At 67.1% G+C, this 111,480-nt stretch carries 111 protein-coding genes, 1 other RNA gene and 4 pseudogenes (1 of these 116 only partly in view); 61 read left to right on the top strand and 55 right to left on the bottom strand.

The window, feature by feature from the left end; all coding sequences use genetic code 11:
* Positions 1-371, bottom strand: partial view of a 16S rRNA (guanine(966)-N(2))-methyltransferase RsmD gene (gene rsmD, locus CVUC_RS07100; protein ID WP_096032235.1) — the 5' portion only. It extends 196 nt beyond the left edge of the window; only the first 371 of its 567 coding nucleotides appear in the window; its start codon is at positions 369-371; the stop codon falls past the left edge of the window.
* A gap of 193 nt (positions 372-564) precedes the next feature.
* Between rsmD and CVUC_RS07095 the strand changes: the two genes are divergently transcribed.
* Positions 565-1,539: a CPBP family intramembrane glutamic endopeptidase gene (locus CVUC_RS07095; protein ID WP_096032236.1), complete on the top strand. Its 975-nt coding sequence runs from the start codon at positions 565-567 to the stop codon at positions 1,537-1,539.
* Here the strand turns inward: CVUC_RS07095 and CVUC_RS07090 are convergent, their stop codons facing one another.
* Positions 1,540-2,778, bottom strand: a complete 1,239-nt coding sequence (locus CVUC_RS07090) for a pseudouridine synthase (RefSeq protein ID WP_164468041.1) — start codon at positions 2,776-2,778, stop codon at positions 1,540-1,542.
* 51 nt (positions 2,779-2,829) lie between these two features.
* On the opposite strand from CVUC_RS07090, the gene tadA reads away from it, so the two are divergent.
* Positions 2,830-3,315 (top strand): tRNA adenosine(34) deaminase TadA, encoded by a 486-nt coding sequence (gene tadA / locus CVUC_RS07085; protein WP_096032238.1) that lies wholly within the window; start codon positions 2,830-2,832, stop codon positions 3,313-3,315.
* On the opposite strand, the gene CVUC_RS07080 is transcribed toward tadA, so the two are convergent.
* Positions 3,312-3,728, bottom strand: a complete 417-nt coding sequence (locus CVUC_RS07080; protein WP_096032239.1) for a hypothetical protein — start codon at positions 3,726-3,728, stop codon at positions 3,312-3,314. The genes tadA and CVUC_RS07080 overlap by 4 nt on opposite strands.
* A gap of 128 nt (positions 3,729-3,856) precedes the next feature.
* On the opposite strand from CVUC_RS07080, the gene pseB reads away from it, so the two are divergent.
* Together pseB and pseC are read left to right on the top strand one after the other, a co-directional pair.
* Entirely contained in the window at positions 3,857-4,894 is a 1,038-nt protein-coding gene (gene pseB / locus CVUC_RS07075; RefSeq protein ID WP_012639918.1) for a UDP-N-acetylglucosamine 4,6-dehydratase (inverting), read from the top strand.
* On the top strand, positions 4,891-6,051 hold the full coding sequence (gene pseC, locus CVUC_RS07070) for a UDP-4-amino-4,6-dideoxy-N-acetyl-beta-L-altrosamine transaminase (protein WP_164468042.1): 1,161 nt from the start codon (positions 4,891-4,893) through the stop codon (positions 6,049-6,051). Before pseB ends, pseC begins: the two co-directional genes overlap by 4 nt.
* Here the strand turns inward: pseC and CVUC_RS07065 are convergent.
* Entirely contained in the window at positions 6,048-6,323 is a 276-nt protein-coding gene (locus tag CVUC_RS07065) for a hypothetical protein (RefSeq protein ID WP_010918124.1), read from the bottom strand. The two genes, pseC and CVUC_RS07065, sit on opposite strands and share 4 nt — an antisense overlap.
* 62 nt (positions 6,324-6,385) lie before the next feature.
* Positions 6,386-8,083: a hypothetical protein gene (locus tag CVUC_RS07060; protein ID WP_096032241.1), complete on the bottom strand. Its 1,698-nt coding sequence runs from the start codon at positions 8,081-8,083 to the stop codon at positions 6,386-6,388.
* Positions 8,084-8,299: 216 nt separating this feature from the next.
* On the opposite strand from CVUC_RS07060, the gene CVUC_RS07055 reads away from it, so the two are divergent.
* From CVUC_RS07055 to CVUC_RS07035, 5 genes are all read left to right on the top strand, one after another.
* The gene (locus CVUC_RS07055) at positions 8,300-9,007 is read left to right on the top strand and encodes a response regulator transcription factor (protein WP_096032242.1); all 708 of its coding nucleotides are present in this window, start codon (positions 8,300-8,302) and stop codon (positions 9,005-9,007) included.
* Complete coding sequence (locus CVUC_RS07050) at positions 8,982-10,586, top strand: ATP-binding protein (RefSeq protein ID WP_010918127.1); 1,605 nt, start codon at positions 8,982-8,984, stop codon at positions 10,584-10,586. The genes CVUC_RS07055 and CVUC_RS07050 overlap by 26 nt, the downstream gene beginning before the upstream one ends.
* A complete protein-coding gene (locus CVUC_RS07045) occupies positions 10,583-11,017 on the top strand; it encodes an HPr kinase/phosphorylase (protein ID WP_096032243.1) in 435 nt (144 codons plus the stop codon). Before CVUC_RS07050 ends, CVUC_RS07045 begins: the two co-directional genes overlap by 4 nt.
* Before the next feature lie 75 nt (positions 11,018-11,092).
* Complete coding sequence (locus CVUC_RS07040) at positions 11,093-11,500, top strand: PTS sugar transporter subunit IIA (protein WP_012639920.1); 408 nt, start codon at positions 11,093-11,095, stop codon at positions 11,498-11,500.
* A complete protein-coding gene (locus tag CVUC_RS07035; RefSeq protein ID WP_010918130.1) occupies positions 11,497-11,775 on the top strand; it encodes an HPr family phosphocarrier protein in 279 nt (92 codons plus the stop codon). The genes CVUC_RS07040 and CVUC_RS07035 overlap by 4 nt, the downstream gene beginning before the upstream one ends.
* Positions 11,776-12,014: 239 nt before the next feature.
* Here the strand turns inward: CVUC_RS07035 and CVUC_RS07030 are convergent, their stop codons facing one another.
* On the bottom strand, positions 12,015-12,119 hold the full coding sequence (locus tag CVUC_RS07030; protein ID WP_010918131.1) for a hypothetical protein: 105 nt from the start codon (positions 12,117-12,119) through the stop codon (positions 12,015-12,017).
* Between the two features lie 67 nt (positions 12,120-12,186).
* Positions 12,187-12,585: a hypothetical protein gene (locus tag CVUC_RS07025; RefSeq protein ID WP_164468263.1), complete on the bottom strand. Its 399-nt coding sequence runs from the start codon at positions 12,583-12,585 to the stop codon at positions 12,187-12,189.
* 142 nt (positions 12,586-12,727) lie between these two features.
* Here CVUC_RS07025 and CVUC_RS07020 point away from each other — a divergent pair, with 142 nt between their 5' ends.
* The 3 genes from CVUC_RS07020 to CVUC_RS07010 are packed head-to-tail and all read left to right on the top strand — an operon-like array spanning position 12,728 to position 14,512.
* Entirely contained in the window at positions 12,728-13,369 is a 642-nt protein-coding gene (locus CVUC_RS07020; RefSeq protein WP_096032245.1) for an HAD-IA family hydrolase, read from the top strand.
* A gap of 28 nt (positions 13,370-13,397) precedes the next feature.
* Entirely contained in the window at positions 13,398-13,682 is a 285-nt protein-coding gene (locus CVUC_RS07015) for a 4a-hydroxytetrahydrobiopterin dehydratase (protein ID WP_010918134.1), read from the top strand.
* Between the two features lie 44 nt (positions 13,683-13,726).
* Entirely contained in the window at positions 13,727-14,512 is a 786-nt protein-coding gene (locus CVUC_RS07010) for an SDR family oxidoreductase (protein WP_010918135.1), read from the top strand.
* A gap of 141 nt (positions 14,513-14,653) precedes the next feature.
* Here the strand turns inward: CVUC_RS07010 and spdR are convergent, their stop codons facing one another.
* Positions 14,654-15,211 carry a stationary phase response regulator transcription factor SpdR gene (spdR, locus tag CVUC_RS07005; protein WP_010918136.1) on the bottom strand — a complete coding sequence of 186 codons (558 nt, stop codon included), beginning with the start codon at positions 15,209-15,211 and terminating at the stop codon, positions 14,654-14,656.
* A 77-nt stretch (positions 15,212-15,288) separates the two neighbouring features.
* A complete protein-coding gene (locus CVUC_RS07000) occupies positions 15,289-16,689 on the bottom strand; it encodes an ActS/PrrB/RegB family redox-sensitive histidine kinase (RefSeq protein WP_096032246.1) in 1,401 nt (466 codons plus the stop codon).
* Between the two features lie 56 nt (positions 16,690-16,745).
* On the opposite strand from CVUC_RS07000, the gene CVUC_RS06995 reads away from it, so the two are divergent.
* The 3 genes from CVUC_RS06995 (at position 16,746) to CVUC_RS06985 (ending at position 19,447) form a co-directional block, all read left to right on the top strand.
* Positions 16,746-17,336: an SCO family protein gene (locus CVUC_RS06995; protein ID WP_096032247.1), complete on the top strand. Its 591-nt coding sequence runs from the start codon at positions 16,746-16,748 to the stop codon at positions 17,334-17,336.
* 80 nt (positions 17,337-17,416) lie between these two features.
* On the top strand, positions 17,417-18,679 hold the full coding sequence (locus CVUC_RS06990; protein ID WP_024265522.1) for a polyhydroxyalkanoate depolymerase: 1,263 nt from the start codon (positions 17,417-17,419) through the stop codon (positions 18,677-18,679).
* A gap of 48 nt (positions 18,680-18,727) precedes the next feature.
* Complete coding sequence (locus CVUC_RS06985; RefSeq protein ID WP_096032248.1) at positions 18,728-19,447, top strand: SprT family zinc-dependent metalloprotease; 720 nt, start codon at positions 18,728-18,730, stop codon at positions 19,445-19,447.
* 122 nt (positions 19,448-19,569) lie between these two features.
* On the opposite strand, the gene CVUC_RS06980 is transcribed toward CVUC_RS06985, so the two are convergent.
* Positions 19,570-21,531 carry a penicillin-binding protein 1A gene (locus CVUC_RS06980; protein WP_096032249.1) on the bottom strand — a complete coding sequence of 654 codons (1,962 nt, stop codon included), beginning with the start codon at positions 21,529-21,531 and terminating at the stop codon, positions 19,570-19,572.
* 253 nt (positions 21,532-21,784) lie between these two features.
* Between CVUC_RS06980 and CVUC_RS06975 the strand changes: the two genes are divergently transcribed.
* On the top strand, positions 21,785-22,813 hold the full coding sequence (locus tag CVUC_RS06975; RefSeq protein WP_010918142.1) for an aspartate-semialdehyde dehydrogenase: 1,029 nt from the start codon (positions 21,785-21,787) through the stop codon (positions 22,811-22,813).
* A 136-nt stretch (positions 22,814-22,949) separates the two neighbouring features.
* Positions 22,950-23,852, top strand: coding sequence for an EamA family transporter RarD (gene rarD / locus CVUC_RS06970; RefSeq protein ID WP_096032250.1), 903 nt, complete (start codon positions 22,950-22,952; stop codon positions 23,850-23,852).
* On the opposite strand, the gene CVUC_RS06965 is transcribed toward rarD, so the two are convergent.
* The 3 genes from CVUC_RS06965 to ahcY all read right to left on the bottom strand — a co-directional run bounded on the left by CVUC_RS06965 (position 23,849) and on the right by ahcY (position 27,353).
* Positions 23,849-24,973, bottom strand: a complete 1,125-nt coding sequence (locus tag CVUC_RS06965) for a serine hydrolase domain-containing protein (RefSeq protein WP_096032251.1) — start codon at positions 24,971-24,973, stop codon at positions 23,849-23,851. The two genes, rarD and CVUC_RS06965, sit on opposite strands and share 4 nt — an antisense overlap.
* An 18-nt stretch (positions 24,974-24,991) precedes the next feature.
* The gene (locus CVUC_RS06960; RefSeq protein WP_096032252.1) at positions 24,992-25,843 is read right to left on the bottom strand and encodes a pyridoxal kinase; all 852 of its coding nucleotides are present in this window, start codon (positions 25,841-25,843) and stop codon (positions 24,992-24,994) included.
* Between the two features lie 118 nt (positions 25,844-25,961).
* On the bottom strand, positions 25,962-27,353 hold the full coding sequence (gene ahcY, locus CVUC_RS06955) for an adenosylhomocysteinase (protein WP_010918146.1): 1,392 nt from the start codon (positions 27,351-27,353) through the stop codon (positions 25,962-25,964).
* A gap of 388 nt (positions 27,354-27,741) precedes the next feature.
* Here ahcY and CVUC_RS19690 point away from each other — a divergent pair, with 388 nt between their 5' ends.
* A complete protein-coding gene (locus tag CVUC_RS19690) occupies positions 27,742-28,659 on the top strand; it encodes a hypothetical protein (RefSeq protein WP_125469909.1) in 918 nt (305 codons plus the stop codon).
* Between the two features lie 27 nt (positions 28,660-28,686).
* Here the strand turns inward: CVUC_RS19690 and CVUC_RS06950 are convergent, their stop codons facing one another.
* Positions 28,687-29,379, bottom strand: a complete 693-nt coding sequence (locus CVUC_RS06950) for a glutathione S-transferase family protein (protein WP_164468043.1) — start codon at positions 29,377-29,379, stop codon at positions 28,687-28,689.
* Positions 29,380-29,512: 133 nt separating this feature from the next.
* Between CVUC_RS06950 and CVUC_RS06945 the strand changes: the two genes are divergently transcribed.
* On the top strand, positions 29,513-30,553 hold the full coding sequence (locus CVUC_RS06945) for a ribonucleotide-diphosphate reductase subunit beta (RefSeq protein ID WP_423748628.1): 1,041 nt from the start codon (positions 29,513-29,515) through the stop codon (positions 30,551-30,553).
* Positions 30,554-30,736: 183 nt separating this feature from the next.
* Positions 30,737-31,609 carry a 2-dehydropantoate 2-reductase gene (locus tag CVUC_RS06940; protein WP_096032254.1) on the top strand — a complete coding sequence of 291 codons (873 nt, stop codon included), beginning with the start codon at positions 30,737-30,739 and terminating at the stop codon, positions 31,607-31,609.
* Between the two features lie 21 nt (positions 31,610-31,630).
* Here CVUC_RS06940 and CVUC_RS06935 read toward each other — a convergent pair whose 3' ends face one another.
* Positions 31,631-32,053, bottom strand: a complete 423-nt coding sequence (locus CVUC_RS06935; RefSeq protein ID WP_096032255.1) for a DUF6491 family protein — start codon at positions 32,051-32,053, stop codon at positions 31,631-31,633.
* 147 nt (positions 32,054-32,200) lie between these two features.
* Positions 32,201-33,454, bottom strand: a complete 1,254-nt coding sequence (locus tag CVUC_RS06930; RefSeq protein ID WP_096032256.1) for a dicarboxylate/amino acid:cation symporter — start codon at positions 33,452-33,454, stop codon at positions 32,201-32,203.
* A gap of 379 nt (positions 33,455-33,833) precedes the next feature.
* On the opposite strand from CVUC_RS06930, the gene CVUC_RS06925 reads away from it, so the two are divergent.
* On the top strand, positions 33,834-35,288 hold the full coding sequence (locus tag CVUC_RS06925; protein WP_096032257.1) for an AMP nucleosidase: 1,455 nt from the start codon (positions 33,834-33,836) through the stop codon (positions 35,286-35,288).
* 128 nt (positions 35,289-35,416) lie between these two features.
* Here the strand turns inward: CVUC_RS06925 and CVUC_RS06920 are convergent, their stop codons facing one another.
* Together CVUC_RS06920 and nudC are read right to left on the bottom strand one after the other, a co-directional pair.
* Positions 35,417-36,655: an acetyl-CoA C-acetyltransferase gene (locus tag CVUC_RS06920; RefSeq protein ID WP_096032258.1), complete on the bottom strand. Its 1,239-nt coding sequence runs from the start codon at positions 36,653-36,655 to the stop codon at positions 35,417-35,419.
* 93 nt (positions 36,656-36,748) lie between these two features.
* Positions 36,749-37,690, bottom strand: coding sequence for an NAD(+) diphosphatase (gene nudC / locus CVUC_RS06915; RefSeq protein WP_010918155.1), 942 nt, complete (start codon positions 37,688-37,690; stop codon positions 36,749-36,751).
* A gap of 75 nt (positions 37,691-37,765) precedes the next feature.
* Here nudC and ffs point away from each other — a divergent pair.
* From ffs to CVUC_RS06900, 3 genes are all read left to right on the top strand, one after another.
* Positions 37,766-37,857, top strand: an RNA gene (gene ffs, locus CVUC_RS06910) — signal recognition particle sRNA small type.
* A 90-nt stretch (positions 37,858-37,947) separates the two neighbouring features.
* Positions 37,948-39,774 (top strand): DNA polymerase III subunit gamma/tau, encoded by a 1,827-nt coding sequence (locus CVUC_RS06905; protein WP_101685801.1) that lies wholly within the window; start codon positions 37,948-37,950, stop codon positions 39,772-39,774.
* 117 nt (positions 39,775-39,891) lie between these two features.
* The gene (locus tag CVUC_RS06900) at positions 39,892-40,221 is read left to right on the top strand and encodes a YbaB/EbfC family nucleoid-associated protein (RefSeq protein ID WP_096034713.1); all 330 of its coding nucleotides are present in this window, start codon (positions 39,892-39,894) and stop codon (positions 40,219-40,221) included.
* A gap of 15 nt (positions 40,222-40,236) precedes the next feature.
* Here the strand turns inward: CVUC_RS06900 and CVUC_RS20805 are convergent.
* A pseudogene (locus tag CVUC_RS20805) lies at positions 40,237-40,317 on the bottom strand (hypothetical protein); the annotation flags it as partial.
* A gap of 30 nt (positions 40,318-40,347) precedes the next feature.
* On the opposite strand from CVUC_RS20805, the gene recR reads away from it, so the two are divergent.
* The 4 genes from recR to def all read left to right on the top strand — a co-directional run bounded on the left by recR (position 40,348) and on the right by def (position 43,085).
* Positions 40,348-40,950, top strand: a complete 603-nt coding sequence (gene recR, locus CVUC_RS06895; RefSeq protein WP_096032259.1) for a recombination mediator RecR — start codon at positions 40,348-40,350, stop codon at positions 40,948-40,950.
* A gap of 109 nt (positions 40,951-41,059) precedes the next feature.
* Positions 41,060-41,212: a hypothetical protein gene (locus CVUC_RS06890; RefSeq protein WP_096032260.1), complete on the top strand. Its 153-nt coding sequence runs from the start codon at positions 41,060-41,062 to the stop codon at positions 41,210-41,212.
* 53 nt (positions 41,213-41,265) lie between these two features.
* Positions 41,266-42,555 (top strand): DNA recombination protein RmuC, encoded by a 1,290-nt coding sequence (gene rmuC / locus CVUC_RS06885; protein ID WP_096032261.1) that lies wholly within the window; start codon positions 41,266-41,268, stop codon positions 42,553-42,555.
* Between the two features lie 8 nt (positions 42,556-42,563).
* Complete coding sequence (gene def / locus CVUC_RS06880) at positions 42,564-43,085, top strand: peptide deformylase (RefSeq protein WP_096032262.1); 522 nt, start codon at positions 42,564-42,566, stop codon at positions 43,083-43,085.
* 26 nt (positions 43,086-43,111) lie between these two features.
* On the opposite strand, the pseudogene CVUC_RS20350 reads toward def, so the two are convergent.
* Positions 43,112-43,201: pseudogene (locus CVUC_RS20350) on the bottom strand (hypothetical protein); the annotation flags it as partial.
* A 305-nt stretch (positions 43,202-43,506) separates the two neighbouring features.
* On the opposite strand from CVUC_RS20350, the gene CVUC_RS06875 reads away from it, so the two are divergent.
* Positions 43,507-43,935: a hypothetical protein gene (locus CVUC_RS06875; protein ID WP_125469910.1), complete on the top strand. Its 429-nt coding sequence runs from the start codon at positions 43,507-43,509 to the stop codon at positions 43,933-43,935.
* Positions 43,936-43,974: 39 nt separating this feature from the next.
* On the opposite strand, the gene CVUC_RS06870 is transcribed toward CVUC_RS06875, so the two are convergent.
* On the bottom strand, positions 43,975-44,454 hold the full coding sequence (locus CVUC_RS06870) for a cupin domain-containing protein (RefSeq protein ID WP_096032264.1): 480 nt from the start codon (positions 44,452-44,454) through the stop codon (positions 43,975-43,977).
* Positions 44,455-44,518: 64 nt separating this feature from the next.
* Between CVUC_RS06870 and dapE the strand changes: the two genes are divergently transcribed.
* Positions 44,519-45,679 (top strand): succinyl-diaminopimelate desuccinylase, encoded by a 1,161-nt coding sequence (gene dapE / locus CVUC_RS06865; RefSeq protein WP_096032265.1) that lies wholly within the window; start codon positions 44,519-44,521, stop codon positions 45,677-45,679.
* An 18-nt stretch (positions 45,680-45,697) separates the two neighbouring features.
* Positions 45,698-46,618 (top strand): glutaminase, encoded by a 921-nt coding sequence (locus CVUC_RS06860; RefSeq protein ID WP_096032266.1) that lies wholly within the window; start codon positions 45,698-45,700, stop codon positions 46,616-46,618.
* A gap of 90 nt (positions 46,619-46,708) precedes the next feature.
* Here the strand turns inward: CVUC_RS06860 and truA are convergent, their stop codons facing one another.
* On the bottom strand, positions 46,709-47,488 hold the full coding sequence (truA, locus tag CVUC_RS06855) for a tRNA pseudouridine(38-40) synthase TruA (RefSeq protein WP_101685800.1): 780 nt from the start codon (positions 47,486-47,488) through the stop codon (positions 46,709-46,711).
* The gene (gene fmt, locus CVUC_RS06850) at positions 47,488-48,414 is read right to left on the bottom strand and encodes a methionyl-tRNA formyltransferase (protein WP_096032267.1); all 927 of its coding nucleotides are present in this window, start codon (positions 48,412-48,414) and stop codon (positions 47,488-47,490) included. The genes truA and fmt overlap by 1 nt, the downstream gene beginning before the upstream one ends.
* Before the next feature lie 113 nt (positions 48,415-48,527).
* On the opposite strand from fmt, the gene CVUC_RS06845 reads away from it, so the two are divergent.
* Positions 48,528-48,851 (top strand): cell surface protein, encoded by a 324-nt coding sequence (locus CVUC_RS06845; RefSeq protein WP_096032268.1) that lies wholly within the window; start codon positions 48,528-48,530, stop codon positions 48,849-48,851.
* 120 nt (positions 48,852-48,971) lie between these two features.
* Here CVUC_RS06845 and dapD read toward each other — a convergent pair whose 3' ends face one another.
* From dapD to CVUC_RS06805, 8 genes are all read right to left on the bottom strand, one after another.
* Positions 48,972-49,817: a 2,3,4,5-tetrahydropyridine-2,6-dicarboxylate N-succinyltransferase gene (dapD, locus tag CVUC_RS06840; protein WP_096032269.1), complete on the bottom strand. Its 846-nt coding sequence runs from the start codon at positions 49,815-49,817 to the stop codon at positions 48,972-48,974.
* A complete protein-coding gene (locus CVUC_RS06835) occupies positions 49,814-50,479 on the bottom strand; it encodes a pyrimidine 5'-nucleotidase (protein ID WP_096032270.1) in 666 nt (221 codons plus the stop codon). Before CVUC_RS06835 ends, dapD begins: the two co-directional genes overlap by 4 nt.
* Positions 50,476-51,390 (bottom strand): acetylglutamate kinase, encoded by a 915-nt coding sequence (gene argB / locus CVUC_RS06830; protein WP_096032271.1) that lies wholly within the window; start codon positions 51,388-51,390, stop codon positions 50,476-50,478. Before argB ends, CVUC_RS06835 begins: the two co-directional genes overlap by 4 nt.
* 191 nt (positions 51,391-51,581) lie before the next feature.
* A complete protein-coding gene (locus CVUC_RS06825; RefSeq protein WP_096034714.1) occupies positions 51,582-52,040 on the bottom strand; it encodes a response regulator in 459 nt (152 codons plus the stop codon).
* Positions 52,041-52,058: 18 nt separating this feature from the next.
* Positions 52,059-53,165, bottom strand: a complete 1,107-nt coding sequence (lovK, locus tag CVUC_RS06820; protein ID WP_010918174.1) for a photosensory histidine protein kinase LovK — start codon at positions 53,163-53,165, stop codon at positions 52,059-52,061.
* Positions 53,166-53,331: 166 nt separating this feature from the next.
* Positions 53,332-54,381 (bottom strand): sulfate ABC transporter substrate-binding protein, encoded by a 1,050-nt coding sequence (locus CVUC_RS06815; RefSeq protein ID WP_096032272.1) that lies wholly within the window; start codon positions 54,379-54,381, stop codon positions 53,332-53,334.
* A gap of 23 nt (positions 54,382-54,404) precedes the next feature.
* Entirely contained in the window at positions 54,405-54,719 is a 315-nt protein-coding gene (locus CVUC_RS06810) for a hypothetical protein (protein ID WP_096032273.1), read from the bottom strand.
* Positions 54,720-54,970: 251 nt separating this feature from the next.
* The gene (locus CVUC_RS06805; protein WP_096032274.1) at positions 54,971-58,228 is read right to left on the bottom strand and encodes an autotransporter outer membrane beta-barrel domain-containing protein; all 3,258 of its coding nucleotides are present in this window, start codon (positions 58,226-58,228) and stop codon (positions 54,971-54,973) included.
* A gap of 163 nt (positions 58,229-58,391) precedes the next feature.
* On the opposite strand from CVUC_RS06805, the gene CVUC_RS06800 reads away from it, so the two are divergent.
* From CVUC_RS06800 to phoB, 6 genes are all read left to right on the top strand, one after another.
* On the top strand, positions 58,392-59,807 hold the full coding sequence (locus CVUC_RS06800) for a sensor histidine kinase (RefSeq protein WP_096032275.1): 1,416 nt from the start codon (positions 58,392-58,394) through the stop codon (positions 59,805-59,807).
* Between the two features lie 144 nt (positions 59,808-59,951).
* A complete protein-coding gene (gene pstC / locus CVUC_RS06795; RefSeq protein WP_096032276.1) occupies positions 59,952-61,385 on the top strand; it encodes a phosphate ABC transporter permease subunit PstC in 1,434 nt (477 codons plus the stop codon).
* A complete protein-coding gene (gene pstA / locus CVUC_RS06790) occupies positions 61,378-62,673 on the top strand; it encodes a phosphate ABC transporter permease PstA (protein WP_010918180.1) in 1,296 nt (431 codons plus the stop codon). The genes pstC and pstA overlap by 8 nt, the downstream gene beginning before the upstream one ends.
* Before the next feature lie 59 nt (positions 62,674-62,732).
* On the top strand, positions 62,733-63,557 hold the full coding sequence (gene pstB, locus CVUC_RS06785) for a phosphate ABC transporter ATP-binding protein PstB (RefSeq protein WP_096034715.1): 825 nt from the start codon (positions 62,733-62,735) through the stop codon (positions 63,555-63,557).
* Between the two features lie 25 nt (positions 63,558-63,582).
* Positions 63,583-64,275, top strand: coding sequence for a phosphate signaling complex protein PhoU (gene phoU / locus CVUC_RS06780; RefSeq protein ID WP_010918182.1), 693 nt, complete (start codon positions 63,583-63,585; stop codon positions 64,273-64,275).
* A 21-nt stretch (positions 64,276-64,296) separates the two neighbouring features.
* Positions 64,297-64,989 (top strand): phosphate regulon transcriptional regulator PhoB, encoded by a 693-nt coding sequence (phoB, locus tag CVUC_RS06775; RefSeq protein ID WP_010918183.1) that lies wholly within the window; start codon positions 64,297-64,299, stop codon positions 64,987-64,989.
* On the opposite strand, the gene CVUC_RS06770 is transcribed toward phoB, so the two are convergent.
* The gene (locus tag CVUC_RS06770) at positions 64,962-65,819 is read right to left on the bottom strand and encodes a LytTR family DNA-binding domain-containing protein (protein ID WP_096032277.1); all 858 of its coding nucleotides are present in this window, start codon (positions 65,817-65,819) and stop codon (positions 64,962-64,964) included. The two genes, phoB and CVUC_RS06770, sit on opposite strands and share 28 nt — an antisense overlap.
* Entirely contained in the window at positions 65,816-66,589 is a 774-nt protein-coding gene (locus CVUC_RS06765) for a DUF2306 domain-containing protein (RefSeq protein ID WP_096032278.1), read from the bottom strand. The genes CVUC_RS06770 and CVUC_RS06765 overlap by 4 nt, the downstream gene beginning before the upstream one ends.
* A gap of 11 nt (positions 66,590-66,600) precedes the next feature.
* Here CVUC_RS06765 and purD point away from each other — a divergent pair, with 11 nt between their 5' ends.
* The 3 genes from purD (at position 66,601) to CVUC_RS06750 (ending at position 70,443) form a co-directional block, all read left to right on the top strand.
* On the top strand, positions 66,601-67,887 hold the full coding sequence (gene purD / locus CVUC_RS06760; RefSeq protein WP_096032279.1) for a phosphoribosylamine--glycine ligase: 1,287 nt from the start codon (positions 66,601-66,603) through the stop codon (positions 67,885-67,887).
* Positions 67,888-68,066: 179 nt separating this feature from the next.
* Positions 68,067-69,149, top strand: coding sequence for a phosphotransferase (locus CVUC_RS06755; RefSeq protein WP_096032280.1), 1,083 nt, complete (start codon positions 68,067-68,069; stop codon positions 69,147-69,149).
* Between the two features lie 4 nt (positions 69,150-69,153).
* Positions 69,154-70,443 carry a metal-dependent hydrolase family protein gene (locus CVUC_RS06750; protein ID WP_164468044.1) on the top strand — a complete coding sequence of 430 codons (1,290 nt, stop codon included), beginning with the start codon at positions 69,154-69,156 and terminating at the stop codon, positions 70,441-70,443.
* A gap of 35 nt (positions 70,444-70,478) precedes the next feature.
* Here the strand turns inward: CVUC_RS06750 and lpxK are convergent, their stop codons facing one another.
* Genes lpxK through CVUC_RS06725 form a run of 5 tightly spaced genes read right to left on the bottom strand, consistent with a single transcriptional unit; the run spans position 70,479 to position 76,302 of the window.
* Positions 70,479-71,486: a tetraacyldisaccharide 4'-kinase gene (gene lpxK / locus CVUC_RS06745; protein WP_010918190.1), complete on the bottom strand. Its 1,008-nt coding sequence runs from the start codon at positions 71,484-71,486 to the stop codon at positions 70,479-70,481.
* Complete coding sequence (locus tag CVUC_RS06740; RefSeq protein ID WP_096032282.1) at positions 71,483-72,760, bottom strand: 3-deoxy-D-manno-octulosonic acid transferase; 1,278 nt, start codon at positions 72,758-72,760, stop codon at positions 71,483-71,485. The genes lpxK and CVUC_RS06740 overlap by 4 nt, the downstream gene beginning before the upstream one ends.
* Positions 72,730-73,737, bottom strand: coding sequence for a cation diffusion facilitator family transporter (locus CVUC_RS06735; RefSeq protein ID WP_096032283.1), 1,008 nt, complete (start codon positions 73,735-73,737; stop codon positions 72,730-72,732). Before CVUC_RS06735 ends, CVUC_RS06740 begins: the two co-directional genes overlap by 31 nt.
* Positions 73,738-73,768: 31 nt before the next feature.
* Entirely contained in the window at positions 73,769-74,482 is a 714-nt protein-coding gene (locus tag CVUC_RS06730; RefSeq protein WP_096032284.1) for a lysophospholipid acyltransferase family protein, read from the bottom strand.
* On the bottom strand, positions 74,479-76,302 hold the full coding sequence (locus tag CVUC_RS06725) for an ABC transporter ATP-binding protein (protein ID WP_096032285.1): 1,824 nt from the start codon (positions 76,300-76,302) through the stop codon (positions 74,479-74,481). Before CVUC_RS06725 ends, CVUC_RS06730 begins: the two co-directional genes overlap by 4 nt.
* Before the next feature lie 155 nt (positions 76,303-76,457).
* Between CVUC_RS06725 and CVUC_RS06720 the strand changes: the two genes are divergently transcribed.
* Both CVUC_RS06720 and CVUC_RS20340 read left to right on the top strand, forming a co-directional pair.
* Positions 76,458-77,123, top strand: coding sequence for a tyrosine-protein phosphatase (locus tag CVUC_RS06720; RefSeq protein WP_010918195.1), 666 nt, complete (start codon positions 76,458-76,460; stop codon positions 77,121-77,123).
* Positions 77,119-77,251: pseudogene (locus CVUC_RS20340) on the top strand (hypothetical protein); the annotation flags it as partial. The gene CVUC_RS06720 and the pseudogene CVUC_RS20340, both read left to right, overlap by 5 nt.
* Here CVUC_RS20340 and CVUC_RS06715 read toward each other — a convergent pair.
* From CVUC_RS06715 to obgE, 9 genes are all read right to left on the bottom strand, one after another.
* Complete coding sequence (locus tag CVUC_RS06715) at positions 77,246-77,479, bottom strand: DUF4170 domain-containing protein (RefSeq protein WP_012639934.1); 234 nt, start codon at positions 77,477-77,479, stop codon at positions 77,246-77,248. The pseudogene CVUC_RS20340 and the gene CVUC_RS06715 sit on opposite strands and share 6 nt — an antisense overlap.
* 20 nt (positions 77,480-77,499) lie before the next feature.
* Entirely contained in the window at positions 77,500-78,279 is a 780-nt protein-coding gene (locus CVUC_RS06710) for a 3'(2'),5'-bisphosphate nucleotidase CysQ (RefSeq protein ID WP_096032286.1), read from the bottom strand.
* Positions 78,276-79,607, bottom strand: coding sequence for a TldD/PmbA family protein (locus CVUC_RS06705; protein WP_096032287.1), 1,332 nt, complete (start codon positions 79,605-79,607; stop codon positions 78,276-78,278). Before CVUC_RS06705 ends, CVUC_RS06710 begins: the two co-directional genes overlap by 4 nt.
* A gap of 55 nt (positions 79,608-79,662) precedes the next feature.
* A complete protein-coding gene (locus tag CVUC_RS06700) occupies positions 79,663-80,064 on the bottom strand; it encodes an MAPEG family protein (protein WP_010918199.1) in 402 nt (133 codons plus the stop codon).
* A gap of 84 nt (positions 80,065-80,148) precedes the next feature.
* Complete coding sequence (locus tag CVUC_RS06695; protein WP_096032288.1) at positions 80,149-81,978, bottom strand: M14 family metallopeptidase; 1,830 nt, start codon at positions 81,976-81,978, stop codon at positions 80,149-80,151.
* 42 nt (positions 81,979-82,020) lie between these two features.
* Positions 82,021-82,632, bottom strand: coding sequence for a hypothetical protein (locus CVUC_RS06690; protein WP_096032289.1), 612 nt, complete (start codon positions 82,630-82,632; stop codon positions 82,021-82,023).
* A 25-nt stretch (positions 82,633-82,657) separates the two neighbouring features.
* Positions 82,658-84,187, bottom strand: coding sequence for a UbiD family decarboxylase (locus CVUC_RS06685; RefSeq protein WP_096032290.1), 1,530 nt, complete (start codon positions 84,185-84,187; stop codon positions 82,658-82,660).
* A gap of 23 nt (positions 84,188-84,210) precedes the next feature.
* Positions 84,211-85,344 carry a glutamate 5-kinase gene (proB, locus tag CVUC_RS06680; protein WP_096032291.1) on the bottom strand — a complete coding sequence of 378 codons (1,134 nt, stop codon included), beginning with the start codon at positions 85,342-85,344 and terminating at the stop codon, positions 84,211-84,213.
* Positions 85,341-86,405 (bottom strand): GTPase ObgE, encoded by a 1,065-nt coding sequence (gene obgE / locus CVUC_RS06675; protein ID WP_010918204.1) that lies wholly within the window; start codon positions 86,403-86,405, stop codon positions 85,341-85,343. Before obgE ends, proB begins: the two co-directional genes overlap by 4 nt.
* Before the next feature lie 207 nt (positions 86,406-86,612).
* Between obgE and CVUC_RS06670 the strand changes: the two genes are divergently transcribed.
* Positions 86,613-87,572, top strand: a complete 960-nt coding sequence (locus CVUC_RS06670) for a hypothetical protein (RefSeq protein WP_024265526.1) — start codon at positions 86,613-86,615, stop codon at positions 87,570-87,572.
* Positions 87,573-87,656: 84 nt separating this feature from the next.
* Here the strand turns inward: CVUC_RS06670 and CVUC_RS06665 are convergent, their stop codons facing one another.
* The 3 genes from CVUC_RS06665 to rplU form a co-directional block, all read right to left on the bottom strand.
* On the bottom strand, positions 87,657-88,190 hold the full coding sequence (locus CVUC_RS06665) for a GNAT family N-acetyltransferase (RefSeq protein ID WP_096032292.1): 534 nt from the start codon (positions 88,188-88,190) through the stop codon (positions 87,657-87,659).
* Positions 88,191-88,372: 182 nt separating this feature from the next.
* Positions 88,373-88,642 carry a 50S ribosomal protein L27 gene (gene rpmA / locus CVUC_RS06660; protein ID WP_010918207.1) on the bottom strand — a complete coding sequence of 90 codons (270 nt, stop codon included), beginning with the start codon at positions 88,640-88,642 and terminating at the stop codon, positions 88,373-88,375.
* A gap of 30 nt (positions 88,643-88,672) precedes the next feature.
* A complete protein-coding gene (gene rplU / locus CVUC_RS06655) occupies positions 88,673-89,188 on the bottom strand; it encodes a 50S ribosomal protein L21 (protein WP_010918208.1) in 516 nt (171 codons plus the stop codon).
* A gap of 203 nt (positions 89,189-89,391) precedes the next feature.
* On the opposite strand from rplU, the gene CVUC_RS06650 reads away from it, so the two are divergent.
* Together CVUC_RS06650 and CVUC_RS06645 are read left to right on the top strand one after the other, a co-directional pair.
* The gene (locus CVUC_RS06650) at positions 89,392-90,021 is read left to right on the top strand and encodes a hypothetical protein (RefSeq protein ID WP_010918209.1); all 630 of its coding nucleotides are present in this window, start codon (positions 89,392-89,394) and stop codon (positions 90,019-90,021) included.
* A 42-nt stretch (positions 90,022-90,063) separates the two neighbouring features.
* A complete protein-coding gene (locus CVUC_RS06645; RefSeq protein ID WP_096032293.1) occupies positions 90,064-91,158 on the top strand; it encodes a CobW family GTP-binding protein in 1,095 nt (364 codons plus the stop codon).
* Here the strand turns inward: CVUC_RS06645 and CVUC_RS20800 are convergent.
* Positions 91,142-91,227, bottom strand: a pseudogene (locus tag CVUC_RS20800) (hypothetical protein); the annotation flags it as partial. The gene CVUC_RS06645 and the pseudogene CVUC_RS20800 sit on opposite strands and share 17 nt — an antisense overlap.
* A 132-nt stretch (positions 91,228-91,359) precedes the next feature.
* A complete protein-coding gene (locus tag CVUC_RS06640; RefSeq protein WP_010918211.1) occupies positions 91,360-91,818 on the bottom strand; it encodes a biopolymer transporter ExbD in 459 nt (152 codons plus the stop codon).
* A gap of 243 nt (positions 91,819-92,061) precedes the next feature.
* On the opposite strand from CVUC_RS06640, the gene CVUC_RS06635 reads away from it, so the two are divergent.
* Positions 92,062-93,093, top strand: coding sequence for a WD40 repeat domain-containing protein (locus CVUC_RS06635; RefSeq protein WP_096034716.1), 1,032 nt, complete (start codon positions 92,062-92,064; stop codon positions 93,091-93,093).
* Between the two features lie 162 nt (positions 93,094-93,255).
* Here the strand turns inward: CVUC_RS06635 and CVUC_RS06630 are convergent, their stop codons facing one another.
* Complete coding sequence (locus tag CVUC_RS06630) at positions 93,256-93,918, bottom strand: nitroreductase (protein WP_096032294.1); 663 nt, start codon at positions 93,916-93,918, stop codon at positions 93,256-93,258.
* An 84-nt stretch (positions 93,919-94,002) separates the two neighbouring features.
* On the opposite strand from CVUC_RS06630, the gene mtgA reads away from it, so the two are divergent.
* Positions 94,003-94,692, top strand: coding sequence for a monofunctional biosynthetic peptidoglycan transglycosylase (gene mtgA / locus CVUC_RS06625; protein ID WP_096032295.1), 690 nt, complete (start codon positions 94,003-94,005; stop codon positions 94,690-94,692).
* 12 nt (positions 94,693-94,704) lie between these two features.
* Complete coding sequence (locus CVUC_RS06620; protein WP_096032296.1) at positions 94,705-95,253, top strand: GNAT family N-acetyltransferase; 549 nt, start codon at positions 94,705-94,707, stop codon at positions 95,251-95,253.
* 6 nt (positions 95,254-95,259) lie between these two features.
* Here CVUC_RS06620 and CVUC_RS06615 read toward each other — a convergent pair whose 3' ends face one another.
* A complete protein-coding gene (locus CVUC_RS06615; RefSeq protein ID WP_096032297.1) occupies positions 95,260-96,030 on the bottom strand; it encodes a TOBE domain-containing protein in 771 nt (256 codons plus the stop codon).
* A 71-nt stretch (positions 96,031-96,101) separates the two neighbouring features.
* On the opposite strand from CVUC_RS06615, the gene modA reads away from it, so the two are divergent.
* Both modA and modB read left to right on the top strand, forming a co-directional pair.
* Positions 96,102-96,860, top strand: a complete 759-nt coding sequence (modA, locus tag CVUC_RS06610) for a molybdate ABC transporter substrate-binding protein (RefSeq protein WP_096032298.1) — start codon at positions 96,102-96,104, stop codon at positions 96,858-96,860.
* Between the two features lie 2 nt (positions 96,861-96,862).
* Complete coding sequence (gene modB / locus CVUC_RS06605; RefSeq protein ID WP_096032299.1) at positions 96,863-97,537, top strand: molybdate ABC transporter permease subunit; 675 nt, start codon at positions 96,863-96,865, stop codon at positions 97,535-97,537.
* Positions 97,538-97,557: 20 nt separating this feature from the next.
* Here modB and CVUC_RS06600 read toward each other — a convergent pair whose 3' ends face one another.
* Positions 97,558-98,385, bottom strand: a complete 828-nt coding sequence (locus tag CVUC_RS06600) for a LytTR family DNA-binding domain-containing protein (RefSeq protein ID WP_164468264.1) — start codon at positions 98,383-98,385, stop codon at positions 97,558-97,560.
* Between the two features lie 62 nt (positions 98,386-98,447).
* Here CVUC_RS06600 and CVUC_RS06595 point away from each other — a divergent pair, with 62 nt between their 5' ends.
* The 10 genes from CVUC_RS06595 to CVUC_RS06550 all read left to right on the top strand — a co-directional run.
* Positions 98,448-99,008 carry a DUF2306 domain-containing protein gene (locus CVUC_RS06595; RefSeq protein WP_096034717.1) on the top strand — a complete coding sequence of 187 codons (561 nt, stop codon included), beginning with the start codon at positions 98,448-98,450 and terminating at the stop codon, positions 99,006-99,008.
* Positions 99,009-99,045: 37 nt separating this feature from the next.
* Positions 99,046-99,483 carry a DUF2141 domain-containing protein gene (locus CVUC_RS06590; protein ID WP_096032301.1) on the top strand — a complete coding sequence of 146 codons (438 nt, stop codon included), beginning with the start codon at positions 99,046-99,048 and terminating at the stop codon, positions 99,481-99,483.
* A gap of 10 nt (positions 99,484-99,493) precedes the next feature.
* The gene (locus CVUC_RS06585) at positions 99,494-100,945 is read left to right on the top strand and encodes a carotenoid oxygenase family protein (RefSeq protein WP_096032302.1); all 1,452 of its coding nucleotides are present in this window, start codon (positions 99,494-99,496) and stop codon (positions 100,943-100,945) included.
* A gap of 77 nt (positions 100,946-101,022) precedes the next feature.
* On the top strand, positions 101,023-101,733 hold the full coding sequence (locus tag CVUC_RS06580) for a TetR/AcrR family transcriptional regulator (RefSeq protein WP_024265528.1): 711 nt from the start codon (positions 101,023-101,025) through the stop codon (positions 101,731-101,733).
* A 173-nt stretch (positions 101,734-101,906) separates the two neighbouring features.
* The gene (locus CVUC_RS06575) at positions 101,907-104,147 is read left to right on the top strand and encodes a TonB-dependent receptor (protein WP_164468045.1); all 2,241 of its coding nucleotides are present in this window, start codon (positions 101,907-101,909) and stop codon (positions 104,145-104,147) included.
* Positions 104,148-104,215: 68 nt separating this feature from the next.
* Entirely contained in the window at positions 104,216-105,532 is a 1,317-nt protein-coding gene (locus tag CVUC_RS06570) for a spinster family MFS transporter (protein WP_010918225.1), read from the top strand.
* A 329-nt stretch (positions 105,533-105,861) separates the two neighbouring features.
* Positions 105,862-107,061 carry an ADP-forming succinate--CoA ligase subunit beta gene (sucC, locus tag CVUC_RS06565; RefSeq protein ID WP_010918226.1) on the top strand — a complete coding sequence of 400 codons (1,200 nt, stop codon included), beginning with the start codon at positions 105,862-105,864 and terminating at the stop codon, positions 107,059-107,061.
* Positions 107,062-107,946: a succinate--CoA ligase subunit alpha gene (gene sucD / locus CVUC_RS06560; RefSeq protein ID WP_096032304.1), complete on the top strand. Its 885-nt coding sequence runs from the start codon at positions 107,062-107,064 to the stop codon at positions 107,944-107,946. It begins immediately after the preceding gene.
* A gap of 178 nt (positions 107,947-108,124) precedes the next feature.
* Complete coding sequence (locus tag CVUC_RS06555; RefSeq protein WP_010918228.1) at positions 108,125-111,088, top strand: 2-oxoglutarate dehydrogenase E1 component; 2,964 nt, start codon at positions 108,125-108,127, stop codon at positions 111,086-111,088.
* Positions 111,089-111,147: 59 nt separating this feature from the next.
* Positions 111,148-111,480: biotin/lipoyl-containing protein (locus tag CVUC_RS06550; RefSeq protein ID WP_336385814.1), on the top strand; the 333-nt coding region annotated here is incomplete at its 3' end.

Below are 111,480 nucleotides of genomic sequence, written 5' to 3'. Positions count from 1 at the left end.
AGGAAGACGATGTCGAAGGGCGCGCCGGCGCTGGCCGGGCGCGGGCCAAGATCGGTGGCGTCGCGCCGATGGACGCGGGTGACGCCGAACAGGTGCATGGCGTCGATGTTCTCGCGGATGGCGCCGCGCGCCGCATCGTCGGTCTCGACGAACAGGCAGAAGGACGCCCCGCGCGACAGAGCCTCCAGGCCCAGGGCGCCGGAGCCGGCGAACACATCGATGACCCGCGCGCCGTGCAGCTCGGGGGCCCAGGCGGCGTGCTCCAGGATGTTGAACACCGCCTGTCTCGCACGATCCGATGTCGGCCGCGTCGCGTCGCCGGGCGGGGCGGCGATGGCCTTGCCGCGAAACTGGCCGGAAACGATGCGCATCAGGCGGCCTCTTCCCGAACCGAACGGGCGATCACGCGGCGCTTGTGTCCCGCGCCTGAATCCTGATCGCGCATGCTGGCCCTCTTACAAGTCGTAACCGGATGTGTGCCGCCGTCCGCGTCGCGCGGCAAGCGCGCGCTTTACAAGATCGCGGTCGCCCCGTCTTAGTCCCCGTGAGCAGGATGGACAGGCGATGCGAATGGGCGGACTGATGGAGACCGTGAGGCGTTCGCGCTTCCTGGCCGACCTGTCGCCCCACGACCGCGACCTGCGGCGGACCGCGCTCGTCATCCCGGTCGGGATCCTCGCCGGCGCCGTGACGGGCCTGCTCGGCGCATTGGCGGCGATCCTGGCCTTCATGCTTGTCGTCGGCGGTCTGGATGGCGCGGCTGCGGCCACCGACCTGTTCCAGGTCTTCTCCAAGCCCGATCTCGCCGAGCCTACGGGGCCGCAGTCGCTCTTCATCCTGGCCTGCCTGGCGGGCATGAACCTGGGCGCGGCCATCGGGTTCGTCATGGCCGCCGCCGCCATCCAGCGCCGGCCCTTCGGCGACTACATCAATGACGGACAGCCGCTGCGCTGGCGGTTGGTGCTGGGCGGACTGGTGCTGGTCGGCGTGGTGATGGCGGTGGTGATCGGTCTCGTCGCCGTGGTCTCTGGCCACGTCTTCGAGCCGGCCGTGCTGAAGGTCTCGCCCAATCTGGTCGGACGGTCGGTCTACGCCATCATCGCCATCGTCCTGCTGATCCTGGCCTCGGCCGCCGAGGAACTGGTGCTTCGCGGCTGGCTGCTGAAGCAGAGCGCGGCCTATATCCGCAACCCGATCGCGCTGATGGCGCTCAACGGCCTGCTCTTCGCGGCCATTCACCTGGATCCCAATCTCGACGCCTTTCTGTTCCGCGCCGCCATGGGGGCGGGGCTGACCTGGATGGCGCTACGCCTGGGCGGCATCGAGCTGGGCATCGGCGTCCACGCGGCCAATAACGCCGCGATCGTATTGCTGCTGCGTCCGATCACCTTGCAGCCTGACGCCGCGCGGGAGTTTCAGCCGGGATTGGTCGCCAGCGCCGTGGTGATGCTGGCTGGTTTCATCGGGATCTCAGAACTCTGGATGCGCTGGCCCGCCCTGCGACGCTGGACTGGCCTGTCCGCTCCAGCCACCGCCTGATCAGCGTTTGGGGCCGCGCGGAGGGCCTGAGCGCGTCGTCGGCTTGCCGGGGCGTTCCGAGAGACGCCGCGCCGCGCCGTCGGCCGGCTTTGCGCCCGGACGGGGCGCGGCCGGCTTCCCGCGTACAGCGGGCTTGCCGATGTCGATGAACTTGCTCTCGATCGACTTGGCCGGACGCTTGACCTTGGCAGGACCCTTCGCCGGACCCTTGCCGGCGCCCTTGGGCGGACCGTGGGGCGAGGCCTTCTTCTTCGGCTTGGCCCAACCGGGCTTGTAGACCGGCTTCTCGGGCTTCTCCGGCGTGTCCAGGATCACCGCCCGATCGGCGCGCGGCGCGCCCCGGCGTTGCAGTTCGCCCCCGCCTTCGGTGCCCGGGGCCTTGGTGGGGTTGGCGATCCCCGCGAACTTGGGCCGGTCGCCGGTCGGCATGTTCTCGGGCGAGACAACGCCTTCGAGCAGCTCGCGAATGACGCGCGGGCCGACCTCCTCGATCTGACCGGCGGCCAGAGTCCCCAGGGCGAAGGGGCCGTAGGACAGGCGGATCAGACGATTGACCTTCAGGCCGATCGACTCGAGCACCTTGCGGACTTCGCGGTTCTTGCCTTCCGACAGGCTCACCGTGATCCACACGTTCTTGCCGCCCCCGGCCTTTTCATGGGCCTTGTCGAGCTTGGCCTCGATCGCCCCATAGGTGACGCCCTCGATGGTGACGCCGTCCTTCAGCTTGTCGAGCTTGGCCTGGGTCGTGTCGCCGAAAGCCCGGGCACGATAGCGGCGGACCCAGGCGTTGCTGGGCGTCTCAAGCGCGCGCGACAGTTCGCCGTCATTGGTCAGCAGCAGCAGACCCTCGGAGTTCAAGTCCAGGCGACCGACCGAGATCAGGCGTGGCAGGTCCTTGGGCAGCGCGCCGAAAACCGTCGGCCGACCCTTCGGATCATGGTGGGTGGTCATCAGGCCGGTGGGCTTGTGGTAGCGGAAGATCCGCGTCGGCTCGCGCTCGGCCACCAACTGGCCGTCGACGGTGAGGAAATCGCCAGGCGCGACCTTGACCGCCGGCGTCGTCAGCACCTTGCCGTTGATCGCCACACGGCCCGCTTCGATCAAGCGCTCGACCTCGCGCCGCGAGGCGACGCCGGCCCGCGCCAGGGCCTTGGCGACCCGCTCGCCGGGGCCGCCGTCGAGATCTCCGTCTTGACCGTCGAGGTGAGGCTCGTACAGGGGATCGTGGGGTTTGGTCATGGCGCGTCCTTCTTGGGCTGGGCGCATCTCTCGATGGGCTTTCGGTTTCTAATGCGCACTGATGAGAGCGAGGATCAAGACCACCGCATGATGCGCCTGGCGCTCGACGCCGCGCGCGCGGCAGCCGAGGCCGGCGAAACGCCGGTCGGAGCGGTGATCCTGGATCCCCGCACGGGCGAGGTGATCGCGACCGCCGGCAACGGCCCGATCGCGGCCCATGACCCCACCGCCCACGCCGAGATCGCCGCCATGCGCGCGGCGGCCGCCAAGCTCGGCAACTACCGCCTGACGGACCTGACGCTGGTGGTGACCCTGGAGCCCTGCGCCATGTGCGCCGGGGCGATCAGCCATGCGCGGATCGGGCGGGTGGTGTTCGGGGCCGACGACCCGAAGGGCGGCGCCGTGGTGCATGGTCCGAAATTCTTCGCCCAACCGACCTGCCATTGGCGGCCCGAGGTGACCGGCGGCGTCCTGGCCGACGAGAGCGCGGATCTGTTGCGCGGCTTCTTTCGCGCGCGCCGCAAGGCCAAGATCTAGTTGACCATCGCCGAGGTCAGCAGAACCTTCGAGCCCGGCTTGCCCAGCACCTGGTCGGCGGTCTTCTGCAACTCGCGGCCCATATGATCGATGTCCGGCGGCGCGCCGCCGCGCAGGCCGGCGGCGTAGACCATCAAGGTCTGGGCGAAGGCTGCGCGCAAGCGGGGCGTCGAGGCCTGGGCGCGTTCCATCAGCTTGGCGTCCTTGATCTCCAGGCCCGTCTCGACCGTCATCACGCCACGACGACCATCGCGTCGCAGGATGACGGCGTTGATCGGCGCCAGCGCGAAATAGGTGACCTGCTCTTTCTTGTCGTCCTTGCCCTTGCCGGCGAGGGCCGGCGTGGGCGCGAGCAGGGGAGCCGTGGAAAGCACGGCCAGCAGGGCGAGGGACAGAAGGCGATCTCGGCGCATATCGCCTTGTAGCGCGACGTGGTTGACGTCCTCTTTACGTGTGGTGGCGCATCAAGGGGCGTTAACCACGAATCGTGGCCGCGCCTCCGAACCGGGTTGAGCGTCGGCAGCGTCGCAGGAGGCTGAACTTGGGTCGCTTTTCTCCCAAATCCCTCGATCTGGACGGCAAGGTGATCCTGGTCACCGGCGGCACCGGCTCTTTCGGGCGGCGCTTCATCGAGACCGTGCTCCGCCGCTATGACCCCCGGAAGGTCATTGTCTATTCCCGCGACGAATTGAAGCAGAGCGACATGCAGATCGAGCTGCGCGAGCAGTTCGACGAGGCGACCGTCGCCAAGATGCGCTTCTTCCTCGGCGACGTGCGCGATCGCGAGCGCCTGACCCTGGCCCTGCGCGGGGTCGATATCGTCATCCACGCCGCGGCGCTGAAACAGGTGCCGGCGGCCGAGTACAATCCCTCGGAGTGCATCCACACCAACGTGCTGGGCGCCGAGAACGTGGTCTGGGCCAGCCTGGCCAATGCGGTAAAGCAGGTTGTGGCCCTGTCCACCGACAAGGCCTGCAATCCGACTAACCTCTATGGCGCGACGAAGCTGGCCTCGGACAAGACCTTCGTGGCGGCCAACAACCTGTCGGGCGACATCGGCACGCGCTTCTGCGTCGTGCGTTACGGCAATGTCGTCGGCTCGCGCGGTAGCGTGGTGCCCCTCTATCGCCGTCTGCTGAGCCAGGGCGCGACGGAGCTGCCGGTCACCGACCCGCGCATGACCCGCTTCTGGATCACGCTGAACGAGGGCGTCGATTTTGTGCTCTCGTCGCTGACCATGATGCGTGGCGGCGAGATCTTCGTGCCGAAGATCCCCTCGATGGCCATGCCGGATCTCGTCAAGGCGATGTCGTCGACGGCCGCCATGAAGGTGATCGGTATCCGTCCCGGCGAGAAGCTGCACGAGATCATGATCAGCGCTGACGACGCCCGATCGACCGTGGAGTTCGACGACCGCTACGCCATCGAGCCCAACTTCGCCGAGTTCGGTCGTGAGCCCTACGCCGCCTCCGACGGCGCCAAGCCGGTCGCCGAGGATTTCTCGTACAGCAGCGACAACAACCACGATTGGCTCAGCCCCGAGGGTCTGCTGGCCATGCTGGAGGAGAAGGCCACGTGACGGGCGGCTTTCTCCCCTACGGCCGGCAGACGATCGAGGAGGACGATATCGCCGCCGTGGCGGAGGCCCTGCGTGGCGATTTCCTGACCACCGGTCCGACGGTCGAGGCCTTCGAGACCGCCTTCGCCGCCAAGGTCGGCGCCGATCACGCGATCGCCGTTTCCAACGGTACGGCGACCCTGCATCTGGCGATGATGGCGCTGGGCATAGGAGAGGGGGATGTCTGCGTCGCCCCGTCCGTCACCTTTCTGGCCACCGCCAATTGCGCCCGGTATGTGGGCGCCGAGGTCGTCTTCGCCGACGTCGATCCCGACAGTGGCCTGATGACGCCCGACACGCTGGCTCGGGCCCTGGCCGGCGCGCGCGACAAGCGCGTCAAGGCGGTGCTGCCGGTGCACCTGCGTGGCGACGTCTGCGATCTGCCCGCGCTCAAGGCCATGGCCAGCGCCTCGGGCGCGGTGCTCGTCGAGGACGCCCCGCACGCCCTGGGCTCGATCGCCACCTTCGACGGTGTCGCCCACCCGGTCGGCGACGGCGCCTATTCCAGCTTCGCCAGCTTCTCGTTTCACCCGGTCAAGACGCTCGCCACGGGTGAGGGCGGCATGCTGACCACCAACGATCCCGCCCTGGCCGCCAAGGCGCGCTTGCTGCGCTCACATGGCATGGTGCGCCAGCCGGGCGGCGACCCGTGGTGGTACGAGATGCCGGAGCTGGGCTTCAACTACCGCATCCCCGACGTGCTCTGCGCGCTGGGCCTGTCGCAGCTTGCGAAACTGGACCGGTTCGTTGCGCGACGTCGCGACCTGACGGCGCTTTATGCGCGCCTGCTGGCGGAGCGCGCGCCGCGCGCGCGGCTGGCGACCAGCCCCGACCATTCGGACGCCGCGCTGCACCTGTTGACCGTGCTGATCGATTTCGAGGCCGAGGGAATCTCGCGGCGCACCGTTGTCGAGAGCCTCAAGACCCAGGGCGTCGGGACCCAGGTCCACTACATTCCGGTCCATCGCCAGCCCTACTACGCCCAACGCTATGGTGTCGCCGATCTGCCCGGCGCGGACGCCTGGTACGCGCGCTGCCTGACGCTGCCGCTCTATCCGGCGATGACCAACGGCGACGTCGAGCGCGTGGTCAACGCCCTGGCCACAGTTCTCGGTTAACCTCGTGACTTCGCGGGGCGGCCCTTGAAGTAGGCCAGCGGAAACACCGTGCCGAAGCAGACGGTCATGGCGCCCAAAACCAGGACGAACGGCGGGACGCCAGGCGCGAGTTTGGCGATGGCCATCATCCCCGTGATCGGTCCGACGATCAGGAGAGCCGTAGCCAACCAGCCTTGCCAGCGGATCGGCCAAGCCGAAAAGCGGCCTGCGGTCAGGACGTATTCGAACCAGACGTCTTTAGCGCGTTCGTCCTGACGGGGGCGTTGCGTCATGCGGACCGATCTCCTCAGCCTTCAGCCTTGGGGAGATATTCGCGTGACGTGCAAGTTCTGCGTCAAGCCGCGTGGCTCAGCAGGCTCTTGATCAGATCCATGGTCTGGGGCGAATTCGTCAACTGCTCGCGGGAGCTGGGGTCCTTGGCCAGCTTCAGGGCCTCGAACCGCGCCTTGTCGGCCACCGGACCGGTGGGACCGGCCTCGCCCATGGCCAGCTTGGCCAGAAGCTGCAGGCGATGGGGCAGGGGCGCCGGCGCGCGCACGAGCATGGTCAAAAGGCGCGTATCGCCCTCGATCAGACCGCCGATCTCGCCCAGCTTGGCGCAAAGCGGTTCATAATCCTCGCGCACAAGGCCTGATCGGGACAGGGAGCGCTGAAGCGCCGCGAGGTGGCTGAGCTTGGCGACCGGCGAGTCCGGGCCTTGCCGCATTTCCTTTTCGAACCGCATCGCGCTGATGTTGGCGTTCAGCCAGCGCGAGGCGTTGCGCTTGTTGACCGCGCCCATGACGTTCTCGGCCAGGCGGATCAACATCTTGATCTCTTCATGCGCCGAGCGGTCGCGGCCGAGCAAAGCCTCGATGAAGTCGCCGTTCAGCAGGGTCTTGGAGCGGGTCGTGAAGGCGACCTGGATGTCTTCGCCTTGCAAGATGCGCCCGGCGGCGGCGGTCAGGCCCATGGCCAGCGCGCGCAGATATTCGATCTCGGCCTCGGCATCTTGCGGCTTGAGGCGGCGCACGCCGTTGAGCTCGGTCAGCACGCGCTGGGCGATGGCCTTGCGCACGCTGGGAAAGTGGTCCTCGGCCAGCCATTCGCTGAGGCGGCGCGCCGTGCCCGAAAGGTCAGGCATGCAGGCGCGGACGCCCGGCTCGATCTTGATCAGAGCCTCCACCGCCGCGCCGCCTGTCAGGCGGGTCATGGCGGCCAGGGTGGCGCCCAGGTCGTCCTTGGTGTCGAGAAGGTCGGCCATGCCGGCGCGCGAGCCGATGATCTCAGCGAGCGGCGTCTCGATGGCCTGCAAGGCCGCGACGCGTGCGCGGGGCTCGGCGGGCGCGGCGTCGGCGAGGTCCAGCAGGCGGGCGATCTTGTCGGACCAGTTGGTGGCGGGCGCGATCGACGCGGCGACGCCGGCGCCCAGCAGGAAGGCGCGATCGGGATCGGCGACCAGGCGCTCGGCGGCCCTGGCGAAGCCTTCCTTGTCGAGGTCGGGAAGCGCGCCCTTCTTGAACGCCTTCATCAGGTTGGCGATGGTGCGCTCGACCAGCCCGTGGAAGTGGCGCATGACCTCGTGCACGGACTGTCCGCGCGCTTCGGCCTCGGGAATGGCGATCTTTTGCAGCGCGTGCTGAAGGTCCGTGCCCGACGCTTCCAGCTTTTCGACCAGGTCGGGTCGGTGCAGCAGTTCGAACGGCGTGGCCTTGTGGCGGCTCAGCCAGCCTTCCAGCAGGCGACCGATCCGATCGCGGGCGTGGGCGGTGTAGAGATCGGCCGGCTGGACGCAGAGCGGATCGCGGTCCTCGACCTCCTTCTTGGGCTTACCGCCGTCGACGAGGCCCTTGGTGAAGATCGAGATCGACTTGTACTCGCCGGTGGACGGGTCGAGCGTCTCCTTGGTCACCCGCGAGGCGACCGCGCGGTTCTGGGTCAGGACGTCTTCAGCCACCTGCAAGGCGTGCGCGCGGTTTTCAGTGGCGATTTCCAGCGTCCACTGCGCGCCGACCTTGCGTCGGACAAAAAGCTCGTAATGGACTTGGCCCATGCCCTACCCGCTCCAGGAGCGATAACTATGGCGTACGAGACCTTAAGGCGAGGTTGAGGATAATTTCTGGTGACCCGTGCGCCGCAATCGCGCCTTTCTCGAGCCGCAAAGCGTCGCCAGAAGCAGGGAAAGCTTTACCGCGCCGTGCGTTGAAGCTGTGACGCCCGACCGATAGGATCGGGCGAACACGGAAGGTGAAGGACACGTATCGACCCGATGGCCGCGATCACGCTCATTGACGACGACGAGAACATCGTCGCTTCGGTCTCGCTGGCCCTGGAGAGCCATGGCCATACCGTGAAGGCCTATTACGACGGCGCCTCCGGGCTGGAAGCGGTGGAGGCCAGTCCGCCGGACCTGGTGATCCTGGACGTGAAGATGCCGCGCATGGACGGCATGGAAGTGCTGCGCCGCCTGCGTCAGACGTCCGAGATCCCCGTGATCATGTTGACCTCCAAGGACGACGAGATCGACGAGATCCTCGGTTTCAACCTCGGCGCCGACGACTACATGCACAAGCCGTTCAGCCAGCGGCTGTTGTTGGAACGGGTCAAGGCCGTCCTGCGGCGGGCGCGCCCCGAGGAGGAGGACGCCGCGTCCGCCGCCGGCGCGGCCGGCTCCAAGGTGATGAAGCGCGGCAAGCTCACGCTCGACCCTGCGCGCCACGACAGCCTTTGGGACGGCAGGCCCGTCCGCCTGACCGTGACGGAGTTCCTACTGCTGCAGGCCCTGGCCCAGCGCCCGGGCTTCGTGAAGAGCCGCGACAACCTGATGGACGCCGCCTACGACGATCAGGTCTATGTCGACGACCGCACGATCGACAGCCACATCAAGCGCATGCGCAAGAAGTTCCGTCAGGTCGACCCGGAATTCGACTCCATCGAGACCCTGTACGGCGTTGGCTACCGTTATCGCGAAGCCTGAGGCGATCGCGCCCGAGCCCAAGCGGCGCTTCACCTGGCCGCGCGGGTCGCGGCTGGGGCGGCTGATCGTTGTCCTGAACGTCGTGGCCCTGGCGATCGTCATCGTCGGGGCCTTGATCCTCAACGAGCTGCGCAACGGCCTGGTCAATGCGCGGATCGACAGCCTGTCGACCCAGGGCGAGCTGATCGCCAACGTCATCGACCAGTCGGCCACGGTCGGTGAGCCCGAGCCGGCGCTGGACCCCTACACGGCCAGCCAGATCTTCCAGCTGTTGTTCATTCCGCGCTCGCAACGCGCGCGGCTGTTCGACGCCCAAGGCAAGGCGCTGGCTGACTCGTTCGTGGTGGCCGATCGGGTCGACTGGAAGGTTCTGCCGCCGGCCCGAAAGCCGGATCAGAAGGACGATGACGCGCGGACGACGCCCGATCGCGCCGCGAAGGCCAAACGCGCCCAGGAGGCTTTGGCCAACGAGATCGCTCAGGCCATGCGCGGCCGAACCGTCGCGGGCACCCGGATCGCCGAAAACGGCGAGCGGGTCGTGTCGGTGTCCATCCCGATCCAACATGTGAAGGCGGTGTTGGGCGTCCTGACACTGGAGGCCAGCGACGTCGACGAGATTATCGCCGCCCAGCGCAAGGCTCTGCTGCCGTTCATCGCGGTGGCCATGCTGGCGATCCTGACCTCCAGCGTCCTGCTGCACAGGCTGATCGCCGTGCCGGTTCTGCGCCTGGCCCGTGCGGCGGACCATGTGCGCCTGCAAGGCGCTCGCGCCATCTCGCTTCCCGACCTCTCGGAACGGAAAGACGAGCTGGGCGACCTGTCACGCTCGCTGGAGGACATGACCCATTCGCTGTCCGAGCGGATGGACGCCATCGAGCGCTTCGCCGCCGACGTCGCGCACGAGATCAAGAATCCGCTGACGTCGATCCGCTCGGCGATCGAGACCCTGGACCTCGTCACCGAGCCGGCCGCCCGCGCGAGGCTGCTGGCCATCCTGCAGAACGACGTCAATCGCCTGGACCGGCTCGTCACCGACATCTCCAACGCCTCGCGCCTCGACGCGGAGCTGTCGCGCGAGCATCCCAAGGCGCTCGATCTGGGGCGTCTTTTGACGGAGGTGGTGAGCCTTTACGAGAACCAGTGGCGTCCCGGCGACGCGCCGGGCAGCGTGCGCGTGTCCCTCAGTCTGGCGGACCCCTCACAACCGGCGATCATCCTGGGGCGCGAGACGCCGATCGGGCAGGTGTTCCGCAACCTGATCGACAATGCGCGCTCATTCAGCCCGGCCGACGGCGAGGTGCGCGTGACCTTGTCGCGGACCCGGGGCGGGCTGATCGCGGCTGTCGAGGACGACGGGCCGGGCATGCCGCCCGAAAACCTCGAGACCATCTTCGAGCGATTTTACACCTCGCGCCCCAAGGGACGGGCGTTCGGCGGCAATTCGGGCCTGGGCCTGTCGATCGCCCGTCAGATCGTCGAGACCCATGGCGGTACGGTCCACGCCGAGAACCGCAAGGACGCGAACGGGGCGGTGGTCGGCGCCCGCTTCGTCGTCGAGTTGCCGGACGCGCGCGAATGATCCGCCACGGCGGCCTGATCGCTCTGCGCCACCAAGGGCTTTGGCGCGGCGCGCTGATCGAAGGCCCGTCGGGCGCCGGCAAAAGCGACCTGGCCCTGCGCGCTCTGGATCAGGGCTTCCGTCTTGTCGCCGATGATCGCGTCGTGACTTTCGCTGCGGGCGGGCGCCTCTACGGACGCGCGCCCGAGACCTTGGCGGGCCTCATCGAGGTGCGCGGGCTCGGCGTGGTCACCGCCGCCGCCGTTTCCTTCGCGGAGATCGCGCTGGTCATCCGCTGCGTCGACACTCCAGGCCGGGTCGAAAGACTGCCCGAGCCCCGTTTCGAGCAGATTGCGGGCGTGGATGTTCCCGTTTTCGACCTGTGGCCGCCAGAACCCGCCGCGCCGGCGAAAATCAGACGCATGATGCAGTCTCTTGGAGTCCAATCCTAACGGGCGTATCAAGACCGCCCGCGCGACACTCTCCCGGTCGTGGCGGGAATGGGGATCCCGTTTGAGATACAAGGCATGATCGGGCTCGTGATTGTGACGCACGGGCGTCTGGCGGAAGAATTCGTCTCCGCTATGGAGCATGTCGTGGGGCCGCAGGCCGCCGTAAAGGCGATCTGTATCGGTCCGGAAGACGACATGGAGCGTCGCCGCGCGGACATCCTGAAGGCGTGCGCGGCCGTCGATGAGGGCGGCGACGGCGTCATCCTGCTGACCGACATGTTCGGCGGGACGCCCAGCAACCTGGCCATCTCGGTGATGGAGCAGACCAAGGCCGAGGTGATCGCGGGCCTCAACCTGCCCATGCTCATCAAGCTGGCCAGCGTGCGCCAGCGCGAGACGTTGCAGGCCTGTGTCGCTCACGCCCAGGAGGCTGGACGCAAGTACATCTCCGTGGCCTCCTACGTGCTCGCCGGAGAAAAGTGACGGGCATGGCTTCAAGAACGGTCGAGATCGTCAACGAGCGGGGATTGCACGCCCGGGCCTCGGCCAAGTTCGTGAAGATGGCGTCAGGCTTCGACGCCGAGGTGACCGTCAGTCGCGAAGGCGCGTCCGTCGATGCGCGATCGATCATGGGTCTGATGATGCTCGCGGCCGGCATTGGCTCGACCATCGACATCAGCGCCGAGGGGCCCGAAGCCGAAGCCGCGATCGAAGCGCTGTGCGAGCTGGTCGGTAACCGGTTCGACGAGGAGCGGTAACCCCCTCCGCCTCCTGAGCCTGTGGACCTTGGGCGGCTCCGTCCAAAACAATCAGAAAGGGCTCTGAATATCTGACTTCAGAGTCCGGTTTCTCGCTTGGATGCTCTCGTCTCTGTCAGACGGGTTCTGGGCTCGACAGGATCGCGGCTCCGGATGTTCCCACCTAACCCGCAGGGCCGGCGATCCTGTTCCCATTTGAAACGAGGCTTTACGCCTCGCGCCGGCGCTCGAAGGCCGGCCTAGTATACAAGGCCGATGCTGCTGACAGCGGCGGCCGCCACGACGAAGACGGCGATCGCCACCAGTTCGTAGGCCTTGAAGAGCGGTTTATTCGGTGTACGCATTTACAGTTCCCCCGTCCCAATTTGGTGCACGTGAACGCGTTTGGCGCAAGGGTGGCGCCATGCCCTTTCAGGGTCTTTTTCCGGGCCAGATCAGGTAGCCGATCCGATCCCGCCCCGCGGCGACGTAGTTGGGCCCATAGGCCCCCGGCGAAGGGCCGTAGCGGTCTTCCGCATACGACTCACGCGCGCCGTAACGGTCATCCTGCGTTTCCACCGCCAAGGGCGCATGGCCATAGCCCCACCGGTCGTGGTCGGACCAGCCGCGATCAGCGCCGCACTCGACGCGTTCCCAACGATAGGCGCCGCCCGGTCCCGTCACCCGCCGGGTCTCGCAACCCCCACCTGCGACGTCGGTCGACAGACGAGGATCGACGTGCCCGCCTCGCTCGGAACCCGCATGGGCGGGCGCCGCAGCCAGGCTGACGGCGGCGAGAACCAGGATGGAAAGGTGGCGAACAACGGGCATGAGCGACTCCTGAATTGTTAACAAAACCTTTCCAAGGCGCCCGTCATCGCCCTTCACCCGATGGGCGAGCTTGCGCATTCCCCGACTTCCCCTGACGCGCATCGCCCGCTAGCCTGCGCTCAAACAAGCGTTTGAGGCGGCGATGGCGGTTGAAGCGGTGATCTGGGATTTCGGTGGGGTGTTCACGACCTCGCCGTTCGAGGCGTTCCGGCGCTACGAGACCGAGCGCGGCTTGCCCAAGGACTTCATCCGCACGGTCAACGCCACTGATCCTGACGCCAACGCCTGGGCTCGGTTCGAGCGTGCGGAGATAGATGCGGTGGCCTTCGACGGCCTGTTCAGACAAGAGGCGCTGCGCCTCGGCCACGATGTGCGCGGGGCTGACGTCTTGCCCTTGCTGTATGGCGATCTGCGGCCTTCGGTCATGGCCGCGCTAAAGACCTGCAAGGCGCAGTTCAAGGTCGGCTGCATCACCAACAATGTGCCGACGGGGCATGGTCCGGGCATGGCCCAGAGCGCTGAAAAGGCCCTGGCGGTCGGCGAGATCATGGCGCTGTTCGACGCTGTGATCGAAAGCTCCAAGGCGGGCGTTCGCAAACCCGATCCCCGCATCTACCAGATGATGTGCGAGTTGCTCGGGGTCGCGCCGGAGGCTTGCATCTATCTCGATGACCTGGGGATCAACTGCAAGCCCGCGGCGGCTCTCGGGATGACGGCGATCAAGGTGTCGGACGAGCGGCAACTGCTCGACGACCTTGCGAAGGCGACCGGATTGGCGTTCTGAGGGGGCAAAGCCCTTTCGGAGAGTCTACATGTCCCGTCCCAGGATCGGCGCCGCCGCCGCGATCACCCAGCTCGAGGGTTGGGCTATCGCCCCGAACCACAAGGACGCCATCGTCAAGACGTTCCGGTTCGACGACTTCAACCAGGCCTTCGGCTTCATGACACGCGTGGCGCTGATGGCCGACAAGCTCGACCATCACCCCGAGTGGTTCAACGTCTACAACCGCGTCGAGGTGCTGCTCACGACGCACGACGCGGACGGCGTCACCGATCTGGACCTCACGCTCGCGAAGTTCATGGACAGCGCCGCCTGAAGAATTCAAACTGCTGTTTGAATTATAATCGGGAGGACGCCGAAATGGCGCAGAGCACGGGCCGGGTCGCCGGCAAGAAGGCCTTCATCACCGGCGGCGCCCAGGGCCTCGGCGCGGCGGCGGGTCGCATGCTGGCCAAGGAGGGCGCCAAGGTCGCCCTGGCCGACATCAATCTGGCCGGCGCCCAAGCCGTGGCCGACGAGATCAACGCCGCTCACGGCGCAGGCACGGCCTTCGCCTTCGAGCTGGACGTCACCCAGGAAGACCAGTGGATCGACGTGCTGGAAAAGGCGACGGCGGCCATGGGCGGCCTGTCGGTGCTGGTCAATAACGCCGGCATCGGCGGCGATGGTCCCATCGAGAGCCTCGACTTCGGGCTCTGGAAGAAGGTCATGTCGGTCAATGTCGACTCGGTGTTCCTGGGCGCCAAGCACGCCCTGACCCACATGCGCGCCCACCAGCCGGGCTCGATCATCAACCTGTCCTCGATCGCCGGCCTGATCGCCAACGGCAACTCGCCCGCCTATAACGCCTCCAAGGCGGCGGTCTGGCTGCTGAGCAAGAACATCGCGCTGTACTGCGCCAAGATGAAGCTCGACATCCGCTCGAACTCCATCCACCCGACCTTCATCGACACCCCGATCCTGGACGGCTTCTCGGCCCGGTTCGGCAAGGAGGAGGCCTTCGCCAAGCTTGCCCGTCAGGTGCCGCTGGGCCGTATCGGCGAGCCGACCGACATCGCCAATGCGGTGCTCTATCTGGCCAGCGACGAGAGCAAGTTCATGACCGGCGCCGAGATCAAGGTCGACGGCGGCATTTCGGCGATGTGATCGAGTTAGAAGTTCCTCCCCCGCGATGCGGGGGAGGTGGCCCAGAGGGCCGGAGGGGTTTAGCTGCACGTTGGCGGAGAAGGCCCCCTCAGTCACTCCGTGACAGCTCCCCCGCATCGCGAGGGAGCAACTTAAACGCTTCTACCGCGGCGCCCGTTTCGCCAGGATCCGCTGCAGGGTCCGGCGGTGCATGTTCAGGCGTCGCGCCGTTTCCGAGACGTTGTGACCGCACATCTCGTAGACCCGCTGGATGTGCTCCCAGCGCACGCGGTCGGCGCTCATCGGATTTTCGGGCGGGGCGGGCGCGGCGTCCTTGGCGGCCAGCAGGGCGCGGGCTACGTCGTCTGCGTCGGCGGGCTTGGACAGATAGTCGACCACCCCGGCCTTCACCGCCGCCACGGCGGTGGCGATGTTGCCGTAGCCCGTCAGCATGATGACCTTGGCGTCGGCCCGGGCGTCCCGCACCGCTTCGACCACCTTCAGACCCGAGCCGTCCTCCAGCCGCATGTCCAGAACAGCATGCGCTGGGGCCTGCGTCCGGAGAATGGTCAGGGCTTCGGCGACCGAGGCGGCCAGGGTCACCTCGAAGCCGCGCTGCTCCAGGGCTCGCCCCAGTCGGGTCCGCAGTGGCGCGTCGTCGTCCAGCAGCAGAAGCGACTTATCCGGCAGCGCCGCAACCAGTTCTCCGATATCCGCCATAAAAGTCAGCGCCTCCCCGCGCTAATACTTGAGCAGACCTAATAACAAATCATACTTTCGCGTTTCCGCATCACAACTCAAGCCCCTGTATGTCCGGGCGCCTCAAGCGCCGGTCTGGGCCAGCGTGCAGACACCACCGCGCCGCCCCGGCGACCATTGCGGAAGTCCACGGTCGCGCCGGTTCGTTCCAACAAGGTCTTGGCGATGAAGAAGCCCAGGCCCATGCCGATATGTCCGGTACGCGAGCCCTCCGCGCCCGGACGAGTCGTGACATAGGGCTCACCCAGTTTCGCCAGCACTTCCGGCGAGAAGCCGGGTCCGTCGTCACGGGCCTCGATCACGATATGGCGGGCGTCAAAGCGCGCGATGACGATCGCCTCGCTACGCGCGAAGTCCACCGCGTTCTCGACGATCGAGGTCATGGCGTGAATGATCTCGGGCCTGCGCCAGATATCCGGCGCGGTTTCGCCGGAGGGACCGTTGACGACGGCCTCGACGCGGATGCCGTGCACGAGATGCGGCTCGATCACGTCCTGCACCAGCTGAACCAGGCTCATGCGCTCGTGAACGGCGTCGGTCGCCTCGGGCATTTCGGTCAGGCGTTGCAGGATCTCGCGACAGCGCGCCGCCTGGCCGATCATCAGCTCGGCGTCCTCGCGCACCTCATCGTTCGGCGCGTTCCTGGCCATCTCGCGGGCGACCACCGAGATCGTGGCGAGCGGCGTTCCCAGTTCGTGCGCGGCGGCCGCGGCGAGGGCTCCGAGCGCCGAGAGGCGCTGCTCCCGCGCCAACACTGTCTCGGTCACGTTCAGCGCCAGCTCCATGCGGGCGGACTCGCTGGCGGCCTGCCATGCGTAGAGACCCGTAAAAACGATCCCGAAGATCCGGGCGAGCACGATGGACCACAACAGATTGGAGTTGGAGAGGTCCGGCAGCGGCCTTCCATCGACGGTCGGCAGCGGCAGGTGGAAGAGCGCCAGCAGGATCGACGACAGAATGGCCATGGCCCCCAACGTCAGGGCATAGCGCGCCGGCAGGGTGGCCGCTGCGAGGGTGACCGGCGCGATCAGCAGCAGCGAGAAGGGATTCTGCGCGCCGCCCGTCAGATAGAACAGGCCCGAGAGCTGCAAGATGTCGAAGGCGATCTGGGCGGTGGCCTCGCCGTCCCGCGCCAGTCTCTGGCCGCTCGAGGCCAGGCCCAGCAGAACGTTCAGCCAGGCCGACAGCGCGATCAGGGTGAAGCACAGCGCCCAGGGCACCTGCAGCTTGAGAACCAGGCCGGCGAAGGTCAGGACGGCCGTTTGGCCCACGACCCACGCCCAGCGCTGAGCCAGCAGGGTGCGCACCCGCAAGCGACCGCGGCGAAGCCCTGGGGCCGTCCAGGACCAGGCGTCGTCTTGCGCCGGCTCGTCGGCCAGCTTATCGAGCCCCTTGTGACGTTGATCGTCGGGCGCTCTCGCAAACGAAACGTCAGCCATGGCCGCAGGATTGTCCAGAATTGCGCGCGTGGCGAGAGTAAAAGGATGAACCGCGCATGCCCCGCCATCGTCTTGTACTCATTCTAGCGTGCGTCTTAGGCCTCGCGGTCGCTGTCGGCCTCGCCTGGAACGTCGGCGTCTTCCGTTCGGAACCCGCCGTGACCGTGGGCGGTCCGTTCGAACTGGTCGACCAGAACGGCGCGCCGACCAGCGAAAAGGCCCTGAAAGGCAAGTGGAGCGCGGTTTTCTTCGGCTTCACCTATTGTCCCGACGTCTGTCCTGGGACGCTGCAGGGTCTGGCGGCCGCGACCGACCAGTTGGGTCCGAAGGCCAAGGACTTCCAGATCGTCTTCATCTCGATCGACCCCGCCCGCGACACCGTGAAGCAGATGAAGGCCTATCTCTCGGCCCCCTATGTGCCGAAGGCCACCCTCGGTCTCACCGGGACCCAGGCGCAGGTGGACGCGGCCGCCAAGGCCTATCGGGTCTACCACGCCAAGGTCGGAGACGGCGTGGACTACACCATGGACCATTCCACGGCGATTTACCTGATGGACCCCAAAGGCCGCTTCAAGACGGTGATCCCCTACAACCTGCCGCCCGACGAGATCGCTCGTCGCATCAAGGATGCGGTTCGCGAGGGCTGATCCGGCGTAAAAATTCGCGATCGGCTGGACTTTGTTAGGCTTCGGCGTGTTATGTTGCGTTGCAACATAGCGGATACGCCATGCTCTACGCCCTGCACGAGGCGGCCTATTACGCCTCCACTCCCATGCGCCTCGCGGCGCTGGCGGCCCGGGACTTCTGGGGATCGCCGCTGAACCCGGCCGCTGACTCGGCCGTCGGTCGGCGCATGCACGCCGGCGCCGACCTGTTCGCCAACGTCACGCGGCGCTACGGCAAGCCGAAGTGGAACATCGACAAGGTCAAGGTCGGCCAGGTCGACGTCCGCGTCCGCCCGACCGTGGTCTGGGAAAGCCCCTGGGCGCGCCTGGTCCAGTTCGATCGCGACATGGCTGACATGCGCCGGGCGGGGAAGTTCTCGCTGGATCCGGCGGTGCTGATCGTCGCGCCGCTGTCGGGCCACTACGCCACCCTGCTGCGCGGCACGGTCGAGGCCTTCCTGCCCGACCACGCCGTCTTCATCGTCGACTGGGTCAACGCCCGCGAAGTCTCGGTCCTGGAGGGCCGCTTCGACTTCCACGACTATATCGACCACGTCATCCAAATGCTGGAGGTGCTGGGCCCGCGTCCGAACGTGGTGGCCGTGTGCCAGCCAGGACCGCCGGTCCTCGCCGCCGCCGCCTTGATGGCCGAGCAGAACCATCCGTCGCGTCCGGCCAGCATGACCTTCATGGGCTCGCCGATCGACGCGCGCCTGTCGCCGACCGTCACCAACCAGCTGGCCGAGGAAAAGCCGTTCACCTGGTTCCAGTCGAACATGATCTACAACGTGCCGCCGCCTTATGCGGGCGCAGGAAGGCGCGTCTATCCGGGCTTCGTCCAGCTGGCCAGCTTCATGAGCATGAACGCCGACCGCCACCAGGAAGCCCATCGTCGCTATTTCAACCACCTGGTCAGTGGCGACGGCGACAGCGCCGACAAGCACCTGGAGTTCTACGACGAGTACCTGTCGGTGCTGGACCTGACCGAGGAGTTCTATCTCCAGACCATCGATATCGTCTTCCAGCAGTATCTGTTGCCCAAGGGCGAGCTGGTGCATCGCGGGACGCGGGTGAAGCCCGAGGTGATCACCGACATTGGCCTGATGACGGTCGAGGGTGAAAACGACGACATCTCCGGCATCGGCCAGACCCAGGCGGCGCACGGCCTGTGCGCGAACATCCCCGAGGACATGAAGCTGGACTATGTCCAGCCCAGCGTCGGCCACTACGGGGTGTTCAACGGGCGGCGGTTCCGCGAGGAGATCTATCCGCGCGTGCGCAAGTTCATCCGGAAATGCGACCCGAACTTCGGCGAGGAAGTCTGACGTAGGGTCGCTCTTGCGGCGAACGCGCGCGCACGCGATCTAGAGGCGATGTTTGCGCGGTCCGCCCAACGCTTTTCCGATGGTGATCGACTTGAGGTCGGCGGCTGGCCGGTGCGACTCAAGGTCGATGGTCGTGCGCGGCGGATTTCGTTGCGGGTCGATCGGGCCAGGTCCGAGATCGTCGCCCTGTCGCCCACCCCGCGCCGGCTGAACGAGGCCGTCGCCTTCGCCCAGGAAAAGGCCGGCTGGATCGCCAAGCAACTGGCGGCCCTGCCCGAGCGCATGAGCCTGGCGCCCGGCGGCGTGCTGCGCCTCAACGACAAGCCCTTCCGCCTGGAGGTCGGCGCCGGCCGCGCCCGGATCGACGGCGACCGCATCGTCGCCCCCGATGACGCCAACTGGGGGCTGAAGGTCATCCGCCTGGCCAAGCGCGAGGCCCTGACCGTCCTGACCGAGCGAACGGCGATCCATGCTGCCGCTCTGGGACGTCCCATGCCGTCGGTGGCCATCGCCGACCCGAAGGCGCGTTGGGGTTCATGCCGCCCGGCGACGTCCCGGGCGCCGGCCGCCATTCGCTATAGCTGGCGTCTGATCCTGGCCCCGGCGGTGGTGGCCGACTACGTCGCCGCCCATGAATGCGCGCATCTGATCGAGGCCAATCACGGGCCGCGCTTCTGGGCGCTGTGCGAACAGCTGATCGGTGATCCGACCCCGCATCGTGCGTGGCTGCGCGCCCACGCGGCGGAACTCCACGCGATCGGAGCTTAGGCGGGCCTAGGCGCGAAAACCTCGTCCTTCGACAAGCTTAGGATAAGGCTTTCGACTGTCTCGGCCTCGCCCTGGTCCTCATCCTGAGCCTGTCGAAGGACGAGGACCACGCGGGGGCCTCTCTAGTACGGCAACTGGTCCGCGGGCGGAGGCTCGCCGGCGGGCGCCTCGGCTGCGGGGCCCTCCGGCGCCGGCGGCGCGTCCACCAAGTCACCGATGGGATCGACCGGCGCGACGGGGGGCGGTTCAATAAAGCCCCCGGGGATGGGGGTCGCCTTCAGCCGCGGCAGCGCCGCCGCCATGAAGACACGCCAGACCTCGGCCGGTGCGCCGCCGCCGGTGACGCGCTTCATCGGTGTGGCGTCGTCCTTGCCCGTCCAGACCGCCGTGACGAAGCCGCCGGTGTAGCCGACGAACCAGGCGTCCTTGTAGTCACTGGTCGTGCCGGTCTTGCCGGCGATATCGTAGCTGGCGACACGGGCGCGCGTGCCCGTTCCGGTGGCGACGACCTCGCGCATCATCTGGTTCATGTACTGCAGGCTGGGCGAGCCGATCACGGCGGCGCGGGCCTGCTTGTCGACGCTGTGGTCATACAGGACCTTGCCGCTGGCGGTGCGGATGCGTTCGATGCCGTAGCCCTTGGCCAGGAAACCGCCATTGGCGAAGGGGGCGTAGGCCTGGGCCATCTCCATCGGCGAGACCTCGACGGCGCCCAGCGCCATCGACGGGTCCAGCTGGATCTTGCTGGTGATCCCCAGGCGCCGCGCGGTGGCGGCGACGTTGCTGGTGCCGACCTCATTGGCGAGGCGTGCGGCGACGGTGTTGATCGACTGCGCCAGGGCCGTCTGCAGGGTGATGGGGCCCAGGTACTTGTTGGTGTAGTTCTTCGGCTCCCAGTTGCCGATCTTCACGGGTTCGTCGACGACCATCACATTGGGCGTGCGACCGGCTTCCATGGCGGTCAGAAAGACGAACGGCTTGAAGGCCGATCCGGCCTGACGACGGGCGGTGGTGGCGCGGTCGAACTGGCTGTCGTTGTAGTCAGCGCCGCCGACATAGGCGCGGATGCGGCCCTCGCCGTCGATCGCGACCAGAGCGGCCTGCTGGACCCCCTGCTTGATATGGCCCTCGACGCCCAGCTTCACGGCGCGTTCGGCGGCGACCTGAATCGGCAGGTCCATCGTGGTTTCGACCACCAGATCCTCAGTCGGCTCGCCGACCAGAGAGCGCACCTGGGCGTCGATATAGTCGGTGAAATACTGGGCGCGCTGATTGGCCAGGGTGGCCGACACCTGAACGGGGGTGCGGAAGGCTTCGTCGCGTTCCTCGGCGGTGATCGCCTTGATGCGCACCATCTCGTCCAGAACGATGGTGGCGCGGCGGGCGGCGCGTTCCTTGGCCGATACGGGCGAATAGCGGGCCGGCCCCTTCATCATGCCGGCCAGCAGGGCGGCTTCGCCGATGGTCAGCTGGTTGGCGGGCTTGTTGAAGTAGCGTTGCGAGGCGGCCTCGATGCCGTAGGCGCCGGCGCCGAAATAGACCCGGTTCATATAGAGAGCCAGGATCTGCTTCTTGGAGAACTTCAGTTCCAGCCAGATGGCCAGGATCAGCTCCTGGGCCTTGCGGCGATAGTTCTGGGCCGGGCTCAGGAACAGGTTACGGGCCAACTGCTGGGTGATGGTCGAGCCGCCGCGCTGGGGGCCATCATGAGTCAGGTTCCAGGCCGCCGAGCGGATGATGCCCCAGGGGTTGAAGCCGAAGTGGTGATAGAACTGGCGGTCTTCGATGGCGATGAACGCCGCCGGGACATATTTCGGGAGGGCGTCCAGATCGACCGGCGGCGCATATTGGCTGCCGCGCACGGCCAGCAGGGCGCCGGAGCGGTCCAGATAGTTGATCGAGGGCTGACGCTTGACGTCATAGAGCTTGGACGTGTCGGGCAGATCGCTGGCGAACACGGCGAAGAAGGCGACGACGAAGATCAGTCCCCAGACGCCGACCACCGAACCCCAGTAGATCAGGGCCTGGAGCGGCGTGCGCTGCGGCTTCGCCGGCGGATTTCCGCCGAAGGGTCCGTTCGCCATGATCGTATTGTTCCTACCGCACAGACGTCTGGATCACGCCCCGTAAGGGCGCGACCGGTTTAGCCGAAGCCCACAAAACGCGCGACAAGATTGACGAGACATGAACGCGGCTGTTTTCGGGCGCGATCCCTGGCGCGGACCGCGTTTCCCTGGCGCGCCTGAGAGAAACCCTCGGCTTGCGCCCGCTGGGCATGAGGCGTAACGGAACCACGCCCCGCGAGGTCCGCCGGGCGACAGTCTTCAGGAGAGCGCGATGGGTTACCGGGTCGCCGTGGTCGGCGCCACGGGCAATGTGGGCCGCGAGATGTTCAACATCCTCGAGGAAGTCAAATTCCCCGTGGACAAGATGCACGCCATCGCCAGCCGCAAATCCATCGGCGTCGAGGTCTCGTTCGGCAACGAGATCCTCAAGTGCGAGGACCTGGAGCAGTTCGATTTCTCCAAGGTGGATCTCGTGCTGATGAGCGCCGGCGGGTCGATCTCCAAGGCCTGGGGCGAGAAGATCGGCGCGGCCGGTCCGATCGTCATCGACAACTCCAGCCACTTCCGGATGGACCCGGACGTGCCGCTGGTGGTGCCGGAGGTGAACCCGGAAGCCGTCAACAGCATCCCCAAGAACATCATCGCTAATCCGAACTGCTCGACGGCCCAGCTGGTGGTGGCGCTGAAGCCGCTGCACGATGAGGCCAAGATCAAGCGGGTGGTCGTCTCGACCTACCAGTCTGTCTCCGGCGCGGGCAAGGAGGGCATGGACGAGCTCTGGGACCAGACCAAGGGCGTCTATGTCCTGGGCGCGCCGCCGCCCAAGAAGTTCACCAAGCAGATCGCCTTCAACGTCATCCCCCACATCGACGTCTTCATGGACGACGGCTTCACCAAGGAAGAGTGGAAGATGGCCGTCGAGACCCAGAAGATCCTGGATCCGGCGATCAAGCTGACCGCCACCTGCGTGCGCGTGCCGGTCATGGTCGGCCACTCGGAGTCGGTGAACGTCGAGTTCGAGAGCCCGCTGGACGAGGATGAGGCCCGCGAGATCCTGCGCGAGGCCGACGGCATCGTCGTGGTCGATAAGCGCGAGGACGGCGGCTACATCACGCCCAAGGAATCCCAGGGCGAGTTCCCGGTCTACATCTCGCGCATCCGCAAGGACCCGACCGTCGAGAACGGCCTGGCGTTCTGGTGCGTGTCGGACAACCTGCGCAAGGGCGCGGCGCTGAACGCGGTGCAGATCGCCCAGCTGCTGCACGACAAGGGCCTGCTGAAGCGCAAGGTCCTGGCCTAGGACGGTCCCTGCCGTCCTTCGCCCAGCGGAGGACGGCGGATTTACTGGTCGCAAACCCAGAATTTCCCAACTCTCCGCAAGATGCGGGCGGATGGCGGGCTTCCTACTTGCGAGAAGCGCCCGAGAGGTTTGGTCCATGCCCCCCCATTCACAGACAGAGAGCCGCTCGGCCTACGCCGCCGGCGTCGGGTGTTACCTGCTGTGGGGCTTCCTGCCGCTCTACTTCCACCTTCTGGCCAAGCTGGGCGTGACCTCGTGGGAGATGATCGCCCACCGGTCGCTGTGGTCGGTGCTGTGGGCGCTGGGTCTTGTGCTGATCGCCAGGCAGGTCGGGCAGGTCGCCCAGGTGCTGCGCCAGCCCAAGACGCTGGGCGTGCTGGCGCTCACGACCCTGGCGATCTTCAGCAACTGGACGATCTACGTCTTCGCCGTGAACGCCGGCCACGTGATCGAAGCTAGCCTGGGCTATTACATCAATCCGCTGATGAACATGGCGGCCGGCGCGCTGCTGTTCCGCGAGCGGATGTCCACGGAGGGCAAGGTGGCGATCGGCTTGGCCGCTGTGGGCGTGGCCATCCAGACGGTGGCCCTGGGTCACCTCCCGATCGTCTCGCTGGGTCTGGCCCTGACCTTCTGCGTCTACGCCATCCTGCGCAAGCAGGTGAAGGCCGACGCCCAGACCGGCCTCTTCATCGAGTGCGCCTATCTGGCGCTGCCGGGGCTGGCCTATGTGTGGTTCCTGCAGTCGAGCGGCCAGGGTCATTTCGGAGCGGGCGCCAGTGTGACGGCGCTGCTGGCGCTGGCGGGCCCGGCGACGGTGGTTCCTCTGGCCCTGTTCGCCTGGTCGGCGCGCCGACTGCCGCTCAGCGCGGTGGGGTTCCTGCAGTTCATCGCGCCCACGATCCAGTTCCTGCTGGGCGTGGCGTTCGGCGAGCCGTTCACCCCGCTGCGGGCGCTGTCGTTCGTGTTCATCTGGCTGGGCGTGGCGACCTTCGCCTACGGGGCGTGGCGCAAGGCCAAGGCGCTTTCGCCCGCCTAGAGGCTGGCGTACGCCGCCTCGATCAGGCGCACCGACCGGGGATCGCCGATCAGCGCATTGCCCTGCTTGTTCATCACATAGGCGCCCGACACGCCGCGCGTCGGGTCGGCGAAGGCGCACGAGCCGCCCCAGCCGGAGTGACCGAACGCCTCGGCGGTCGGGCCGTAGTAGAAGTTCGGCTCATTGCGCATGAAGCCCGCGCCCCAGCTGATCTCGTAGGGCAGGACGAGGTCGCGGCCGCGGAGGCGCTCGGCGGTGGCCGCCTTGATCCCGGCGGGGGTGATCAGCGAGCGGCCGTCCAGCGTTCCGCCATTGGCCAGCGCGCCCATCAGCCGCGCCAGAGCCGGGGCGGTCGCGTGGCCGTTGGCCGAGGGGATCTCGACCCGCCGCCACTCGGCCGCGCCCTTGCCGCCGGGCGAGGACCACGGCTTGAAGAAGGCGGCCTCGACGGCCGGGTTGATCTCGCCGAACTGCGGCATGGCCGTCGGGCGCATCAGGTCGGCGACCCGGTCGTGCTCGCTGTCGGGCAGACCGATCCAGAGGTCGAGGCCCAGCGGCTCGCAGATGTCCTGGCGCAGCGCCTTTCCCATGGTGCGGCCGTCCACGCGGCGGAAGATCTCGCCGGCCAGGTAGCCGTAGGTCACCGGGTGGTAGCCGCTGGCCGAGCCGATCGGGAACAGCGGCGCCATGGCCGCCAGCTTGGCGCAGGTGGCGTCCCAGTCGAACCAGATGGCCGGATCGGTCTCGTCCGGGAACCCTGACAGGCCCGCCTGGTGCGACAGCGCCTGCTCGACGGTCACCGCATCCTTGCCGGCTTGGGCGAACTCGGGCCAGACCTCGGCGACGGGCTGGTCGTAGGCGAGCCGCCCCTCGTCGACCAGACGGGCGATCATCAGGGCCGCGACGGCCTTGGTGGTCGAGAACAGGGCGGTCAGGGTGTCGGGGCCGAACGGGATCTGGCGCTTGCGATCGGCGAAGCCGCCCATCAGATCGACGACGATCTCGCCCTCGATGGCGAAGGCAAAGCGCGCGCCCAGCTCGCCGCCGTCGGCGAAGTTCTGTTCGAAGACCTCTCGCACTGCTGCGAAGCGGTCAGGGCAAACGCCGGTGATGTCGGTCATGGTCGGGCCTTGCGGGCTCTAGGCCAGCCGTTCGATCCGAACGGTCGGCGAGGTCTGCTTGATGCGCGCGCCCATGGCCACGATCGGCAGTTCGGGCGCGTTCCAGATGTTGGCGGCGGTCACGGTTTCGGCCACACCGCCGACGGCGCGCGCCAGGCCGTACGAGAAGGTCTGCCCCTCCAGGATCGAGGCGGCGTAGAGCGCGGTCAGCAAGTCGCCGGTGCCGTTGGGCGAGCGGTCGGACTTAGCGTGGGCGGCCAGCCAGGCTTCCTTCTTGTCGGCCAGCACCGCGCCGATCTCGGCCCCGCGATGCACCGAGGAGACCAGCGTGGTCTTGCCCAGCAGCCGGGCGGCGCGCATGGCCGACTGCGGATCGCGGGCGTCGGTTCCGGTCAGCTTCTGCAGCTCCCAAGAGTTGCAGGCCACGACATCGGCGCGGGGAATGAGGTCAGCGATGATCTCGTCAGCCGTCTCGGCCGGGATGTAGAGGCCCTTGCCGGCGTCGCCCATGGTGGGGTCGACGATCACGGTCGGGCGGCGCATGGCCGCGCCGTTCGGACGGGGCGACTCGCGTACCGCGTCGATCACCCGCGCGGCAGCGCGCACCTGAGCGGCGGTGGCGAAATAGCCGGTGATGACCAGATCGACGAGGCCGAAGAGACCGTTGGCCTCGATGCCGTCCAGCATGCCCTCGAACACCTCGATCGGCACGGGCGCGCCGCCGGGAATGCCCCAGCCGGGATGGCGGCCGAACAGCACGGTCGGGACGACCATCGAGTCGATCTTGAACTGCGCCAGGGCTGTGGCCTGGGCCGTCGCGCCGACCTGACTGCCGGCGACGTGGCTGGAGATGATCAAGGCTAGCGGCATGGCAAAGCGATTAGCCGAGCAAGGCGGCCTTGAACAGGGCGTCTTCGCTCACTCCCGCAAAAGAAAAGGCCCGCCAGGCGGCGGGCCTTCCCTATGGGAAATCAGACTTCGTCCGATCTTAGTACCGGTAGTGATCCGGCTTGAACGGACCAGCTTCCGGAACGCCGATGTAATCGGCCTGATCCTTGCGCAGCGTGGTCAGCTTCGCGCCCAGCTTTTCCAGGTGCAGGAAGGCGACCTTCTCGTCGAGGTGCTTGGGCAGGGTGTAGACTTGGTTCTCGTACTTGGCCTTGTTGGTCCACAGTTCGATCTGGGCCAGGGTCTGGTTGGTGAAGCTGGCCGACATCACGAAGCTGGGGTGGCCGGTGGCGTTGCCCAGGTTCACCAGGCGGCCTTCCGACAGCACGATCAGCTTCTTGCCGTCCGGGAATTCCACGTGGTGGACCTGCGGCTTGATCTCGTCCCACTTGAAGTTGCGCAGGCCGGCGATCTGAATTTCGGAGTCGAAGTGGCCGATGTTGCAGACGATGGCGTTGTTTTTCATCTTCCGCATGTCGTCGACCGTGATGACGTCCTTGTTGCCCGTCGCGGTGACGAAGATGTCGGCCTTATCGGCGACGTCGTTCAGGGTCTGGACCTCATAGCCTTCCATCGCCGCCTGCAGGGCGCAGATCGGGTCGACTTCGGTGACGATCACGCGGGCGCCGCCTTGGCGCAGGCTGGCGGCCGAGCCCTTGCCCACGTCGCCATAGCCGCAGACCACGGCGACCTTGCCCGACAGCATGACGTCGGTGCCGCGACGGATGGCGTCGACCAGGCTCTCACGGCAGCCATAGAGGTTGTCGAACTTGGACTTGGTGACGCTGTCGTTGACGTTGATGGCCGGGAACGGCAGCTCGTCCTTCTGGGCCATCTGGTACAGGCGGTGCACGCCCGTGGTGGTCTCTTCCGAGACGCCGCCGATGGCCGCGCGGATCGCCGAATAGAAGCCCGGCTTCTCGGCCAGGTACTTCTTCATCACCGCATAGAGGGCTTCTTCTTCCTCGTTCTGCGGGTTGTTCAGGATCGAGGGATCCTTCTCGGCCTTGGGGCCCAGCACGCAGAGCAGGGTGGCGTCGCCGCCGTCGTCCAGGATCAGGTTCGGATAACCGCCGTCGTGCCACTCGAAGATCTTGTGGGCGTATTCCCAGTACTCGACCAGGTTCTCACCCTTGAAGGCGAAGACGGGGACGCCGGCGGCGGCGATGGCGGCCGCGGCGTGGTCCTGGGTCGAGAAGATGTTGCACGAGGCCCAGCGGACCTCGGCGCCGAGCGCCGTCAGGGTCTCGATCAGCACGGCGGTCTGGATGGTCATGTGCAGGCTGCCGGCGATGCGGGCGCCTTTGAGAATCTGCTGGGGGCCGTACTCGGCGCGCGTGGCCATCAGGCCCGGCATTTCGGTCTCGGCGATGGCGATTTCCTTGCGGCCGAAATCGGCGAGCGAGATGTCCTTGACGATATAGTCGGCCACGGTCGGCTCCTGCGGTCGGGTGGGGATCTTGCCGGCCTTATACGCTGGAGACCCCTTCCGAGCAATTAACGCATAAAGATATCTTTATGTCAGGGCGCGAGGCTCCGCGTTTGCGTCCTTCTCGCCCCGAGAAGGAGCCCTCCTTACATCTCACGGCGAGACGATCGCAGGGCTGGGCAGGTCACTCAAGGACCGCCCTCCGGGCGGCCGCCGCGCGGCGACGCGCGAGCGTCGTCCTTGACTGACCTGCCCAGCCCTGCACGCTGCAGCCTCCAAGAGATTTAAGGATCGCACCCGCATAGTGCGACAACTTGTCGCGGTCACAACCTATGGAATTGCTCGGGGGCTTAACCATTTCTGCAAGAACGTTGTTGTTCGGGAATGGAAGATGCTGATCCGAAAGAAGTACGTACGTTCTTTATCCAGCTATCTCGGTGGACTGATCCCGAACACGGCATTCAAGCTAGCTGTGGATGTAGCGAATGTGCCTGCAGCTAAACTCGACCGTTCTGGTTTTCGCAATCTAGTCGATGGCGATACGCTGTTGCCACCGGCCGTGGGGCGTATAAGCCGCGTCAATTCTGAGGGTACTTTTGTTGTTCATCGCAACCGACCCAAAGAAAGTCGGCTGGTAGGTAGGCGCGAGTGGACCCGGCAAGAATGGGCGGGGCGCGGGGAAACGCGCACCGTGACGGAAACCGTCGACATCTACCGCGATTGCTATCCGCGAACGTTTGTTCCGCCGCAAGGCTTGGAGCTGACGGTGGCTGATTATAATGGAGCTCGGTTGGTCGTCTCGCCAGTGTATCATTGGCTGCAATCACCAGAATCTGAAGTTCTTCACGCCATAAATCTTATCTTGGAAATATTTGGCGAGTTGGAAATTCGCCACGATGATTTGGCGTCGTTTCTTCCTCCGCAGACGCGTAGAGTAAATTGGACGCTACTCCCGCCGGGTAACAATGTTGGTGGTGTTTCCGCCCACGTGGCTGGGCTTGTTGCTCGTACCGCACCAACTTCCCAAGGGCCGATTATGCAGCGGCTCACTTTCCTCGCTAGCCGTGATCCCGCTGAGGTCTATCTAGGGCACGGTGGCTTTCACGCCTACGTGGCTTACGTCTTTCCCGGTACAGGGATGACCGTTTTGGAGAGTGTGATGCCTGCAAATGCGACCTACGTCTTTGCAGGAAACTGGGCGGCTGTAGCGCACTTGACCAAGTCTCAGATTTTGGCGGGCGGCCATCACCATGCACGTATAATTCATGACGCAAACTGGGAAGCAAATCTCGCTCCGTACGCGCAGTAGGAGCGTGAGGGCGACTAGAGGTCGCCCTCACCCCTGCTGCCCCAACCGCTCCCACCCGTCAAAGAACGGGAACCGCTCCGCCCAGAATGCCGTCAGCCGCGGCTCCGCGTCCACCCGCCGCACAGCCTCCGCCATCCTCGGCGCGGCCTCATAGAACCGCACGCGCCGGGGCCCCCAGCGGCTGACGACCGCGACATAGAGATCCAGCACCCCCAGCTCATCGCCTAGCAGATAGCGGCCGCCGTGCCGGTCCATCAGCGGCGCGAGCTGGCTTTCCATCATCGCCCAGCAGTCGGCGATGCGGTCAGCGGTCGCCGCCTTGATCCGCGCCTGCACCTCCGGGTCGGGCCCGCCCAGGCGCGAGGGCTCATCCCGCACCCAGAACAGCGAATAGATCGAGGCCGGGATGAAGGTCATCCAGCGCAGGAACTGGGCGCGCATCGGGTGGTCGATCGCGGGGCCCAGCTTCGCCTGCGGATAGCGGTCGGCCAGCCAGATCAGGATGGCGGCGCTTTCGGTGAGGGTTTCGCCGTCCGGGGTGACCAGGGCGGGGATCTGTTTCAGCGGATTGACCGCCGCGACCTTGGCCGCTTGCGCCTCGCCCTCCCAGGTCGGCGCCTCGACGATGTCGTAGGGCGCCCCGATCAGGGTCAGGGCCGCCTCGACGGGCACGGAACCCGAGCCAAGCGCCCCATAGATGGTGTATGCTGCCTTAACCATTGATTAGAAAACTACCCACAACATGTTGTGTGCTGCGACCACCTGACCACTAGATGATCCGGTCGGCCGCGCTACCAAGAAAGCCTAACTCGTCCGTCCGATTCGTGTCCGTCCGCCCTTGGAGCCGTTGTCGATGTCCGCAAAGCTTATCACCCTGCCCGGCCTGATGACCCCCTCGGGCGGCTACAAGCCGTTCCGCTATCCCTGGGCCTACGACTTCTGGAAGAAGCAGCAGCAGGTCCACTGGATGCCCGAAGAGGTGCCGCTGGGCGAGGACCTCAAGGACTGGGCCGTCAAGCTGAACGACAAGGAACGGAACCTGCTGACGCAGATCTTCCGCTTCTTCACGCAGTCCGACGTCGAGGTGCAGGACAACTACATGGAGCGCTACGGTCGGGTGTTTAAGCCCACCGAAGTGAAGATGATGCTGGCCTCGTTCGCGAACATGGAGACGATCCATATCGCGGCCTACGCCCTGCTGCTCGAAACCATCGGCATGCCCGAGACCGAGTTCTCGGCGTTCATGGAATACGAGGCCATGAAGGCCAAGCATGACTACATGCAGACCTTCGGCGTCGACTCGAACGCCGACATCTGCCGGACGCTCGCCATGTTCGGGGGCTTCACCGAGGGGCTGCAGCTGTTCGCCTCGTTCGCGATGCTGATGAACTTCCCACGCTTCAACAAGATGAAGGGCATGGGCCAGATCGTCTCGTGGTCGATCCGCGACGAGAGCCTGCACTGCGACGGCATCATCAAGCTGTACCACGCCTTCAACAAGGAAACCGGCGCGGTGACCAAGGCCGTGGCCGACGACATCGTCGACTGCTGCAAGACTGTGGTCGGCATGGAAGACAACTTCATCGACCTGGCCTTCGAGGCCGGCGACATCCAGGGCATGACGCCTGACGACATCAAGGCCTATATCCGCTTCGTCGCCGACTGGCGCCTGCGCCAGCTGCACCTGCCCGAAGTGTACGGCGTGAAGGAAAACCCGCTGCCCTGGCTGCAGTCGCTGCTGTCGGGCGTGGAGCACGCCAACTTCTTCGAAGCCCGCGCCACCGAATATTCCAAGGCCGCCACCAAGGGTCAGTGGCACGGTTCGGACGGCGTGTGGACCAGCTTCGACGAGATGATGAAGAAGCGCTCGGTCGACACGATCCTGGCGGAATGATGTTTGGCGTCCTTCTCCCCCTTGCGGGAGAAGAGCCTGCCCCGGACTTGATCCGGGGTGTCAGCGAAGCTGACGGATGAGGGGTTTCCCGGCGTCGCCCGCGCGACCCCTCGCCCGGCCCGGCGAGGGCCGGGCCACCCTCTCCCGCAAGGGGAGAGGGTTTTGTTTTGAGCGGAGCATCCCATGACCAGCATCGCCGTGATCGGCCCGGGCGCCGTCGGTGGAACGCTCGCCGCCTGGCTGGCCCAGAAGCCTGACCACGTGGTGACCGTCTGTGTCCGCACGCCGTTCGAGGCCCTGGCGGTCGAGACGCCGGAGGGGGCCATTAGCGCCACCCCGCGCGTGGCGACATCGCCGGAGAGTCTTGCGCCGGTCGACTGGGTGCTGGTCACGACCAAGACCTACGACACCGACGCGACCTGGACCTGGCTGGACGCTCTGGTGGGGCCGCAGACCCGCGTGGCCATCCTGCGCAACGGCGTCGAGCACGTCGCGCCGTTCGTGGGCAAGATCGCCGCCGAGCGGCTGGTTCCGGCGGTGGTCGACATCCCGGCCGAGCGCTCGGCGCCGGGGCGGATGCTGCAGCGGCGCAATGGCTGGATCAAGGTTCCGGCGGGCGCGGCCGGTGAGGCCTTTGCAGGCCTCTTCGCCCACACGCCCATAGAGTTGCACGTCGTCGACGACTTCGTCACCGAGGCCTGGAAGAAGCTGGCCCTCAACTGCGCCGGGGCGGTCAACGCCCTGGTGCTCAAGCCCGCCGGGATCGCCCATGACGAGGGCGCGGCCCAGGTCATGCGGTCGCTGGTGGCCGAGTGCGTGGCCGTGGGCCGGGCCGAGGGCGCCGATCTCTCCGACGATCTGCCCGATCAGGTCATCGCCGGCTATCGCGCCGCCGATCCGGGCTCGGTCAACTCGCTGCACGCCGACCGCGCGGCGGGCCGGGCCATGGAGTTGGACGCCCGCAACGGCGTCATCGTCCGCCGGGGCGCCGCGCACGGGATCGCGACGCCCGCCAACGCCATGGTGGTGGCGCTGCTGAACGCGGCGGCGCTCTGAGGCGCGCGCGCCGCCGAGGCCTTAAGGCCGGTGGTTCTTCGGTAGGGCCTTGACCTCTTCCGGCGTCAGCTTGGTGATGGTCTTGGCGCGGATCGGCAGGGGCATGCCAAAGCCGTCCGAGACCCGCAGGTCCAGGTCCAGCGGATGGCAGACGCTGTCGGGGCCGCGCACGACCGAAACAAGGTGCGTGCCCGGCCAGGTCAGCTGGTTCGAGCCATAGGCCAGGTCGACGCGATAGACGTCGCGACCGCGCACCTTCATGTACAGCGTGTTCCTGTCCGGCGCCGACCAGCCGCGCCAGTCCGACAGATAGAAGCACTGGCGCGCCGGCTTGGCGGCTTTGGAAGGCTCGGCGGGCGCCTGGGCCATGGCGGTCGAGGCCGAGAAGCCCGCGATCGCGAGCCCGATCAGCGCGGCGTGCGCCAGGGGGGTGATCTTGCTCATGACATCATCCTCTTAGTCCCTCGCCTATCGAGATTGGACGTCGCGCGGCCGTTGTCAAGTTTTTACTGTACATTTGAAACTGGACACGAAAAAGCCCGCCCCGCCGAGGCGGAGCGGGCGATCTCAGAAAGCCGCTGATAGGCGGGGTCAGGCCTTGGCGGCTTCGCCCTCGGGCGGCATGTCGTCCAGCTCGCCCTCCCATTTGGCCACGACGGCGGCGGCGACGCTGTTGCCGACGACGTTGGTGGCGCTGCGACCCATGTCCAGCAGGTGATCGACGCCCAGGACCAGCGCGATCCAGGCCTCGGGCAGGCCGAAATAGGTGAGGGTGGCCATGATCACCACCAGCGAGGCGCGCGGCACGCCGGCGATGCCCTTGGAGGTCACCATCAACAGCAGCAGCATGAAGATCTGCTGCTGAACAGACAGCTCCACGCCGTGCGCCTGGACGATGAACATCGTCGCGAAGGTGCAGTACAGCATCGATCCGTCGAGGTTGAACGAGTAGCCCAGCGGCAGCACGAACGACACGATCCGGCGGCGCACGCCCACCTTGGGCAGGCTGTCGAGGATACGCGGATAGGCCGCTTCGGAGCTGGCGGTCGAGAAGGCCAGCAGCACCGGGTCGCGGATCACGCCGAACAGCGGCACGACCCGCTTGCCCAGCACCATCAGGCCGGCGACGAACAGCAGGGCCCACAGCACGCCCATGGTCAGATAGAAGCCCAGCACGAACTTGCCATAGGTGGCCAGCATGCCCAGGCCCTGGGTGGCGATGGTCGAGGCCAGGGCCGCGAAGATGGCCAGCGGGGCCAGCTTCATCACAAAGCCGGTGACCTTCAGCATGATCTGGGCGGCCTGCTCGACCAGCTCCAGAATCTGCGGCGCCTTGTCGTCCAGCGCCGCGACGGCGGTGCCGACGAACAGCGAGAACACCACGATCTGCAGGATCTCGTTCTTGGCCATGGCGTCGAAGATCGAGGTCGGCACCAGGTGGGTGATGAAGCCCTTCAGGGTGAAGGCGTCGGTGGTCGCCGTCGTCTTCATCGACACATCGACATGGGCCATGTTCAGGCCCGCGCCCGGATCCAGCAGGTGGACCATCAGGAGGCCCAGCAGCAGCGACACGGCCGAGGCGCCGATGAACCAGGTCATGGTCTTGGCCCCGATACGGCCCACGGCGGCGGCGTCTTCCATATGCGCGACGCCGGCCACCAGGGTGGTGAAGACCAGCGGCGCGATGATCATCTTGATCAGGCGCAGGAAGATGTCGGTGATGATCGACAGGTTGTCGGCGGCCGACTTGGCGCCGGCCGGGTCAAGGAACTGATTGCAGGTCCAGCCGACCAGCACCCCGAGGATCATCGAGGCGATGATCAGATAGGCGAAGCGTTTATTCATCTAGTCCCCCTGGCGCCTGTTGCGGCGTCGACGGCTTGTTCTGGTTGTCGGAAGGAACGACGCGCGAGAACGCCCGCGCCGCCATTAGCTCCTTCGTTGAGCATTTCAGCCCTTGTGGCCGACACGGGCGGGTTCGTCCATGCTCTTAACGCGCCGAGCCATGATTGGAGGCGTCAACGCCGCGTCGAGGTCATCAGCCGTCCAAGCGCCGAGCGATCTTTGGCGGGGGTCATCTGGTCGCCCCCAAGCTCCTGACGATCAGCCCACAAGGCGGCGCGCGCAGAGGCAGTCGCCAGTCGGGAGTTCACCAAGTAATAATTTTATTATTTGCGTCGCCCGACCGTCTCGCCAAGTTCGCAAAACGTCGCTATAAGGCGCCATGTCAAACCAAGAAAAAGCAATCGCCGTCGTCGAACGGCTCAATGACGAATACGAACGCGCCGTCGGCGCTCTGCGCGACGCGCTCCGCGCCTATCTCGAAGATGGAACCCGCCCGGATCCGGCCGCCCGCTTTGACGGGACGTTCGCCTATCCCGAGCTGCGGCTGACCTACAATCCCGAAGCGCTGCCGCCGAAGCTGGCCCGCTCGTACGCCCGGGTCAGCCGTCCGGGGATCTATGCGACCACGGTGACCAAGCCGGCCCAGTTCCGCGATTACCTGGTCGAACAGCTTACGCTGCTGCTGGACGATTTCGACGTCGAGATTGAGATCGACCGCTCGCGCCAGGAAATCCCCTATCCGTATGTGCTGGACGCCACGATCGACCTGAACCAGGCCGACGTGCGCAGCGAGGACATCGCCCGTTTCTTCCCGACCACGGATCTGGCCTTCATCGGCGACGAGATCGCCGACGGCCTTTGGAACTCGGTGCTGGAAGACAACCACCCGCTGTCGCTGTTCGACGGTCTGCGCACCGACTTTTCGCTGGCGCGCCTGAAGCACTACACCGGCGCCCCGGCCGAGGACGTGCAGCAGTTCATCCTGTTCACCAACTACAACCGCTATGTCGACGAGTTCGTCCGCTGGGGCATCGAGCAGCTGCAGCAGCCCGACAGCCCCTACACCGCGCTGTCGTGCGCGGGCGGCCTGACCATCACCGCCAACACGGTCAATCCAGAGTTGGCGGTGGCGGAGTCGACCTGGCGCAAGCACCAGATGCCGGCCTACCACCTGATGGCCCCGGGCGGTTCGGGCGTGACCCTGGTCAATATCGGCGTCGGCCCCTCCAACGCCAAGACGATCTGTGACCACCTGGCGGTGCTGCGTCCGCAGGCCTGGCTGATGATCGGTCACTGCGGCGGTCTGCGCGACACCCAGACCATCGGCGACTACGTCCTGGCCCACGCCTATCTGCGCGACGACCACGTGCTGGACGCGGTGCTGCCGCCGGAGATCCCGGTGCCGTCGATCGCCGAGGTGCAGCGCGCCCTCTACGACGCGGCCAAGGCGATCAGCGGTGACAGCGGCGACCAGCTGAAGAAGCGCCTGCGCACGGGCACGGTCGTCACCACCGACGACCGCAACTGGGAACTGCGCCACAGCCTCTCGGCCCTGCGCTTCAATCAGAGCCGCGCGGTGGCGATCGACATGGAGAGCGCCACGATCTCGGCCCAGGGGTACCGTTTCCGGGTGCCCTACGGGACGCTGCTGTGCGTGTCGGACAAGCCGTTGCACGGCGAGATCAAGCTGCCCGGTCAGGCCAACGCCTTCTACGAGCGGGCGATCAGCCAGCATCTGCAGATCGGCATCCTGGCCTGCAAGCTGCTGCACGCCGAAGGCCCGAACCTGCACTCACGCAAGCTGCGGGCGTTCGACGAGCCGCCGTTTAGGTGAGGTTAGACGACTAAATCCTCCCCCTAGCGGGGGAGGTGGTCGCGAAGCGACCGGAGGGGGAAGTTGGCCTGATCCGGCCTCTCCCCTCTCCGTCGGCTTCGCCGACACCTCTCCCACGGGGAGAGGATTTAGATCCGCTCGATGATGATCGCGGGCGCCATACCGCCGGCGGCGCACATGGTCACCAGGCCGCGCTTGAGGTCGCGGCGTTCCAGCTCGTCCAGGATCGTGCCGATCAGGATCGAGCCCGTCGCGCCGATCGGGTGGCCCAGGGCCATGGCGCCGCCGTTCACATTGACCTTGTCGCGATCCAGCTTCAGGTCGCGGATGAACTTCTCGGCCACGACCGCGAAGGCCTCGTTGATTTCCCAAAGATCGATGTCGTCCACGGTCAGGCCGGCCTTGGCGAGCGCCTTGCGCGCGGCCGGGACCGGCGCGTTCAGCATCAGGGTCGGGCTGTCGCCGACATTGGCCATGGCGATGACCTTGGCGCGAGGCTTGAGGCCATGGCGCTGGGCGTAGGCGGGCGAGGCCAGCAGCACCGCCGCCGCGCCGTCCACGACGCCCGACGAATTGCCCGCATGGTGCATGTGCTGGATCTTGAGGTCCGGATAGACCTGCCGGATCAAGCCGCCATAGGTGTTGCCCGCCTCATCGACCGGGATCTCGGCCAGGGCCGCGAATGAGGCCTTGAGGCTGGCCAGCCCTTCGGCCGTCGTCTGCGGACGCGGAAACTCCTCGTGGTCCAGGGCGACCGAGCCGTCGTCGCGCAGCACCGGGATCAGGCTCTTGGCGAAATGCCCGCCCTGCATGGCGAGATCGGCGCGGCGCTGGCTTTCCAGGGCCAGGGCGTCGACATCGGCGCGGGTGATGCCTTCCAGCGTGGCGATGGCGTCGGCGCAGACGCCCTGGTGCGACTGCGGATGACGGGCGCGCAGGCGCAGGTTGCCGCTGTCCAGCATCGGCGGCGACGTCACGTTCGCGGTCGCCGAGGTGTAGGACATCATCTCGGTCCCGCCGGCGATGACCAGGTCCTCCATGCCCGACATGATCGAGGCCGCCGCCAGGTTCACCGTGGTGATGCCCGAGCCGCAGAAGCGGTCCAGGGTGACGCCGCTGGCGCGCACGTCATAGCCGGCGTCCAGAGCGGCCATGCGGCCAAGGTCCCCGGCCTGCGCCCCGCGCTGGCTGGAGGTGCCCCAGATGATGTCGTCGACTTCAGCGGTGTTGAGGCCGTTACGCTCAGCCAGGGCCTTCAGGACCGTGGCGGCCAGGTGCTGCGGGTGAAAGTCGGCCAGGGCTCCCTTGCCGACCTTGCCGATGCCGCGCGGCGTGCGGCAGGCGTCGATGATGTAGGCTTCGGCCATCGGGCCCTCCCATGTTCAGTTCACATCGCCGGTCTTGCTGGCCGGGCTCGATGCGAACTGAACGGGAGGCGCCGCTGGGGCAGTCCAGAGGTTTTACGCCTCTTCGGCCCAGGCCTTGATCAGCTGGTGGGCGATGGCCAGCGGCGGTGGGGCGAACAGGCCGTCGAGCTCACCCCGGATCAGCTGTAGGGCCTCCTCGCGGGTGAACCAGCGGACCTCCTCGAGCTCGGTCTGGTCGGGCGCGGCTTCGTCGCTGTCGACCTCGGCGATCAGGCCCATCATCAGAGAGCTGGGCCAGGGCCAGGGTTGGCTGGAATGATAGCGCACGGCCGTCGCCTTCAGGCCGGCCTCTTCCTGCAGCTCGCGGGCGCAGGCTTCCTCGATGGTCTCGCCAGGCTCGATGAAGCCGGCCAGGGCCGAGAACATGCCCTGGGGCCACATCGCCTGGCGGCCCAGCAGGCACTTGCCGTCATGAATGGCCAGCATGATCGCCACCGGATCGGTGCGGGGGAAGTGCTCGGCCTCGCAGGACGGGCAGACGCGCTTCCAGCCGCCGTCCGACACCTCGGTCTTCTGGCCGCAGGCGCTGCACCAGCGGTGGCGACGGCGCCATTCGAACATCGACTTGGCGGTCGCCAGGATGCCGGCGTCGGCGGGCGGCATGGAGGCGGCCGCGCCGCGCAACTCCTCGAAACGGCCCAGGCCCTGCAGGGGGCCTTCGGCCGGATCCGCCGCGCCCTCGATGTCGACCGCGAAGACCGCGATGTCCTTCCACAGGCCCATATAGAGCAGCTTCTCGCTGCCGCCCGCCAGGTCCTGGGCCATGTCGGCGCGCAGATAGGCGATCTGTACGCCCGTCGGCTTGCCGTCTTCGCCGAGGATGTCCTCGACCAGCGGCTTGCCGTTCCACAGCGCGACGGCCAGCGACTCGGGATCGGCCAGCTTTTCGGCGAGGAAGGCCTCGTCGCCGCGGCGCTCGCTGTCGCGGTCCAGGGGGTTGCCGGCGAAGGTGTTGGTGATGATCGAAAGAGGCATGCGCCACTCTGTAGCGTGAGCGGAATGACTCGTCAGCCTTGCATCCTGCGCGATGAGTCGCGATATAGGCCTCGGAGATCGGCGCGGACGGAGTCCTCGCCAACCTGGTCAGGGCCGAGAGGCAGCAGCCACAACGAGATCACCTCTGGGTCGTCTGCCGGTCTCCACCTCATTTTCCTCGAAATTCTGTCAGCAGTTGCGCGCGCGGTTGGGTGCGAGGCTTTTGCTGCGCCCTCCGCCCCACTACACTCCGCGCCATGGCCGACCACGACGATCTCTCGCCTGATTCCGCGCCGCCGTGGGACGAGGCGCCCGCCGAGCGGGACGAGAACACCGCCGACATCTTCGGCGATGCGCCCGCGCCGGCCGCCGAGGCGCGCCCCGTGGTCGAAACCCCGCCCGAGGGCGAGAAGGGCGACGCCTATACCGTTCTGGCGCGGAAATACCGGCCGCGCACCTTCGAGGACCTGATCGGCCAGGAGGCCATGGTCCGCACCCTGGCCAATGCGTTCTCGACCGGCCGCATCGCCCATGCCTTCATGCTCACCGGCGTTCGCGGGGTGGGCAAGACCACGACCGCGCGCCTCTTGGCCCGGGCGCTCAACTACGAGACCGACACGGTGAAGGGCCCCTCGGTCGACCTCACCGTCGAAGGCTATCACTGCCGCTCGATCATCGAGGGGCGGCACATGGACGTGCTGGAACTCGACGCCGCCTCGCGCACCAAGGTCGACGAGATGCGCGAGCTCTTGGACGGGGTGCGCTACGCCCCGGTCGAGGCGCGCTACAAGGTCTACATCATCGACGAAGTGCATATGCTGTCGACGGCGGCGTTCAACGCTCTGCTGAAGACGCTGGAAGAGCCGCCCCCGCACGCCAAGTTTATCTTCGCCACCACCGAGATCCGAAAAGTTCCGGTGACGATCCTGTCGCGCTGCCAGCGCTTCGACCTGCGCCGGGTCGAGCCGGACGTGCTGGTCAAGCACTTCGACCGCATCTCGGCCAAGGAAGGCGCGCGGATCGAGATGGACGCCCTGGCGCTGATCGCCCGCGCCGCCGAGGGCTCGGTGCGCGATGGTCTGTCCTTGCTGGACCAAGCCATCGTCCAGACCGAGCGTGGCCAGACGGTCACCTCGACGGTCGTCCGTGACATGCTGGGTCTGGCTGACCGCAGCCAGACCATCGCCCTCTACGAACATGTGATGGCCGGCAAGACCAAGGACGCCCTGGAAGGCTTCCGCGCCCTTTGGGGCTTTGGCGCCGATCCGGCGGTGGTCATGCTCGATGTGCTGGACCACTGTCACGCCTCGGCGGTGTCCAAGGCGCTGGGGCCTGACGCCCTGTCGATGCCCAAGGAGCAGGCCGCGCGCCTGGCCGCCATCGGCGCCCACACCTCGGCTGGAACCCTTTCCCGCCTTTGGCAGATGCTGCTGAAGGCCCACGACGAGGTGCGGCGCGCGCCCGACGCCATGGCCGCGGCCGAGATGGCGCTGATCCGCCTGTGCTACGCCGCTGACCTGCCCGGTCCGGAGGAGGCCTTGAAGGCCCTGCGCGACGGCGCGCCTGTGGGGGGGGGCGGTCCGGGCGGTGGCGTTGCGATCGGCGGCGGTGGCGCGGGCGGGGCGACGGCCTCGGCCCAGTCTCCGGTCATGATGGCCGCGCCCGGCGCCCAGGCCATGCCGGTGCTGGCCTCGTTCGACGACGTGATGGCCCTGATCGCCGCCAAACGCGATATCGGCTTGCGGCTGGACGTCGAGCAGTATGTCCGCCCGATCAATTTCCGCCCCGGCGCGCTCACCTTCGAGGCCGCGCCCGGCGCGCCCGGCAACCTGGCGGGACGCCTGGTTCGCTTCCTGAAGGAACATTCCGGTCAGCCCTGGCTGGTGGCGGCCGAAGGCGGCGGCGGGGCCGAGAGCCTGATGGAGCGCCAGAAGCGCGAGGAGCGCGAGGCGCTGGAGGCCATCAAGCAGGACCCCTTCGTCGCCTCGGTGCTGTCGGCCTTCCCCGGCGCCGAGATCGTCGAAATCCGCAAGATCCTCACCCCCGAGACGGCCCCGCTGGAGCCGGACGAGGAAGAGGGCTGACAAAGGAAGCTGTCATCCCGGGCCAGCGCAGCGCAGACCCGGGACCACGGCGAGCGCCGGCGTATCCGGCGGTCCCGGCTTTCGCCGGGATGACAAATAGGTTTGGAGACCAAGATCATGAAAGACCTCGGCGGCCTGATGAAGCAGGCCCAGGCCATGCAGCAGAAGCTCCAGGACGCCCAGGCGCGCCTGGCGGAGACCACGGTCGATGGCACGTCGGGCGGCGGCATGGTTACCGTCACCCTGATGGGCAATGGTGAGCTTGTCCGCGTGCTGATGGATGAGAGCCTGGTTCAACCCGGCGAGGGCGAGGTCATCGCCGACCTGATCATCGCCGCCCACGCTGACGCCAAGAAGAAGCTCGACGCCAAGCAGGCCCAGATGATGCAGGACGCCGCCGGTCCGATGGCGGGCCTGATGGGCGGTCTGCCCGGGATGAAGTTCTAAAGCGGTGGAGCCGCCATCCTCGCCCTTCGACAGGCTCAGGGTGAGGATGTCTACTGAGCCGACCCTCCGCCTCACCCTGAGCTTGTCGAAGGGCGAGGCGGACGTACCGCCTATCCGAAGGACCTGATGGCCGCCTCCGCCGGACCCGAGATCGAGCGCCTGATCGCCTTGCTGTCCAAGCTGCCGGGCCTGGGACCGCGCTCGGGTCGGCGCGCGGCCCTGGCCCTGCTCAAGAAGCGCGACACCTTGCTGGCGCCGCTGGCCACCGCCATGGCAGAAGCGCAGGCAAAGGTTCGCACCTGCGGGACCTGCGGCTCGCTGGACGTCACCGACCCCTGCGCCGTCTGCGCGGACGGCTCCCGCGATGGCCGCCTGCTGTGCGTGGTCGAGGAGGTGGGCTCGGTCTGGGCGATGGAGCGCGGCGGCTCGTTCAAGGGGCGCTACCATGTGCTGGGCGGTCTGCTTTCGGCGCTGGACGGGATTGGACCCGAGGCCTTGCGGATCGGCGAGCTGGTCGGCCGGGTTACGGACGGATCCGTCGCGGAGGTGATCCTGGCCCTGCCCGCCACGGTCGATGGCCAGACGACCGCCCACTACATCGCCGACCGGCTGGCCCAGACCAATGTGCCGGTGACCATGCTGGCGCGCGGCGTGCCGGTGGGCGGCGATCTCGACTGGCTGGACGACGGCACGATCGCCCAAGCGCTGCGCGCCCGGCGTCCGGCCTGACAAATTCCCGAGCGTTCTTCGGGAAATCGGCTGACAGCCCCGCTTTCGAAAGCCAAGCTCGCCGCCGTCGCGTCGGGACCGCCGATGCGTCTGTAGAGGGACGATTTTCATGAGTACGCCAGACGATAAGGCCCCCGAGGCCGAGATCGAAACCCCGCACGTCGCCAAGGTCGGCGTACACGACAAGGGCCATAACGTGACGAGCTTCAATGAGGAGCCGATCAACGGCCTGATCGCCGACATCGCCGACGGCGACGAGTGATGGGAGGCGGCGGCGGCCTTTATGCCGCCGCCGACTTCAGCTAGGAACGGAGCATGAACTTCTCCGATCCTTATCTGATCCTGGCCCTCGTCTTCGCCCTGGCCGCCGTGGCCTTGGGACTGTGGGCCGTCGCCGCTCAGCGCCGGGCCGCCAAGGCCGAGGCCCAGGCCTGGCTGCTCACCGAACGCCTGACCCAGGCCGAGGAGCGCCATCGCCTGCTGGAGGATCAGAGCGCCACCCAGATCGAGCTGATCAAGGCCCAGGCCGCCCAGAGCGCCAACGCCATCGCCGAGCAGCTGATCAAGCGCGCCGACGAGAACGCCAAGAGCCGCGAGCGCCTGGCCGAGGCCCGGCTGGAGGCCCAGCTGAAGCCGGTCGCCGAAACGCTCGCCAAGTTCGAGGCCCAGGTCACCGCCGTGGAGAAGGCCCGCGCCGAAGAGACCGGCGGCCTCAAGGCCCAGATCACCGCCCTGCTGGAGGCCTCCACCGCCACCCAGGCCGAGGCCCGCAAGCTGTCGGCCGCCCTGCGTCGCGGGGCCGGGGTGCAAGGCCGCTGGGGCGAGCAGACCCTGCGCAACGTGCTGGAGGCCGCTGGCCTCAACAGCCGCTTCGACTTCCAGGAACAGTTCAGCGTCGACAGCGAGGAGGGCCGTCGCCGGCCCGACGTCAAGGTCACCTTGCCGGGCGGCGGGGTATTTGTGATCGACGCCAAGTGCTCGCTGAACGCCTTCCTTGAAGCGCAGGATGTGACCGACGAGGTCCTGCGCGAGGCCGCCATGGCCCGCCACGCCCAGAGCGTGCGCACCCACATGCAGGGCCTGTCGTCCAAGGCCTATTGGGACCAGTTCGCCGGCGAGGGCTCGCCCGACTTCGTGGCCATGTTCGTGCCCGGCGACGGCTTCCTGGCCGCCGCTCTGGATCGCCTGCCCGAGCTGATGGCCGAGGCCATGGATCGCCGGGTGGTGCTGGTCACGCCCACGACCCTGTTCGCCCTCTGCAAGGCCGTCGCCTATGGCTGGCGGGCCGAGGACCAGGCCAAGAACGCCGCCCGCATCGTCGAGGTGGGCCGTGAACTCTACAAGCGCGTCTCGGTCATGGGCGCCCACGCCGGCGCCATGGGCAAGGCGCTGGAGAGCGCCGTGGGCAAGTACAACCAGTTCGTCGGCTCGCTGGAGAGCCAGGTCCTGACCCAGGCCCGCCGCTTCGAGGACCTGTCCGTCGACCATGAGGGCAAGGAGATTCCGGAGCCGCCCATGGTCGATCAGGCGGTGCGTCCGTTGACCAAGCTGAAGGCCGTGGGACAATCCCCCACCTTGACGCTCGGAAATGACACGCCTACCTGACGCTCATCATGGCTATCCGTCGCATCCTCACCGTCGATAACGCCGCCGACCTGGCGACGCTGAAGAAGATCTCCACGCCCGTGGAGGCCGTCACCGATGAGCTGCGCGCTCTGATGGATGACATGCTTGAGACCATGTACGACGCCCCCGGCATCGGCCTGGCCGCCGTTCAGGTCGGCGAGCCCGTGCGCGTGATCGTCATGGACCTGGCCCGCGAGGGCGAGGACAAGGCCCCGCGCTACTTCGTGAACCCTGAGATCCTGGCCTCGTCCGAGGACCTGCAGGGCTATGAAGAAGGCTGCCTGTCGGTGCCCGAGTACTATGACGAGGTCGAGCGCCCGGCCAAGGTCACCCTGCGCTACATGAACTACCAGGGCGAGACGGTCGTCGAGGAGGCCGAGGGCCTGTTCGCCGTCTGCATCCAGCACGAGATGGACCACCTGGAAGGCGTGCTCTTCATCGACCACCTCTCGCGCCTGCGCCGCGATCGCGCCATGGCCAAGGTCAAGAAGGCCCGCCGCGCGGCTTAGGGGCTGCCGGCGCCTTAGATCCAACTACCGCCGTCATCCCGCGCTTCATGCGCGGGACCCATCCGTCCGCCGCAGGTGCGGAGCAGGATGGGGCTCTCACGTGGACGCTGAACCATGGGTCCCGCGCATGAAGCGCGGGATGACGGGGTTGTGGCTGTGGTTTCGAGCTTCCTTCCGCCCGGAAGGAGCCATCCTTACATCTCACGGCGAGACGATCGCAGGGCTGATCAGGTCACTCAAGGACGACGCTGCGCGTCGCCGCGCGCGGTCGCCGGAGGCGGTCCTTGACTGACCTGATCAGCCCTGCACGCTGCAGCCTCCAAGAGATTCAAGGATCGCCTCGCCCAAGGGCGGCTTTCGACCCATTGCGGACCTGGACACTTCTCTCGATAATGGGCTCTACTTTTCGGAGAGAATTCGCTTGTTTCCAGATCCGAAACTAATATGGCGGCCGTTTCCGTCCATCCTCGATGGTATTCAGCAACCACCATTCGTCTTCGCGCATGGGACAAATCGTGGCGTCTTATACCTGACCGTACTTTTCGCAAGACAGGCCTTCGGGCTTGAGATGCGTTGCCAAGCCTACTTCGGGGTCGAGGAGCTATTTTATTCCAATGCCGGACATGGTGATGTTGCCGGGACTTACGATGGAGGAGTGTACATCAAGGAGACGATGGACTCTGCTCTGCTGAGAGCACAGGCCTACTGCGACCCGACTGCGCGCGTTCGCCACTTCCTCTTCGTGGGCGGCGACTACTGCTATGAGGTTCTCAGTTTTGCGGAGCCTTCTATTTACGCCTTCGATAGCCACGATGAAGCGATGGTTTGGGCTTCCGCGAACGCAGCTTGAGGCGGCTCCCCACCCATTGCGGACCCAGCGATCCGCTCCCTACCGCGTCCGCCCACTTTCCGTCTCATACGGCGTCCCGTCCCGATGCCGGTAAACCGTCTCCCCATCCCGCAACACTAGGTCGATATCCGGATAGTCACAGCCGTCCGCGTCCGGCCGCCGCGACCCCACCTCCAGCAGCAGCACATCCCGGTTCGACCGGTTTTGGAAGCAGTGACCGTTGGCCACTCCGGCCTTGAAGCCCGCGCAGTCGCCGGCCCGCAGCACCGTCTCGCCGTCATTCTCGACCAGCACCACCTCGCCCTCGACGACCCAGGTGAATTCGTCCTCGGCCGTGTGCCAGTGGCGCTGGCTGGACCAGACGCCGGGCGCCAGGCGCAGCAGGTTGACGCCGAACTGGGTGAGGCCGGCCGCGTCGCCCAGCTTGGTGCGGTGACGCTGCAGGCAGGGCTGGTTGAACGGGGCGGGATAGGCCGTGCCGATGCGGGTGGGGGCGGCGGCGAGATCGATCTTGGGCATGACCTACCTTGGAACAAGCGTGCGGGATTTGCGCGGACGCAAGGGGAAGCTTAAAGCCTGCACCATGACCAGCCCCGCGCCCGTTTCCGTCAGCATCGATCCCGTTGAGCTCGCTCAAGCCCTGATCCGGCGTCCGTCGGTGACGCCGGCCGACGCCGGCGCGATGGACACGCTGCAGCGCCAGCTGGAGGCCCTGGGCTTTACCTGCCGCCGGATGAAGTTCGGCGAGATCGAGAACCTCTACGCCCGGCGTGGGACGGCGCGGCCGAACCTGTGCTTCGCGGGCCATACTGACGTGGTGCCCGTGGGCGATGACGCGGCCTGGACCGCCGGGCCGTTCGAGGCAGAGATCAAGGACGGCGTGCTCTATGGGCGCGGCGCGGTCGACATGAAGTCGGCCATCGCCGCCTTCGTCGCCGCCGTGGCGAACGTCCCCGACCATCCCGGCTCGATCAGCTTCCTGATCACCGGCGACGAGGAAGGCGTGGCCGAGGACGGCACGGTCAAGGTCGTCGAGGCCCTGGCCGCCGAGGGCGAGATCATCGACCACTGCATCGTCGGCGAGCCCACCTCGGCGAACCTCCTGGGCGACATGGTCAAGATCGGCCGGCGCGGCAGCATCAACGCCTGGATCACCGTCGAGGGCCGCCAGGGCCACGTGGCCTATCCGCATCGCGCGGCCAATCCGGTTCCGGTGCTGGTCGACATCCTGTCGACCCTTAAGGCGCGGGTGCTGGACGACGGCTATACCGGTTTCCAGCCGTCGAACCTCGAGATCACCACGATCGACGTCGGCAACACCGCCACCAACGTCATCCCCGCCTCGGCCAAGGCGCGGGTGAACATCCGCTTCAACCCGGCCCACAAGGGCAAGGACCTGGCCGCCTGGATCGAGGGCGAGTGCGCCAAGGCCGCGGAAGGTTTCGACGGAACCGCCACCGCGCTGTGCAAGATCAGCGGCGAGGCCTTCCTGACCGAACCGGGCGACTTCACCGACGTGATCGTTGCGGCCGTGACCGACGCCACCGGCCGCGCGCCGGAGCTGTCGACCACCGGCGGCACCAGCGACGCCCGCTTCATCCGGGCCCTGTGCCCGGTCGTCGAGTTCGGTCTAGTCGGCTCGACCATGCACCAGGTCGACGAGCGCGTGCCCGTCGAGGAGGTTCGCCAGCTGGCGGGCGCCTATCAGGCGCTGATCCGCCGCTACTTCGCGACGTTCGCTTAAAGCTGCGTGGGGACGAGGATGAAGGCGCTCTCGATCCCCGACGTGCTGGCCGAGGTGGCGGTGCTGGTCAGGCCGCACTTCGGCAAGGGCAAGCCCGCCGACTACATCCCGCAACTGGCCACTGTGCCCGGCGGCAAGTTCGGCATGGCCGTGCGGATGGTCGATGGCGATGAGCATGTGATCGGTGACGCGGACGAGGGCTTTTCGGTCCAGAGCATCACCAAGGTCTTCGCCCTGGGCCTGGCCCTGAACCGGCTGGGCGATGAGATCTGGACCCGGGTGGGCAAGGAGCCCTCGGGCACGCCGTTCAACCACCTGTCCCTGCTGGAAGCCGAGCAGGGCGTGCCGCGCAATCCCTTCATCAACGCCGGCGCCCTGGCGGTGACCGACGTGCTGATGGACGTCACCCGCGACCCGGCGGCCCTGGTGCGCGACTTCGCCGGCTTCCTGTGCGGTGAGCGGGTGGAGATCGATCCGGCGGTGGCGACCTCGGAGCTGGCGCACGCCTGGCAGAACCGCGCCATCGCCAGCCTGATGCGGGGCCAGGGCACGATCACGCACGATCCCGAGGCGGTGGTGGCCGCCTATTGCCGCCAGTGCGCCCTAACCATGAGCTGCCGCCAGTTGGCGCGGGCCTTCCTGCCGCTGGCCGCCGGCGGGTTTTCGCCGATCGCGCAGGAGACGGTGTTTCCGGAGCGCCTGACCCGGCGCCTCAACGCCTTGCTGCTGACCTGCGGCATCTATGACAGCGTCGGCAGCTTCGCCTATCGCGTCGGCCTGCCGGCCAAGAGCGGCGTCGGCGGCGGCATTGTCGCGGTTATACCCGGCAAGGCGACGGTGGCGGTGTGGTCGCCGGAACTCGATCGCTTTGGAACGAGCGTGGTCGGCACGGCGGCGCTGGAGGCGTTCAGCCAGATCACGAACTGTTCGGTGCTTTAGGGCGGTAAATCCTCCCCCCAGCGGGGGAGGTGGCGCGAAGCGCCGGAGAGGGAAGTCTTGCAGACCTTGCCTCTTCCCCCTCCGTCGCCGCTATGCGTCGACACCTCCCCCGCTAGGGGGAGGATTGATCGGGCCGTACCCCACGCCCACCAGATAAAGCCCATCGGCCGGCGCGACGGGTCCGCATTCGCGCCGATCCCTCGCCTCCAGCGCCGCCTTGACGTCATCCACCGTCCAGCGCCCCGCGCCGACCTCAACCAGAGTGCCGGTCATCGAGCGGACCTGGCGATGCAGGAAGGACCGCGCCCCGAAATCGAGGTGAATCTCCTCGCCGACCCTTCGTACGCGGGCGACGTCCAGGGTCTTTACCGGGCTCTTGGACTGGCAGTGCATGTCGCGGAAGGTCGTGAAGTCGTGCAGGCCGACCAGATGTTGAGCCGCCGCATGCATGGCCTCGTGGTCGAGGTCTTTCTTCATGTGCCAGACCCGGCCCTTGTCCAGGGCCGGCGGGGCGCGGCGATTGAGGATCCGGTAGAGATAGCGCCGCTCATTAGCAGAGAACCGCGCGTGCCAGCCCTCCTCGGCGACTTCTGCCGACAGGATCGACACCGCCTCGCGGGTCAGGTGGGCGTTCAGGGCGTTGAACACCGTCTGGGCCGGCCAGTCCTTTTCGAGGTCGACATGGACGACCTGGCCGGTCGCATGGACGCCGGTGTCGGTGCGGCCGGCGGCGGCGATGCGCACCTCTTCGCCGCAGAAGGCCTTCACCGCCGCCTCGATCGCGCCCTGCACGCTGGGCAGGGTCGCCTGGGCCTGGAACCCCGCATAGGGACGGCCGTCATACTCGACGAGGAGGCGGTAGCGGGGCATCAGGCCAGCACGGTCCCAGCCGCGATCGGGAACCCGCGCGTGAAGGTCTGTGCGTCCTGCACGCCCTTGCCCTCGCGCTGGGCCTTCAGCAGACGGATGGAGCCTTCGCCGCAGGCGATCAGGAGGGCATCGTCCAGCGCCGTTCCTGGCGCGCCCGACGCGGCCTCGACGCGCGACAGCAGGGCCTTCACACGCACAGGCCCTTTCTCCGACGGCGCCTCGAACCAGGCGCCGGGGAAGGGCGAGAGGCCGCGGATGTGGCGGTCGACCTCGGCGGCCGGGCGGGTCCAGTCGATGCGGGCTTCGGCCGATTTGATCTTCTTGGCGTAGGTGACGCCGTCCTCGGCCTGGGGCGTTTCCTGGACGACCTCGCGCTCGATCGCGGCCAGGGCCACGGGCAGCAGCCGCGCGCCGACGGCGGCCAGCTTGTCGTGCAGGCTGGCGGCCGTGTCATCGTTACCGATGGCCACCTGCTCGGACATCAGGATCGGCCCCTCGTCGAGGCCCTCGCTCATCCGCATGACCTGAACGCCGGTGACCGGATCGCCGGCCATGATCGCCCGCTGGATCGGCGCGGCGCCCCGCCAGCGCGGCAACAGGCTGGCGTGCAGGTTGAAGCAGCCGAACCGGGGGGCGTCCAAGACGGCCTTCACCAGGATCTGGCCGAACGCCACCACGACGGCGGCGTCGAGGTCCAGCGCCTGGAACGCCGCGATCTCTTCCGGGGTCTTCATCGACACTGGCGTGCGCACCGGCAGGCCCAGGCCTTCGGCGAAGGCGTGGACCGGCGAGGGCTTCAGCTCCTGGCCGCGTCCGCGCGGGGCCGGGGGCTGGGAATAGACGCAGACGATCTCGTGGCCCGAGGCGACGAGTTCGGCGAGGCAGGTGACGGCGAAATCGGGAGTGCCGAGGAAGGCGATGCGCATGGCGGGGGTTTAGACGCCTTGGCGGCTTCGCGCAAAGCCCGGAGCCATGGGGGAAGACGGAACCTTGGCCTTGGGCCGCCGTTATTCAGCAGGCCTATTGGAGGAGCACGACCATGCGTTCGATCCTGTTTGTCGCCAGCTGCGCCGTCGCCCTGTCGCTGGGCGCCTGTTCTCAGGAACACGCCACCGAGGTGAAGGAAGGCGCGAAAGCCGCCGCGTCCGACGTGAAGGAGGCGGCCCGCGAGATCGCCAACGACCCGGACGTCAAGGACGCTGGGGCTGCGATCAAGGAAAGCGCCAAGGAAGCGGGCGCGGAGCTTAAGGAAGCCGCCGGCGAGGCCGGGCAAGAGCTCAAGGAAGCCGGCAAGGACCTGAAGCACGACGTCCAGGAAGGCGCGGCCGAGAGCAAGAAGCAGATCAAGGACGCGACGAAGTAAATCCTCCCCCCGTGGGGGAGGCGGCCGAAAGGCCGGAGGGGGAGGTGCGGGCTATCCGGCTTCTTCCCCCTCCGTTTGCTTCGCGAACACCGCCCCCGTGAGGGGGAGGATTTTGACGCATCAATCCCGCAGCAGATCGTTGATGCTGGTCTTCGACCGGGTCTGAGCGTCCACCGTCTTGACGATCACGGCGCAGTAGAGGCCCGGACCGCCGTTCGGGTCGGGCAGGTTGCCGGGGACCACGACGCTGTAGGGCGGCACCTTGCCGATGTGGACGGCGCCGGTCTTGCGGTCGATGATCTTGGTCGAGGCGCTGATGAACACGCCCATCGAGAGCACGCTGCCCTCACCAACCACCACGCCCTCGACCACTTCCGAGCGAGCGCCGATGAAGCAGTTGTCCTCGATGATGGTCGGGTTGGCCTGCAGGGGCTCCAGCACGCCGCCGATGCCGACGCCGCCCGACAGGTGGACGTTCTTGCCGATCTGGGCGCACGAGCCGACCGTCACCCAGGTGTCGACCATCGTGCCCTCGTCGACATAGCCGCCGATGTTCACGAACGAGGGCATCAGGATCACGTTCCTGCCGATATGGGCGCCGCGGCGGACGATGGCGCCGGGCACGGCGCGGAAGCCGCCGGCCTCGAACTGCGGGGCGTCCCAGCCGTCGAACTTGTTCGGCACCTTGTCCCACCAGGGGCCGACGCCGCCGCCCAGGGCGCCCGAGCGCATCACGGTGTTGGGGTTCAGGCGGAACGACAGCAGCACCGCCTTCTTCAGCCACTGATGGGTGAACCACTCGCCGTCGATCTTCTCGGCGACGCGGGCCTCGCCGCTGTCGAGCAGGCGCAGGGCCTCGTCGACGGCGGTGCGAACGGGACCGGTGGTGGCGGCCGTGACGTCGGCGCGGGCCTCCCAGGCGGCTTCGATCTCGGTTTGCAGATCAGACAGGCTCACAGCGGTCATGCGGGGCTTCCTTGCAGGCGCGCCGAGCTCAGGAACTCGGCGAGATCATTGGTGCGGAAATGGACGTGTTCGGAGGTCGAGGCGGCGGCGTGCGGGCCGACCAGTACGGTGGTCATGCCCAGGCGCGAAGCGGGAACCAGGTTCTTCTCGCTGTCCTCGAAGAAGGCGGTCATCGGCGGATCGATATCGTGCAGCTTGCAGATCCGGTCAAAGGTCGCCAGCGCCGGCTTGGGCACATAGTCGGCGGTCTCGATCGCGAACAGCTCTGAGAACAGGTCTCGCAGGTTCAGGTGCGCCAGAACCCGCTCGGCGTGGCCGACCGAGCCGTTGGTGAAGATCAGCCGCCGGCCGGGCAGGGCGGCGATCGCCGCACGCAGGGCCGGATCGGGGGTCAGGCAGTCCAGCGAGACATCATGCACCTCGTCGAGAAAGCGCTGAGGCTCGATCCCGTGGTTGGCCATCAGCCCGGCCAGGGTGGTGCCGTGCTCGGTGAAATAGCCGTGCTGCAGGGCCCGCGCCTCGTCGCGCGGCAAGCCGGTCTCGCGCGCCACGAAATCCGTCATCTTGGCCTCGATGAGGCCCATGAACTGGGTCTCGATCGGGTAGAGCGTGTTGTCGAGGTCGAACAGCCAGGTGTCGACGTGGGAAAGGTCCGCGCTCATCGCTTGATGAGCGTGCCCGCGCCGTGCTCGCTGAACAGCTCGACCAGCATGGCGTGCGGGCGACGGCCGTCCAGGATGACGACCGCCTCGACACCGGACTCGATCGCGTGGATGGCGTTCTCCAGCTTCGGGATCATGCCGCCGGTGGCCACGCCCGTGTCGATCAGCGCGCGAGCCTGTTCGATCGTCATTTCACGGATCAGTTCGCCGTTGCCGTCGAGCACGCCCTTGATGTCGGTCAGCATGAGCATGCGCTTGGCCTTCAGCGCGCCCGCCAGGGCGCCGGCCACCGTGTCGGCGTTGATGTTGAAGGTGTCGCCAGCCGGCGAAACGCCGATCGGCGCGACGACCGGGATGTAGTCGTGCTCCGAGGTCAGCAGGGCCTCGATCAGCTGGGGATCGACCTTGGTGGGTTCGCCCACAAAGCCCAGGTCCACCGCTTGTTCGATGTTGCTGTCCGGATCCTTCTTGGTCCGGGTCACCTTCTCGGCGGTGATCAGGCGAGCGTCCTTGCCCGACAAGCCCACGCCCCGCACGTCGGCTTCGGCGCCGGCCAGCGTGATCCAGTTGGCGATTTCCTTGTTGATCGCGCCGGACAGGACCATCTCGGCGACTTCCATCGTCGCCTCGTCGGTGACGCGCAGGCCGTCGACGAAGGTCGATTTCACGCCCGCCTTGTCGAGCATGCGGCTGATCTGCGGACCGCCGCCATGGACGACCACCGGATGCACGCCCAGCAGCTTCAGGAGCACCGCGTCGGCGGCGAAGACCTTGGCCACATCTTCCTGGCCCATCGCGTGACCGCCGTATTTGATCACGACCGTCTCGCGGTCGTAGATCTGGATGTAGGGCAGAGCCTCGGCCAGGGTCTTGGCGGTGGCCCAGCCAGCTTCCTCGGCGACGTCGGTCAAGGCGGCGGTCCTCGATGCGGAAAAGAGCGGCGCCTCGATAGCGGACCCCGCCCCCCCTGTCATCAAAAACGACGGCGCTGAACCCTCTTGCGGCGCGATCGAGCCGACGCTTCAACATGAGGATGGCGGCGGGCATCAGCCGGCATCGCGGGTTTGACGGAACCGCGAGCCGGAAGCCCCCAGCAGGCGGATCAGGTCAGGGTGTCGACCACGCCCCAGCGGTCTGCGTAGGCCGGAGCGAGGGTGAGGCCCGCCGGCACCGGTCCGGGCGCGTGTCCTACGGTCAAGCAAATGGCCAGATAGCTCAGGGCGCTCTTCACTCCGTGTCCGGAATAGGGTTTGCCGATCACCCCGCATGCGCCGGCGAAGTCGTCGGGCAAGCGCTTGACATTGGCGGTCATGAACAGGGCGACGCCGCCGCAATCCTTGGCGATCCTGCGGGCCACATCCACACCGGTAGGCCCATCGCTGAGATGAACATCGATAAGCGCTAGGTCAGGATTCAGCTGCCGGGCCAGCGTCACGGCCTCGTCCGAACTCATGGCGCAGCCGAGTGAATGGAAACCGGCCTCCTCGATCAGATGTTCCAGCTCGATGGCGAGAAGCATCTCGTCTTCGACAATCAGAACATCGAGCGCTGGCCGGCTCATGATCAAAAGCGTCCTTGGCTATTGCGTCCCATTGATGGGCAACAGAACGACCACGCGGGTTCCAGGTTCCGCATCGGTGGTCTCCCATTTCGCCTTCAGCTGCTGGCAGAGCAGCTGGACGATCGTGAGGCCGAAGCCGGAAGCCCTGGTTTCCCTATCCTGACCAACGCCGTCGTCGGTGATTTCGATCCGGAAGTCGCCGTTCAGGCGCGATAAACCGACAAAGATGCGGCCGCCGCGCCCCTCGGGAAAGCCGTGCCGCAGGGCGTTGGTCAGCAGTTCGTTGACGACGAGGGCCAAGGGTGCGGCCTTGGCGGCGGGGATTTCGACGCGCTCGAGATCCAGTTCAACGCGGATGTCGTCGCGCATGGCCGATCCCATCAGGTCGGCGACCATGTCGCGGATGAACGCCGAGACGTCGAAGCGCTCGACGTCCTCGCTCTGGAACAGGCGTCGGTGGACGGTCGCAATGGCGTTGACCCGGCCCAGCATACCTCTCAGCGACGCCTTGACCGCCGGATCAGGCACGCGCCGGTTCTGTAGCAGCAGCAGGCTTGAGATGAGCTGCAGATTGTTCTTCACACGGTGATCCACCTCGTGAAGCAAAGCGGTCTTCTGTTTGAGCGCCTCGGTCAGCTCCCTTGTCCGCTCTTCGACCATCTGCTGCAGACCGTCGCTGTGGTCCCGAGCGCGGAGCTCGACGACCTTCTTGTCGGTCACGTCCACCTGCGAGCCGAAGAAGTAGACAAGCTGGCCGGCGTCATTTCGCACGGGCGACATATTGAGCGCGTTCCAGAACGGTGAGCCGTCCTTGCGGTAGTTCAGGAGATCAACAGCGACATCCTCTCCCGCCGCCAGCGCGTCACGCACCGCCTGGATCGCCTTGGGGTCCGTATCCGGTCCCTGCAGGAACCGGCAATTGCGGCCGATCACTTCGTCGCGGGCATAGCCCGTCAGGCGCAGGAAGGCGTCGTTCGCGAAGATGATCGGAATGTCGGGCTGGGTGGCGTCGGCGACGATCATGGCCATGCGGGTGGCGCTGATCGCTGCGGCGAACGGGTCGTCTACGCCGTGTCCGGCGGCCAGTCGCTCGCCGGCCCGGCGCGATTCCGAATAGTCTTCCAAGGCTAAGCTCCCACCTCCCCGTGGACGCTCAACGTATCTGATCCGGTCGAGTTCCCAACAGAGGTTATGGCGGGGCAAAGAAACGGCGGCGGCCGAGATGAGGCTCCCGCCGCGAGGGACGAAGGCGGACTCGGACTTCCCGGAACGAGTCCCCTCGAGGATGGGATTACTTGGGCTGATAGATACGGTCGAACACGGCGCCATCGTCGAAGTGCGTGACCTGGGCCTTCTTCCAGCCCCCAAAGGTGTTGTCGATGGTCACCAATGGGATCGTCTTGAACTTGTTGGCGTACTTGGCGGCGACCTGAGGGTTGCGGGGGCGGTAGTGGTGCTTGGCGATAAACTCTTGCGCCAGCGGGCTGTACAGGAAGTTCAGATAGCCCTGAGCCACGATGCGGGTCTTGCGGCGGTCGACATTCTTGTCGATGAGCGCGACCGGCGGCTCGGCCAGGATCGAGAGGGACGGGTAGACCAGCTCGTACTGGCCGGGCAGCTCCTCCTGCGCGAGGAACGCCTCGTTTTCCCAGGTCAGCAGGACATCGCCGATGCCGCGTTGGGTGAATGTGGTCGTGGCGCCGCGTGCGCCGGAGTCCAGGACGGGCACGTTCTGGAACAGGGCCTTCACGACGGCCTCGGCCTTGGCGGGGTTACCGCCGGGCTGCTTCAAGGCCCAAGCCCAGGCCGCCAGATAGTTCCAGCGCGCGCCGCCGCCGGTTTTGGGATTGGGCGTGATCACCGCCACGCCCGGCTTGATCAGGTCGCTCCAGTCCCGGATCTTCTTGGGATTGCCCTTGCGGACCAGGAACACGATCGTCGAGCTGTAGGGCGTTGAATTGTTGGGAAGCCGCGACTGCCAGTTGGCGGGCAGCAGCTTGGCCTTGGTGGCGATCTCGTCGATGTCGTAGGCGAGAGCCAGGGTCACGACATCCGCCTGCAGGCCATCCATCACCGAGCGCGCCTGCTTGCCCGAGCCGCCGTGGCTCTGGTTGATCGTCAGGGTCTGGCCGACGCGGGCCTTCCAGTAGGTCGCATAGGCCGCGTTGATGTCCCTGTAGAGCTCGCGGGTCGGATCATAGCTGACGTTCAACAGGGTGACGGACTTGCTCTGAGCCTGGGCCACGCCGCCGAGCAGGGCGGGCGCGGCGAGAGCGCCAGCGCCGGCCGTTGCGGCGCCGAGAACGCCTCGACGCGTGGGTTTTTCAAAACGGCGAGCCATGGGGATCCTCGGAGTTGTGAAGTTTAGAAGGCGTACTGTGTTCGCACGGACCAGCTATCCAGGTCCTGGCCGACTTGCGTCCCCGCAGCTGGGGTCGAGCCCGCGACGCAGGTCTTTCCATCGGGAGGCGGACGCCTGACCTTTACATGGCGGGCTGAGGCGTCATCGACCGATGCGGTCTGAGCCGATGCGGTCTGAGCCGATGCGGTCTGAGCCGATGCGGTCTGAGCCGATGCGGTCTGAGCCGATGCGGTCTGAGCCGAAGCGGCGCCGGCGGTGACGAGCAGGACGGCGCCAACAATCAGGGCTGCGCGGAAGGCTGTCTTCGTCGTGATCATCGTTAGCCCTTCGCGGCGCCGCAGGGCGGGCCGACCTGACCAGCCCAAGAAAGACAATTATTCCTAGTTCGGAAATATAGATTCAGGGGGTCTACCCCGAGATTTTCTGGGGCCGCGACGGAGCATCAGGGGGAGTTCCACGAATCTCCTATAGAATCAGCGGCTTGAAGCGCTTGACTATCAGTTCACAGAAAAGGCCGCTCCGGGGTTCCGGAGCGGCCTTTAAGGACGTTGGGGCGATTTGGCGCGGGTTAGAACATCGCTCGGCCGGAGAGGCGCAGGTTGTAGCGTTTCTGTTTCTTGGCGGCCTCGACGCCGCCCTCCAGGGCCAGATACGACATGGGCGTCCCTGCTCTCAGCGCGAAGCCGGCGGTGAGCGCGCCTTGCTTGTCGTCCATCGCGGCCAGTGAGAACGCGTTGCCGCCCTTGAAGCGCGCCACGGTGTCGCCCACCGAGCCCGCCAGCGTCTGGCGGTAGCCAACGCGGACTTCCGGACGCCACCAGACCTGCTTGCCGAAGTCGGCGCCCATCACCACGCCCAGTTCGCCGCTGAGATTGCTGGAGGTGCGCTTGTCGACGGTCAGGTCGAACGCATCACCGCCGCCCTTTTCGGCGCGCTTGCCCTCGCGCAGCCAGACATAGTCGAAGCGGCCTTCGGGACGGGCGAAGAAGCGTCCGAACTTCTGCTCATAGGCCATGCCGGCATAGGCGTTGGCGGTCACGCCGTTCCAGTCGGCGCTGTTCTTCAGGACCAGGTCCGCCACGCCGTCACCGTTGGAGTCCGGCGCGATGAAGCGGCGATCCCCCTGGAAGAAGGCGTAGCCCAGACCGCCGCCGGCGTTGAAGCGCCAGCCGCCCACGGAGCGCCGCCAGTAGGCGCCGCTCTGAACGAAGGAGGCGGTGGTCTGTTCGCCGACCTTGGCGACCGTGTCGTGCTCTTCGATGCTCACATAGGCCAGGGTCAGGCCCAGCGCGCCGCCGGCGTCGCCCATCGCTTCGTAGCCGCCCACGAAGCCGAAGGCCTGGGTGTCCGAACCGAGGGTCTGATCGGTGTCACGACGGGTCAGCGAGTTGATCTCCTGCACCCAGACGCTGTCGGGGCCGTAGCGATCACCCGGATCGGGGCGGAACATGGTGGCCGCCGAAACCTGCTGGTTGACCGTCTGCAGCGCGGCGAACAGGCCTTCGCCCTGGTCGGGCAGCATCTGGTCGTAGAGGTCGCGGAAACCGTCACGCGAGTTCTGGTTCAGGAAGGTCGCGGCGAGGGTCGAGTCCGCGCCCAGCGCGCTGAACACGGCGTCATAGGCCGAGCTTTCGGCCCGATTGAAGCCGATCTCGGCGGCGGTGCGACGACGCACGTCGATATAGACGTTGTTGGCGTCGGTGCGGCTGGTCGCCACGTACAGGTAGGGCGACTCTGCCAGCAGACTGTTCCCGATCGTCCCGACGCTGATGTTCGAGCCCTGGATCACCGTAAACGTCGTCGGCTGCTTGACCAGATTGGCCATGCGGATGCCGAGCTCGGCGCCGGAGGCGATCGTGGTCGCGCCCGAAACGACCAGCTTGGTGTTGGTTCCCGCCGTCGGGTCCGCCGAGAACAGAAGCTTGGCCTTGCTGCCCAGATTCACGCTGCTGACGTTGATGGTGTCGCTGTTGGCGATCGCCAGGCTGCCGTTGGCGATCGCGAGGTCCAGCTTACCGTCGGTGTCGTAGAGCTTGCCCACCGCGATGGCGCCGCCGTCGATCGACAGGCGGTCCTGGCCGGCCCCGAAGGACATTTCGCCCAGCAGCGTGCCGCTCCAGAGGTTCAAGGTGTCGGCGCCGGCGCCGAACAGCACGTCCCCGATGGTCGACGGCGCGACCGTGGTCGTCGCCGAGGTGGCGCTGGTGGTGGTGTCGGTGCTCGGGAAGGTGCTGGTCGAGGTGAAGTCCGCCGGGCCCGATTGGGTGAAGTTGACGCCCAGATTGTTGGCCCGCAGATCCAGCGCGATCGTACGGCCCGTGGCGGTCACGCTCGCCACCGTGCCGTCGGCCTTGAAAGTCGGCGCGGCGACGGTCGCCCGGATCGAGCCGGTGTTGGTGATGGTCCGTAGGGTCCCGGCTTGGTCGAGGACGGCGATCGCGTCGCCGGTCTCGCCCGTACGCGTGGCGGTGACGCTCCCGGAGTTGCCGAAGCTGGTCGCCGAGGCGCCGGCGGCGATCACCAGGCCGCGGGCGCTGGCGGTGACGCCGGATCCGGCGAACGATGCGGCGTTTGCGGTCAGCGCGCCGCGATTGAGGATCGAGGCTGCCGTAGCGCCCGAATTCAGCACCACACCTGTGGCGTTGGCCTCGTAGGACGTGGCGGTGATCTGTCCGTCGTTGCGCAGGCCGCCGACCAGCGTGGTCGTCCGTCCGCCGCCGGCGCCGATCGAGACGCCGGTGGCCGAGACGCCATTATAGACGCCCGCTGCGGAGATGGCTCCCTTGGCGATCAGGCCATAGGCGTTGTCGCCGGATCCGACCGCGCCCAAGGTCACGTTCTGACTGGCCGAACCGATCTGCAGCGCGGGGGCCGCGCCGAAGACGTTGATGCTCGAGGTCCCGCTGCTGCTCGACGAAATCGTCGTGGTCGTCGTCGTGCCGTCGCTGTTGACCTTCGTCGAATAGTTCAGGCCCTGCAGAAGGAGGCCGCCGCTGACATCGCCGCCGATGCGCACTGCGGGCCCACCCTGCTGCAGGTCGTCGGCGTCCAGCTTGCCCAGAGCGTCCGTCGTCGAGGGGCGCGAGGTGTAGCGATAACCTGTGGCGCTGGTCGCCCCTTGCAGGACAAGCGCGCCCGAGACGTTCGCATCGATCGCTTGGGCGACGGCGTTGACGCCCTGGACGTTGATCTGGCCGCCCAAGGTCACCTTGCCCGTGACGGGCGCGGCGATCCGCATGCCATAGGCGTTGTCGCCTGTGACGCTGATCGATCCGAGATTGGTGATGTTCCCGACGACGGGACCTTCCAGCAGCACGCCGGCGGAATTGTTGCCCTCGATGCTGATGACGCCGGTCGCTTCGTTGATGATGTTGCCGGTGAAGGTCCCCGCATTGGTTAGGCGAACGCCAAAGCGGTTGGCGCCCTGGGCGAACACGCCGTCCAGGTCGCCGTCGGAGTCGCTGTCAGAGGCGGTGTAGTCTTCCAGAAGCGAAATCGTGGCCGAGTTGGTCAGGGCGCCGGTCCTGCCGCCGATGATGAGGACGCCCACGCCATTATTGACGCCGGTGGTCGACAGAGTCCCAAGATTGGTGACCTTGTGGTTGCTGTCGATCGTCACAATCGCGCCGGCCGTGGTCGGCTTGATCGAGCCGTCCGCCGTGATGCGGATGTCGTCCGCCGCAGTCCCCGTAGCCGTGCTGGTCGCGATCGGCGTCGTACGCGCGTTGGAGACCGGGGTCTCGGCCGAGGCGGCGAAACCCATGGCCAGGAGAGGAGCGGCCGCGACCGTCGCGACCAGGACCTTGCGCTGCATTACGAACGACACCTCGATAGAAACCGGGCCACTAATTCGGGTCACGATGCGGCGAAAATACGGTGAGTCCCGCTCGCGACACGCACTAAGGCGTCAATCGTCTATCGCATGGCTTGGCGGGGCGCCATATCTGCTTCGTCGAATCGCCTCTCGCTTGAATCGGTGAAGCTCCACGATGCCGCTGGCGAACACACCCCAGACCGATCCCCGGCGCGATCCCGCCGGCGCGCCGTGGTCTCTGTGGATCGGGCCCGGAGCGCTTCTGGGGCTGGCCGTGAGCGGCTTGGCCGAGCCCATGCCGGCGGTGCTCGCCGCCCTGGCGGTGGGCGGCGCAGGCGTTTTCCTGAACCGGCGAAAGGCCGTCGCCGCAGGTGTCGCGCCCAACGCCCTGGCCCAGCCCGTCGCCAAGCCGGTCGAGCCGCCGTTCGCCGCCATTCTGGATCGCTTGCCCGATCCGTTGATGGTGATCGCCGCCGAAGAGGCTGACGATCTGACGGGGCGACGGTTTCTGTTCGCCAACGCCGCCGCCCGTGAATTGTTCAAGATTCAGCACGCGGGCGCGTTGCTGGTTACGGCGGTCCGGCATCCGCGCGTCCTGGAAGCTGTTGATGAGGCGCTCTTCGGCGGGATCGAGGGGATGGCCGAGTTCGAGACGGGCGGCGTCCAGGGACGATCCTGGCTGGCCTACGCCCGTCCGCTCAAGGAAACAGTCGGGCGCTCCCGACTCGCCCTGCTGGCCCTGCGCGACGAGACAGACGCCCGGCGCAGCGAGCGCACTCGAGCCGACTTCCTGGCCAACGCCAGCCATGAGCTGCGCACGCCGCTCGCCTCGTTGTCCGGCTTCATCGAGACCCTGCGGGGGCACGCCAAGGACGACCCTGGGGCCCGCGACAAGTTCCTGGCCATCATGCTGGCCCAGGCCGAGCGGATGTCGCGCCTGATCGACGACCTGATGAGCCTGTCGCGGATCGAGCTGAACGAGCATATCGCGCCGCTGGGACGCGTGGACCTCTCCATGGCCGTGATCGACGTGATCGACGCCTTGGGACCGCAGGCGCGCGACAAGGCGCTGACCTTTGACCCGATCCTGCCGCCGCGCGGCGGCGCGGTGGTCGACGGTGATCGCGACCAGATCATCCAGGTGATTCAGAATCTTGTCGACAACGCCATCAAGTACACGCCGAGCGGTGGTGTCGTGCGGGTCGAGATCTTTCCCAGCTTGGCCGCGGAAGCTGCGGCGGCGGCCCGTGATCCGTCGGCGCCGCGGATGTCACTGCTGACGCCCGATCATGATCCCGTCGAACGATACGCCATGCTTCGCGTCATCGATCGTGGCCCAGGGCTGGCGCGCGAACATCTGCCGCGTCTGACCGAACGGTTCTATCGGGTCGAAGGTCAGAAAAGCGGCGACCGCTCGGGCACGGGCTTGGGGCTGGCCATTGTCAAACACATCATGAACCGTCACCGGGGCGGGCTCACGGTCGAGAGTGTTCAGGGCGAGGGTGCCGCCTTCGCTGTCTACCTGCCCATGGCCAAGGGCGAGTCGAGGATGAGCTCGACGACGCCCCCGGCGGAAGCGGGAAGCGCCTGACTTTCGGCCGACCTCCTCGGTCGTTGTCGTCAAACTGTCATGTAATTGTCGCATAAGCACAGCGCCGGACCCGCATAGACGGACCGGGGGAGGACCCGCGATCCTGCGTGGTCCTCGACAACTCGCGCAAGATTAGCCTCACGCATGCTGACCTGGCTTTCGCTTATCGTCCTGGCGCTGTTTTCCAGCGTGGCCTTCGCGGCCGGCCGTCGCCGCGCCAAGACCGCCGCCGCGGGCCGCGCCCGAGTTCTGCATTCGCTGCCGGACTACTACGGCGCCTATGTCGCTCTTTGGGCGGGTATCCCCGCCGCCCTTCTTCTGTTGCTGGGTGTCATGTTCGGCGGTCGCGTCGAGGACGCGATCCTGCAGTCGACCCGTCCCGCCGCTGTTCAAGCGCTGGAGCCGGACCGCCAGGCGGTGTTTTACAGCGACGTTCGCGCGATCGCGGCCAAGCAGGCTCCGTCGGAAGTCGTCTACGAGGGCGAGCAGAAGGTCGCGCTGGACGCCAAGGTCGCCGAGGCCCAGCGAATCGCGACCCTCCTGAACACCGGTATGCTCGGAGGCGCCGGGGTGCTGGCCCTGGCGGGCTTCCTCCTGGCCTTCCCGCGTATCAATCCCGAGTTCCGCGCCCGCAATCGCGTCGAGGGCTGGACCAGCGTGCTGCTGATCGCCTGCTCGGTCGCCGCCGTGCTCACCACCCTGGGCATCGTGATGTCGCTGATCTGGGAAAGCTGGCGCTTCTTCCAGAGCGTGAACCCGCTTTCGTTCCTCCTGGGGACCGAATGGAGCCCCCAGATCGCCATGCGCGCCGATCAGGTCGCGTCTACCGGCGCTTTCGGGGCGGTGCCGCTCTTCGCCGGCACGTTCCTGATCATGCTGATCGCCATGCTGGTGGCCGCGCCCATCGGCCTCTATTCGGCGATCTATCTCTCGGAGTATGCCGGGCGCACCGTCCGGGGCGTGGTCAAGCCGCTGCTCGAGATCCTCGCCGGCGTGCCCACCGTGGTCTATGGCTTCTTTGCCGCCCTGACCGTAGGTCCGCTGTTCCGCTCGGCGTTCAACGCCATCGGCGCGGCCCTGCCGCCCGGCCCGCTGGCCACCTACCTGATGGAAGTCCAGAATCAGATGGCGCTGGTCGCAGGCGTGGTGATGGGGATCATGCTGATCCCGTTCGTCTCCTCGCTGTCGGACGACATCATCAACGCCGTGCCGCAGTCGCTGCGCGACGGCAGCTACGCCATGGGCGCCACCAAGTCGGAGACGGTCAAGAAGGTCGTCCTGCCGGCCGCCCTGCCCGGCATCATGGCCGCCATGCTGCTGGCCGTGTCTCGCGCCGTCGGCGAGACCATGATCGTCACCATGGCCGCCGGCCTGCAGGCCAAGCTCACCGCCAATCCGCTCGATACGGTGACCACCGTCACCGTCCAGATCGTCACCTTGCTCACCGGCGACCAGGAGTTCGACAGCCCCAAGACGCTGTCGGCGTTCGGTCTGGGCCTGACCCTCTTCGTGGTCACCCTGACCCTGAACATCGTCGCCCTGCGCATCGTCCAGAAGTACCGGGAACAATATGACTGACGCGAACCTCGGCGCGGCCGCCCCGCGCCAGACCCTCTCGGCCGCCGAAGCCCGTCTGAAGAAGCGCCATCGCGCCGAGCGTCTGTTCAAGGCGCAGGGCGTCGCCGCGATCATCATCGCGATGATCTTCCTGGTGGTGCTGGTCGGACGGATCGTGACCCAGGGCTATTCGACGTTCCAGACCCACACGCTCTCGGTGGCGGTTTATCTGAACCCCGAGCGGATCGACACGTCCGACCTGTCCGGCGTCAACTACGACTACATCGTCGCCGAGGCGGTGATGAAGAAGCTGGGCGTTCAGGACGACGACTTCGGCACGATCTCGACCAAGGTCCAGGACCTGGTGTCGCGCGACTTTGGGTTCCAGCTGCTCAACAAGCTGAAAGCAGATCAAACGCTGATCGGTCAGACCGTGACCGTGACGGGACCGCTGAAGGCGGACGCGGATCTCTACTTCAAGGGCCAGATTGAGCGTTCGACCGATGAGGGCGACCGCAAGCTCGACAACCAGCAGCTGGACTGGCTGGACAAGCTGCAGAAGGACGGCGCGATCACGTCGGGCTTCAACACCGGCTTCTTCACCCATTCCGACTCGACCGAACCGGAACAGGCCGGCGTGTTGGGCGCGGTCGTGGGCTCGGCCATGATGCTGCTGATCACCGCCCTGATCTCGGTGCCCGTCGGCGTGCTGGCCGCCGTCTATCTGGAAGAGTTCGCGCCCAAGAACCGCTGGACCGACATCATCGAGGTCAACATCAACAACCTCGCGGCCGTGCCGTCGATCGTCTACGGCCTGCTGGGTCTGGCCCTGTTCATCAACTGGCTCAACGTGCCGCGCGGCTCGCCGCTGGTGGGCGGCCTGGTGCTGGCTCTGATGGCCCTGCCGACCGTGATCATCGCCACGCGCTCGGCGCTGAAGGCCGTGCCGCCCTCGATCCGCGAGGCCGCGCTGGGCGTCGGCGCCAGCAAGACGCAGACGGTGTTCCACCATGTGCTGCCGCTGGCCATGCCCGGCGTGATGACCGGCGCCATCCTGTCGCTGGCCCACGCCCTGGGCGAGACCGCGCCGCTGCTGATGATCGGCATGGTCTCGTTCGTGCCGGGCGTTCCGGAAGGCTTCACCAGCGCCGCCACCGTCCTGCCGGTGCAGGTGTTCATCTGGGAGAACGCGTCTGAACGCGCGTTCCATGAGCGCACCGCCGCCGCGATCATCGTCCTCCTCGTCTTCATGATCGTCATGAACGCCGCCGCCGTCATCCTGCGTCGCCGCTTCGAGCGCCGCTGGTAGGCTTGTCCATGACCTCGATCCTGAACCCCCTTGCTTCGCCCCTCCTCCAGGGACACGCCATGACCGTCCACAGCCCCGACGACTCCACCCGCGCCCCGGCGACCTCGACCGCCGCTCCGGCGACCGCCGATCCCAAGATCAAGGCGCGCGGCGTCAAGGTCTTCTATGGCGACAAGCAGGCCCTGTTTGATGTCGATCTCGACATTCCGGCCAAGTCGGTCACCGCCTTCATCGGGCCGTCGGGCTGCGGCAAGTCGACCTTCCTGCGTTGCATCAACCGGATGAACGACACCATCCCGAGCGCGCGCGTCGAGGGTTCGATCCTGATCGACGGCGCCGATGTCAACGCCAAGAGCGTCGACCCGGTGGTGCTGCGCTCGCGTGTCGGCATGGTGTTCCAGAAGCCCAATCCGTTTCCGAAGACCATCTTTGAAAACGTCGCCTATGGCCCGCGCATCCACGGCCTGGCCACCGGCAAGGCCGAGCTGGAGGCCATCGTCGAGAGCAGCCTCAAGAAGGCCGGCCTCTGGAACGAAGTCGCCGACCGCCTGCACCAGCCCGGCACCGGCCTCTCCGGCGGCCAGCAGCAGCGTCTCGTCATCGCCCGCGCGATCGCGGTGTCGCCCGAAGTGATTCTGATGGACGAACCCTGCTCGGCCCTGGACCCGATCGCGACGGCTAAGATCGAGGAACTGATCGACGAGCTGCGCAGCCAGTTCTGTATCGTCATCGTCACCCACTCGATGGCCCAGGCCGCCCGGGTGTCGCAGCGCACGGCGTTCTTCCACCTCGGCAAGCTGGTCGAGAGTGGCCCGACCGAGGAGATGTTCACCAATCCTCGCGACAGCCGCACCCAGGACTACATCACCGGCCGCTTCGGCTGATCCAGGCGCGCGGGAGAAAACAGAGATGACCGAGCATACCGTCAAATCCTACGGCGAAGAGCTGGCCCACCTGACGGCCGAAGTCACCCGCATGGGCGGCATCGCCGAGAGCCAGGTCGCCGACTGTATCGCCGCCATCGCCCGCCGCGACGGCCCGCTGGCCCAGGCCGTGGTCGCCGGCGACGAGCGCCTGGACACCCTGCAGTCCGAGATCGAGCGCAAGGCCTTCCGCCTGATCGCCCTGCGTCAGCCCATGGCGGTGGACCTGCGTCACGCCGTCGCCGCCCTGAAGATTTCGATGAGCCTCGAGCGCTGCGGCGACATGGCCAAGAACATCGGCAAGCGCGCCCTGATCCTGACCGAGGCTGACCCGATGAGCGCCCTGACGCGCTCCATCGAGCGGATGGGCAAGCTCGTTCAGGGCCGTCTGAAGGACGTGCTCGACGCCTACACCACCTCGGACCTGCAGCGCGCCATCGGCGTGTGGAGCCGGGACGAGGAAGTGGACGAGCACTACAACGCGATTTTCCGCGAGTTGCTCACCTACATGATGGGCGATCCCCGGACGATCAACGCGTGCACGCACCTGCTGTTCGTGGCCAAGAACCTCGAGCGGATCGGCGACCACGCCACCAACATCGCTGAAATCATCCATTTCGAGCTGACGGGCGAGGAACTGACCTCGCAACGTCCCAAGCTCGACGTGCTGTCGCAATAACTCTGGAAGAGGCGGCCTGAAGTGACTCCCTACGTTTTGGTGGTCGAAGACGAAGACGCTCTGGCCACTCTGCTCCACTACAACCTCGACAAGGAGGGCTACCGCGTCGGCGTCGCCGGCGACGGTGAGGAAGCCCTGATCATGGCCAATGAGCGGGCCCCGGACCTGGTCATCCTCGACTGGATGCTGCCCAAGGTCTCGGGCATCGAGGTCTGCCGCCGCCTGCGCGGCCGCGCCGAGACGCGCAATGTGCCGATCATCATGCTGACGGCCCGCGGCGAGGAAACCGATCGCATCCGCGGTCTCGACACCGGCGCCGACGACTATGTGGTCAAGCCGTTCTCGATGGTCGAGCTGACCGCCCGGGTCCGCGCCGTGCTGCGCCGCATCCGCCCGGGTCTGGCCGATGACCGCATCACCGTCGGCGACATCATCATCGACCGCGTCGCCCACCGGGTGAAGCGCAGCGGCAAGGAGATCCACCTTGGCCCGACCGAGTTCCGTCTGCTCGACTACCTGATGCAGCACCCGGGCCGGGTGTTCAGCCGCGAGCAGCTGCTGGACGCGGTCTGGGGGTCGGACGTCTATGTCGAGGCCCGCACGGTCGACGTCCACATCGGCCGCCTGCGCAAGGCGCTGAACGGGACGACGGACGCCGATCCGATCCGCACCGTGCGCTCGGCCGGCTATTCGCTGGACATGGACGCGGCCTGAGAGTCTGGGGCCTGTCGGCCGAGGCGTTTGAGCAACGCGTCGCGGTAGGTTCGGCTGGTCACGACCTCCGCGCCGCTGGCCAGGGTCAGCCGCCAGGAGCCGTCGGACAAGGGCTGGGCCTGTGAGACCTTGGACAGGTTGACCAGTGCCGAGCGGTGAGCGCGAGCGAAGAGGCGCGGATCAAGCCGCGCCTCGAGACTCTGCAAGGTCGCGCGCATCAGGCCCTCGCGTCCGTCCCAATGGACGACCACATAGTTGTCGGCCGCGCCGAACCATTCGACCGCCGTGATGTCCACCGGGACGCGACGTGCGCCGGCCATGACCATCAGGCGTTCAGCGACGTCCAAGACGGGCGTGGCGCGGGCTTCGGCGAGGGCGGCCTGCAGGAGCGCATTGCGCGCGCTTGCTTCGGTGGCGCGGCGGTGGTGCGCAGCGGCCAAGCCGACCGCGACGATGGCGGTATGCAACAGGATGCAGACTGGCGCGCGACCCAGCGCCCTCTCCGCGAGGTCGCCGCCGCCGGCGAAGGTCTGGTCGATCAGGCCGGCGACAACGGCCTCCAGCGGCACGATGACGAGGCCGGTGGCGAAGGCGGCCAGGACGCCTCGGAGTCCGGCTCCGAACCGCCGTAGCACCAGCCAGACGACGCCGATCACGGGCAACCAGGCGGCATAGATCGCCCCTTGCCAGGCCAGGGACTGCTCGACGCTGAGGACCCGCCCATCGGCAAGGGCGAAGCGGCGGGCGAACCAGGCGGCGCAGATCGTCGTCGCCAACCAGCTATAGGCCGTAAGACCCGCGACCCATGCGGTGGTCGGCGCCGCCCTCACGCGGGCGACAAGCGTTTGCGACGCAGCACCAGGGCGGCGACCCAGATGATCGCCACGGGTTGAAACAGCAGGGTCGGCCAGAGCTGGCTCCATGGCGTGGGCAGGAAGGTCAGGAAGTTTCCCGAAAAGGCGCTGAGCACCGCGCCATAGGCGCTCAGCATCTTCACAAGATGCTCGTAGGTCCAGAGGTCTGGCGAAAAGGGCCATGCCGTCGGCTGGATGAACCGCCAGAGGTCCCACCCGCCATAGAGGAAGCAGGCATAGACCAGCGCGATCGTGGTGGCCTTGGGGCTGTTCGTTCTACCGCTCAGCAGAAGACCCAGAACCCAGGCCCCCACAGCGATGACCGCCAGAGTCGCGGTCCAGTCCAGCCGCGTGGCGCGCTGATGCGGATCGAGATCGGGCCGCTTGCGCCTGAGGACCCGTACGCCCGAGAAAACGGTCAGGGTGGCGGTCGAGGACAGGGCGGCGAAGTAGGCGTTGAAGCGCAGGGCCGTCATGACCCAGGCTGCGGCAAGCATCAGGCCCATAAGCACAACAAAGACGCGGCCCGAGCGCCGATGCCATTGCGAGCCCTTGGTCGTGCAGAGGGGCAGGAGACCCGCGCCGACGAGGATCAGGCCGCAACTGATGTGCAGGGCGAGGGCGGGGGAAAAGAGCGCGTCCATGGGCCTCTTCTGCGGACGGCCGGCCTCGTCGCCAGCGCGATGGGGCCAATGGCGGCCTGCGGGGGCGAGAGCGCGCTTGACCCGATGCCGGTCGCGCGTCACACCCCGCGCTCATGGAAAAGCTGACCATCCTCCTCGTCGGGTCCGGCGGGCGCGAGCACGCCCTGGCCTGGAAGATCGCCCAGTCGCCGCTGTGCGGCCGCCTTGTCGCGGCGCCCGGCAATCCCGGTATCGAAGCCGTGGCCGAGCTGCGTGCGGTCAAGGCGACCGACGCCGATGGCCTTGTCGCCCTGGCTCAGGAGATCGCTGCGGATCTGGTGGTGGTCGGTCCGGAGTCGGCGCTGGAGGTCGGTCTTGCAGACAAGCTGGCGGCGGTCGGTATCCCCTGTTTTGGCGGGAGCCAGCGCGCCGCGCAGCTGGAGACGTCCAAGGCCTTCACCAAGGACTTCTGTCAGCGTCACGGCCTGCCGACGGCGGCCTATGGCGTGTTCGAGGACGCCGCCTCGGCCGGCGCCTTCCTCGACACCCTGGAAGCGCCGTTCGTGATCAAGGCCGACGGTCTGGCGGCCGGCAAGGGCGTGGTCATCGCCCCCGACCGCGCCGCAGCTGACGCCGCCGTGGTCGACATGTTGGGCGGCCGTTTCGGCTCGGCCGGCGCGCGGGTGGTGATCGAGGAGTTCATGCACGGCGAGGAGGCCTCGCTGTTCGCGGTCTGCGACGGCAAGACCGCCGTGCTGTTCGGCGCGGCCCAGGACCACAAGCGCGCCTATGACGGCGACGAGGGCCCCAATACCGGCGGCATGGGCACCTATTCGCCGCCGCCAGTCCTGACCCAGGACCTGATCGACCAGGCCTGGCGCGAGCTGATCGTTCCCACCGTCGAGGGGATGGCCGCCGAGGGCAATCCGTATGTGGGCGTGCTCTATGCCGGCCTGATGCTGACCCCCACCGGCCCCAAGCTCGTCGAGTACAACGCCCGCTTCGGTGATCCCGAGTGCCAAACCCTGATGCTGCGCCTTGAGAGCGACATCGTGCCGATCCTGCTGGCGGCGGCGAAGGGCGAGCTGGCCTCGGCCAAACCGCCCCAGTGGCGCGACGAGGCGGCGATCTGCGTCGTGCTGGCTGCCGAGGGCTATCCCGACGCGCCCAAGACCGGCGGCCGCATCCAGGGCGCCGACGCTGACTTCGGTGACGGCGTGGTGGTCTTCCACGCGGGCACGACGCGCGAGTTCGAGGGGCGTCTGGTGGCCTCGGGCGGCCGGGTGCTGAACGTCTGCGCCTTGGGCGCTGACCTGAGGGAGGCTCGCGACTTGGCGTATGGCGCGCTCGAGCGCATCTCGCTGGAAGGCGGCTTTTATCGTCGCGATATCGGCTGGCGGGCGTTGTCGCAACCAAGCTGAGATTCACTGCGTCCTTCGAGGCCCGCTGCGCGGGCGCCTCAGGATGAGGACTTCAAGGCGATAGCATCCTCATCCTGAGGTGCGCGCTCCTAAGCGCGCCTCGAAGGACGCAACGTGCTTGCCACTCGCGCCCCACCCTCTAAACTCCCCATTCAAACAAGCGTTGGGGAGAAAGCGCCATGGCCGAAGCCGCCGAACAGTCCGCCCAGGATCTGAATTCGGGCACCAAGCCCGTCGACCCGCGCCATGCGATCGACGAGGCCAAGCTGGCCGCCTGGCTTGAAGCCAATGTTGAAGGCTACGCCGGTCCGCTGGAAGTGCGCCAGTTCAAGGGCGGCCAGTCCAACCCGACCTACCAGCTGGTCACCCCGGCCCGGAAATATGTCCTGCGCCGCAAGCCGCCGGGCAAGCTGCTGCCCAGCGCCCACGCGGTGGACCGCGAGTACAAGGTGATCTCGGGCCTGAACAAGGCCGACTTCCCCGTCGCCAAGGCCTACGCCCTGTGCATGGACGAGGACGTCATCGGCACGATCTTCTACGTGATGGAGAACGTCGAGGGCCGCATCCTGTGGGACGGCACGCTGCCCGACTATCAGCCGGCCGAGCGGCGGGCGATCTACGAGGCCCAGATCGACACTCTGGCGGCCCTGCACAACGTCGACTACGTCGCGGTCGGCCTCGCCGACTACGGCAAGCCCGGCAACTATTTCGCGCGCCAGATCGACCGCTGGACCAAGCAGTACAAGGCCAGCGAGACCAAGACGATTGAGGAAATGGACCGCCTGATGGAATGGCTGCCGGCCACCGTGCCGGCGGACGACCAGACCTCGATCGTCCACGGCGACTATCGCCTCGACAACATGATCCTGCACCCGACGGAGTCGCGGGTGATCGCGGTGCTGGACTGGGAGCTGTCGACCCTGGGCAATCCGCTGGCCGATTTCAGCTATTTCCTGATGAACTGGGTGATGCCGTCCGACCAGCGCGGCGGCCTGTCGGGCGTCGATGATCTGACCGCCTACGGGATCCCGACGATCCCCGAGGCCGTGGCCCGCTATTGCAAGGCCACCGGCCGGGACGGCCTGCCGGAACTCGACTGGTATTTCAGCTACAACCTCTTCAGACTGGCGGGCATCTGCCAGGGCATTGTCGGCCGCGTCCGTGACGGCACCGCCGCCAGCGCCCATGCGCAGCTGATGGAGGCGCGCGTGCCGGTTCTGGCCAAGGGGGCCTGGGACTTCGCGCGTAAAGCGGGGGCGTAAGGACGTGATGCGTAAATTGATGGCGGGCACCTGCGCCCTGGTTTTGACGAGCGCGCTGGCCGGCGCGGCCAATGCTCAGGCGACGTTCGTCCAGGCGGGACGCCTGCTCGCCGATCCCGCGACGGGCAAGGTCGAGACCGCCAAGACCCTGGTCCTCGAAAACGGCAAGGTGACGCGCGTTCTCGACGGCTATGTCGCCGAGCCCGGCGGCAAGGTCGTCGATCTGAAGGACAGCTTCGTCCTGCCGGGCCTGATCGACAGCCACGTCCACCTGACCGGCCAGCAGAACCCGAACGGACGCCTGCAGGCGGTGACGCAGTCGCCGTCCGACAGCGCCATGGTCGGGGCCGGCTTCGCCCGCAAGACCTTGATGGCCGGCTTCACGACCGTGGCCAATCTGGGCGCTAACAGCCAGGCGATCTTCGCTCTGCGGGAAGGCGTCAAGCGCGGCGACGTGGCCGGGCCCCGCATCCTGGCGTCGGGCTCTTCGATCTCGGTCCATGGCGGCCATGGCGACATCAACGGCTACAGCGAGGACGTCATGCACGCCTTGCGGCCGGAATCGGTCTGCTCGGGCGCGGACGACTGCCGACGCGCGGTGCGGGAGCAGATCTGGCTGGGCGCCGACCTCATCAAGATCACGGCGACGGGCGGCGTTCTGTCCAACACCGCCGCGGGCCTCGCCAAGCAGTTCTCCGACGCCGAACTGGCCGCGATCGTCGAGTCCGCCCACAGCATGGGCCGCAAGGTGACCGCCCACGCCCATGGCGGCGACGGCATCAACGCGTTCCTCAAGGCGGGCGGCGACTCGATCGAGCACGGCACCTATCTCGACAACGAGGGCATCGCCCTGATGAAAAAGTCGGGCGCCTATCTCGTCCCGACCTTGATGGCGGGCGATTTCGTCTACCGGATCGCCAGCGGCCCGAACAACTACTTCACCCCCGCCCAGACGGCCAAGGCGCTCGAGGCCGGCCCCAAGATGCTCGACATGGTTCGCCGCGCGCACGCCGGCGGCGTCAAGGTCGCCTTCGGCACCGACAGCGGCGTCTCGGCCCACGGCGACAACGCCGGGGAGTTCGCCCTGCTGGTCAAGGCGGGTATGACTCCGCTGGAGGCCATCCAGACCGCCACGGTCAACGCCGCCGACCACTTCTCGCTCAGCAACGAGATCGGCAGCCTCACGCCCGGCAAGGCGGCGGACCTGATCGCGGTGAAGGGCGATCCTCTGAAGGATGTCACCGAACTCCAGCGCGTGACCTCGGTCATCAAGGGCGGCGTCGTCTACAAGTAACCTGATCCTCCCCCGCGAGGGGGAGGGTTCGATCCTTAGAGGCCGATCCCCTTCAGCAGCGCTTCCAAGGCCGCCGGGTCCTCGAACCGGGCGCGCACGGGCCAGGGCGTGACACGCTCGCGCCAGGCCGGGGGCAGGCGCACCCAGTCCTTCTCGGTGGTGACCAGCCCCGCCTCATAGACCTCCGCGCGATCCGCCAGCATCTTCAGGGTCGACTCGCTATAGGCGCCGTGATCGGGGAACGGCGCGAAGTCGACCAGCTGGCAGCCCGCCGCCGTCAGGGCCTTCTCGACCTTCCAGGGCTTGGCGATCCCGGCGAAGCCGACCTGCGGCCCCTTGGGGACCGGCGCGGCGGCTTCGAGGCGGGCGACCAGCACAGGCATGTCTCCGAACGCGACCAGCAGGTCGAAGTCCGGCTGCTCCACGTCGACCGGCAGCAGCACGATCACCGCATCGGCGCGCGACAGGCCGACCTTCAGCGGCTCGCGCATCGGCCCGGCGGGGAAGACCCGGCCGTCGCCGAACGGCCACTCGCCGCCGCGCGTCTCGCCATCGACCACGACCAGCGACAGCGCCTTCTTGACGCTGGGATTTTGGTGGCCGTCGTCCATGACGATGGCGGATGCGCCGGCCCGCACCGCCGCCTTGGCGCCGGCGACCCGGTCGGCGGCGATCCACATCGGGAAATCCTGCGCCAGCATCAGCGGCTCGTCGCCGACATCCGCGGCGGTGTGGCGGATGGTGTCGACCCGCACCGGCCCCTTGAGCTTGCCGCCATAGCCGCGCGACAGGCCGTGCGCCGCGACGCCGCGCTGGGTGAGGGTCAGCAGTAGCTCTCGTACGATCGGCGTCTTGCCGGCGCCGCCCATGGTGACATTGCCCACACAGATCACCGGCGCGCCGACAATGGCCGGCGTGGCGCGCGCGATCCGGCGTCGGGTGGTGTCGGCCCACAGCCACGACAGGGGCGTCAGCAAGGCGCGGGTCACCGGCGCGGGGGCGCCGCTCTTGACGTACCACCAGCGGGGGGTGCCGAGCTTCATGGGACCAACTCTAGAATTCGCGAGAGGCCATCGCGCGCCTCACGGTCGCGGGCGTCAACGAAGCTGCGGGCGCGCGCGGCGCGTGCTTGCCTCGCCGCCGGGTCGGCGAGGTCCGCCGCGATGGCGTCCGCCAGAGTGCTCGGATCGGCCATCACCACACCTCCCGCCGTCTCCAGCCCGGCATAGGCCGAGGTCCAGTTCTCGACAAAGGGGCCGCTGATCGCCGGGCAGTCCAGCCGGGCGGCTTCCAGCGGATTGTGGCCGCCGATGTCCGGGACAAGACTTCCGGCGATGACGCAGCCGCCCGCCAGGCGGAACCACAGGCCCATCTCGCCCAGGGTGTCGGCGACCACCACCTCGGCGGGCTGTCCGGGCGCGCGGCTGCGCAGCGAGGCGGAAAGACCTCGCGCCTCGGCCAGGGCGGTGATCGCCGGCCCGCGCTCCACATGGCGCGGCGCCAGGATCACCGGGGGACGATGCGGGAGGGCGACGATCGCATCGAGAACGATCTCGTCTTCGCCGGCGTGCGTGCTGGCGATGAGGAAGGGCGCGGTCGGGAAGCGTTCGCGCTCGATCGCCAGGGCCGCCGCATCGACCGGCAGGGGCGGCGCGCCGAACTTTAGATCGGCCTCGCCCGCGACCTTGCCGCCCAGACGCTCGAAGCGCTGATGGGCGCGGGCGTCCTGGGCCAGGATTAGGTCGAACACCGAAAGCAGTCGGTACGCGGCCTGCGGACGCGTGGACCAGCTGGCGAAGCTGCGGTCCGACAGCTTGGCGGACACCAGGGCCAGCCGCGTCCCGGCGGCTTTCGCCTCCAAGAGGAGGTTCGGCCACAGTTCGCTTTCGACGAAGACGGCGAGGTCGGGCTTCCACTGCGCGATGAACCGCCGGGCGGCCCCCGGTGCGTCGACGGGCGCGTACTGGTGGATCGCGCCCGGCGGCAGGCGCTTGGCCAGCAGGGCGGCCGAGGTGGTGGTCCCCGAGGTCACCAGCACGGTGACTTCGGGCTTCTCAGCGCGCAGACGTTCGACCAGCGGCAGGATCGATAGGCTCTCGCCGACGCTGGCGCCGTGCAGCCAGACCAGCGGGCCCTCAGGGCGCGGCATATCGGCCCGGGCCAGACGTTCGGCCAGACGGGCGGGATCCTCCTTGCCCTTGCGGGCGCGGTGGGCCAGCAGGGCCGGAGCGACGGGTTCGAGCAGGCCCGTGGCGGCCCGGTAGAGGTTCAGCGCGTCGGGCCGGATCACACGACGTCCGCCGGGGCCAGGCGACACGCATGCGCGCCGTGGCCGCTTTCCACCTGGATGGTCACGTGGCCGATGTTGAACCGGCTGGCCAGTTCGGCGCAGGCGTCGTGCAGGAACTGGTCATGGTCGGCGTCCAGCGGACGTACGACGTGGGCGGTCAGGGCGGTCTCGGTGGTGCTCATCGCCCAGATGTGCAGGTCATGCACCTCGCTGACCCCCGGACGGGCGGCCAGCCAGTCGCGCACCTTTTGCGTATCGATGCCGCGCGGCGTGGCGTCCAGGGCCAGATCCAGCGAGTCGCGCAGCAGGCCCCAGGTGCCCAGCACGATCACCGCCACGATGACCAAGCTCACCACCGGGTCCAGCCACATCCAGCCGGTGAAGGCCATGGCCAGGGCCGCGATCACCACCCCGGCCGAGACGGCCGCGTCGGCGGCCATGTGCAGGAAGGCGCCCCGGACGTTGAGGTCTTCCTTGGACCCCTTCATGAACATCAGCGCCGTGGCCGTGTTGATGACGATGCCGATGGCCGCGACGATCATCACGGGCCCGGTCTGAACGGGTTCGGGCGCGGCGAAGCGGCGAACGCCCTCCCAGGCGATCGCCCCGACGGCGACCAGCAGCAGGGCGGCGTTGCCCAGCGAGGCCAGGATTGTGCCCTTGCGCAGACCATAGGTGCGCCGCGCGCTGGGGGCGCGCTTGGCCAGGACTGTCGCGCCCCACGCCAGCAGCAGGCCCAGGACGTCGGAGAGGTTATGGCCGGCGTCGGCCAGCAGCGCCAACGAGTGCGTCAGGATGCCCGCGCTGGCCTCGACGATGACGAAGCCGAGGTTCAGCGCCGTGCCGATCGCAAACGCGCGGCCGAAGTCCTTGGGGGCGTGATGATGGTGGCCGTGATGACCGTGGCCATGGTGATGATGCCCATGCCCATGCGTGTGGTCGTGACCATGGTGGCCATGACCGTGGCCATGATCGTGAGCGTGTCCGTGGGCGTCGTGCGGCATGGGTCCTACATCCCACCAAGCGGGGGAGGGATCAATCTTTGGGCGGGGTTTCGCCGACAATGGCTTCCGCGCGGCGGGAAACGGCGCTCAGCCGCGCGCCCCAGGCCTCGACCAGGGCGTCGGGGTCGTCGTCTCGACCGGCCTGAACCGGGCCGTCCCAGACCATGGCCGCCTTGGCGAAGGGCAGCGGAATGATCGTGCGGTCCCAGGTCTTCAGGCGGATGCAGGGATTGACGGCGACGCCGACGAACAGCACCGGTGCGCCGCTGACCCGGGCCAGGGCGACCGCGCCCTTCTGCATCACCTCGACGGGCCCGCGCGGACCGTCCGGCGTGATGGCCATGGCGCCGCCGTCCTTCACCCACTTGACCATGTCGCGGAAGGCCTGCTCGCCGCCCTTGTTCTTGTTGGTGTCGGTCTTCTTCAGCGACGAGCCCCGGATCGACGGCAGGCCCAGGCGCGCGATCACCCGGGCGATGAACTCGCCGTCGCGCGACTGGCTGACCAGGACGCGGATCTCCGGCTTGTCCGGTCCCTGCGGCCAGGTCGCCGGCCCGACGGGCACCCGCGAATGCCACAGCGCCAGGATCGCGCCGCCGCCGTTGGCCAGGGCCTCGGCCTGGACGCGCTCGGCGATCACCTGGCCTTCGCGCGTCCAGCGCAGGGTCTTGTAGGTCAGAGCGATGTAGCCCGAGAAGAGCCGGGTCATCGCGCTCATCACCCAGGGCGAACGCAGGGGTCTCAAGCCGTGATCTCCCCGTCCTGGCCGGGCGGCGCATGATCCAGATCCTGAGCCTTGGCAAGGCGGGCATAGAGACCGCCGGCGCGGACGAGCTCGGCATGTGAGCCCGTCTCCACGACCCGCCCTTTGTCGATCACATAGATGCGGTCGGCGTTCTTCACGGTCGACAGGCGGTGGGCGATCAGGATGGTCGTACGGCCGGCCATCAGGCGCTCCAGCGCCGCCTGGACCTGGGCCTCGCTCTCGGTGTCGAGGGCGCTAGTGGCCTCGTCCAGCAGCAGGATCGGGGCGTCCTTCAGGAAGGCGCGGGCGATGGCGATGCGCTGGCGCTGACCGCCCGACAGGCGCGCGCCGCCCTCACCGACCGAGGTGTCATAGCCCTCGGGCAGGGCTAGGATGAAGTCGTGGGCGGCCGCTTGCCGCGAAGCGGCCTCGATCTCGAGTTGGCTGGCGCCGGGACGGGCGTAGGCGATGTTGGCGCGGATCGTGTCGTCGAACAGGAACGGCTCCTGGGTGACCAGGGCGATGCGGTCGCGCAGGGAGGCGATCGTCACTGAGCGCACGTCGTGGCCGTCGATGGTCACCGCGCCGGCGTTCACGTCGTAAAAGCGGGGGATCAGGTTGAGGATCGAGCTCTTGCCGCCGCCCGAAGGGCCGACCAGGGCCACGGTCTCACCCTTGCGCGCCTGCAGATTGACGCTCGACAGGGCCGGAATGTCCGCGCCGTACGAGAAGGTCACATCGGCCAGGGCGATCATGCTCTCGCCCGGCGGCAGGGCCTTGGCGTCGGCGGGATCGACGATGGTCGGGGCCACATCGAGCGCCTCGAACAGGCGACGGGCGGCGGTCAGCCCTTCGCTGAACACGGTCTGCAGGTTGGCGACTTGGCGCAGGGATTGGGCCGCGATGCCCAGCAGGATCACGAACTTGAGGAACCCGCCGGGCGTGATCGGCGGCAGGGTGAAGGGCCCGACGACCAGCGCGCCGGTGATCGCCCGCCAGCCCGCATAGGCGAAGACCGCAGCGATCACCAACTGCGAGAAGAGCTCGGTGGCCGGGGCGGCCATGGCGCGGGCGTTGCTGCCCTTGATCAGGTGGCGCTGGCGGCGCTCGACCACGGCGGCGACACGGGCCTCTTCATAGGCCTCGCGGTTCTCCATCTTGACGATCTTGACCCCGTCCAGGCTCTCCATGATCGCGGTCGAGAGGTTGGAGGTCTCGCCCATGGCGCCCTTGGCGGCCTTGGTCGTGCGCTTGGAGAAGTGACGGATCACCCCGCTGACGCCGGGCACGATGATCAGCACGCCGGCCGCCAGGATCGGATCGCTGTTGAACAGCGCCCACAGGGTGATGGCGACGATCAGGGCTTCGCGGACATAGTTGACGACGCCGGTGGTCGCGGCTTCCCGGATCAGGCCGGCGTCATAGAGCACCGAGGCGACGTAAGAACCCGAATGCGCGCCGCGCAGGCGGGCCAGATCCGCCCGGATCAGGCGGCCGAACAGGCGGGTCTGCATGTCGCCGACCACGCCGTTGCCGATGCGGTTGATCAGGCTGGCCTGGATCACCTGGAACACACCGCGCCCCACGGCCAAGGCGGCGATGGTCAGCGGCACCCAGATCAGGGCGCCCGGCTGGGGATGGGCGATCAGCTTGTCGACGGCGGGCTCGACATATTCGCCCAGCATCACGGTCAGGCGCGCCACGATCACGGCGCTGATCATCGAGACCAGGAAGCCTTTCCAGCGCGGCTGAAGGAACTCGCGCCACATCCGGCCCATCAGGGCGCGGTTCGAGGGCTGCGGACGATCCTGTGCGGTCATGGGGGAGGGGTCGGCTGTCAGGGCGAGGCTGTCAAGGACGCGCGGGACTCAGTGTCCCGGAAAAGCGACGCTCTGAAGGCGGATCGTCGCGGGATTTTGCCTTTCGCGGGCTAAGCCCCTAGTTAGGACCGGAATTTCCGAAGGATCGCGCCGCCTTGGCCAAGTTCGACCTCACCACGCCCTGGGGCCGGTTCAAGACCTATCTCCACTATCTGTGGAATGACCACGCCTATCTGCGGCTGGGCTTTTCGAACGCCCACTGGATCAGCCCGGAACTCGTCCGCGCCAACCAGCCCTGGCCGTTCCAGCTGGCCTGGTGGAAGAAGCGGGGGATCAAGACGATCGTGAACCTGCGCGGCGGCTTCGACGGCAGCTTCTATGCGCTGGAGAAGGACGCCTGCGAACGCCTGGGCCTGAACTTCGTCGACTTCGTGATCACCTCGCGCGAGGTCCCGATCCGCGAGCGGGTGCGGGGCGCCAAGGAACTGTTCGAGCGCATCGAATATCCGGCCCTGATGCACTGCAAGTCCGGCGCGGACCGGGCGGGGATCATGAGCGTGTTCTACGCCCACTATCGGCTGGGTCAGCCGATCCGTGAGGCGATGCAGCAGCTGGGGCCGCGCTACCTGCACATCAAGCACGGCAACACCGGCGTGCTGGACTATGTCTTCGAGCAGTATCTGGAGAAGGGCGAGCCCAAGGGCCTGACCTTCAGCGACTGGGTCGAGAGCGACGACTACGACCCGGTCGAGATGAAGAAGACCTTCCGCGCCGGCATGCTGGGCAAGGTGCTGACGGACAAGATCCTGCGGCGGGAGTGATCCAAATCCTCCCCCTATGGGGGGGGCGGCCGAAGGCCGGAGGGGGGAGTTCGGGCTAGCCGGCGTCTTCCCCCTCCGTCGGCTTCGCCGACACCTCCCCCGCTAGGGGGAGGGTTTTGGGGCTACCCTTCGCTCGGATCCAGCAGCTTGTGGGCGTGGATGATGAAGTAGCGGGCGTGGGCGTTGTCGACCGTGGCCTGGGCCTTGGCCTTCCAGGCCTTGTGGGCCTCGTCGTAGCTCGGATAGGCGCCGACGAACTCGACCTTGGAGAGGTCACGGAATTCGACGCCCGCGACGTCCTTAAGCTCGCCGCCGACTACGATATGAAGAAGCTGCTTGTCAGGCATTTTGAGCAAGTTCCTGCGAGGAATTATAGTTATGGCAGCTCGATATGCCCGACACGGTTAAGGATCAATGGCGCAAGCGCGCGATTGGCGCAAACTAGGCTCGGAACCTGCGGAACGGGCCGATTATAGGCGTAGGGGCGGCCCTTGTGATCACTGAGCGCCGCGCCGGCGCGCTGGCAGATCAGGTCGGCGGCCGCCACGTCCCACTCGCTTTTGGGGGACAGCGCCACGGCGGCGTCGAACGCGCCGGCGGCGACGAGGCACGCCCGATAGGCGATCGAGTTGCGGGTCTCGATCCGCATCGTGGGCCACGGCTCGCGCCAGGCGGGGTGGGCGAACATCTTGGCGTCGCCCAGCATGGCCGCGCCTTCCAGGGCGTCCGTATCGCTGGGGGCGATCGGCGCGCCGTTCAGAGTGGCCGGCCCCCGCAGGGTGGCGGCGTAGGTCTCGTCCAGGGCCGGGGCGTGGACCACGGCGGCGATGGGCTGGCCGTCCTCGACCACGGCGATCGACACTGCAAACCAGGGCTTGCCCTTCATGAAGGCGACCGTGCCGTCGATCGGATCGACCACGAACTGTCGTCCGGTCGCCAGACGCGCCGGGTCGTCGGCGGTCTCTTCCGACAGCCAGCCATAGTCGGGCCGTTCGGCGCGCAGTTCGGTGCGCAGCAGGGTGTCGACGGCGAGGTCGGCGTCCGTCACCGGCGAGCCGCCTTCCTTGGACCAGATCGTCAGGCCGCTCTCGCGCGCGCCGAGCGCCAGTTCGCCCGCCTCCCGCGCTGCGGCGATGATCAGGTCCAGGTCGTTCATTTGCCCGCGATCGCCAGGGCGTCGACCAAGAGGGAGGGGCTGTTGCTGGCGCCGCGGAACTCGAGATCCGAGCCCGGTACGAGGCGCGCATAGATGTCGATCAGGTTGCCGGCGACGGTGATCTCGGTAACTGGACCGGTGCTTTCGCCGTTTTCGAACCAGTAGCCCGAACAGCCGACCGACCAGTCGCCGGTGTTGCCGTTCAGCGAGGGGCCGAACATCGAGGTGACCACCAGACCCGTTCCGGCGTCCTTCATAAGGCCCTTCAGGTCCTGCGCGCCCGGTTGGAGCGTCAGGTTGTGGGTCGAGACGCCGGACGGACCCGCCAGGCCGCGCGAGGCGTGGCCCGTGGTGGCCAGGCCCAGCTGCTTGGCGGCGCTGGTGTTCAGCAGCCAGGTGGTCAGCACGCCGTCCTCGATCAGGGCGCGGGCTTGCGTGGCCACGCCCTCATCGTCGAACGGGGCCGAGCCGAGGCCGCGCACCCGGTGCGGATCTTCCAGCAGGTTGACGCCCTTGGCGAAGATCGCTTGGCCCAGCTTGTCCTTCAGGAACGAGGTGCCGCGCGCGATCGAGGGGCCGGAGATCGCGCCCAGCAGCGGGCCGATCAGGCTCATGGCCAGGCGGTTCTCGAAGATCACCGGCGCGGTGGTCGAGGCGATCTTGCGTGGGTTCAGACGGGCTACAGCCTGACGGCCGGCCTCCATGCCGATATCGCCCGCCGCCGGCAGATCACCGAAGTGGCGGGTCGATCGACCTTCGCCGCCGCGCTCCATGCCAGCGCCCTCGCCCGCGATGGCCGAGGCCGAGATCGAGTGGCCCGTTGCCGCGTGCGCGCCGTGGAAGCCGTCGCTGGTGACCAAGGCCCAGCGCGACGACGACCAGGTGGCCGAGCCGCCGTCGGAATTGGTGACACCCTTGACCGCACGGGCGTGCTCCTCGGCGATGCGAGCCTGGGTCTCCAGGGTCTGCGCCGAGGGTTCGTAGGCGTCGATCAGGTCAAGATCGGGGAAGGGGCCGTGCGCCAGGCGGTCTTGCGGCGCGAGCGATGCATAGGGATCTTCCGGCGCCAGGCGGGCCATGGCGACGGCGCGCTCGATCAGCTTGGCGCGGGCCTCGGACGAGATGTCCGATCCGGAAACCGTGGCGCTGCGCTGGCCGATGAAAACGCGGAGGCCCAGATCTCGAGCCTCCTCGCGTTCGACCTCTTCCAGCTCGCCAAGGCGAACGGAAACCGAAAGGGATTGGCGCTCGGCGAAGACAGCCTCGGCCGCGTCGGCCCCGGCCTTGCGCGCGGCGGCGACCACGTCATGCAGCAGATTATCGTCCATGGGGTCTTATGGACGTGATCTCCTCCCCCGTGCAACGGGGGAGGACAATTCGTAGCTACCCGATGGCCGACAGCAGGAGCGCCACGCCGGCGAAGATATAGGCCAGCCAGGTCGCCACCATGCCCACGGCGCGCGGGATCGAGGCCCCGCCGCTGTTGGACAGGCCGATGGCGTGAACCACGCGGCCGGCGAACAGGATGAAGCCCACCACGTGAATCGCCAGGGGCGCGGCGCCGGCGACGGCCAGAACCGCCAGGGCGGCGATGCCCGACGGAATGTACTCGGACGCGTTGCCGAAGGCGCGGATGGCGCGGGCGAGTTCAGGAATGCCCTCGTCGCCCAGAGCCACCTTGTGCTTCTGGCGCAGGCGCACGACCAGCAGCGAGAGGATCAGCAGCAGAAAGAGATTGAGGCCGGCCCAGAGCGCCGCAGCGTGGCCGGAAACGATCGTGTCCATGGTCTTTTCGTCGTCCTTACGCCCGCTCCCCCCGAGCGGAGCGCCATATGAGGCCTTCCGCCCGGGATCGGCAACCCGGCGTGCCTATCGCGCGATTTCGCGGGCGATCGGGTATAGCAGGTGGTGATCGTCGTAGAACGGGGTGCGCTTGTAGAACCAGGCCAGACGCGCGGCCGGATCGGCGGCGAACTTGGGCTCCGCCGCCAGCTTGGCTTCGAACTCGGCCTTCAGCGCCGGGTCCGCCGCCATCATCTTCTCAGCCAACGGCGCGATGGCGTAGGGCTCGATATACTCGACGCGGCTCAGCACCTCGGGAACCATGCCCCAGGCGAACAGGCTCTCGCTGGACTGCGGTTCCAGCAAGAGGACGACGAGGTCGCCGAGCGGCTGGTCGGTCGGCACGCGGACCGAGCCCTTGGGGAAGGTCCAGTCGCGGGTCTCGGTCGTGACCTTCTCCACGCTGATCTGGACGTGGCCTTCGTTGGCGCGCGCGGCGATCTTGGGATCGACCAGGCGGATCATCTCGACTTTCAGCGTCTTGTCGGTGGCCAGGGTCTCCAGCGCCACGCCGTGCAGCTTCAGGCGCTCGATGATGTCGGGGCGGTGGCTGGGCACATAGTAGGCGGCTGGACGCTTGAGGGTCAGCGAGGGCTTGGAGCCGTAGAACGGGACGTTCCAGATCTCCGGGTCGACTTCGCCCAGCCATCGCACTTCCTTCCGACCCGAGGCGGGGCTGTCGTAGTATTCGTAACGGATGCCCTTGAAAGCGCGCGTGTAGGCGGGTTTCGGATCGGCGACGAAATTGGCCGGGATCTCAGCGGGGCGCAGGGCGCTGTCGGCGGCGATGGCCTGGCGCAGGTCGCCACCCTTTTCGGCCAAGAGCTTCAGGGCCGTCTCGATGAACACATAGGTTCCCAGCACCCGCTGGGCGTGGGGCTTGAGGCTATGGTTCTCGATCAGGATGGTCGGCACGTGGGCCGCCGCGCCCCAGCCGTTCGAGAAGCGCTCGCCCAGGCCCCCGTCCGAGAAGCCCGCCTTGGGATTGTGTTCGTCCACGCCAAACACGAGCTCGCCCGGGATATGGCCCTGCGCCTCCAGGCCCTGGTTCATGGCGGGCTTAAGCACCCCGTCCAGCCATTTGGCGATGGCCGGCGAGCGGTTCCAGACGCCGTTCTCGCCGTTGAAGCCGTAGGTGACGTCGTACTGGTAGTCCATGCCGTCGGTCACGTGGACATCGACATAGAGATCGGCCTTGTACTTGGCCTGCAGGCGCTTCAGCGCCCGCATCTCCGGCTGGTCCAGCTTCATGAAGTCGCGGTTGAGGTTCTGGTTGGTCGCGGTGTTGCGCCAGCCCTGGATGCGCGGGCCCCGCTGGTTGGGGCGCGAATAGGCGCTGGCCCGCTCGTGGCCGTCGACCGACAGGATCGGGATCAGCACGAGATTGACCTTGTCGAGCAAGCTGTCCTTGTCGTGGAACACCATGTCCCGCAGCAGCATCATGCCGGCGTCCTTGCCGTCGATCTCGCCGGGGTGGATGCCGGCCTGAACGAGCAGCAGCGGCTTCTTGGGATCCAGCTTGTCGCCGTCCTTGGAGGCGATGACGGCGAAGATCTCGCGGCCTTGCGGCGAGACGCCGAAGTCCTCGACGCGGATCAGGGGGCTGGCCTTGTCCAGCTTCTGGAACCAGGCGCGGGTGTCGGCGTAGGTCGGCGAGACATTGTGCTCGGCGTCGGCCTCGAACGGCGTCACCCACGGATCGGCCTTGTCACGGATCAGCGCCTGGCTGGCGCCCTGCCAATGCGGCGCCGGCGGCAGGAAGGCTTCGTCCCACGGGGCTTTGGGCGGGGTGGTCTGGGCCATGACGGGAGCTCCCAAGGCAAGCAGGGCGGTGGCGAGAAGGGCGGTCGTACGCATGGGGCCAAGTCCTCGCGCCTCTGGCGTTGGATGACAACCCACTTAGCCGCCGATCAGCGACCAGCCGCCTCGACTGACCAGCGCCTCGGCCGAGCGCACGATCTGCCAGCCTTGATACGCCAGTAGGATCGCCAGGGCGATCGGCGAGATCCAGCGCCCCGGCGCCACAGCCGCCACGAGGGTCAAGATCGTAAACAGGGTCGTGCCTGCCCAGAACACAGGGCCGAGGTTTAGCCGGCCGATCTCGCCATTGATGGTCACCAGCCCCAGAAACACCAGCACGATCAGCAGGTTGGCCGCCAGGACGCTGAGCAGAACCAGCTTCCGGTGCGCCCAGAAATGGTCATCCAGGCTCTCGCCGGACTTCAGCTCCCGCGGAAAGACCTGGGTGGCGGCGACATAGAAGGTGCTGGCCACCACAAGACCCAGGATCAGCAGGGCGTAGTTGTAGGGCGCAGGTCGGAAGATCACCCAGGCCTGGTTCCAGAAGCTGGCGATGTCGATCGCCACGAACAGCGCCAGCATCGGCGTCAGCAGGCCGAACCTGACCTGCCGGCGACCGTCCAGCAGTCGCGCGAACCCGCCGACCAGTTCGGCGACCGAGAAGCCGAGCAGGAGGCCATAGAAGCTGAAGAAGAATTCAAACGCGTCCACGATGGCCCCCGACCGACCGCTTCAATCACTTCCAGATCGGCTTGCCGTCACCCGGCAGGCCCAGCCGGCCCCACATGTCGCTGACCTTGTCGACCACGGCCTGGTCCATGCGGATCTCTTCGCCCCATTCGCGCTTGGTCTCGGGCGGCCACTTGTCGGTGGCGTCGAGGCCGATCTTGGAGCCGAGACCGCTCTCAGGGGAAGCGAAGTCCAGATAGTCGATCGGGGTGTGCTCGATGACCGTGATGTCCCGCGCGGGATCCATCTTGGTGCTGATCGCCCACATCACGTCCTTCCAGTCGCGGGCGTTGATGTCGTGGTCCACGACGATCACCCACTTGGTGTACATGAACTGGCGCAGATAGCTCCACACGCCCAGCATCACGCGCTTGGCGTGGCCGGGATAGGCCTTCTTCATCGACACCACCGCGATGCGGTAGCTGCAGCCCTCGGGCGGTAGCCAGAAGTCGACGATCTCGGGGAACTGCTGGCGGATCAGCGGGATGAACACCTCGTTCAGCGCCTCGCCCAGCACCGAGGGCTCATCCGGCGGACGGCCGGTGAAGGTGGTCAGATAGATCGGGTCCTTGCGCATGGTGATCGCCGTCACCTGGAAGACCGGGAACTTCTCGACGCTGTTGTAGTAGCCGGTGTGGTCGCCGTAGGGGCCCTCGTCGGCGTACTCGTCCAGGAGGACATGGCCCTCGATGACGATCTCGGCATGGGCCGGAACCATCAGCGGCACGGTCTTGGCCGGGACGAGGTCGACCTTGGCGCCGCGCAGCAGGCCGGCGAACTGGTACTCCGACAGGGTGTCGGGCACCGGCGTCACGGCCGCCAGGATGGTGCCCGGATCCGCGCCCAGCACGGCGCAGGCGGGCAGGGGCTCCTTGGAGCCCGCCTTCTTGTGGCGGGCATAGTGCTGGGCGCCGCCGCGATGGGCCAGCCAGCGCATGATGCACTTGTCCTTCGACAGGACCTGCATGCGGTAGATGCCGAGGTTGAAGTTGTCCTCGCGGTCCTTGCTGGGGCCCTTGGTCACGACCAGCGGCCAGGTGATCAGCGGCGCGGGCTCGCCTGGCCAGCAGGTCTGGACCGGCAGCTTGGAGAGGTCGATCTGGTCGCCGGTCAGGACGACCTCCTGCACGGGGGCCTTCTTCACCGTGCCGGGCCGCATGCTCATCACCGTCTTGGCCAGCGGCAGCATGTCGAGGGCGTCCTTGAGGCCCTTGGGCGGCTGGGGCTGACGCAGGAAGGCCAGCAGTTCGCCGACCTCGCGCAGTTCGCCTGCCGTCTCTCGGGGCTCGCCGCCCAGGGTCACGCCCATGGCCACGCGCTTGACCGTGCCGAACAGGTTGGCGAGCGCCGGCATCTCCGAACGCGAGCCATCGGGCAGCAGCACATGCTCGAACAGAACCGCCGGGCCACCGGTCGCCAAGAGGCGCGTCTGGATTTCGGTCATCTCCAGCACACTGGAGACCGGCTCCTTGACCCGCACCAGTTCGCCCTTGGCCTCCAGGACGTCGATGAATTCGCGGAGCGATCGGTAGGCCATGGGAATGCTCGTACTGGAAAGGTCTAGTGGGCTACGGCCAGGTCGTCGGCATGGATCATCGGGCCCTCGGTAAAGCCGAGTTCGGCCTCGATGGCGTCTGATCTCAGACCCGCGATCCGCTGGGCGTCGGCGCTGTCATAGCGCACGAGGCCCCGCGCGACCTCACGGCCGTTTTCGTCGCGAACGCGGACGGCGTCGCCCTTGTCGAACGGACCCTCGACGGCGCGGACCCCGGCGGGCAGCAGGCTCTTGCCGGCCAGCAGCGCGCTGGCCGCCCCGGCGTCGACTGTGACCCAGCCCTGGGGCGCCAGCGAGCCGGCGATCCAGGCCTTGTAGGCGGCGGCGGGCGAGGCTCCCGCCTCGATCAGGGTGGCCTTTTCGCCGGCCGCGATGGCCGCCAGCGGGCGGGGGCGCGAGCCCAGGGTGATCAGGGTGGCGCAGCCGGCGGCGCGGGCGATACGGGCGGCGGCGATCTTGGTGGCCATGCCGCCGGTGCCGACGCCGGCGGCGGCGTTGGCCCCCTCGGCCATGCCGGCGATCTCCGGCGTGATCTCGGAGACCCGCGGGATATGCTCGGCCTTGGGGTTCTTGCGCGGATCGGCAGTGTAGAGGCCGTCGATGTCCGACAGCAGCACCAGGAGGTCGGCGCCGGCCATCTGGGCGACGCGCGCGGCCAGGCGGTCGTTGTCGCCGTACCGGATCTCCTCGGTCACGACGGTGTCGTTCTCGTTGACCACGGGGACGACGCCCAAACCCATCAAGGTCTCGGTCGTCGCGCGGGCGTTCAGCCAGCGGCGGCGCATCTCGGTGTCGTCGCGGGTCAGCAGGATCTGGGCGACGCCGATCCCGTGCGGCTCGAAAGCTTCCTCCCAGGCGCGCATCAGGAGGCTCTGACCTGCGGCGGCGGCGGCCTGCTTTTCGGGCAGGGTGGTCTTTCGACCGGTCAGCCCAAGCCGACGACGGCCCAGGGCCACCGCACCGGACGAGACCACGAGCACCTGTTTTCCGGCGGCGCGCAGGTCGGCGGCGTCGGCGCAGAACGCCTCCAGCCAGGCGCGGTTGGCTGCGCCCGTCTCGGCGTCGACCAGCAGGGCCGAGCCGACCTTGAACACGATGCGGCGGGCGGCCTCGAAGGCTCCCTGGGAGCCCGACGTCACGGCGTCCAGCCTCCGGGGGTCTCGTCGACGTGATCCTCGTCGTCGTCGATCTCTTCCTCGAGGTCGCCGCGACGGATGCGGACCTGCTTGTAGGCGGCGCGCAGCAGTTCCGTCACGCCCTGGCCGGAGACGCCGGAAACCAGGCGAGGCTTGATCCCCGATACGGCTTCCAGCTCGGCGACCTTCTCGGCGAGGGTTTCCTCGTCCAGGGCGTCGATCTTGTTCAGCGCCAGGATCTCGGCCTTGTCGGCCAGCTCGTCGCCATAGGCCTCGAGCTCGCCCCGGATCGTCTCATAGGCGCCGGCGACGTCGTCCTGGGTGGCGTCGATCAGGTGGATCAGGGTCGCCGAGCGTTCGACGTGGCCAAGGAAGCGGGTGCCGAGCCCCGCGCCCTCGGAAGCGCCTTCGATCAGGCCGGGAATGTCGGCCAGCACGAAGCGCTCGCTGCTGGACAGATCCACGACCCCGAGGTTGGGGGTCAGGGTGGTGAAGGGATAGTCGGCGATCTTGGGCTTGGCGGCGCTGGCGGCCGCCAGGAAGGTCGACTTGCCGGCGTTGGGCAGGCCCACCAGGCCGACATCGGCAATCAGCTTCAGGCGAAGCCAGATCCAGCGCTCCTCGCCCTCCTGACCGGGATTGGCGTATTTCGGCGCCTGATTGACCGGGCCCTTGAAGTGCAGGTTGCCCCACCCGCCGTTGCCGCCCTTGGCCAGCAGCAGGCGCATGCCGGCGTGGTCAAGGTCGGCGATCAGGGTTTCCTTGTCTTCCTCCAGCACCTCGGTGCCCACCGGGACCTTCAGGACGACGTCTTCGCCGGCCGCGCCATGCCGCGCTCGGCCCATGCCGTGCACGCCCGTGCCGGCCTTGAAGTGCTGCTGATAGCGATAGTCGATCAGGGTGTTGAGGCCTTCGACGGCCTCGATCCACACGTCGCCGCCGCGACCGCCGTCGCCGCCGTCCGGGCCGCCGTACTCGATGTACTTCTCGCGGCGGAACGACACCGATCCGCCGCCGCCGTTACCGGAGCGGATATAGATCTTGCATTGGTCCAAGAATTTCATGGGGTCCTTTTGTCCCAAGGCGTCCCGCGCGTCGAGCCCAAACGCCGTTTGGGCGCCCTCAGGCCTGTGTCGCTTGGTCACGGTCTCTGCAAACGTTAAACTGCGACCGGCGTTCGCCATCGTGACGAAATGTTAAAACAAGGAGTGCCACAAAGAATCTTGGCAGCAAAACCGTCATTTCTTCTACGACGGAGCAGGAGGCTGACCTTGGCGAGTGAAGAAGAAGTTGTAGCGTTGCTGGCGAAGGATCTGCGCGATCTGTCGACGCAGGAGCTCCACCGCAAGTATAGCGCTGAGGCTTCGACGCACCGCAACATCCTGATCGGTCGGGGCACTGGCGTCGCGCCGCAGTGGCGGGATTTCAAGACTTTCCTGGGCGAAGTGGGCCCCAGGCCGTCCACCGACCACAGCCTCGTCTTGCTCAACCGATACGAGCGCACCTATGGCCCAGGCCGCGCGCGCTGGATGACCGCCGAGGAACAGGCCGCTCATGAGGCCGAGTTCGACCGGCTCCGCGCCGAGCAGATGCGCGAGGAGCAGCTTCTCCTGCACAAGGCCGCCGCCACCAGGCGCGCCAGCACCCCGGGCGCGCCGTCGTTCGGCCAATGGACGCCGATGGGCGGCAAGCTGGTCACCTATCCCGATGTGGCCAAGAAGCTGGCGATTCCGGTCAACGCCCTGTCCAAGACCATGCCGCCCGGCTCCACCGCCGACGAACTGGTCAAGCGGGCCGCAACGGCTGCCGACCTGATCAATGAGAACGCCACCTGGCTGCCGCCGGACCCGGTGCGCAAGGCCGGCTTCTTCGAAGCCTACCGCATCTGGCACCTGCAGGTTCAGCCGCAGTTCGGCCGCGCCGCAACGCCGACGTTCCTGTTCCTCTACATCGCCCTGCCGGTCATGAAGCAGTGCCGTGACGAACTGATGGACCTCGATCTTTGGAACCCGTTGGGTCAGCGGGCGCTGAACGCGCGCGACAACCACCCGGCGTGGAAGAAGTACACCGAGTTCATGCCGCGCGCTCAGGTGGCGATGATGGAGATCCCCATCTACGCCACCTATTCGCTGCTCAGCGATCTGGACGCCCTTTGCGAGCGGATCGTCACGGCCGAGAAGCGCTTCCGCGAAGGTCCGCAGAAGGTGATCCACACGCACCGGGCGGCGTAGAGGCGGCTAGGCGGCCGCCTCCGTCTCGTCGGTTCGCGCCGATCCTCCTTGCCTGCAAAACGGGGAAGGGAGCGCTCAACGCCGTCAGGCCAGCCAGACCATCATCCGCGTCGCCGCCGGTTCCCCGCGCGCGATTGACGGCTTGTGCTCGACCACACCCGTATAGAGAAACCCGGCCTTGACCAGCACGCGGCCCGAGGCGTCGTTGTCGGCGAAGTGGCCGGCGGTGACACGCCGCTTGCGCCAGACCGAGCGCGCCCAGTCCAGCGCGCCGCGCGCCGCCTCGGTGGCGTAGCCTCGACCCCAGTAGGGGCGACCGATCCAATAGCCCAGCTCGACGGGACCACCAGGATTGGTGAAGAGGCCGACGACGCCGATCAGGCCCTCGTTCGCCAGATCGATCGCGAAGGTGTTGTCGCGCGTACGGTCCTGCGTGCCGCACCGAGCCACGAACTCTTCGGCATGGCCGCGCGTATAGGGCGAGGGCATGCGCGTGGTCATGCGCGCCACGTCATGATCGACGCAGAAGGCCGCCACACGCTCGACATCGGCCTTGGCCGGGGCGCGCAGCGTCAGCCGCCGGGTTTCGATGACAGGACTTTCTTCGATGACGCACATCGGCGCCTCCCAGGTTTCTCCGGCCCTCTTTCATCCGGGACCGTGACACCGCCATGGCCAAGCCTGTTTCAGCGGCGCGACAAAACAAAAGCGGGGAGCCCGGCGTCCGGACTCCCCGCTAGAGATCGTCTGTCCGGATCGTCTTCTTGCGAAGCACGACCCGAAAGAAACCTGGTTCGTGCTTACTCGGCCGGCTGAGCGGCCGGGGTCACGGTCACGTAGGTGCGATTGTGCTTCTTGGTCACGAAGCCCACCGCGCCCTGGACGAGCGCGAAGAGGGTGTGATCCTTGCCAATGCCCACGCCCGAACCCGGGTAGAACTTGGTGCCGCGCTGGCGCACGAGGATGTTGCCGGCGAGAACCTTCTCGCCGCCGAACTTCTTCACGCCAAGGCGCTTCGACTCTGAGTCGCGACCGTTGCTGGACGAGCCGCCTGATTTCTTGTGAGCCATCTTGCTCTCCTACCTTAGAAGGCGTCGCCCTTAGGCTTCGCCTTCCTCCGTCTTGGCGGCGGCCTTCTTAGGGGCGGCCTTCTTCTTCGGGGCGGCTTCGGCCTTGGCCGGAGCAGCTTCGACCGGAGCCGGGATCGTCGCCGGAACAGCGGCGTCGCCGAGGCCACGGGCGCGGGCGTCGAGGATGACCTTCGGGGTCAGGTCGATCGTACCTTCCCACTTGGCTTCCTTGCCGGCGCCGGCCACCGACGTGACGCGCACGACGGATTCGAACTGGCGGTGACCGCGGGTGCGGCGGTAGCCCTGACGGCGGATCTTCTTGAAGATCTTCACCTTCTCGCCCTTGCGGGTTTCGAGCAGGGTTCCGGAGACGACAGCGCCGTCCACGGTGGGGGCGCCGACCGTCACGGCCTCGCCTTCGCCAAGCATCAGGACTTCACCGAAGGCCACGGCCGCGCCGGGTTCACCTTCGAGCTTTTCGACCACCAGCAGGTCGCCGGCTTGAACCCGGTACTGCTTGCCGCCGGTTTTGATCACCGCGTACATAGGTTAGCGCCTTAAAAACGTGCGTTCGCAAAATAGGGAACGCCCGCTCGGAAACCCGGCGGGCGAAGAGGGCGCGACTTATACAGCCCAAGGCTCGGGAGTCAACGGCGTAGCGGCGGATTCAGCCGAGGTGCGCGACGAAAGCAAACAAGAGGGTGGGTACCCTCTGGAATGTTACTTTATAACACGCTATATGCCCTTCCGTGACCTCGCCCTTCTTCGCCTCGATCGCCGTCACCGCCTTTGCGGTCGCCTTTCTGCACGCCGCGCTGCCGACTCACTGGCTGCCGTTCGTGCTGGTCGGGCGCGCGCAGAAATGGTCGACGGGCCGCACGCTCGGCGTGACCCTGCTGGCAGGGATCGGCCATGTCGGCCTGACGATCGCCCTTGGCCTGGCCCTGGTGTTGGCGGGCATGGCCCTGCAACCCTCGCTGGGCGGGCTGTTTCACTGGATTGTGGGCGGGCTGATGATCGCGGTCGGCGTCTTTTATATGGTGCGCGGCCGCCACAACCATGCCCTGCCGGAAGCGAGCCGCCGGATCTACGCCTCCGATCGCGCCGCGATCGCCGCCCTGGTGACCTTGCTGACACTCTCGCCGTGCGAGGCCTTCCTGCCCTACTATCTGGCCGGCATGGAGCACGGCTGGGTCGCCTTCCTGGTGCTGAGCGCGATCCTGACCGCCGCCACCGCCGCAGGCATGCTGATCTTCACCGGTCTCAGCCTGGCCGGCTTCAAGCGCCTGGGTCTGCAATGGGTCGAGCGCTATGAGGAAACCATTCTCGGCGTGGCCCTTGTCCTGGTGGGCCTGGCCGTCGCGTTCCTCAAGACGTAAAGGCGGCTTCCGCTGGACGGCCTGGGCCCCTAAATAGCGGCCATGACCCAGACTGTCCCGACCTCCGGCAAGATCCCCGTCACCGTGCTCACCGGCTATCTCGGCGCCGGCAAGACCACTTTGCTCAACCGCATCCTCACCGAGGAGCACGGCAAGCGCTACGCCGTGATCGTCAACGAGTTCGGCGAGGTCGGCATCGACAACGACTTGGTGGTCGGCGCCGATGAAGAAGTGTTCGAGATGAACAACGGCTGCGTCTGCTGCACCGTGCGCGGCGACCTGATCCGGGTTCTCCAGGGCCTGATGAAGCGAAAGGGCGGTTTCGACGCCATCATCGTCGAGACGACGGGCCTGGCCGATCCGGGTCCCGTGGCTCAGACCTTCTTCGTCGACGATGACGTCAAGGCGCGTACCGCCCTCGACTCGGTCACGGCCGTGGTCGACGCCAAGCACATCCTGCTGCGCCTGTCTGACAGCAAGGAGGCCGTCGAGCAGATCGCCTTCGCCGACCAGATCGTGTTGAACAAGACCGACCTGGTGTCAGAGGACGACCTGCGCCACGTCGAGGCGCGCATCCGTCGGATCAACCCGCTGGCCCCGATCCACCGCGCCCAGCGCTCGAACGTTCCGCTGGACGCCATTCTGGGCAAGCACAGCTTCGATCTCGAGCGGATCACCGACCTGGAGCCGGACTTCCTCAATCCGGCCCATGGCGAGCCGGGGCACGTGCACGACGAGCACTGCGACCACCATCACCATCACGACCATGACCACGTGCATGACGAGCACTGCGGTCACGACCACCACCATCACCACGACGCCAAGAGCGACGTCCATGATGACGGCGTGAAGGGCATCTCGCTGACGCTGGACAAGCCGGTGGACGGCCAGAAGATCACCGCCTGGCTCAATGACCTGCTGGCCCGTCGCGGCCCCGACATCCTGCGCGCCAAGGGCATCATCGACGTGAAGGGCGAGGACAAGCGTCTCGTCTTCCAGGCCGTGCACATGATCCTTGAAGGCGACTTCCAGCGCCCGTGGACCGACAAGGACAAGCGCTACAGCCGGATGGTCTTCATCGGTCGCGACCTCGACGAGGCCGAGCTGCGCGCGGGCTTCGAGGCGACGGCGGCTTAAGGGGGCTAAAATCCTCCCCCAAGCGGGGGAGGTGTCGGCGAAGCCGACGGAGGGGGAAATCCTCCTGGGCCTTGCCTCTTCCCTCTCCGTCGTCTCTTCGAGCCGACACCTCTCCCTTGGGGAGAGGATTTTAGACAAAGAAAAAAGCCCCGGAGCCTGAAGCTCCGGGGCTTTCGTGTTTCTGGCTGTCGCCGAGGATCCTTAGCGGATGTCCTCGTTGATCAGGCCGACCTTGAACCAGCCCGACGTCTGCAGCTGGTTCAGCACGCCCATGAAGTCGGCGTACAGCACGTCGGCGTCGGCGCGGATCATGATGCGCTGATCGTCCTTCGGGCCGGCTTGGCCGGTGGCGGCGAACTTGGCGTTCAGATCGATCTCGAGATTGTCGAGGCTGCTTTGCTTGTCAGCGATGAAGATCGCGCCCGACTTTTGGATCGAGATGAAGACCGGTTCCTTCGGCTTCGGCGCGTTCGGCGGCGGCGGAACCGCCGGCGGCAGGTCGATCTTGATGGACGTCACGGCCATCGGCACGGCGACCATGAAGATGATCAGCAGCACCAACAGAATGTCCACGAAGGGCGTGACGTTGATTTCGGAATTCTGGCCCAGATCGTAACGGCCACCACCGCCGCCAGCAAGTTTAGCCGCCATAGCCTGCACTGTCTCCCAGAAGGCCGCGCGCGTCGCGCACGCCTGAAATGTCGTTACCTCGCCACGTCTGGCGCAGACGGGCGCGGAAGTAAAGCCCGACGACGCGGCGCAATAGCAACCCCCTTTTTGACTCTTTTTGACGGAACGCCGTTCGAATGGGCGCCGGGGCGCATCGAGGTTCGCGCGAGGCGCGAATGTGGCGCTTCCCGAAAGAGTCTAGTCGTCGCCGCCGGTGTGTCTTATCTCGCGCGCATGATCTTTTCGTTCGACGCCTTTGTCACAAACGCCCTGTTTGATCGCTCCGGCCGCGCCATGTTCGCGCTCGGCGACGGCACGGTTCGCCTGCAGACCGACGAGGGATTCGTCACGGTCGAGGCGCATGGCGGCCCACTGGGCGGCGCGGTCCTGGCGGCGGCGGTCCACCCCAGCGGCGCGGGGATCGTCACCGGCGGCGACGACGGCCGCGTGGTCTGGAGCCGAATCGAGGGCGGCGAGGTCGTCGCCACCCTGATCGCCGAGGTGAAGAACAAGTGGATCGAGCATGTGGCGACCAGCGCCGCCTCGGGACTGATCGCCTTCACCGCGGGCAAGGAGGTCCATGTCCGCGACGCCGCCGATCCGGCCTTTGCGCGCACGTTCCCACATGAAAAGACGGTGTCGGGTCTGGCGTTCGAGCCCAAGGGCCGGCGCCTGGCCTCGGCGACCTATGGCGGCGCCTATCTGTGGTACGCGCGGATCGCCGATCAGAAGCCGACGGTCCTGAAGTGGGCCGGCAGCCATATCGCGGTGGAATTCAGCCCGGACGGCAAGTTCCTGATCTCGTCCATGCAGGAAAACCAGCTGCACGGCTGGCGGCTGTCGGACGGCAAGGACATGCGGATGGGCGGCTATCCGTCCAAGATCAAAAGCGTGGCCTTCTTCGACAAGGGCAATCTCTTGGCCACGGCCGGCGCCTCGGGCGCGGTCATCTGGCCGTTCGCGGGCGCCAACGGGCCGATGGGCAAGGAGGCCGCGGAGATCGGCTTCTCGCGCGATTCGATGGTGGTCCGCGTGGCGGGGATCGACCCTCAGCCGGTCTGCATCGCCGGCCAGGACAACGGCAAGATCTGGGCGGCGCACATGCGCAACGGCCGCATCGAGACCCTCAAGGCCGAGAAGGGCGCGTCCATCAGCGCCCTGTCGGTCAGCGCCGACGGCAAGCGGCTGGCCTGGGGCGATGAGAGCGGCGAGGCCGGGGTGCTGGAGATCCCCGACCTTTCCGGCCCGCGTCAGTTTGTGGGGTAGGGCCTAGAAAGCCGACTCCAAGACGCCGTCATCCCGCGCTTTATGCGCGGGACCCATGGTTCAGCTTCCACGTGAGCGTGTGGGTTTGCCCTTCACTTGCGACGGATAAATGGGTCCCGCGAACACGTCGCGGGATGACGGTTGTGGGGTGGTGAACGGGCGCTAGAACCCCTTCAGCTCCGCCCACTCCTCGAACGGCGCGCGGCGCGAACGGAAGTTGTTCACCGAGGCGTCGGCGTCGCGGTAGCCCAGCGCCATCCCTGAAAACAGCATGTGGCCCTCGGGCAGGCCGACATGCTCGTCGACCAGCTTGTTGTAATGCGACCAGAACTCCTGCGGGCAGGTGTCGAGACCGCGCTCGACGGCCAGCAGCATGAAGGTCTGCATCAGCATGCCGACATCGCTCCACTGCGGCGGGCCGCAGCGACGGTCGATCGAGAAGAACAGCTGCACCGGCGCGCCGAAGCCCTGGCCGTTGTTGGCGAACCACTGCAGGCGCTGCAGCTTGTCCTCGCGCGGAATGCCCAGCGCGCCGTACATGTCCTCGCCGACCTGGAAGCGGCGGCTGCGCAACGGCTCCCAAAGGTTGGCGGGATAGACGTCGTATTCGGTGGGATCGGGCGAGGCCACGCGCTGCAGCATGGCGGCCTTCAACGCCTCCAGCGGCGCGCCGCCCACGACCTGGACCCGCCAGGGCTGCAGGTTGCCGCCCGAAGGCGCGCGCGCGGCGGTCTCCAGCAGATCGCGGATCAGCCCGGCGTCGACCGGATCGGGCTTGAAAGCGCGCACCGACATGCGGCGGTTCACGGCGTCGATCACGTCCATCGAAAGCTCCCTTAACCCGATATGTTTATGCCGCGCGACAGCGGCGTTTGCTGTGGTTAGCATCCGTCCGCTGCGTCAAGACAAGTGGGGCGTTTCGTGCGGCGGCTTTTACGCAATCTTCTGCTGGCCTTGTTCCTGGTGCTGGTCGCCGGGCCTGTTGTGGCGGTCATTCTCTACCGCTTCATTCCGCCGCCGGTGACGCCGCTGATGGTGATCCGCGCCGTCGAGGGGCGAGGGCTGGACCATCGTTGGCGGCCGATGGACAAGATCTCGCCCGCCCTGCCGCGCGCCTTGATCGCGGCCGAGGACGCCAAGTTCTGCGAGCACCGCGGTTTCGACTTCGAGGCCCTGCAGAAGGCCTACGAGAACAACGAATCGGGCCGCAAGATCCGGGGCGGCTCCACGATCAGCCAGCAGACGGCCAAGAACGTGTTCCTGTGGCCGGGGCGCTCCTATGTCCGCAAGGGGCTGGAGGCCTGGTTTACGGTGCTGATCGAGACCTTCTGGGGCAAGAAGCGGATCATGGAGGTCTATATGAACTCCATCGAGTACGGCTCGGGCATCTACGGCGCCGAAGCGGCCGCCCAGCGCTATTTCGGCGTCAGCGCCGCCAAGCTGACCCAGGCTCAGTCCGCCCGTCTGGCGGCCATCCTGCCCAGCCCCCTGAAGTGGAAGGTGATCAAGCCGGGCAAGTACGTGGCCAAGCGGACCAAGAAGATCGGCAAGGCCACGGGCGCCGTGCGGCGCGACGGTCTGGCTGACTGCGTGGCTTAAGGGGAGATCGTCATGCCTGTCGCACCGGGGCCCACGCTGGAGACCCAACGTCTCATCCTGCGACCGCCGGCTGACGCGGACCTGGACCGCTGGGCGCAGATGATGGCCGATCCGGTCGCGGCGCGCTTCATCGGCGGCCAGCAACCCCGCGCCACGGCCTGGCGGTTCATGGCGACGATGGCGGGATCGTGGGCCCTGAACGGCTTTGGCATGTTCTCGGTCATCGAGAAGGCCTCCGGTCAATGGCTGGGCCGGATCGGGCCCTGGCGTCCCGAGGGCTGGCCCGGGACCGAGGTCGGCTGGGGCCTGCACCCCGACGCCTGGGGGCGAGGCTATGCGGTCGAGGCGGCGAGCGCGACGATCGACTGGGTGGTGGATCACCTGGGGTGGACCGACATCATCCACTGCATCGATCCAGAGAACACGCCGTCCCAGGCGGTGGCCGATCGCCTGGGCTCGGTGAATCGCGGGCTTGGCCGACTGCCGCCGCCGTTTGAAGATCACGTCGTTGAGATCTGGGGTCAGACCGCCGACCAGTGGCGGGCTCGCCGCAAGCGCTAGGACGGTTTAGTCCACCGCCAGGATGATGTCGGCGGCGGCGATCGAGACGACGACGGCGTCGCCGGGCGCCAAGTCCCAGCCAGGCGCGTCCGCTCCGACCGTGGCCACCAGCGACTTGCCGACGGACAGACCGATCGTCACTTCGGCAGCGGCCTGACCGCCCTCGCGGTCGAGGATGCGCCCCTCCAGCCAATTTTCCGCTGGCGCCCCGTCCAGCCGGATGAAGCTGGACTTGATCAAGGCGATGGCCGGCCGCCCCGGCGCGAGGCCCAGATCCTCCACGCTGCGCCGGGTGACCCGGGCGGTGAGGCCAAGACCCTCGCCGACGTCCAGGGTGACGGCGGCGGTGACCTCGTCTTCGCTCACCATCGTCACGACGCCGCGCAGGGCGTTGCGGGCGCTGGTGCGCAGGCCAAGGCTCCAGAGTAGCTCGGCGTCGCTCGACAGGTCGACTTCCAGCCGCGCGAAGGCGGCGCTCACCTCCCGCTCGGCGGCGCGAAAGGCGCGGATCACCGCGTGACCCCGGGCGGTCACCTGCGCCGCCCCGCCGGCGCGTCCGCCCGGCGCGGCGCTGACCAGCGGCGCCTCGAACAGGTTGTTCAGCGCCTGCACGCCGTCCCAGGCGCCCTTGTAGGAAAGCCCTACGTCCTTCGCGGCCGCGCTGATCGCGCCGTGCCGCGCCACGGCCTCCAGCAAGGCGATGCGCTCCAGGCCCACCCGCGCCAGCCCGCCGCGCTTGAGGATCAGGGAGGCGCGGAAGTCGGCGTCGCTGCTCACTGGTCGGGTCTCGACTTCATCGTTATGTAGTTGGGCTGCATAACCGCTGCGCTTGGCTAGGGGCATATCAGATGATCGCTCGCCGTTCGACGCTGATCGCCGTCCTGACCGGCCTATGGTCGCTGGCGGTCGCCGGCGCGGCCCTGGCCGGCGAGACCAAGGTGGCGGTCGCGGCCAACTTCACCGAGCCGGCCAAGGCGATCACCGCGCGCTTCAAGGCCAGGACCGGCCATGACGCCGTACTCAGCTTCGGATCCTCGGGCCAGTTCTACACCCAGATCGCCAACGGCGCGCCGTACGAGGTGTTCCTGTCGGCCGATGTCGAGCGTCCGCAGAAGGCCGAGGCGACGGGGCTGACCGTGCCCGGAACGCGCTTCACCTACGCCACCGGACGCCTTGTCCTGTTCAGCCGGACGCCGGGCCTCGTCGACGGCCAGGGCGCGGTGCTGGCCAGCGGCCGGTTCGACAAGCTGGCCATCGCCGACCCCAAGGCCGCGCCCTACGGCCAGGCGGCGATCGAAACCCTGAACAAGCTCAAGCGCTACGACGCCGTAAGGCCCAAGATCGTCATGGGCGCCTCGATCACCCAGGCCTTTCAGTTCGTCCAGACCGGCGCGGCGGAACTGGGCTTCGTGGCGCTGTCTCAGGTCGTGGACGACAAGGGCGGTTCGCGCTGGATCGTGCCGGTCGCCAACCACAGGCCGATCGAGCAGCAGGCGGTGCTGCTGAAGACCGGCGCGAACAGCGACGCCGCCAGGGCCTTCCTGACGTTCCTCAAGAGCGCCGAGGCCAAGGCGATCATCCGCCGCTACGGCTACGAGGCGCGCTGACCATGGGCGAGGTGCTGTGGCTGACCGCGAAGCTGGCGGGGATCACCACCCTGCTTCTACTGTTGCTGGCCACCCCGTTGTCCTGGTGGCTGGCCCGGGGGCGCTCGCCGTTGCGGACGCCCGTCACCGCCATCGTCGCCCTGCCGATCGTCCTGCCGCCGACCGTGCTGGGTTTCTATCTGCTGATCGCCCTGGGTCCGAACAGTCCGCTGATGGCGCTGCTGCAGCCGTTCGGGGTGCGGACCCTGGCCTTCACCTTCGAGGGGCTGGTGATCGGTTCGCTGATCTATTCGCTGCCGTTCGCCGTCCAGCCGCTGCGCAACGCCTTCCTGGCCATCGGCGACGAGCCGCTGGAAGCCGCCGCCAGCCTGGGGGCCTCACGCGCGCAGACCTTCTGGCGGGTGGCCCTGCCGCTGGCGCTGCCGGGCTATGTCGCCGCCGCGATCCTGACCTTCGCCCACACGGTCGGTGAGTTCGGGGTGGTGATGATGCTGGGCGGGAACATCCCGGGCGAGACCACGGTGCTGTCGACCGAGATCTATCGCCTGGTCGAGGCGCTGGAATGGGGCGAGGCGCATCGCCTGTCGCTGCTGCTGCTGGCCTTCGCGTTCCTGGTGCTGTTCGTCCTGCTGGCGCTGGAGGCGCGGTCGAAGATCCTGCTGCGCACCCGGGCGTGAAGCCGCACCGACGTGATTGCTTAGAACCAGCCCGCCTCGCGCAGGGCCTTGGCGTAGGCGCGGCTGACGGGCGCTTCGAGTCCGCCTTTCAACCGCAAGGTCGCGCGCCCATCGGCCCGACGGGCGTCTTCGACGGCGGACTTCGCCACCCACCACGACCGGTGGGTCTGGGCGCCTTCGATGCCCTCCAGCTCGGCGACCGCGTCGGACAGGCGCATCAGGATCAGGTCCTGGCCGCGCGAGGTGTGCAGGCGCAGGTAATGGTCCTGCGCCTCGACGGCGTGGAGTTCGGCGCCGCGCAGCTTGACAGGCAAGCGCTCCAGGAAGCGCGGCGCGGCGGCGCCGACGGGCGCGGCGTGGGTTTCCACCGGCCGGCGCTGGACCAGGAAGTTCAGCGCGGTCATGCCGGTCGTGACGATGAACACCGGGCCCACATATAGCGACAGCGTCTGAGGACGGGGCGAGCCGTGGAAGGCAAGCTCGCTGACCAGCCAGACCACACCCGTGAAGGGCAGGGTGATGCCGATCACCGTGAAGGCGCCATAGAGCCAGGGGCGCGCGTCCGCCCGACCCTCGTGTCCGATCAGATGGGTGACCGCCGTGCCGACGACGGCGCCCGCCAGGCAGAGCCCGACCCAGTAGGCCAGCCGGACGCCCATCGGCGCGGCGTCGCTGCCGAAGGCGCCGATCAGCGCCAGGAACACACCGGCCGCCGCCGAGACTGCGAAGCCCCGCAGGCTCTGCCGTGTGGCCATGGCCATTCGCGAAGCGTGAACGGCGCCTGCCAGCCGTTCACGAAACGAGGCCGGCGACTGACGCAACGACGATTGAGGCACGGACCCGACCACTCCACCAAGGCTTTCGACGGCGAGGCGATCCACCGCCCCGCTCGAACCGGGAGTGAAGGAAGATGGACCCGCACGGCAAGTCAATCTCGCAGGCTTCGGATCGCTGGAGCGGTCTGCGTAACGCCGCTTTGGGCGTCGGCGCTGCGACGCTGATTGTCGCGCTGACGGCGCCGGGCGCTTTCACCGACCTTGGCGCTTTCGCCCAGCAAGTCCGGTTCCAGCCTCACGCGCCCGATTTCTCGCGGATCGCCGCCGCGCCGGCGGTGGTCCAGGTCCACCTCTTCTCGGCCCTGACCGCGCTGGCCATCGGCGTCGTCCTGATGATGCGGGTGAAGGGCACGACCCTGCACAAGCTGCTGGGCTGGACCTGGGTGCTGGCCATGGGCTCGACGGCGGTCAGCTCGCTGTTCATCCGCGAGATCAACCACGGCGCCTTCAGCTTCATCCACCTGCTGTCGGGCTGGACCATCATCGGTCTGCCGGGCGCAGTCTACGCCATCAAGCGCGGCAAGGTCTCGGCGCATCGCAAGGCCATGACCGGCATGTTCGTCGGCGGCCTGCTGGTGGCCGGCCTCTTCACCTTTCTCCCCGGTCGGCTGCTCTGGACCGTGTTCCTGGGCTGACCCTCCACCTCATCCGAACCCAAGAAGGACCAACTCCATGACCCACGTTCGCACGCTCGCCCTGGCCCTGGCGGCCGCTTCCATTATCGCCCCCGCCGCACGCGCCCAAGAGGCCCTGGGCGACCTGACCCTGACCTTCCCCGACCTCAAGGCCAAGCAGGGGCAGATCCTGATCGCCGTCTTCGACAGCCCGCAGGGTTGGGCGTCGGGCAAGCCGGTCCGTTTCACCAACGCCTCGGCCGCCAAGGACCCCGCCACGGCCAAGATCCTGGCCCTGCCGCCTGGCTCCTACGCCGTGCGCGCATTCCAGGATGTGGATGGCGACGGCAAGATGGCGACCAACCCCTTCGGCATTCCGACCGAGCCCTACGGCTTCTCGCGTGACGCCCAGCCGAACATGGGCCCGCCCTCGTTCGCCGCCGCCGCCTTCGAGGTCAAGGCCGGCGCCAACGCTCAATCCCTCCGCCTGAACTGAGAGCCCAGCCATGAACCGGCGTGACATCCTGCGCGGCGCGGCCCTGACGGGCACCGCCGCCGTCCTCACCCCCGAAACCCTCTGGGCCGCCGCCGCCAACGACTGGACCCTCGGCATCGCCGACGTCGAGGCGGACATCGCGCCGACCGGCCTGACCCGGATTCACGGCCGCGCGCCCGCCGACCTGACGGGCACGCTGTTCCGCAACGGCCCGGCCAAGTTCCGCCGGCCCGGCGGTGCGGTCGGCCACTGGTTCGACGGCGACGGCATGGTCCGCAAGTTCCAGATGGCGGACGGCCAGGCCCGGATGGCGGCGCGGTTCGTCGACACCGTCAAACGACGCCAGGACACCGCCGCCGATGCGGTGATCACCCCCGGCTACGGCACGGCCTCGGGACCTGGCGCTCGCCTGGGTTCGGCTGATGACGCCAACGCCGCCAACACCTCGGTGATGATGGCGGGCGGCGAGCTCTGGGCGCTGTGGGAAGGCGGCTCGCCGACGGCGATGGATCCCGTCACGCTGGAGACGCGCGGGTTCAAGGCGCTGAGTCCCGATATGAAGGGCATGCCGTTCCTGGCCCATCCGCGCGTCGAGCCGGACGGAACCGTCTGGAATCTGGGCCTGGCGGGCAAGCGGGCGGTGGTCTGGAACCTGTCGGCCGACGGCGCCCTGCGCAAGGCCGAGGTCATCACCCTGCCGCGCGCCGGCTACATGCACGACTTCACCGCCACCGAGCGCAGTCTCGTCATCATCCTCCAGCCCTGGGTGCAGGAAGGCATGAGCATGCCGATCGCGACCAACATGGTCTGGAAGCCGGAGCTGGGGACAAAGGTTCTGGTGCTCGACAAGAACGATCTTTCGAAGCGCCGCGTGTTCGAGCTGCCGCCCTTCTTCTTCTTCCATCTGGGCGACGCCTGGGAGGAGGCCGACGGGACGATCCGCTTCGACGCCTGCATCGACAAGGATCCTTCCGGAACGGCGGCGAACGGCGGGGCGATCGTGCGCGGCGAGTTCCTCAAGGCTCCGCCGCCGCGCCGGGCCATGATCACCTTGCGCGCCAATGGCCAGGCCGAGCTGGCCGCCGAAGCGGTCAGCGCCGAGTTCCCGCGCTCGGATCCGCGTTTTGCGGGTTTTGCGCGGCGCTATTCGGTCCACCTGACCAACGAGCGCCCCGATCGCCCCTTGTTCCAGAGCGTCGCGGTGCGGGACTGGAAGAAGGATCGCGACCAAGTCTTCGACTTCGGCGCGCGTCATCTTGTCGAGGAGATGGTCTTCGCCCCGCGCCCCGGATCGTCGGCGGAGCTGGACGGCTGGCTGGTGGGCACGACGCTCAATCTGGACGCCCGCGCGACCGAGCTGCACGTCTTTGACGCGGGCCACGTGGAGCGGGGGCCGCTGGTGACCTGGCGCGCGTCGGTGGCGCTGCCGGTCACGTTCCATGGTGTGTTCGTCGGCGCCTGAGCGAACGGCGGTCCTTGCCAGGGCCGCCGGGTTGCGCCTATCCGAGGGCGGAGCTTCATCAAGGCGGGCCCGTCCCCATGACCGCAACCAAGTCCCGCGCCCGCGCCGGCGGACGGGGTCGCCCGTCCAAGGCCAAGGGCCTGGATCTGAAGGAGACCATTCTCGACGCGGCCGAGGGACTGTTCGCGCGTCATGGCTTTTATGGCGTCACCACCCGCCAGGTGGCGGCCGAGGCGGGCGTCGACACCGCCCTGATCCACTACTATTTCGGCGCCAAGCGCGAGCTGTTCGATGCGGTGTTCCTGCGCCGGGCCGAGATCCTCAACCAGGCTCGCGAGGCGTCGATGAACGCCTATGTGAAGGCCAATGCGGGCGCGATGACCGTCGAGGGTGTCATCGAGGCCTTCATCGATCCGCTGCTGCGGATCTCGCAGGACGGCGGTCGGGGCTGGAAAAGCTACTTCGTCCTGGTGGCGCAGGTGAACAACACCCCAGCATGGGGCGGCGAGACCATGACCCGCTTCTTCGATCCGGTGGTCCACCAGCTGGTCGAGACGCTCAAGACGGTGCGACCTGAGGCGGCCTATCGCGACCTCTACTGGTGCTACCAGTTTCTCACCGGCTCGATGATGCTGACCCTTTCGGAGACGGGCCGCATCGACTCCCTGTCGGAGGGCGAATGCCATTCCAGCGATCTTGAGTCCGTCCGCCAGCGCCTGTTCGCCTATTGCGCCGCCGGCTTCGAGGCGGTGATCGCCAAGCAGAACAAGGCCCTGGCGAGCGGCTGATCCGCAACAGGCGCTTCATTTTTCATCACCTGATGAAAAAGGGCTGGCGTCCTGCGCCGGTTCGGGTGATGGTGTTCGCAATTCGCTGTTCGATGAATTGGCGGAGCTCCGAGCGCGCGTCCGCGAAAGACGGATCCGGCTCGGGAGGGCGGAACACTAGGGAGGGGAAACCCATGACTTCGATGTGGAAGGCCGCGCTGCTGGCTGGCGCTGCGTGGAGCACGATCGCCGGCGCCGCGTCGGCTCAGCAGGCCCCGGCCGCTGACAACTCGGTTTCGGTCGACGAGGTGACGGTCACCGCGCGTCGTCGCGAGGAAAATCTCAAGGACGTCCCCGTCGCCGTCTCGGCCTTCTCGGCCGAGCGACTGGAGCGCGCGGGCGGCACGGACATCACCGTCCTGTCGCAGACGACCCCGAACATCACGGTGCAGACCGCCCGCGGTTCGAACTCGACCCTGATCAGCTATATCCGCGGCGTGGGCCAGCAGGATCCGCTGTGGGGCTATGAGCCAGGCGTCGGCCTCTATGTCGACGACGTCTACATCTATCGCCCGCAGGGCGCGGTGCTGGATATCTTCGACATCGAGCGCATCGAAGTGCTGCGCGGCCCGCAGGGCACGCTGTATGGCCGCAACACCATTGGCGGCGCGATCAAGTACGTGACCAAGCGCCTGGGCGATGAAGCCGGCGCCAAGATCCGCGGCACGTACGGCAGCTATAATCAGACCGACGTGCTGGTGTCGGGCCAGACCCCGGTCGGCGGCGGCCTGTCGGTCGGTGGCTCGTACGCCCTCTACAAGCGTGACGGCTACGGCTCGAACCTGACCACCGGCGCCGAGCACTACAACAAGGACGTCGAGGCCTATCGTATCAGCGCTGAATACCAGCCGACCGAGGACCTGTTCTTCCGTCTGGCCTATGACAAGGTGGTCGACGACTCCAACCCGCGTCACGGTCACCGCGAACTTCCGGCCCTGGTCGGCGGTTACAAGGTTCTGGACATCTACGACACCCAGGCGGGCCTGGGCGACAAGAACCACGTGATGACCAAGGGCGTGTCGCTGACCGCTCAATGGAACGCCAGCGACACCGTCACCCTCAAGTCGATCACCGCCAACCGTCGCGGCCATACCGACACCGTCATCGACTTCGACGGCACGCCGCTGCCGACGCTGGACGTGCCGGCCACCTATGACGACCGCTCGTTCTCGCAGGAACTGCAGGCCGTCTATTCGGACGAAAACGTCCAGGGCGTCTTCGGCCTCTACTACATGAACAGCCAGGCTTCCGGTGAGTTCGACACCATCGCCGGCAACCTCGGTGTGGCCATCGCCAACGGCGGCAAGGTCAACACCCAGAGCTTTGCGGCGTTCTTCGACTTCAGCGCCAATCTGACCGACAAGTTCAAGGTCTCGCTGGGCGCCCGCGCCACCCGCGACGCCAAGCGCGCCAACGTCTATCGCTTCTTCTATCTTGGCGCGACGCGCACGCCGTATCAGGGCGGAACCCCGCGTCCGATCCTGCAGACGCGCACCAACTACAACGCCGAGAAGACCTTCGAGCAGTTCACGCCGCGCATCTCGGCCTCGTATGACCTGAGCGACGACCTGACGAGCTATGTCTCGTTCTCGAAGGGCTACAAGTCGGGCGGCTGGGACATGCGCGGCGACGCGTTCATCACCCCGCAGACGGTCAACGGCTACAAGCCCGAGGTCGTGAAGACCTACGAAGCCGGCCTGAAGGGCTACATGTTCGAGCGCCGCATCTCGTTCTCGTCGGCGGCCTTCCTGTCGAAGTACACCGACCAGCAGGTCACGACCCAGGTCGTGGTGCCTTCGGGCATCGCCAGCTCGGTCGACAACGCCGGCGCCTCGACCCTGTACGGCGTCGAGTTCGAAGCCAACGCCAAGCTGAGCGCCAACCTCTCGGCCAATGTCGCCTTGGGCTACATCCACGCCGAGTACGACACCTTCAGCCGCTTCGTGCCGGCCGGCGCGCCGAACCCGCTGAACCCGTCGACGACCCTGGCCACCGGCCAGATCGTCAACGTGGCCGATCTCTACGGCTTCCAGAACACCCCGGAATGGACGGGCAATGTCAGCCTGACTTGGCGCGGCGAGCTGGCGGGCGGTGATCTGGCGATCACGCCGATGGTCAGCTACCGCGACGCCTACCAGCAGTTCGAGCAGCCCCTGCCGCTGCTGGACCAGAAGGCCTTCACCCTGGTGGACCTGACGGCCCAGTGGACCGCTCCGGGCGGCCGCTACAAGCTGGCCCTGACCGGCAAGAACCTGACCAACGAGAAGTACCGCATCGGCGGCTACAACTTCGGGGTCCCGACCTACAACAACTCGGTGATCGGCTTCTATGGTCCGCCGCGCACTGTGGCCGCTTCGATCGAGGTGGCCTTCTAATCTAGGCGATAGCTGCTCGGGCGGGACTTGCTGCAACAGGTCCCGCCCTTTTTGTATCTGTACGGGCGTTGAGGAGGGCGAGCATGAGCGAGGACGTGAACAAGGCCGAAACGGCCGGTCGGGGCGGCCGCTACCGCTACGTGGTGCTGGCCATGCTGATCCTGGCCTACACCTTCAACTTCCTGGATCGGCAGATCCTCGGCATCCTGGCCGGGTCGATCAAGGCCGAGCTGCACCTGACCGACACGCAGCTGGGTCTGATGGGCGGTGTCGCGTTCGCCGCGCTCTACACCACGCTGGGCGTACCGCTGGCCTGGTTGGCCGATCGGGTCAGCCGCACCTGGATCATGACCGTGGCCTTGACCGTCTGGAGCGGCTTCACCGTCGTCTGCGGTCTTGCGGGCGGCTTCTGGAGTCTGTTCCTGGCGCGGATGGGCGTCGGCGTCGGCGAGGCGGGCGGTGTGGCGCCGGCCTATTCACTGATCGCGGACTATTTTCCCAAGGAGCAGCGGGCGCGCGCGCTGGCGGTTTACTCCTTCGGTATTCCGCTAGGCACGGCCCTGGGCGTGCTGTTCGGTGGCCTGATCGCAGCCTATGTCGACTGGCGCTTTGCTTTCATCGCCGTGGGTCTGGCGGGCGTCGCCTTCGCCCCGATCTTCAAGTGGGTGGTCAAGGATCCGGTGCGGGGCGGGCTCGACCGCGCGCCGGGCGAGGTCGCGCCGGCCGAGCCCCCCAAGGCGCCGGCGTTTGGCCAGGTGCTGGCGACCGTCATGCCCAAGCCCAGCTTCTGGCTGCTGTCATTCGGCGCGGCCTGCTCATCGATCTGCGGCTATGGCGTGGCGTTCTGGCTGCCGACCTTCTTCCAGCGCAGCTTTGGCCTCTCGCTGACCGACCGCGCGCTCTACTACAGCGCCCTGTCGCTGTTCGGCGGCGTGGCCGGCATCTGGCTGGGCGGTGTGCTGGCCGACCGTTTCGGGGCCAAGAACAAGGCCGCCTACGCCCTGGCGCCGGCCATCTGCTTCCTGGTGGCCCTGCCGTGCTTCCTGCTGGCGATGAACGTCCAGTCGATGGTCGTGGCGTTCCTGCTGTTCCTGATCCCGACCGGTCTGAACCTGGCGTGGCTGGGGCCTGTGGTCGCCGCCGTCCAGCACCTGGCGCCGCCGTCCATGCGGACCACCACCTCGGCCCTGTTCCTGCTGATCAACAACCTGCTGGGTCTGGCGGTGGGCCTGTGGTTCTTTGGCTATGTCTCCGACCTGCTCACGCCACGTTACGGCGCGGAGTCGATGCGTTATGCGATCTATTACGGCCTCAGCTTCTATGTCGTCGCAGCGGTGCTGCTGATCCTCGCCTCGCGGCGCCTGAGCAAGGATTGGGCCGAGTAGGGGGCGTCGAGCGAAGGCTCCTGACGCGAATCCGCAAGCGCTCAGGAGCCAGGGCCGCCTCGTCCCAAGGTTATGACAACGTTGCCATTGCCCGGCGGCTCCGGCGAGCGTCCAGGGCGAGCGATCCAGGTTCTGCATGGGACCGGTAACAATGTCGTTGCGTCAAGGGCTTCCTTGCCGCGCTCGCCTAAACGGGCGGCGACGGTGGCCTATCGGGCAAGATAACCGCGCAAGCCTTCACCTTATCGCCCACACGCGGTTGCGCCTGCGAAACAGCGCTCCTATAACCCGGCCACATTTCAGAAAGCCGTCGTCGAGACCGGGCCCTCATGAACATCCACGAACATCAAGCCAAAGCTGTACTCGCCGAGTTCGGCGCCCCCGTGCCGCGCGGCTTCGCCGCCTTCACGCCCGATGAAGCCGCCGCCGCCGCCGAAAAGCTGGGTGGGCCGGTCTTCGTCGTGAAGAGCCAGATCCACGCCGGTGGCCGTGGTAAGGGCAAGTTCGAGGGCCTGGGCCCCGACGCCAAGGGCGGCGTCCGCGTCGTCAAGTCGGTGGAAGAGGTTCGCTCGAACGCCGAGGAAATGCTGGGCCGCGTCCTTGTGACGCACCAGACCGGCCCGAAGGGCAAGCAGGTCAACCGCCTCTACATCGAAGAAGGCGCGGCGATCGCCAAGGAATTCTACCTGTCGCTGCTGGTCGACCGCGCGTCGAGCAAGGTCTCGGTCGTCGCCTCGACCGAAGGCGGCATGGACATCGAGGACGTCGCCCACTCGACGCCCGAGAAGATCCACACCTTCACCATCGACCCGGCGACGGGCGTGTGGCCGACGCATCACCGCGCCCTGGCCAAGGCTCTGGGCCTGACCGGCGGTCTGGCCAAGGAAGCCGCCTCGCTGCTGAACCAGCTCTATACGGCGTTCATGGCCAAGGACATGGCCATGCTGGAGATCAACCCGCTGATCGTGACGGCGGATGATCACCTGCGCGTCCTGGACGCCAAGCTGTCGTTCGACGGCAACAGCCTGTTCCGTCACCCGGACATCAAGGCGCTGCGCGACGAGAGCGAAGAAGACCCCAAGGAAATCGAAGCGTCGAAGTACGACCTGGCCTATATCGCCCTGGACGGCGAAATCGGCTGCATGGTCAACGGCGCCGGCCTGGCCATGGCCACCATGGACATCATCAAGCTGTACGGCGCCGAGCCGGCCAACTTCCTGGATGTCGGCGGCGGCGCCAGCAAGGAGAAGGTCACTGCGGCCTTCAAGATCATCACCGCCGATCCGGCCGTCAAAGGCATCCTGGTCAACATCTTCGGCGGCATCATGCGCTGCGACATCATCGCCGAAGGCGTGATCGCCGCGGTGAAGGAAGTCGGTCTCCAGGTTCCGCTGGTCGTCCGTCTGGAAGGCACCAACGTCGAACTCGGCAAGAAAATCATCTCGGAAAGCGGCCTGAACGTCATCGCCGCCAACGATCTGTCTGACGGCGCCGAGAAGATCGTCGCCGCTGTGAAGGGCGCCCGCTAAATGTCGGTTCTGATCGGTTCCCACACCAAGGTCATCTGCCAGGGCATCACCGGCGCTCAAGGCACGTTCCACACCGAGCAGGCCATCGCCTACGGCACCAAGATGGTCGGCGGCGTCACCCCGGGCAAGGGCGGTCAAACCCACATCGGCCTGCCGGTGTTCGACACCGTCGCCGAAGCCAAGGACCGCACCGGCGCCGACGCCTCGGTGATCTACGTCCCGCCGCCCTTCGCGGCCGACTCGATCCTGGAGGCCATCGAGGCCGAGATCCCGCTGATCGTTTGCATCACCGAGGGCATCCCGGTGCTGGACATGGTCAAGGTCAAGAAGGCCCTGCAAGGCTCCAAGTCGCGCCTCATCGGCCCGAACTGCCCGGGCGTCCTGACGCCCAAGCAGTGCAAGATCGGCATCATGCCGGGCTCGATCTTCTCGGAAGGCAGCGTCGGCGTCGTGTCGCGCTCGGGCACCTTGACCTATGAAGCGGTGTTCCAGACCACGAACGCGGGCCTTGGCCAAACCACGGCCGTCGGCATCGGCGGCGACCCGGTCAAGGGCACCGAGTTCATCGACGTCCTCGAGATGTTCCTGGCCGACGAAGCCACCAAGTCGATCGTCATGATCGGTGAAATCGGCGGCTCGGCCGAAGAAGAAGCGGCCCAGTTCCTGAAGGACGAAGCCAAGCGCGGCCGCAAGAAGCCGATGGTCGGCTTCATCGCCGGTCGTACGGCTCCTCCTGGCCGTCACATGGGCCACGCCGGTGCCATCGTGTCGGGCGGCAAGGGCGGCGCCGAGGACAAGATCGCGGCGATGGAAGATGCGGGCATCCGCGTCTCGCCGTCGCCGGCCAAGCTGGGTGAGACCCTGCTGGAAGTCCTGAAGGGCTAAACTAGACACCGAGACCCCGCCTCGCGCGGGGCCCAGGTTTTTTGCGACCGCCAGTCGACGATCCGAAAAAATCACCTGGGCCCCCGCTAAGCGACGGGCGCCCGGGTGATTGAGAGACTATATTTACGGGCTGTGCGGTAGCGCTCCCGTAAGCAGCGGATCTGAAGGCGACAAATCCATGGCGGACGACGCAGGCATCATCAACCAGGTCTTGACCGAGACCAGCTTCCTCTACGGCGCCAATGCCGCGTTCGTGGAAGACCTCTACGCCCAGTGGGCGGAGAACCCCGGATCGGTCGAGCCCTCGTGGAACGCCTTCTTCGCCAGCCTGCAGGAACAGGCCGACCAGGTTAAGCGCGCCGCGCAAGACCCGGCCTGGACCCCCAAGAAGGTTGCCACCGTCCGTCCGGACTGGCTGTCGGCCCTGGACGGCCAGTGGGCCACCGTCGCCCCCGCCGTCGAAGCCAAGGTCTCCAAGGCCATCGAGGCCAAGGCCCCCGCCGCCAGCGCTGAAGCCGTCCGCGCCGCCACGCTGGACAGCCTGCGCGCCATCATGATGATCCGCGCCTACCGGATGCGCGGTCACCTGGCCGCCAATCTGGACCCGCTGGGCCTGGATCCGCCCAAGGACGCCAGCGAGCTGGACCCGGCCTCGTACGGCTTCTCGGAAGCCGACTACGACCGCCCGATCTTCCTCGACTTCGTGCTGGGCCTTGAGACCGCGACGATCCGCGAGATCCTGTCGATCGTCCGCCGCACCTACTGCGGCAATGTCGGCGTGCAGTACATGCACATCTCCGACCCGGCCGAGAAGGCCTGGCTGCAGGAGCGCATCGAGGGCCGCGACAAGGAAATCACCTTCTCGAAGGAAGGCAAGGTCGCCATCCTGAAGAAGCTGATCGAGGCCGAGGGCTTCGAGCGCTTCCTGCACAAGCGGTTCCCCGGCACCAAGCGCTTCGGTCTGGACGGCGGCGAGGCCATGGTCCCGGCGCTGGAGCAGATCATCAAGCGCGGCGGCGCGCTGGGCGTGAAGGACATCGTCCTGGGCATGCCGCACCGCGGCCGTCTGAACGTGCTGGCCGCCGTGATGGGCAAGCCCTACCACGTCATCTTCCACGAGTTCCAAGGCGGCTCGTCGGTGCCCTCGGACGTCGAGGGCTCGGGCGACGTGAAGTATCACATGGGCGCCTCGTCGGACCGTGAGTTCGACGACAACAAGGTCCACCTGTCGCTGACCGCCAACCCGTCGCACCTGGAAATCGTCAACCCGGTCGTGATCGGCAAGGCCCGCGCCAAGCAGGCCTTCACCCTGCGCGAACAGCCGGACGCGGGCCGTGGCCACGTGCTGCCGCTGCTGCTGCACGGCGACGCCGCGTTCGCCGGCCAGGGCGTGGTGGCCGAGTGCTTCACCCTGTCGGGCCTGAAGGGCTACCGCACGGGCGGCACCATCCACTTCATCGTCAACAACCAGATCGGCTTCACCACCAGCCCGCGCTATTCGCGCAGCTCGCCCTATCCCAGCGATATGGCGCTGATGGTCGAGGCGCCGATCTTCCACGTGAACGGCGATGATCCCGAAGCCGTCGTCTTCGCCGCCAAGGTCTCGACCGAGTACCGGCAGAAGTTCGGCAAGGACGTGGTCATCGACATGGTCTGCTACCGTCGCTTCGGTCACAACGAAGGCGACGATCCGACCATGACGTCGCCGCTGATGTACGCGAAGATCAAGGGCCACCCCTCGACCCGCGAACTCTATTCGAACCGCCTGATCGGCGAGGGCGTCATCACCCAGGCCGACTGCGACAGCTGGGTTTCGGAGTTCGAGAAGTTCCTCGACGCCGAGTTCGACGCCGGCAAGATCTACAAGCCCAACAAGGCCGACTGGCTGGACGGCAAGTGGGCCGGCCTGACCCTGCCGGGCGACGAGGATCGCCGCGGCAAGACCGCCTTCCCCAAGACCCGCCTGCTGGAACTGGGCCGCCTGATCACGGCGATCCCCGAGCGGATCGACGCCCACAAGACCGTGCGCCGCGCCATCGAGAACCGTCGCGACGCGTTCGAGAAGGGCGAGGGCATCGACTGGGGCGCGGCCGAGCACCTGGCCTTCGCCACCCTGCTGGACGAAGGCATCCCGGTCCGCCTGTCGGGCCAGGACTCCGTGCGCGGCACCTTCACCCAGCGCCATTCGGACATCATCGACCAGAAGACCGAAGAGCACTACACACCGCTCAACAACATCCGCGCCGGCCAGGCCCACTATGAAGTGATCGACTCGGCCCTGTCGGAAGAGGCGGTGCTGGGCTTCGAATACGGCTTCTCGCTGGCCGAGCCGAACACCCTGACGCTTTGGGAAGGCCAGTTCGGCGACTTCGTGAACGGCGCCCAGGTCGTGATCGACCAGTTCATCAGCTCGGGCGAGCGCAAGTGGCTGCGGATGAGCGGCCTCGTCATGCTGCTGCCGCACGGCTATGAAGGCCAGGGTCCCGAGCACAGCTCGGCGCGTCTGGAGCGCTTCCTGCAGTCGTGCGCCGAAGACAACATGCAGGTCGTCAACTGCACGACGCCGGCCAACTACTTCCACGCCCTGCGTCGCCAGATGCACCGCGAGTTCCGCAAGCCGCTGATCGTGATGGCGCCCAAGAGCCTGCTGCGCCACAAGCGCGCGGTCTCGAACCTGTCGGACTTCGCCGAGGGCTCGGCCTTCCACCGCGTGATGGTGGACGGCGCCGAGGCCGGTTGCGACGTCGGCGGGATCACGCTGAAGAGCGACGACAAGATCAAGCGCGTCATCGTCTGCTCGGGCAAGGTCTATTTCGACCTCGTCGACCAGCGCGCCAAGCTTGGCCGTGACGACGTCTATCTGCTGCGTCTGGAGCAGTTCTATCCGTGGCCGATGAAGTCGCTGATGAACGTGCTCTCCCGCTTCAAGAACGCCGACCTGATCTGGTGTCAGGAAGAGCCCCGCAACATGGGCGGCTGGACGTTTGTTGATCCGTGGCTGGAACTGACGCTCGACAAGCTGGACATCAAGGCCAAGCGCGCCAAGTACGTCGGCCGCCCGGCCTCGGCCTCGACGGCCGCCGGTCTGATGAGCCGCCACCTGAAAGAGCTCGAAACCTTCCTCAACGAGGCCTTCGCGTAAGCGAAGGGCTCGTACCCAAGAAACCCGCCGGACCAAGCAAGAGAGACTCGGAAAGCCCCATGGCCGACATCAATACGCCCGCCCTCGGCGAATCCGTCACCGAAGCCACGGTGGCGCGCTGGACCAAGAAGGTCGGTGAGGCCGTGAAGAAGGACGAGATCCTCGTCGAGCTGGAAACCGACAAGGTTTCGCTCGAGGTGGCCTCGCCCGCCGACGGCGTGCTGTCGGCGATCGGCGCTGCGGAAGGCGCGACCGTCGTTCCGGGCACGGTGCTGGGCGTCGTCGCCGAAGGCGCGACCGCCTCGGCCGCGCCGGCCGCGCCGGCCGCCGCGCCCGCGCCCAAGGCTGAAGCGCCCAAGCCGGCTCCGGCTGCCCCGGCCCCGGCCCCGGCC

The organism is Caulobacter vibrioides (genome assembly GCF_002858865.1).
In the GTDB taxonomy this organism is placed as follows: domain Bacteria; phylum Pseudomonadota; class Alphaproteobacteria; order Caulobacterales; family Caulobacteraceae; genus Caulobacter; species Caulobacter vibrioides.
Note: the sequence above shows the minus strand (reverse complement) of the source record. Positions and strands in the feature narration are given on the sequence as shown.

Bases quoted from the DNA above. Each gene is read 5' to 3' on its own strand.
- CVUC_RS07095 (WP_096032236.1), top strand. From the start codon at position 565: ATGCGAATGGGCGGACTGATGGAGACCGTGAGGCGTTCGCGCTTCCTG.
- CVUC_RS07090 (WP_164468041.1), bottom strand. From the start codon at position 2,778: ATGACCAAACCCCACGATCCCCTGTACGAGCCTCACCTCGACGGTCAA.
- tadA (WP_096032238.1), top strand. From the start codon at position 2,830: ATGCGCACTGATGAGAGCGAGGATCAAGACCACCGCATGATGCGCCTG.
- CVUC_RS07080 (WP_096032239.1), bottom strand. From the start codon at position 3,728: ATGCGCCGAGATCGCCTTCTGTCCCTCGCCCTGCTGGCCGTGCTTTCC.
- CVUC_RS07065 (WP_010918124.1), bottom strand. From the start codon at position 6,323: ATGACGCAACGCCCCCGTCAGGACGAACGCGCTAAAGACGTCTGGTTC.
- CVUC_RS07060 (WP_096032241.1), bottom strand. From the start codon at position 8,083: ATGGGCCAAGTCCATTACGAGCTTTTTGTCCGACGCAAGGTCGGCGCG.
- CVUC_RS07055 (WP_096032242.1), top strand. From the start codon at position 8,300: ATGGCCGCGATCACGCTCATTGACGACGACGAGAACATCGTCGCTTCG.
- CVUC_RS07045 (WP_096032243.1), top strand. From the start codon at position 10,583: ATGATCCGCCACGGCGGCCTGATCGCTCTGCGCCACCAAGGGCTTTGG.
- CVUC_RS07040 (WP_012639920.1), top strand. From the start codon at position 11,093: ATGATCGGGCTCGTGATTGTGACGCACGGGCGTCTGGCGGAAGAATTC.
- CVUC_RS07030 (WP_010918131.1), bottom strand. From the start codon at position 12,119: ATGCGTACACCGAATAAACCGCTCTTCAAGGCCTACGAACTGGTGGCG.
- CVUC_RS07025 (WP_164468263.1), bottom strand. From the start codon at position 12,585: ATGCCCGTTGTTCGCCACCTTTCCATCCTGGTTCTCGCCGCCGTCAGC.
- CVUC_RS07020 (WP_096032245.1), top strand. From the start codon at position 12,728: ATGGCGGTTGAAGCGGTGATCTGGGATTTCGGTGGGGTGTTCACGACC.
- CVUC_RS07015 (WP_010918134.1), top strand. From the start codon at position 13,398: ATGTCCCGTCCCAGGATCGGCGCCGCCGCCGCGATCACCCAGCTCGAG.
- CVUC_RS07010 (WP_010918135.1), top strand. From the start codon at position 13,727: ATGGCGCAGAGCACGGGCCGGGTCGCCGGCAAGAAGGCCTTCATCACC.
- spdR (WP_010918136.1), bottom strand. From the start codon at position 15,211: ATGGCGGATATCGGAGAACTGGTTGCGGCGCTGCCGGATAAGTCGCTT.
- CVUC_RS07000 (WP_096032246.1), bottom strand. From the start codon at position 16,689: ATGGCTGACGTTTCGTTTGCGAGAGCGCCCGACGATCAACGTCACAAG.
- CVUC_RS06995 (WP_096032247.1), top strand. From the start codon at position 16,746: ATGCCCCGCCATCGTCTTGTACTCATTCTAGCGTGCGTCTTAGGCCTC.
- CVUC_RS06990 (WP_024265522.1), top strand. From the start codon at position 17,417: ATGCTCTACGCCCTGCACGAGGCGGCCTATTACGCCTCCACTCCCATG.
- CVUC_RS06985 (WP_096032248.1), top strand. From the start codon at position 18,728: ATGTTTGCGCGGTCCGCCCAACGCTTTTCCGATGGTGATCGACTTGAG.
- CVUC_RS06980 (WP_096032249.1), bottom strand. From the start codon at position 21,531: ATGGCGAACGGACCCTTCGGCGGAAATCCGCCGGCGAAGCCGCAGCGC.
- CVUC_RS06975 (WP_010918142.1), top strand. From the start codon at position 21,785: ATGGGTTACCGGGTCGCCGTGGTCGGCGCCACGGGCAATGTGGGCCGC.
- rarD (WP_096032250.1), top strand. From the start codon at position 22,950: ATGCCCCCCCATTCACAGACAGAGAGCCGCTCGGCCTACGCCGCCGGC.
- CVUC_RS06965 (WP_096032251.1), bottom strand. From the start codon at position 24,973: ATGACCGACATCACCGGCGTTTGCCCTGACCGCTTCGCAGCAGTGCGA.
- CVUC_RS06960 (WP_096032252.1), bottom strand. From the start codon at position 25,843: ATGCCGCTAGCCTTGATCATCTCCAGCCACGTCGCCGGCAGTCAGGTC.
- CVUC_RS19690 (WP_125469909.1), top strand. From the start codon at position 27,742: ATGCTGATCCGAAAGAAGTACGTACGTTCTTTATCCAGCTATCTCGGT.
- CVUC_RS06950 (WP_164468043.1), bottom strand. From the start codon at position 29,379: ATGGTTAAGGCAGCATACACCATCTATGGGGCGCTTGGCTCGGGTTCC.
- CVUC_RS06945 (WP_423748628.1), top strand. From the start codon at position 29,513: ATGTCCGCAAAGCTTATCACCCTGCCCGGCCTGATGACCCCCTCGGGC.
- CVUC_RS06940 (WP_096032254.1), top strand. From the start codon at position 30,737: ATGACCAGCATCGCCGTGATCGGCCCGGGCGCCGTCGGTGGAACGCTC.
- CVUC_RS06935 (WP_096032255.1), bottom strand. From the start codon at position 32,053: ATGAGCAAGATCACCCCCCTGGCGCACGCCGCGCTGATCGGGCTCGCG.
- CVUC_RS06930 (WP_096032256.1), bottom strand. From the start codon at position 33,454: ATGAATAAACGCTTCGCCTATCTGATCATCGCCTCGATGATCCTCGGG.
- CVUC_RS06925 (WP_096032257.1), top strand. From the start codon at position 33,834: ATGTCAAACCAAGAAAAAGCAATCGCCGTCGTCGAACGGCTCAATGAC.
- CVUC_RS06920 (WP_096032258.1), bottom strand. From the start codon at position 36,655: ATGGCCGAAGCCTACATCATCGACGCCTGCCGCACGCCGCGCGGCATC.
- nudC (WP_010918155.1), bottom strand. From the start codon at position 37,690: ATGCCTCTTTCGATCATCACCAACACCTTCGCCGGCAACCCCCTGGAC.
- CVUC_RS06905 (WP_101685801.1), top strand. From the start codon at position 37,948: ATGGCCGACCACGACGATCTCTCGCCTGATTCCGCGCCGCCGTGGGAC.
- CVUC_RS06900 (WP_096034713.1), top strand. From the start codon at position 39,892: ATGAAAGACCTCGGCGGCCTGATGAAGCAGGCCCAGGCCATGCAGCAG.
- recR (WP_096032259.1), top strand. From the start codon at position 40,348: ATGGCCGCCTCCGCCGGACCCGAGATCGAGCGCCTGATCGCCTTGCTG.
- CVUC_RS06890 (WP_096032260.1), top strand. From the start codon at position 41,060: ATGAGTACGCCAGACGATAAGGCCCCCGAGGCCGAGATCGAAACCCCG.
- rmuC (WP_096032261.1), top strand. From the start codon at position 41,266: ATGAACTTCTCCGATCCTTATCTGATCCTGGCCCTCGTCTTCGCCCTG.
- def (WP_096032262.1), top strand. From the start codon at position 42,564: ATGGCTATCCGTCGCATCCTCACCGTCGATAACGCCGCCGACCTGGCG.
- CVUC_RS06870 (WP_096032264.1), bottom strand. From the start codon at position 44,454: ATGCCCAAGATCGATCTCGCCGCCGCCCCCACCCGCATCGGCACGGCC.
- dapE (WP_096032265.1), top strand. From the start codon at position 44,519: ATGACCAGCCCCGCGCCCGTTTCCGTCAGCATCGATCCCGTTGAGCTC.
- CVUC_RS06860 (WP_096032266.1), top strand. From the start codon at position 45,698: ATGAAGGCGCTCTCGATCCCCGACGTGCTGGCCGAGGTGGCGGTGCTG.
- truA (WP_101685800.1), bottom strand. From the start codon at position 47,488: ATGCCCCGCTACCGCCTCCTCGTCGAGTATGACGGCCGTCCCTATGCG.
- fmt (WP_096032267.1), bottom strand. From the start codon at position 48,414: ATGCGCATCGCCTTCCTCGGCACTCCCGATTTCGCCGTCACCTGCCTC.
- CVUC_RS06845 (WP_096032268.1), top strand. From the start codon at position 48,528: ATGCGTTCGATCCTGTTTGTCGCCAGCTGCGCCGTCGCCCTGTCGCTG.
- dapD (WP_096032269.1), bottom strand. From the start codon at position 49,817: ATGACCGCTGTGAGCCTGTCTGATCTGCAAACCGAGATCGAAGCCGCC.
- CVUC_RS06835 (WP_096032270.1), bottom strand. From the start codon at position 50,479: ATGAGCGCGGACCTTTCCCACGTCGACACCTGGCTGTTCGACCTCGAC.
- CVUC_RS06825 (WP_096034714.1), bottom strand. From the start codon at position 52,040: ATGAGCCGGCCAGCGCTCGATGTTCTGATTGTCGAAGACGAGATGCTT.
- CVUC_RS06815 (WP_096032272.1), bottom strand. From the start codon at position 54,381: ATGGCTCGCCGTTTTGAAAAACCCACGCGTCGAGGCGTTCTCGGCGCC.
- CVUC_RS06810 (WP_096032273.1), bottom strand. From the start codon at position 54,719: ATGATCACGACGAAGACAGCCTTCCGCGCAGCCCTGATTGTTGGCGCC.
- CVUC_RS06800 (WP_096032275.1), top strand. From the start codon at position 58,392: ATGCCGCTGGCGAACACACCCCAGACCGATCCCCGGCGCGATCCCGCC.
- pstC (WP_096032276.1), top strand. From the start codon at position 59,952: ATGCTGACCTGGCTTTCGCTTATCGTCCTGGCGCTGTTTTCCAGCGTG.
- pstA (WP_010918180.1), top strand. From the start codon at position 61,378: ATGACTGACGCGAACCTCGGCGCGGCCGCCCCGCGCCAGACCCTCTCG.
- pstB (WP_096034715.1), top strand. From the start codon at position 62,733: ATGACCGTCCACAGCCCCGACGACTCCACCCGCGCCCCGGCGACCTCG.
- phoU (WP_010918182.1), top strand. From the start codon at position 63,583: ATGACCGAGCATACCGTCAAATCCTACGGCGAAGAGCTGGCCCACCTG.
- purD (WP_096032279.1), top strand. From the start codon at position 66,601: ATGGAAAAGCTGACCATCCTCCTCGTCGGGTCCGGCGGGCGCGAGCAC.
- CVUC_RS06755 (WP_096032280.1), top strand. From the start codon at position 68,067: ATGGCCGAAGCCGCCGAACAGTCCGCCCAGGATCTGAATTCGGGCACC.
- lpxK (WP_010918190.1), bottom strand. From the start codon at position 71,486: ATGAAGCTCGGCACCCCCCGCTGGTGGTACGTCAAGAGCGGCGCCCCC.
- CVUC_RS06735 (WP_096032283.1), bottom strand. From the start codon at position 73,737: ATGCCGCACGACGCCCACGGACACGCTCACGATCATGGCCACGGTCAT.
- CVUC_RS06725 (WP_096032285.1), bottom strand. From the start codon at position 76,302: ATGACCGCACAGGATCGTCCGCAGCCCTCGAACCGCGCCCTGATGGGC.
- CVUC_RS06710 (WP_096032286.1), bottom strand. From the start codon at position 78,279: ATGAACGACCTGGACCTGATCATCGCCGCAGCGCGGGAGGCGGGCGAA.
- CVUC_RS06705 (WP_096032287.1), bottom strand. From the start codon at position 79,607: ATGGACGATAATCTGCTGCATGACGTGGTCGCCGCCGCGCGCAAGGCC.
- CVUC_RS06700 (WP_010918199.1), bottom strand. From the start codon at position 80,064: ATGGACACGATCGTTTCCGGCCACGCTGCGGCGCTCTGGGCCGGCCTC.
- CVUC_RS06695 (WP_096032288.1), bottom strand. From the start codon at position 81,978: ATGCGTACGACCGCCCTTCTCGCCACCGCCCTGCTTGCCTTGGGAGCT.
- CVUC_RS06685 (WP_096032290.1), bottom strand. From the start codon at position 84,187: ATGGCCTACCGATCGCTCCGCGAATTCATCGACGTCCTGGAGGCCAAG.
- obgE (WP_010918204.1), bottom strand. From the start codon at position 86,405: ATGAAATTCTTGGACCAATGCAAGATCTATATCCGCTCCGGTAACGGC.
- CVUC_RS06665 (WP_096032292.1), bottom strand. From the start codon at position 88,190: ATGTGCGTCATCGAAGAAAGTCCTGTCATCGAAACCCGGCGGCTGACG.
- rpmA (WP_010918207.1), bottom strand. From the start codon at position 88,642: ATGGCTCACAAGAAATCAGGCGGCTCGTCCAGCAACGGTCGCGACTCA.
- rplU (WP_010918208.1), bottom strand. From the start codon at position 89,188: ATGTACGCGGTGATCAAAACCGGCGGCAAGCAGTACCGGGTTCAAGCC.
- CVUC_RS06645 (WP_096032293.1), top strand. From the start codon at position 90,064: ATGACCCAGACTGTCCCGACCTCCGGCAAGATCCCCGTCACCGTGCTC.
- CVUC_RS06635 (WP_096034716.1), top strand. From the start codon at position 92,062: ATGATCTTTTCGTTCGACGCCTTTGTCACAAACGCCCTGTTTGATCGC.
- CVUC_RS06630 (WP_096032294.1), bottom strand. From the start codon at position 93,918: ATGGACGTGATCGACGCCGTGAACCGCCGCATGTCGGTGCGCGCTTTC.
- CVUC_RS06620 (WP_096032296.1), top strand. From the start codon at position 94,705: ATGCCTGTCGCACCGGGGCCCACGCTGGAGACCCAACGTCTCATCCTG.
- modA (WP_096032298.1), top strand. From the start codon at position 96,102: ATGATCGCTCGCCGTTCGACGCTGATCGCCGTCCTGACCGGCCTATGG.
- modB (WP_096032299.1), top strand. From the start codon at position 96,863: ATGGGCGAGGTGCTGTGGCTGACCGCGAAGCTGGCGGGGATCACCACC.
- CVUC_RS06595 (WP_096034717.1), top strand. From the start codon at position 98,448: ATGGACCCGCACGGCAAGTCAATCTCGCAGGCTTCGGATCGCTGGAGC.
- CVUC_RS06590 (WP_096032301.1), top strand. From the start codon at position 99,046: ATGACCCACGTTCGCACGCTCGCCCTGGCCCTGGCGGCCGCTTCCATT.
- CVUC_RS06585 (WP_096032302.1), top strand. From the start codon at position 99,494: ATGAACCGGCGTGACATCCTGCGCGGCGCGGCCCTGACGGGCACCGCC.
- CVUC_RS06580 (WP_024265528.1), top strand. From the start codon at position 101,023: ATGACCGCAACCAAGTCCCGCGCCCGCGCCGGCGGACGGGGTCGCCCG.
- CVUC_RS06575 (WP_164468045.1), top strand. From the start codon at position 101,907: ATGACTTCGATGTGGAAGGCCGCGCTGCTGGCTGGCGCTGCGTGGAGC.
- sucC (WP_010918226.1), top strand. From the start codon at position 105,862: ATGAACATCCACGAACATCAAGCCAAAGCTGTACTCGCCGAGTTCGGC.
- sucD (WP_096032304.1), top strand. From the start codon at position 107,062: ATGTCGGTTCTGATCGGTTCCCACACCAAGGTCATCTGCCAGGGCATC.
- CVUC_RS06555 (WP_010918228.1), top strand. From the start codon at position 108,125: ATGGCGGACGACGCAGGCATCATCAACCAGGTCTTGACCGAGACCAGC.